Genomic DNA, 115,343 nt, shown 5'->3' with positions numbered 1-115,343 from the left:
GCCTGCTGTCTTTGTCCATCCGGGAATCCACCCGGATCTTCATCAACCGCCAGTCCGGACAGCCTGCCGCACGCGGCTGCTTCCGGCTGTTTCAGGCCACTCCGCGCCGACCCCGCCGGAGGTCTCAGTGGGTGTTACAGGTTCTTCGGCCCTTCGCTCCGCGCCCGTTACGGCGTTTCAACACTACTACGGCCTCTGCTGACTTCTGCCACGCTCTCACGCGGCAGATCTCCCCAGGTAAGGTGCCAATACTTTCGGCCCGTGCCGCCAGACTCTACCTGATGCGTCTTTCGGTGACGGTCGGATTTCGTGCTCCCTAGCGCACTCATCGCCCGCATCCGGCCTCGCTGTCTGTTCGTGTTCCTGCGGTCGTGCCTTTGCTACGCGCTGCTTTCAGGATGGCCTCGCGGCTTCCCCCTTGCGTTTCGCTACGGTTGTTGTCACTCCTTCCGGTTACCTCCTTACAGGTAACAAGTATTGGCCCATGCTGGGCACACTAGGTCGGGCTTCAGCCCGACAATTCCCTTCGATCGAAGAGTGTTGTCGGGCTGAAGCCCGACCTACGCGCGCTATTTCCTGTGTTCTTCATCCCAATGCTTCTGGCGATCCTCATTGATGAAGTCCGGCAACCATTTGACTCGCGGAAAGAACAAGACCCGAACCAGGCCGATCAGCATCCACAGGTAACAGACGCTGAACACCATGCCGCACCACCAGGTGATGTATTCGAAATTGGCGGAAACATACTTGATGCCCCACCAGGAGATGATATCCGTCAGCGAGGCCGCCAGACCCACCGGAAACACCCATTGATAGAACTTCAGACGGTTGAAGTGCATGGAGAACGGGATGCCGATGATAAAAAAACTGGTGGTGAACCCGAACAGGTGCGCATGGGTAAAAGCAATCAGTTTGCCCAGGCCCATCTGGTGAAAATAGGCCTCTGCACTGCCGTGCAAGCCCATCTGGTACTGGATTTCCAGCCCGCCAAAACAAAAGGCGATGCCGAACAGGATCACCGCCATGCCAATGCCGCGCTGCGCCGCGACCGGCAAGTCATGCAAATCAAAACGTAAGGCGGTTTCACGAAACGGGATCAGCCAACGCACGATGAAGCAGAACGTGAAAAAGAACGCCAGCAAGGCGATGGGGCCGCCTATCGTCATCCATTCCGGCTTGGGCGGCTCCACATGCACCAATTGCGCCTCGGGGATGGGCTTGTCGCTGAAGAAATCAAAACCCTCTTCCGCGCCCCAGGCCTGCGCCGTCAACAGCAGCACCGGCAACAGCCACCAGCGGTATCGCCACAGGCTCATGGTCAGGCTCCCTTCAACCGGACATAGAGCAAGACACCGGCATTCTTGACGGCGGTGGTGATGGCGGCATCGAGGTCCTTGCCCTGCGGTGCGGCGACAGCCTGTGCCTGCTGGCCGTTGAACGAGGCGTAGATCTTGCTGCTCTTGGCCGCGGGCAGCTTGTCGGCATGCAGCACCGAAACTCCGGTAATCTTCAGGGTACGGTCGGTGGTCATCAGCAGGAATCCGGTCTTGCCCTGGAAGGTGACCGGAAAAATCAGCGCGGTGCCGGCCGGGCGCTGATCCTTGACCGGGACGTAGATGGTGTTTTCGTCGGCGGCGCTGAGGGTGGCTCCCATGGACTTGGCGGTGGCGATATCGGCCGGGGTAAGGATGGCGTCACGCGGCATCCAGGTCAGGATGCCGGGGAAACGCGCCTGCACTTCCTTGGGAATCAGGCTGGCCATGTCCAGCCAGTTACCGGGCTGCTTCAAGGTGGAATTCTTGTCGCCGGGGTTGGTTTTGGCCTGCGCTTCGGCTGCATTGGCGGCGCCATCTCCGTCACTGTCGGTATTGGCGATCCGGGCGAAGGCGGCATCTGTCTTGCCGGCCTCCTTGAAGGCCTTGCCGAAACCATTGACTGCTGTGCCGCCGCCTTCGGTATGACAGGCGTTGCAGGACGGCATGTAACCGTATTGCTGCTTGTAGGCGCGGGCAAAGGCCGGCATGGCATGGGCGGACGGCAGCAAGCCGCAGAACATCACCGCTGAAAGCGCAACAGGCAACAGGCGCATGGCAAAACCTCGTCTTGTTATATCTGCTTAGGGGAACACGGCGTGCACCCCAATATTTCATTTAGAAATCAAACATCCCCGGCACTGTCTCCCGCATTTTCTGGCGGAATTCCGGCCCGGCTTTCTTCAGTTTCGGGTACTGCACCGAATCACGTGGCGGCATCAGCTTGGAAGCCTTGTCCGTGCCTTCATAACGTTCCCAATCCAGGGCGTCACGGATTTCTTTCTTGGCCTGCAGGTTGGCCAGAACAGCATCTTCGTTCTCGCCGTTCATGAAGTCCAGCCGTTTGGCCGGGTTGCCGCGATGACAAGCGAAACAATGCTCCTCATAAGGTTTCAATTGCAGGTTCCTGACAATTTTCAGCGGCGGCACGCCGGAAGCCACCGGCGGCGACATTTCGTCGGTTTTCAGGCAGCAATATTGCCGGGGCTTGTCCAGCAACGCATTCATCATCGCCACCCGCGACAGCGGCCGGGCGGCAAAGGTTTCCGGGGGCAAGGCCGCGACTTTGGCGCGCAGTTTGCGGATGTCAAAACCGTATTGTTCGCCCAGGGTCTTGATGTCGGCTTCGGTAAAGAAACCGGCTACGCCATAGACGCCATCAATATCGGTGGCTTTCAGTACCTGCTTGGGCGCACGCAGGGTCAGCGGATCAACATCCACGGCCAGGGGCGGCAATTTGTCGAACTGCCCCAAATCCTCGTTGTCCTTCGCCCCTTCGCCAAAACGGATATCCCGCGTCACCAGCGAACTCAGCCAGCCTTTAAAGCCCTGTTTCTCGCCAATGGGGTCACGGTTATGGATGTCGGATTCCGGCACTGTCACGCCGTCCTTGGGGAAAGATGCGGCCTGCAACTGGCGCAACCGGTCGGCTTCGGCGCTTTTGGCGTCAAACCCACCGGGGTTATCGGCATACAACAGCGCCAGCGACAACATCTGCCGACGGCACTCGGCCCCTTCCGCACCACATCCTTCCAGCCACAGCTTCTGGGTGGCCTTGAGGAAATTGCCGACATCGGTCAGCTGGTCGTAGCGCTCCGGCATGGAAAGCGGCTGGCGCACCGGTACGCTGTGATAGGGCTTGTCGCCACGGGCGGCAGCAATGGCATTGGCCGTGGCTTGCTGGCCGTTGGTTTCGTTCCAAGGGCGTTGCGAGAAAATGGGGGTGGCGCCCTGATGGCAGGTGGTGCAGATGGCGCGGCGGGCATAAACAATGCGCGGGACACAGCCTTCGCAGTAGTTCTGCACCAACTGGAACTCGAAGCGGCCGGCGGCTTCGTTGTAGCTCAGCACTTCGATTTCCTTGGCGTTTTCGACAAAGCCCAGGAAGAGTTGGCCTTGGGGGGCGGTTCCCAGGGCGACCGGGGTATTGCCGGTCTGGTAGTCCGCGGCGACGACAATGCGCGGGCGGGCGTCGTCGGCCTGCCCTTTCAGCAGTGAGCGTCCGTGGGGGATCAGCAGGGAAACCGGGGTTTGTCCTTCGGGGTGCTGCTTTTGCAGCAGGGCGATCAGTTTTTCGAAAGGGTATGGCAGGCCGTCGTTCTGGACGATGAGGTGGTCGAACAGGGAACGGGTGCCGGGGGGTGGCAGGTCGGTTTCGGGGATGAGTTTTTCAGACAGGGTCTGGGCATGTAATGGGGCGGTTTTGGCCAGTTCGGTGATGGATGTGGTGGAGGCTGGTTGGCGCAGCAACACCCAAGCCGTGATGGCGATCAGGGTTGCGATCACGGTGATGGTTAGGTGCTTGCGTGTGGGCTGGCGCATTCAGGGGATCTCTGGAACTTTCGGCATCCGCCTGCCGCGGGCCTTACTTTTGTCTTGGCAAAAGTAAGCAAAACCGTGTCCGCCTCAAAACTCGCGAACCGTTCGTTCACTGTTTTCGGATGCCGATTCCTCGGCTTCGCTTTCGTGCGTGTGGCTCGGACAGTTTCGGCGGACGGGGTGTATTTTGTATTTCGTTTTTACTTTTAAATGTTTTACTAGGCGTCTGATTTATTTGACCATAATGTCTTATTACTGAAAAAGTAGGGAGCGCGCTTATTCGCGCTCCCTACTCCGTTTACATCAACTTCAGGAACTCACGCAGGGCGTATTTTTCTTCCTTGGTGAGGTCGACGCCGAACTGGTGGCCTTTGTTTTCCACCAGGTCGTCGCACTTCATGAACAGGGCGTTGTGCGGGTCGGCGGAGGCAGCGTAGGCTACCGGGGTACCCTTCTTCAGGGTGATCTTCGGGAAGCCCTGCATGTCTTCACGCGGGGTGACGACCATGTCTTCCTGAAGAGTGGTGGTTTTCTGCGGGCGATGCACTTTGGCCTTGGGGTCGTCCGAGGTCATCAGTTCGTCGTAGGCCATTTCAAACTGCTTGATGCGGCCGGCGATGCTGAAGTCCGGGGAGCCGTCCTTGAGGAAGGTGACTTCACCCACGGCGTTGTTGTGCAGGAACGGGGCGGTGGCCCACACCGACAACAGCGAGATGTTGCGCAGGTAGCCGGAGCCGCCGTCGATCTTGCGTTCGCCGAAGGTTTTGCCGCCCAGCCAAGGGATCAGCCGGTTGAAGACGCGCTTGTCGGATGTCACGGCCGGGGAGTTCTTGTAGGTTTCCGAGGAAAACTCTTCAAAGATGTGTCCTTTGCTGTGGTTGTCGTGCAGCGCCCGGCATTTGTTGGTGCCGACGATGTTGTAAGGAGTGCGCTCGTCGTTGCCCAGCCAGTCCTGGCCGAACACGCCCTTCTCGGCAAACTGCACCGGGCGCAACTTGCCGCTTTCGTCTTTTTTCAGGTACTTGCCAATGAATTCCGGGGAGTTGCGCTCGGCATCGCTGAACTCAAGCTGCCAGTAATCTTCCTTGCCAAAGACATGGCCTTCATAAAACTTGGCCAGGGCCTTCTTGTCGGCGCGGATGTTGTCAGGGGCCATCTTGGAACTGTGGCATCCGGCGCATTCGGCGGCAAAGATCTTGCGCCCCTGCGCCACAACCTTGGTATCGACAAACTGCGGACCGGCAGTCCCGGCATTGTCCTTGGCGGCCATCAGGTAGGTGGGCCCGCCCGTGATCAGGAACGCCGCCAGATCGTCCATCTTGGCGTCAGCATAGTTCCAGGGGTCGCACTTGGCGGCGCACTGCATGATGCGCATCGGACTTTGCTTGGTGCCGCGGCCCAACAACTGGCCGGGATACGGGAAGTTCGGGGTCCAGCACTCTTCCGTACACATGCCGATGTTGATGTAGACGCGGATCAGCGCCAGATGCTCGCCGACACTGTCCTCGCCGCCTTTCAGCACATGGCGGGTCTGGGCCTTGCTGATCTTGCCGGTAACCGGGTCTTTCATTTCCTGAACAAACAGGCGTTTGTTGTGGAAATCCATGATGTTGTTCTGGGTGCCGGGGTTATGCATCCAGTCCGAAGCCACCAGCGAGGTGTCGATGGTGCCGAGGCGGCCGCCCATGACTATCTGGTTGGCCGGCGACGACGACGGCGCGCCCTGAAAGAAAGCCAGCGGCTGGCGGATATGCTGGTTGCCGATGGTGGCGCTCAGGTTCTCCCACTTCGGCTGGTTGGGGTTGACCGGGGGGTTGGTCGGGTCGAAGGCGACGTGGCACTGCACACAGGGATGGCCAATCACATAACGCTTGTTGAGCTTGATCTCGGTGGCGTCATAGGCGGCGGTGCGCGGATCGTAAACCACCTTGCCCGCCGCATCCTTCACCGAATCGGCGTAATACTTGCGGTAACCCAGCACGCCGGAAGAATGCGGGTCCTGGCACTTGTCGTACCAGTTGGTGGAGGCATCGCCCTGCACGCAGTCGGGGTCGTTGATCAGCCCCCACTTGGTGAAGCGCTGGTCACGGGTACGGGTGTCCAGCCACGGGTAATACATCTGTTCCTTGCCGACAATACGGGTCTGGTGCAGGGTGTTTTCATCCTGGTTGCCGAAGGTGCCCTTGAACCAGACGTCACGCCCGCGACGGGCCTGTTCGCGCATGGCCAGCGCCTTGGCGGGGTCCTTGGCCTCCACATCCTTGAACAGGCCGGACACATAACGGCAGCCTTCGGCGTCATAACCGGTGGGCTGCGGCTGGTTGCAGGGCGGCGGCACATATTGGGGAATGGCTTCAAAGCCCCAGGTGACAGGGTCGCCGCGCTTGTGGGTGTCGGGCGACTTGCCTTCCGGCCATACCTTGCGGGCGGCCAGGGTGTCATAGAAATGATCCTTGAACCATTGCTCACGCTGCTTCCAGTACGGCGTACCGGTGTAGACGCCTGTGCCGAGGTTGCGGCTGACCAAGTCCTCGATGGACACACTGCGGTTGGTGGAGCGATAGGGTTCGGCCGACACCGGGACAAGGCCCGTGGGCAGGTCATAGGCCGTCAGGGCCGGAACCGCAGGCAGCGGAATGACGGAAGGAACCGGCGGCACTTCCGGCGGCGGCGGCGGCAGGGTCAGGAAATGGACTCCGGCGGTCACGCCAACCACCGCGATAGCGGCTATCCCCCAGACTTTCTTTTTCATGTCATCCCCTCCCGTGAGCAATTGTTGTGCAAGTGTAATCAGAATGATTTACATCCACAACTGGTGCAACTGCTCTAATTTTTGTTTTATTTCAACGGGTTAAACGGAATTTTCCAGAGCTTTTACTCTAAAACCGCCAATGATTCCTGTTCCCGTTTCCATCCAGAGAATAGCCAGATAGCGTAACCGTGGCCACCTGTTTTTTCCAAAGCGACCGCTTCAACCCTCGCGGTCAAAACCCTCCGGGTTTTTTTGCTGCCAATTCCACATGTCGCGGCACATGGCCACTGCGTCATACTCGGCCTTCCAGCCCAGCAATGCCTGCGCCAGTGAAGGATCGGCATAACAACTGGCTACGTCTCCCGGACGTCTGGCCACGCAGCGATAGGGCACCGGCCGCCCGGCGACCTGCTCAAAGGTGTGCACCATGTCCAGCACGGAATACCCCCGGCCGGTTCCCAGATTGACCGTCACCAGCCCCGGATGCCCTTGCAGGTATTCCAGCGCCTTGACATGGCCGCGCACCAGATCAATGACATGAATATAGTCGCGTACGCCGGTGCCGTCCGGGGTGGCGTAGTCCGAGCCAAAAACTTGCAACTGCGGCAGCTTGCCCCCCGCCACTCTGGCCACAAACGGCATCAGGTTGTTGGGAATGCCGTTGGGGTCCTCCCCAATTCGCCCGGACGGATGCGCCCCGGCCGGGTTGAAATAACGCAGCAGCGCCACGCGCCAATCAGGGTTTGCCTTGACGACATCGCGCAGGATGTTCTCGATCATCAATTTGCTGGCGCCATAGGGATTGGTGGTCGAGAGCGGAAAATCTTCGCGGATGGGCACTGTATGGGGGTCGCCATATACCGTGGCGGATGAACTGAACACCAGTGTCCGCACCCCCGCCGCCTGCATGGCCTGAAACAGGGTCACGGAACCGCAGACGTTGTTGTCGTAATAATGCAGGGGTAGTTGCACCGACTCCCCCACCGCCTTCAACCCGGCAAAATGGACTACCGCCGTGATGGGATATTGGGCAAAGAGCCGATCCAGCAAGGCGCGGTCGCGTATATCCCCTTCCACCAGTTCAAAATCCCGTCCGGCCAGTTCACGGGTGCGCCGCACTGCCTCGGGTTTGCTGTTGGAAAAATTGTCCAGCACGACGATGTCGTGGCCTGCCTGTATGAACTCTATGGCAGCATGCGAGCCGATATATCCGGCTCCTCCGGTCAGCAGAATCACGGGTGGCTCCACGATAAAATCAAGATTACGCTTATGGTGGCATATTTACGTGAAAAGAATGTCAACGCCTCAACGCCAGCAACTGCCCCTCCAACGCCTCCCAATCCACAGCCTCACTGGCAATAATCTCCAGCCGGTTGTCCCCGCAAGGCGTGGCCGAACCGATAGCGGCATCCAGACCGGTCAGGTTCACGCTCAGCCAGCCGCTGTCCGTATGCAGCACCCCTTTCACCCGGTCTGCTTTCAAGGCAAACAGAAAGCCCAGCAGGTCATTATGGGCGAATACCCAATCCGCCTGAAAGACCCATCCCCCCACCTGCCTGCCCAGGGCTTCCTGATGGTAGTGGTACGGAGGCTCCCGCGGCGGCTGGGGCGCAGGTGCAACGGCAGGTTGCAGGTGCAGCAACGACCGCTTCGCCATCCGCGTGCTGCGGCGCGGCTCATCCAGCAACGCCAGCGGCATGACGCCATGACTCACAAAAACGGTTTGCCGCGCCGGGGGCGGCAGGCTGTCCGCCAGTTCCCGCATCGACTGTCGCTGTTCTTCCGTCAGCACATCGTCCTTGCTGAACACCAGCACATCGGCAATGTCGGCCTGGGCCTGGAACGATTCATGGCTGCGCACCCTTTCATCCGCATACTGCCGGGCATCCACCACGCACAACGTCGCGCGCAGGTCGAGCGTGGATTGCCAATGCGACTCGCTGAGGCTGTCGACAATCTGCCGGGGGTGGCCCAAACCGGTGGGTTCAATCAGCAACCGCTGCGGGCGGGCCTTGGCCAGCAACTGCGACAGTGCCACCTGCATCGGCAGGAAATTGGCGCAGCAGATGCAGCCGCCCGCCACCTCCTTGATAAAGACCTCACCGTCACCACGAGCCATGAGGCTGCCGTCTATGCCAATCTGGCCGAACTCATTCACCAGCACCGCCCAGCGCTCATCGTCGGGTTTTCGCGCCAGCAGGCTCTGGATGACGGTGGTTTTACCGGCGCCGAGAAAGCCGGTCACAATGTTGGCGGGAATGGCTTGCAGCAAGGGTTGCATGGGAGACAGACGCCTCAGGACAGGGGATTCCGGAAACTATATCAGGCTTGTAGCCTTTTTCGCGTCGCCTTGTGGCCGTACACTCAGGTGCATTAGCGACTAATCGGGTGTTACATGCGCATTCTGCTGACCGGCGGTTCCGGATTCCTGGGCAGCCACCTCTGCCCCCTGCTGTTGAAGGAAGGCCATCACGTCACCATCGTCTCGCGTCAGCCGATGAAGATTTTCACCCGTTATGACGGCATGGTCCGCGCCTTGCGCCGTCTCACCGACCTGACGATTGACGACCACTTTGACGCCGTCATCAACCTCTCCGGCGAAGGCATTGCCGACCAGCCGTGGACGCATCCACGTAAACTCGCGCTATACACCAGCCGCGTCAACTTCACCGAGGAACTGGTGGACTGGATGCGCCGCACTCCGAAACCACCGAAAGTCCTGCTGTCCGGCTCTGCCATCGGCTGGTATGGCGTGCAGGGTGCTGAAATTCTGGATGAAGACTCAACCGGCCAAGAAGAGTTCACCCATCACCTGTGCCATGACTGGGAAAAGGCGGCGCTGGCGGCCGGGAAACTGGGCGTGCGCGTCTGCCTGCTGCGTACCGGCGTGGTGCTGGCCCGCAAAGGCGGCATGCTGCGGCGGATGCTGCCGGTTTTCGGGCTGAATCTGGGCGGCAGGCTGGGCGACGGCGAGCAATGGATGTCGTGGATCGGCTTGCAGGACTGGCTGTCAGCCGTGATGTTCCTGCTGGCGGATGAGCGGCTGCAAGGGCCATTCAACCTGACCTCGCCGCAACCGGTTTCCAACGCCGAATTCACCGAGGTGATGGCGCATACACTGAAGCGCCGAGCCTTCCTGCACGTGCCCGGAACAATGTTGCGCCTGCTGATGGGGGAAATGTCGGTGTTGATGCTGGGCAGTCAGCGGGTTCTGCCCAGCCGGTTGCTTAGCGCCGGTTTCAGCTTCAGGACACCGGAATTGCAGAAGGCGCTGGAGACGGAACTGGGGATGAGCGGAACTTGATCCGGTATAGCACCTGCCCCAGCAGTTCGGATATGCCAATCATGTTCTGGGCAAATAACTCGTTGCGCGGAAGCAGCAATGGTGGCCGTCCCTGAATGTAGGCCAGCGGATAGCTGGTGGCGGCCGGAGTCACCAGAAATCCATGGCGCTTGAACACAAAGGTGGCCCGACTCATGTGCCAGGCATCTGTCACCAGCGCGACGCGGTTTATATTTAATGGCAACAGGATGGCTGCGGTACGATCTGCATTTTCAGCGGTGTTAAGACTTTCGCTTTCCACCCAGGCTGCCTTCAGGCCGTAATCCTGATCCAAGGTCCGGGCCATGGCACTGGCCTCAATGCCCGTCAGCAGCACCGGCAGGCCGCTTTGCCGCGCCAGTCTGGCGGCATAGCGCAGCCGGGGCAGCGAATAGCCTCCCGCCACCGATGATGAACCTGTTTCCGGACTGAAATAGTCACCGCCACCCGCTACGACTATGGCCTGAACCCCGTTATCCACCAACGATTGAGGCTTTTCCAGCGGCGGCGTTTTAGCAACCATTCGCATCAGCACATGCGTCAGCCATGGCGTACACAACAGGTACAGGCTCGCCATCATGCTGACCAACAGCACTATGGCTGAACGCCGAAGTCTCAAATGCACCAGCACCGACACCAGCAGCAGCCCGTAAATCAGCAAAAACGGCAGGGAAAAGAAAACTTTCATCAATAAAGGCCATCCGATCGGACGCGGGACATGACGACCATCCCCCCGCTGCGCTATTCTATCCGACTTCATTTTTCCCAGATATGACAACTGCCACGGCCATGCACGAACAGTACTCCCCGCACGACATCGAACCCCAAGCCCAGTCCGACTGGAACACCCGTCAGGCCTTTGCCGCCGTTGACGGCAGCGACAAGCCAAAATACTACTGCCTGTCGATGTTCCCCTATCCGTCCGGCAAGCTGCACATGGGCCACGTGCGCAACTACACCATCGGCGACGTGCTGTCGCGCTTCAAGCGCATGCAGGGCTTCAACGTGCTGCAACCCATGGGTTGGGACGCCTTCGGCCTGCCCGCCGAGAACGCGGCCATGAAGAACAATGTCGCCCCGGCCGCCTGGACCTACAGCAACATCGACTACATGAAGCAGCAGCTGAAGTCGCTGGGGCTGGCCATCGACTGGACCCGCGAAGTCACCACCTGCAAACCGGACTACTATCGCTGGGAACAGTGGCTGTTCACCCGCCTGTACAAGAAAGGCGTGATCTACAAGAAGAGCGGCATCGTCAACTGGGACCCGGTGGACAACACTGTGCTCGCCAATGAACAAGTTATCGACGGCAAGGGCTGGCGATCCGGTGCGGTGGTCGAGAAGCGCGAAATCCCGATGTACTACTTCGGCATCACCCAGTATGCCAACGAATTGCTGAACGACCTAGACCAGCTGGACGGCTGGCCGGAACAGGTCAAGACCATGCAGCGCAACTGGATCGGCAAGAGCTACGGTGCCGACATCGTGTTTGACTATGACGAAGCCAGCATTGGTCAGGCCGGTCAGTTGAAGGTTTACTCCACCCGTCCGGACACGCTGATGGGCGCGACTTATGTCGCTGTCGCCGCCGAGCATCCGCTGGCCACCCTTGCCGCCGCCAATAATCCGGCGTTGCAGGAATTCATCCACGAATGCAAAGGCGGTTCCGTGGCCGAGGCTGACATGGCCACCATGGAAAAGAAGGGCATGGCCACCGGCCAGTTCGTCATCCACCCGCTGACCGGTGACAAGCTGCCGGTGTTCGTGGCCAATTATGTGTTGTGGGGTTATGGCGAAGGCGCGGTGATGGCGGTTCCCGCGCATGACGAACGGGATTTCGAGTTTGCGCACAAGTACAACCTGCCGATCACCCAGGTCTATAAGCTGGCCGATGATTCCGCCGCTTTCGACATGGCGGTCTGGCACGACTGGTACGCCAACAAGGACGACAGCATCCGCACCGTCAACAGCTGCCAGTACAACGACCTGACGTTCAGCGCCGCGTTCGATGCCATTGTTGCCGATCTGGAAGCCAAGAGCCACGGTGCCAAACGCACCCAGTTCCGCCTGCGCGACTGGGGCATTTCCCGCCAGCGCTACTGGGGCTGCCCGATTCCCATCATATACTGCGACAGCTGCGGCGACGTGCCGGTACCGGATGACCAGCTGCCGGTAGTGCTCCCGGAAGACGTGGTGCCGGATGGCGGTGCGTCCCCTCTGAAGCGCATCGACGCCTTCGTCAACTGCACCTGCCCCAGCTGTGGCAAGCCCGCACGTCGTGAAACCGACACCATGGACACCTTCGTCGAGTCCAGCTGGTACTACGCCCGCTATGCCTCGCCGCAGTGCGCCACCGGCATGGTCGACAAGGCCGCTGCGCAGCAATGGCTGCCTGTGGACCAGTACATTGGCGGCATCGAACACGCCATTCTGCACCTGCTCTACGCCCGCTTCTTCCACAAGTTGATGCGCGACGAAGGCCTGGTGCAGGGCAACGAACCCTTCACCCGCCTGCTGACGCAGGGCATGGTCATTGCCGAAACCTATTTCCGCGACCTGGGCGAAGGCAAAAAGGACTGGATCAACCCCGCCGACGTCACCCTGACCAAGGATGACAAAGGCCGCATCCTGTCCGCCGTGCTCACCGCCGACGGCCTGCCTGTGGAAATCGGCGGCATGGAAAAGATGGCCAAGTCGAAGAACAACGGCGTTGACCCGCAAGCCCTGATCGACCAGTTCGGCGCGGACACCTCCCGCCTGTTCATGATGTTCGCCGCCCCGCCCGACCAGTCGCTGGAATGGTCCGACGCCGGAGTGGAAGGCGCGCACCGCTTCCTGAAGCGGTTGTGGAAAGCCGTACACAGCCATGTGCAGAAGGGAACCTCACCTGCGCTGAACATCGCCGAACTGGACGACAACAGCCGCGACCTGCGCCGCAAGACCCACGAAACCATCGCCAAGATCACCGACGACTATGCCCGCCGCCTGACCTTCAACACCGCCGTTGCCGCCGTCATGGAACTGCTGAACAGCATCCAGAAGTTCGACGCCGCCGACGGGCAGGCGCTGGCCGTGGAACGCGAATCGCTGGAAGCCGCCGTGCTGCTGCTGGCCCCGATTGTGCCGCACATCAGCCACGCGCTTTGGCAGGGGCTGGGGCACGATGATGTCGTCAACGCCGCCTGGCCTGTAGTTGACGCCAACGCCCTCGTCCGCAACACCCTGGAACTGGTGGTGCAAGTCAACGGCAAGCTGCGCGGCAAGATTCAGGTCGCTGCCGATGCCGACAACGCCACCATTGAACAACTGGCGCTGGCCAACCCTGATGTACAACGCTTCCTGAACGGCCAAACCCCGAAGAAAGTGATTGTGGTGAAGGGCAAACTGGTGAGTGTGGTCGTTTAAAAGCGACCTCACATACCTGCAGGATGTCCGTAAGGAGTGGATTCCCGCCTGCGCGGGAATGACGAAACCATCAAAAACGCCGTCCGCAGCCAACTGTCTGAGCCACACTCAAGGGAACAAAACCCCAGTTGCGAGGTGGCTCAACAAAAAGCTGGCCGCGCGCGAGTTTTGGCGAAGGACACGGTTTTGCTTACTTTTGCCAAGACAAAAGTAAGGCCCGCGGCAGGCGGATGCCGAAGCAAGCAACACTGACCCAAAGGCCACCCCCGATGACCGTACAACGCCTCATCTTCATCGCAATGACACTCGCACTGAGCGCCTGCGGCTTCCACCTCCGCAACAGCTACACCATCCCCCCCCAGCTCCACCAACTCAACCTCACCCTGAGCCCCACCAGCAACCTCTCACCGCCTTTGCGCGAGGCCCTGCAAACCGCCGGCATCCAGCTCGATCAGGGTGACTACACCCTCACCGTCACCCAGGACAAGCTCAACAAGCAAACCACCAACACCGACAGCCGCGCCAAGGTCGCCGAATACACCCTGCTCTATGACGTCCGCTACCGAATCGCCAAAAACGGCGAACCCGCCGCACAAGCCCCGGAACACAAGCTCTCCCTGCGCCGCAGCTACCAGTACGACACCACCACCATCGTCGGCAAAAGCGAGGAAGAGGAAACCCTGATTCGTGAGCTGTACGCCGATGCCGCCCAGCAGATCCTCCGCCAGATCAGCTTCTTCAAGCCCGCACCGGCAGCCACCGCCCAATGAAATGCGATGCGCGCGCCCTGCCCCGGCAACTGAAAACCCTGCGGCCTGTCTATGTCATCCACGGTGACGAACCACTGCTGGCGCAGGAAGCGCTGGACGCCCTGCGCACCGCCGCCCGCCAGCAAGGCTTCACCGAACGTGACCGCCACGATGTCGGCAAGGGCGACGAATGGGACATGGCTCTTCGCAGCTGCGACACGCTGTCGTTGTTTGCGGAACTGAAAATCCTGGAACTGCACAGCCACAACAAGCCGGATGCCGCTGCGGGCAAGGCGCTGGAAGCCTTCCTGAAGAATCCCCCGACCGACATCCTGCTGGTGATCGTGGTACCGCGGCTGGATGCCGCTGCGCAGAAAACCGCCTGGTTCAACCGCTGCGATGCCTTGGGCGTCACCGTCGGCTGCCCACCGCTGACCGGGCGCGAGCACCGGGAATGGCTGCAGGAACGCCTGCACCGGCAACAACTGGTGCTGGGGGCGGATGCGCTGGACTGGCTGTCCGGGCAAACCGAAGGCAACCTGCTGGCCGCCAATCAGGAAGTGCTGAAGCTGCACATGCTGTATGGCCCCGGCACGCTGGAGATCACCCAGGTGCAGGCCGCCGTCGGCGACAGCGCCCGCTTCACACTGTTTGACCTGACCGATACCGCTCTGGCCGGTGACGCCGCAAAGACCTCACGCATTTTCTTCAGCCTGAAATCCGAAGGCCTGGCGGAAAGTCTGGTGCTGTGGACCCTGTCGCGGGAAATACGTTCGCTGCTGGTGCTGGCGGAAGGCCAGCACCAAGGCACGCCGCCCGGCCAGCTGTTCCAGTCACTGGGGATTTGGCCAAAACGCCAGCCGTTGGTTAGCGGAGCCTTGCGCCGACTGGCGCCCGCCACCCTGAAACGCCTGAATACTGAGCTTCTGGACGCTGACATGGCCATCAAGGGCCAAAGTCCGGATGACGCCTGGGATATACTGCTGCGCATCAGTCTCGATTTGGCGGGAGTACGCCTGTTTGACGCCCCTCACTGACGCCGAATTCCAATTGCTGACCCGGCAGGTTTACCGTGACCTGCTGGTGGACACCACCGGCAACCTGTTGCTGGGACTTGGGCTGTGGCTGGCCTTCAGCCGCCACGCCCAGGATATGCCGCTGTGGATGCAGAGTCCGGAACTCAAGGCCGCGCTGATTGCCACCGGCATCCTCAACCTGCGCTTCCTGATGGCCCGCCTGCGCCGGCTGCGGTTATGGCAAAGCGAAAGGCAGTCGCGTCAAAAACCCTGAATCCCACGCCGGCGGCTTGCCATTCCCCGGCATCTGGTCAATGATGCCGCTCACGAGTCCAATAACAACACGCATAACATGAAAGACAAACAAGACACCTCCAGCATCTCCTTTACCGCCCATTACACCGGCTATGTCTGGTACCGCTTCGGCTTGTCCCACTCCGCGTTCGCCACGAGCCAGGGCTGCACCTACTTCCAGCTACTGCGCCCCTTTGAGGTCGCGGCCCGCAAGGTGATCGGCTCTGACATCAAGACCACGCTGCTGCAACGCCACCACCTGATAGACCGTGAACTGGGCCAACTGATTCAGGAATACCCGGACATCCAGGTGGTGGAACTGGCCTGCGGGCTTTCACCGCGCGGCTGGCGCATTCATGGTCGTTACCCCAACGTCACCTACATTGAAGCCGACCTGCAAGACATGGCTGCCCGCAAACACGCCCTGCTTAACGGGCTGGACTCGCTGGACAGCCGCCACAAGGTGCAGGTTTGCAATATTCTGGTGGAAGACTCTATGGAAAGCCTGGAGTCGATGCTGAAGCGGGAACTGGACCCGCAAAAACCGGTGGTGGTGATTACCGAGGGCCTGGTGAATTACTTTCATCTGGAAGTAATCCAGGGCTTCTGGCAACGGCTGTCCAAGGCGCTGCAAGGTTTTCCCATGGGTTTTTACCTGACAGACCTCTACCCCCAGGTCACCCGCCATCGTTTCTTCCACTGGATTCAAACCGCCAACCGCGCCCTGAAGCTGTCCTCGCGCAGTCACTTCACCATGCATTTTGAACAGCCGGCTGAAGCACTCGCCTGCTTCAAGGGTTGCGGCTTTGACGCGGTCACCGTATTTAACCCGGATGAAGAGCAGGACGGCAGCGGACGCATGCCGCAAGCCAAGGGCGGCTCACTGGTCTGGGTGATCCGTTCGGAAATCTAGACAGGAATGCGGCGGGGCCGGAACCGGCCCGCCGCAGCAGCGCTCAGGGAGCGCCGAAAGGACGATGACCAGAATGCGGCAATGCCGCGCAATAACGGCGGTTATCCAACAGCTTCTTCAGCTCCTCAGCCACCGCAAAGTTGCCGTGCAGGAAGAAACAGCGCAGCCAGCCATCCCCCTGCTCCACCACCAGCATCGGAATGCGCAGCGCCGAGTCCGGCAGGCACAGGATCAAGTCGCGGCAACTCTCACGCACCGAACTCAGCAAGTGTTCCGGGCGTAACAGGCAACCGAAGAAATTGAAATTGACCACTTCCACCGGCGAATCGATTTGCGGCATGCCATCAACATGCGAGAAACTCACCACCTGGCCATTCGGGTTATGCGGCCGGTAACGCAGTTCGGTGCGGCGGTCCAGCGACAAGGCCTGATTGCGCGTCAACCGGGTAATGCCCTTGACCCGGCCCACATCCTGACCGCTGAGAAAGGCGCTGAACATGGCTACCGACTCGTCACGCTTTTCCAGTTGCGGCACATGGTCCGAACCGTCAATCAACGTGAAAACGGCATTGGAACAGCGGGCGGCGAACAGGGCGTTTTCATACGGCAGCGTAAAGCTGTCATATTCGCCGGTTGAAACCAGGGTTTCACAATCGGGGTAACCCAGCACTTCCTCCACCGACAGCAGGCGATGCGCATTGATGCGATAGCGCGCCTGTTCGTTTTCGTTGAAGCCTTTCATCTGGCGGTGGAACAACCGGCGCGTAATGTCGGTAATGCCGGTTTCCTTGAGACGGGCGTGATTGACCAGATACAACACCACGGCCTGGCCAAACTCATCCATGCGACGCTCGTCCAGCACCCGCAGTGACTCTTCCAGCAACATGCGCCAAGCCTTGCGCGGCCGGGTAAGGATGCCGGTGAGAATCAGTTTCTCCATGAAAGCGGGATGCTTGTAGGCAAAAGTGGCGGCCACCACCGACCCCAGCGACAGTCCCATCAGCGACACGCGCTGCAGCCCTTCAAACTCAACCCATTGAAACAACAGGTCGGCCAGGTCTTCCAGGCCCAGATCGGGCGCAAGCTGGGTGTTGTTGCCCAGGGACGGCAAATCGACCATTACCACCGGGCAGACCTTGAGCACCGCTTCGACACAGTACTTGTAGGAATTGAAGTTCTGAAAGGCGCCGCCCAGGACAATCAGTGGTGCGTTGGTGCATCCCTCCGGACCATTGAACGCCAGATAATCCACCCGCCAGCGGCCGATCATGGTGACACGCGGAGCTTGCTTCAGGGATTGACGATGATAGTTTTCAAAAACCGCCATGCAGACCTCTAATCATTATTCTTGTCCCCGCAATCCACGGGGTTAATGGGAATTATGATCAGGATGCTACAACGAAAGCCCGCCGGATGGTACCTTTTGCAGGAAGCCCTCTTTTTTTTGTACAACAAAACAACGATCTTCGGCCTACGACGGAAGTTGCGTATAATCGGCCGATTCACCGAGATGAGAAGATTCATGGACATCAATGCCTATATGCAGACTTTGGGCGAAGCCGCCCGCAGTGCATCCCGCGCCATGGCCCGCGCTTCCACCAACGCCAAGAATGCCGCCCTGCTGGCCATCCTGCGTTCGTTGAAGGACAGCCGCGAGGCCATTCTGGCCGCCAATGCCCGTGACATGGAGGCCGGCAAGGCCGCCAATCTGGAACCGGCGCTGCTGGACCGTCTGGAACTGACCCCTTCCCGCTTTGACGGCATGCTGGAAGGTCTGCAACAGGTGATCGCCCTCACTGACCCAATCGGCGGCATCACCGACCTCAGCTACCGCCCCACCGGCATCCAGGTCGGCAAGATGCGCGTGCCGCTGGGCGTAATCGGCATCATCTATGAATCCCGTCCCAATGTGACGCTGGAGGCGGCGGCGCTGTGCCTGAAGTCGGGCAACGCCACCATCCTGCGCGGCGGTTCCGAAGCCATTCACTCCAACAAGGCGATTGCCGTCGCCATCCAGCTGGGGCTGGCGGGCGCCGGTTTGCCGCCCACGGCGGTGCAAGTGGTGGAAACCACCGATCGCGCCGCTGTTGGTCGCCTGATTGCCATGCCGGAATACGTGGATGTGATTGTGCCGCGCGGCGGCAAGAGCCTGATTGCCCGCGTGACCGCCGAGGCCCGCGTGCCGGTCATCAAGCATCTGGACGGCAACTGCCATGTCTATATTGACCGCGAAGCCAACGTCAACAAGGCGGTGATCGTGGCTCTGAACGCCAAGACCCACCGCTATGGCGTCTGCAATGCCATGGAAACCCTGCTGGTGGACTCCCCCATGGCCGGAGAAGTGCTGCCGCAACTGGCGCAACTGTATGCCGACAAGGGCGTGGAGTTGCGTGGTTGTGTACGCACGGCGGCGCTGCTGGAGTGCAAGGAGGCGACCGAAGAGGATTGGTATGAGGAATACCTGGCGCCGGTGCTGGCCATCAAAATTGTCAGCGGTATTGATGAGGCCATTGAGCACATCAACAAGTATGGCTCGCACCACACCGACGCCATCATCACCGAGAACTTCAGCAAGGCCCGCCGTTTCCTGGCCGAAGTGGATTCCAGTTCGGTGATGGTGAATGCCTCGACCCGCTTTGCAGACGGCTTTGAATACGGGCTGGGGGCGGAAATCGGCATCTCTACCGACAAGATTCATGCCCGTGGGCCGGTGGGGCTGGAAGGCCTGACTTCGCAGAAGTGGATTGTGCTGGGGGACGGGCACGTTCGGGGTTGATCTCTGACACTCGTCGTGACCTACATGAGTCCGGCCGGTCAAGCACCGGCCGGACTCATGTAGGGTACATCACCACCACAAGCGGGAAACCGCACCTCAACCCGTAACCCACCTTTCGCCAAATTTGAAAACTGGATTTCACCGTCATGCAGGCGCACAATTCTGCCTGCAATCTCCAGCCCCAGCCCCGTCCCCTGAATGTCCCGCGATGCCGCCCTGACGAAGCGCCGGCTGATTACCGCCAGCTTGTCCTCCGCTACGCCGGGACCGGAGTCGGCAACTTCCAGCCGCAGTTGCCCGGCCTCTGCCGCCATCAGCACCTTGATCTCTCCCCCCGGCGGGGTGTAATTAACGGCATTTTCCAGCAAATTACGCAGCAGCACCCCCAGTAAGTCCGGGTAACCCGAACATCCCGGCAAGTCGTCAGGCCACTCGGTCACTATCGCCAACTCCTTGGCGTCCAGCATCGGCCGGAACTCCTGAATCAGCATCAGCGCCAGGCGCGCCATATCCACCGGTTCTTTCGGCTGTGACAAGCCCTCCGAAGCGTCAAGCCTCGCCATCAGCAGCAGTTGCTGCACCACCCGGGTATTGCGGTCCACCCCCTGGATGACTTTTTCCAGACTGCGGTTCTTGCGCTCTGCATCCGGATACTGCAAGGCATTCTGCGCATGCAGGCGGATGATGGTGAGCGGAGTCCTCAGCTCATGGGCGGCATCGGCAATAAACGCCCGCTCACGCTCCATGCCCTGTGATACCCGGTCAAACAACAGGTTTATGGCCTCGGTGACGGGGCGGATTTCATCGGGCTCGTCACTCAGGCGGATGCCGTGCAGCTGGTCCAATTGACGTTCGCCGATGGCCTCCCGCAACTCGTTCAAGGGTAGCAAGTCACGAACCAGCCACTTGCGCAGCAGGAAAACCGCCAGCGCTAGGCTGGCCATAAAGCCCACCAGCAGTGAGGCGGCAACGTTCAGGGAAAGTTCGCGCCGGATGTCCGAACGCTCGGCAACCAGTAACCAGTACCGGTTCCCGGCAATGCTTTCCGTATAGACATGCCATTGCATCGAAGCGGAAGACTGAATATAGAAACCGTCCCGTAGCGGGGCCAAGGCGTGTTCAGGCGCACCGGGACTCCGAAACAGCAATGCGCCGGACGCCGACCACACTTGAACCGCCACCTTTTTGGCATAGGACGCATCATATTCATGATGGTTGACGCCGGAGTTGGCCAGGGCTTGCTGCAATACCCGCCAGTCCGGCTCGTGTTGCTGCAGAAACAGCACACTGCCCAGAATATGCGCTTCTTCCACCAACTGTGCGTCAAAAAGCTCATCCACTTCATGCCGGGCCGTCAAAAAACTCAAGGTTCCGCTGATAGCCAGCGCCAGCAGGATAATCAGGACAAAGGAGCGGGCCAGCCGGGCCTTGATCGAATTCACGGTGATACCGTCTTGACGTTATCCACCAGATAACCCACCCCGCGCACGGTCCGGATCAGTTCGGGATACAGCTTTTTACGCAGGTGGTGGATATGGACTTCCAGGGCGTTGCTTTCCACCTCATCAGACCAGCCGTACAGGCTTTCTTCCAGTTGAGCCTTGGAAAGAATATGGCCGGAATTGATACAGAGCTCCTTGAGCAACAGGAATTCCCGACGCGACAAAGCCACCGCCTTCTCATCAAGGAAAACCTGATGATTACCCAGATCAAGTGCCAACCGCCCGAACTCCATACGGTTGGAGGTGCGCCCCACGGCCCGCCGGGTTAATGCCCGGATACGCGCCAGCAGTTCATCCAGATCGAAGGGTTTCAGCAAATAGTCATCGGCCCCGGCGTCCAGGCCCGCCACCCGGGAAGAAAGCGCATCACGCGCCGTCAGCACCAGTACCGGCACCGCCAGCTGCTGCTTGCGCAGGCTGCCCAGCACCTCCATGCCATCCATGCGCGGCAGCCCCAGATCCAGCACCAGCAGGTCAAACGGGCTGGCTTCCAGCGCCCGCAGCACCGAGACGCCGTCCTTGAACCATTCCACGACATAACCTTGCAGAATCAATGCCTCCTGCAAGCCTTCACCCAGCAATACATCATCTTCCGCCAGCAATATGCGCATGGTGATTATCCCTGATAGTTATCGTAAAACCTGATGCCGCACCTGCTGGGCCTCAAGGAAGCTTTCCGCATCCGGGCCTGCCAGCATCGCCAGTGTTGACAGCATCCCTGCCTCGGTGCAAGTTCCGGCCGCCACGGTCACCGAGCGCGGTGCGCCGCTGACCGGCCAACCGGTTTTGGGATTGAGGATATGCCCGTAGCGCACCCCGTCTTTCAACAGGAATCGTCGCGCATCACCGCTGGTGGCGACGCCGCCGTCCTTCAGTGACAGCATCTGCAGGGCGTCGCCCTCGGCATCCGGATTTTCAATCCCGATATGCCAGGCCTCGCCACCCGACCTTGGCCCACGGCAACGCAGATCGCCGCCAAAGTTCACCAGCAACGGAACAGGCGTCAAGGTTGCCAGCACGCCAAATACCGCGTCCACCGCATACTCCTTGCCGATGCCTCCCAGATCCACTTCCATGCCTTCGGGCAAGTTCAGCACCGGGGGCTGCCACTGCACTTTCTCCCAGCCGATCAGCGGCAGCAACGCCGTCACGGCCTCCGGGGAGGCTATACGGTCAGATCCGTCGAAATTCCAGACCCGGCGCAACACGCCCGAGGTGATGTCAAAGCGTCCTTCCGACAAACGATACAGCTGATCAGCAAAATCGAACAGGCGCGAGGATTCCTCATCCAGAGCAAGCGGTTTTCCATGAGAATGATTGATTTCAAAAATAATATTGTCGTGCCGATAACGGCTGAATTTATGTTCGATGCGGCGGGCTTCGGCTTCCGCCAGTGCCCCCAAGCGGTCGACTTCTGCCTTGGAAATGCCTTCAAACAGGATTTCGCAAGGGCTGCCCATGGCCTGGAATTGGTAAACAGAAAGAGGTGGTGACATGACACGCCTGCCGGAAATGGAAACAGGCCGGTGCGGACACCGGCCTGCCTACTCTACTCCAACTCACCAGCGGAAGGAGTAACCCACCTGTACGATCATCGCCTTGAGCGCCGGGTTCTGGTCGACACCGGCCAGATCGCCGGTAGCCGGGGCATTGACACCGGTGCCCTGCTGCTCGTATTGCTCCAGACGCAGGCTCAGATCCGAATCCCTGCCCATACGCTTGCCAACGCGGAAGCCGATGGTGGTGGCATCCATCGCCGCCAGACGCGGATCGGCGGAAGCATGGGTCACCAGCGGGGTTACCGTTGCACCGGCCAGCGTAAAGTCTGCGCCCTGCGTCAGCCACGGCGTGTAGAAATCCGCAGCGGTCTGGGTATAGAAACGCAGGTGCGGTTCCACGTACCAGCCATTGCCTCCCAGCGGCAGGTAATATTTGGCATCCAGCGTGTGCGAGCTGATGCCCCAGTCATCGGTCGTAAACCGGTAGGAGCCCTCCACCACCTGCCCGCCGCCGGTATGATATTTCATCACCCCGAACAGGCCGTGACGGGTATGTGCATCCGGACGGCTTTCATAGAGATAACCGTAACGATTGACCGCTCCGGAGGGATCGGCAATCAGGTTGTTGGCTCCGTCCAGCAACGTCACCACTTTATAAGGGTCGGACTGATAACCCGAACCGGAAGCCAGGCTGTAGTTGATCTGGAACAGCAGGTTGCGGTTCACCACCTGCGTCACGCCCAGCAGCACTTCCGCCAGCGTCTTGGTGTCACCGCCGTTCTTTTTGGACTGCCAGACCACCGACAACGGCTCCGGGGCGCCGCCCACGGCGTCAATATTGTCAAACTCGACATTCAAACCGGCGCTGAGGGTAGTGTTCTTGCCGTTGATATCCTTGGCATAGGCGCCGTTCAGGGCCACCGACTGGAAGTCGTACTCCCCGGAAATATTGCCGCCCAGCGTCATGCGGGCATTTTCACCCGCCGGGCGCACATAGGCGACCGTCACGGCGGCGCGGGTATCCTTGAACTGGTTGTCCAGCGGCAGCTTGCCGGGCTGGGCGCTGTATTGCGCGCTGCCGGACGGGCCGGTAAACGTCTGAACCTTGCCTGCCCGCGCCGCGCCATTCGGCGATGCGCCAGTCAGGGAATCCGCGACCAGCTTCACCGTCAGCGAGTGATCTTCATCCAGATCTTTCTTCAGGCTGACCACCGGCTCGGCAGCCTGCACCCGCCCTTCGTTTTCCTTGTACAACAGCAGTGCGGAATCCACTTTCCACGATGTATCAACCGGCTCGGCGGCCTGCACGGCGGATGCCACAGTCAGGGACCCCAGCAAGGCAGTGCTGGCGGTCATCAGGGCCTGACGGATGTTCTTGCCTTGAGTTGTTAATTGCATCCGCAACCTCCACCACCAAATCCGCGGCCGCCGCTGACGGCCTCTTTACTGAAATAGATATGGTCATCCAGCGCGGCATCCACCGGGCGGGAATCCAGTTGCATTTCGGCCTTGGCCAGCACGTCCCGCTCCCAAGGCTTCACACCCATACTGGAACAGGCGGTCAGCAGCAGCACGGGGGCCAGCCACATCAGGGTTTTCATACTTATATACTCATCAAAGGTGTTATCGGGCTTTCAGCAGGGACTGAATTTCCTGCTCGTACGCAGCCAGGGTCGAATGGTGAAAACCGGCATGCTTGCTGCGCGCCTTGCCGGTGGCGTCCACCAGAAAGCTGGTCGGCATGGTTTGCACCTTGAATTGCTCCGCCAACCGGCCCTTGGCGTCAAAATAGACATCGAAGTTGGGGGCGTATTCCTTGAGGAAGAGATCAGCCTCCTTGCGGTCGGCATCGACATTGATGGCGGCGACAACCAGCCCCTGCTTGCCATATTTGTCCTGCAGCGCCTTCATCCACGGAAAGGACTGGCGGCAGGGGCCGCACCATGATGCCCAGAAGTCCACCAGCACGACTTTGCCGGCATATTTCTGCATGTCGAAATTGACGGGAGTTTCCGCATGACCCAACCCGGTCAGGGTCAGCAAAGCGGCAGACAGGAACATTTTCAAATTGGGACGACGCATGACACACCTCGTGCATGGATTTTTCGCAAGCCTAAAGCAGCCGGCTTAAGGGAGTCTTAACGCCCGGCTTAAGCCAGTCTTAATCCTCTCCGTCGCTTCGCCACCTAGAATGCCTTCATCCGAACACCGGCGACTCTCTTGTCATGAAAACGATTCGAAGCGGCATCCTGCTCCTGATGTTGGGCTTGAACGGCGCACCCGCCTTCGCCACCCTCCCTGATTTTGGCGGCATGACCGACCAAACGGATGCTTCCTTCCTTGATGCCGATGCTGCTTTCCAGTTGCACAGCCGATATACGGCCGGAAAGGGTTACAGCTTCGACTGGAGCATCGCCGAGGGCTACTATCTCTACCGCAACCGGGTACACCTGCAGGTCAATGGCAAGGAGATCCCATCCGGTTTCGACCAGCAACCGGACATCAAGAATGACCCCAGCTTCGGCCGGGTCGAAGTGTTTCATCATCAGGTCGCCACCACGCTGAACGCGGCTGCCGGTGAAACTGTCATTGTCCAGTATCAGGGCTGCGCCGACGCCGGTCTGTGCTATCCGCCGGAAACACGGCGCATTCATCTTGAAGGTGACCGCGTCGTTATCGAAAAGACCGGCGCGCAGGCCGTTGTCGCCACTCCTGCGCCAGCTGCCCCTGCTCCGTCCATTGCTGAAAAAAACGTCCCCTCCCTGGAGGACTCACAAGGTATCTCCACGTTTCTCGGCAGCGCCAGCCTGCCCATGGTGTTGCTGACTTTCTTCCTGTTGGGTCTGGGCCTCACGTTTACGCCCTGCGTGTTTCCCATGCTGCCCATCCTCACCGGCATCATTGCGGGAGATAAGCAAACGCTGACCGCTCACCGCGGCTTTGCGCTGTCCTTTGCGTATGTCACTGGCATGTCGCTGAGCTATGCCCTGCTGGGCATGGCCATCGGCTATTTCGGCGCCCGCGCCAATATCCAGACCTGGCTGCAAACTCCGGCGGTGTTGATGATTTTTGCCGGGGTGTTCGTGGCGCTGGCGTTCAGTATGTTCGGTTTTTATGAGCTCCAGCTGCCTTCATTGCTGCGGGACCGCCTGAATGCCGTCAACCAGCGGCAGCAGGGGGGAACCCTGTGGAGTACAGGCCTGATGGGGGCGGTATCGGCACTGGTGGTTTCGCCCTGTGTCTCCGCACCGTTGGCGGGTACGCTGGTCTACATCAGCAGCACCGGCGATGCCATCATCGGCGCAGCCGCCCTGTTCCTGCTGGGCATGGGCATGGGCGCACCGCTGGTAGTGGTGGGCGTTTCCGGCGGCAAACTGCTGCCACGTGCGGGCCAATGGATGGTGACCGTCAAGACGGTGTTCGGTGTCGGCTTGCTCGGAGTCGCTGTCTGGTTGCTGTCACGCGTTATTCCGGGACCGGCTGCACTGTTGCTGTGGGCCTTGCTGCTGGCCGGCTCCGCCATTTATATGGGCGCGCTGGAACCGGCCGGATGGGGCTGGCCGCGCTTGTGGAAAACCGTGGGCATCCTGATGTTGCTGTACAGCATGCTGCTGCTGATCGGGGGCGTGACCCGGCAGGACGACCCGTTCCATCCGCTGGCCGGGCTGATGATCGGCGCCAACTCAAGCACCGCCGCACGGCCGGATAACCGAAACCCTCTGTTTACGCGGGTGAAAACCCTTCAAGAACTGGACCGTGCGCTGGCCACTGCACAAGCAGTAGGCAAGCCGGTCGTGCTGGATCTGTACGCGGACTGGTGCATTGCCTGCAAGGCCATGGAGCGCGAAATTTTCCCGGCAGCCTCCGTGCGCAGCGGGTTGGCGGCTTTTACGACCGTTCAGCTGGATTTGACGGACAACACCCCGGAACACCGGGCCTTGCTCGACAAGTACAAGGTATTCGGCCCTCCTGCGCTGCTGTTCTTCAACCCGCAATCACAATGGTTGTCGCAGCAGACCCTGCAAGGGGAACCCACCGTCGGCTTGCTGACGCAGACTCTGGAAAGCGTGAAGCGGCAGCTCTGAGCCCCACATGGACAGCGTCATACGGCTGGGTTAGGCTTGCCTGAAATCCTTGACGGACATGCCCTCATTTCAGCCATTGCCTACTTCGGCGGCTCCTTCGACCCGGTCCACGAAGGCCACCTGCAGACCGCCCTGGAACTGCTCGACCGCTTTCCCTTTGAGCGACTGACGCTGCTGCCCGCCGCCCGTTCTCCCCTGAAGGATGACGGAGCCGCTTTTGCACACCGACTGGCCATGCTGCAACTGGCTGTCAGCTGTCACGCCCGCTTGCAGGTGGATGACCGCGAGTCCCGCCGTCCGCCGCCTTCCTACACCATCGACACCCTGACCGAATTGCGTCAGGAACTCGGTACCGACCAGCCACTGGTCTTCATCCTCGGCCTAGACAGCCTGCTAACCCTCAACCAATGGCATCGTTGGCGCGAACTGACGGACTTTGCCCACCTGCTGGTCGTCACTCGCCCCGGCTGCAGCCCGGATTTCGTCGGAGAAATCGCGGAATGGCTGGCCGCCCATAGGGTCAACGACCCGCGCATGCTAGAATGCGCGCCGAATGGCCGCATACTGCTGGCCGAAACCACCCCGCACGCCGTCAGCAGCACCGCCATCCGCGCCGCGCTGCATCAGGGAGCCGCGCCCGAAACGCAGCCCCTTCCGGCGTCGGTGGCCGGTTACATCCGCCATAACCAACTGTACGGAGTCTCTCCCCCGCATGAATCCCGCACTGACTTCTGAGGAGCTGGTCAAGGTCGTCCAGGACGCCCTCGCCGACATCAAGGCCCAGAATGTATTAACCCTGGACGTTCGCCAACTGACCGGCCTTGCCGATTTCATGGTGATCGCCAGCGGCACCTCCACCCGCCATTGCAAATCTTTGGCTGACAATGTCGTCGTCAAGTCCAAGGAAGCCGGTGTGCGTCCGCTGGGCGTGGAAGGCGAACGCGACGCCGAATGGGTGCTGATCGACCTCGCTGGCGTCATTGTCCACGTCATGCTGCCCGCCACCCGCAAGTTCTATGACCTGGAACGCCTGTGGACGGTTCCTGAAGGCAAGACCGCCGAAGCCTGATGCGCATCCGATTGCTGGCGGTCGGGCAGAAAATGCCCGACTGGGTCACCGAGGGCTATCAGGAATACGCCAAGCGCCTGCAGGACGATGTCCGGCTGGAGCTGGTGGAAATCCCGGCCGCCAAACGCACCCGCAGCAACGAGGCGGAGCAGTGGAAACGGCAGGAAGCCGAGGCCATCCAGGCAGCCATCCACCCCTCCGACCGCGTCGTGGCGCTGGATGTGCTGGGCAAGCCCTGGTCCACCGAGGACTTGCGCGACCGCACCGCCAAGTGGCTGCAGGGCGGGCAGAACATCGCCCTGCTGGTGGGCGGGCCGGACGGCCTGGCCCCCGAACTGCTGGCCCAGGCCAGTGAGCGCTGGTCCTTGTCGCCGCTGACCTTGCCGCATCCGCTGGTGCGCATTGTAGTGGCGGAACAGATATACCGCGCCTGGACCCTGCTCAAGGGACACCCCTACCACCGCTGAGCCGCCATGGACCAGAAAAAGCACCTCAAGGACAGCCAGCTCGAAGCCGCACTCTTCCGGCGACGGGCGACAGTCGCGGGGACGCTGGTGTTTCTGGCTTTCGGACTGCTCGTCTTTCGCTACGCCTGGCTGCAGGTCGTGCAGCACGACCGCTATCAGACCCTTTCCGACAACAACCGCATCAAGCTGCAGGCCATCGCGCCGCCGCGCGGCTATATCTATGACCGCAACGGCGTCCTGCTGGCCGACAACCGCCCGTCTTTTACCGCCACGCTCAACCGCGAAGAAGCGAAAGACATCAATGACACCCTGCTGCGGCTGGCGCCGGTGCTGGGCCTGGGTCCGGAAGATATTGCCCGGTTCCGCACCCGCCTGAAGACAGCCAGTCCCTACGAAAACATCCCGGTCAAAATCAACCTCAGTGAAGCCGACATTGCCCGCTTTGCCGAGGTGCGCTTCAATTTCCCCGGCATTGAGATCGAGGTAAAGCTCGCCCGCTACTATCCCTTTGGCGAACTGTTTGCACACTCCATCGGTTACGTCGGCCGCATTGCCGAAGACGAAGCCAAGCGCATCGACCCGACGGTTTACAGCGGCACCGACCTGATTGGCAAAACCGGTCTCGAAAAATATTACGAAACGCTGTTGCAAGGGCGTCCGGGCTATCAGTACATCGAGGCCAATGCCCATGGCCAGATGCTGCGGCCGCTGGACCGCACCGCCCCGACACGCGGCGACGACTTGGTGTTGCACCTCGACTACGGCATGCAGAAACTGGCTGCCGAACAGCTGGCGGGACGCCGGGGGGCGGTTGTGGCCATCGACCCGGCCACAGGCGGCGTGCTGGCCTTCGTCAGCAATCCCGGTTTCGACCCCAATCCCTTTGTCGGCGGCATCTCCGGCAAACAGTATGCCGAATGGCGCGACCATCCGGACCGCCCACTCTATAACCGTGCATTGCAAGGCATCTACCCGCCCGGCTCCACCATCAAGCCGTTTTCGGGCATGGGCGGCCTCCATTACGGGTTGGTGGACTGGGACTTTAAAATCAGCGACCCCGGCTATTACCACCTGCCCGGCGACAGCCACCTGTTCCGTGACTGGAAAAAGACCGGCCACGGAACCGTCAATCTCTTCAAGGCCATTGAGCAGTCCTGCGATACCTATTTCTATCAACTGGCGGGGCGAATCGGCGTGGACCGCTTCCATGACTGGATGATCCAGTTCGGCTTCGGCAGGCCCACCGGTATTGATCTGGTCAGCGAGAAAAGCGGCACCCTGCCCACCATCAAATGGAAAAGGGAACGCCTGAAAGCGCCCTGGTATCCCGGCGAAATGATGTCGGTGGGCATCGGACAAGGTTACTTTACGGTGACGCCGCTGCAACTGGCCATGGCCACCGCCATCATCGCCAACAAGGGGCGGCATATTACGCCGCACCTGCTGAAAAGCGTCAGCGGCCCTTACCCCTATGCCCCTGTCAACCAACCGGACGGCATGGTGTCATTCAACGGCGCCCCGGTTGAATGGGAGCGCATGCATGCGGCCATGAAGGCTGTGGTGCATGGTCACGGCACGGCCGGCAGCTTGCGGCGCGGACTGGTCGGTTACGAAATCGCCGGCAAGACCGGCACTGCGCAGGTCAAAGGCATCAAGCAAGGAGAGCGTTACAGCGAGTCCAGGACAGATCCCCGCCATTGGGATCACGCTTGGTTCATGGGCTTCGCACCGGCGGATGCCCCAAAAATCGCCGTAGCGGTGCTGGTGGAAAACGGCCGGCACGGCAATTCGGCCGCCGGCCCCATTGCCCGCGCCCTGTTCGATTACGCCGTTCACGGCAAAGCGCCGGAAAGTACCGTCGCACCGACTCCTTCACCGGCATCAGCGACCGCAACCCCGCAAGCCGTCACTCCGCCGCCCGCCGATACCGGAACCGATGAATGAACGATCTCGATCCCGGTCAATACCGCTACCTACGCCAGGCCCCCCAGGATGGATCCTCCTTTGTCCGGCGCAGTCCGCCGTGGACCCGGCTGCATCTGGACCTGCCGTTATTGATTGTACTGATCCTGACCGTGGCCATCGGTTTGATTGAGCTGTACAGCGCAACCGGCCGCAACAGCGCACTGGTGCTGAAACAAGCCGGCAGCTTCGGCATGGGGCTTTGCATGATGTTGTTCATGGCGCAAATTCCGCCCCGGATTTATCAGGCGTTTTCACCCTGGCTGTTTGCGGGCGTGGTTTTACTGCTGATCATGGTCGCCCTGTTCGGCACCGTAGCCATGGGGGCCCGGCGGTGGCTCACCATTCCCGGCGTTACCCGGTTCCAGCCCTCGGAATTCATGAAACTGGCCATGCCGATGATGATGGCTTGGTATCTTTCCGGCCGGTTGCTGCCCCCCTCGCTGAAAGCGGTGGCGGCCTCGCTGCTGCTGATTGCCTTTCCAGCCTTCCTGATTGCGCGGCAGCCCGACCTTGGCACTGCCATCCTGGTCGCAGCCAGCGGTTTTTTTGTGCTGTTCCTGGCAGGCTTGCCGTGGTGGCTCATCAGCGTCGGCATCGCCGCCGCCGCCGCCGCCGCGCCCTTCGCCTGGCACACCCTCCATGATTATCAGCAACAACGCATCCTGACGCTATTCAATCCCGAAGCTGACCCCTTGGGTACGGGCTGGAATATCATTCAGTCCAAGACCGCCATCGGCTCCGGCGGCCTGTTCGGCAAAGGCTGGCTGAAGGGCTCCCAGGCGCATCTGGAATTCCTGCCGGAAGGGCATACCGACTTTGTCATCGCCGCCTATTCCGAAGAATTCGGCCTCTTCGGCATTTTGCTGCTACTGACTCTCTACAGCCTCATCCTGCTGCGTTGCCTTTATATTGCCGGCACCGCAACTGACTCCTACAGCCGCCTGCTGGCGGGAGCCATCACCTTGTCGTTTTTTGTTTATGTGTTTGTGAACGCCGGAATGGTGAGTGGTATATTGCCGGTCGTTGGCGTACCCCTGCCGTTCATCAGTTATGGCGGAACCGCCATCCTGACCCTGATGACCGGTTTCGGCATGCTGATGTCGATCCATACCCACAAGAAAACGCTGTAGCCGGAAACCCCGCCATGAAAATCCTCCGCCCTGCCCTGGCGCTTTGCGCCCTGTTGCTGCCCGTTACCCCGGCCTTTGCCGGAGACTATGACCAGTACGAAGAACTCCAGGCGTTGATCGGCAGCCTTGAAAAAGAAGGCATCTACCCGCCGGGGGAACTGACGGCCGTTTTTTCAACGGTCAGCCGCCAGGACAAAGGACTGGAAGCCATTGCCCGTCCGGCTGAGAAGACGCGTGAGTGGAAAAACTACCGGCCCAACTTTGTGTCCGGTGACCGTATCCGCAAGGGCGTCGAATTCTGGAGCACTTATGCGCAGGAACTGGACAACGCCAGTCAGCAGTTCGGCGTCCCCCCCGAAATCATTGTCGCCATTATCGGCGTGGAAACCAAATATGGCGGCAACAAGGGCAACCTCAGGGTGATTGACTCCCTGACCAGCCTGGCATTTGATTATCCCGCCCGGGGCTCCTTTTTCCGCAAGGAACTGCGAACCTTCCTTATGCTGGCCAAGGAACAGCAACTGGATCTGCTGCAAACCTACGGTTCTTATGCGGGCGCCATGGGTTTTCCGCAGTTCATGCCATCCAGCTGGCGTAACCTCGCCATCGACTACAGCGGCGACGGCCGCACCGACCTGCTCAACGATCCGGTAGACGCCATCGGCTCGGTAGCCAACTATTTTCTCGCCAATGGCTGGAAAACCGGGGAGGCGGTTGCTGTCCGCGCTCAGATCAGCAATGACCGCTATGACGAACAGCTGTCCACCGACCTCAAAACCGCCACTACACTAGGCGAACTGGCCACCCGGGGCCTGGTTCCCCGCGAAGGCAGCTTTGCACCGGAAACACCGGTGGCAGCCATACGGCTTCAAGGCGAAAACGGAGCTGAGTTCTGGATTGTCTTCGAGAATTTTTTCGCCATCACCCGCTATAACCGTAGCTACAACTATGCCATGGCTGTGTTCCAGCTCAGTGAAGCGATCCGGAGCTCCAGGCTCTCGGCGGGCATAGAAACTCCGTGATTTCATAAATTGTTGCAATTTTGGCACGATTTAAGCATCCGGATTATGGGTGTTTCTTGATCAAATTTGGACATCCGGAAAAAAAACGGTTAGGATGGCTTCACGCAGCCCTTCAAGATCAAGAAAAAAAGCGGGGCAAATCTGTTCAACCCATGTCTAGGAGTCAAAACCGATGACATATCCGAAAACTGTTTTACGTGCGGGAATCGGCCTCCTGGTCGGCGCTGCCCTTGGCGCCTGTAGCCATACTCCCCCACGCGCCGGCATGAATGCCGTGCAATCTCCGTATGCCTATGGTAAAGGCGACTTTGTCGTTCCTGCGGACGGCGCCCCCCAAAAGCCCCTTTCCGCCGAAGAACTTGCCATGCTGCAGGATGCAGTGCCCTCCGACGAACCTCTGAGCCGTTACGGCAATACCAGCCCTTACACCGTGCTGGGCAAAACATACAACATCCTGGCCAAGACTGACGGCTTCAGCCAAGCCGGGCGTGCCTCTTGGTATGGCCAGAAGTTCCACGGGCGTCGTACCTCCAGTGGCGAACGCTACGACATGTACAAAATGACAGCCGCCCACAAAAACCTGCCCATTCCCTGCTACGTCCGCGTCACCAATCGCGACAACGGCAAAAGCGTGATCCTGAAGGTGAATGATCGCGGCCCCTTCCATTCTGACCGCGTCATGGATGTCTCCTGGGCCGCCGCCGCCAAGCTGGACATGCTGCAGCACGGCACCGCCAATGTTTCCATTGAAACCATCAGCCCCACCCGGGCGCTGAAAGAGCAACAGGTCATTGCCCGTCAGGAGCCCAAGGCGGCTCCGGTCAAGTTCTTTGTTCAGGCTGGCGCCTTCGGCAATCGCGATAATGCTGCGGCTTTGCAAAACCGCTTGCTGGAACTTGCGGGCTTGCAAGTCAACATCCAGACCTCCGATGACCCCATGCCGGTGCACCGCGTTCAGATCGGCCCCTTCAATGATGAGGCCTCTGCCCTGAAAACCACGCAACTGCTGCGGGAAGCCGCTGTCGGCTCCCCCGTGATCGTGAGACGCTGAAACCGCAGATGTGACTAAATGGCGAGTGTAAAAAAGGGCAGATCATTCTGCCCTTTTTCATGGATAAGGTTACTGGCTGCCGGTCTTACTTGAACCCCAGCATCAGCTGCAACCAGCCCGCCAAAGCCCCCGTCACCCCTCCCAACACAATCAGAATCCATTCATCTTCCCGGAAGGCGGGCCGCAACAGGTTCTGGAACTCCATCGGCGTCAACAGCTTCATCCGCTCCAGAAACAGCTGATTGACCTTCACTGCCCGGCTTTCATTAAGGCCGGGATCAGAAATCGGACCCATGGTCGCTTCAATCGACTTGTCAATGATGGTGTCCTTGAGCCTGGCATACTCCTCCCAGCCCATGGTCATCTGGATCGCGGTGCGCACAATCGGGCTATCCAGCATCCGGCTGACATGACGCTTGACCACCTTGCGGGTCTTGTCCGCCTTGGGCCCGAACATCATCTCGGTCATGATCTGCTTGATCGTAAACAACTCACGGGTGCTGATGTGGGCAAACACCTCGGACACTTCCGTCTGCCGGCGCATGAAGGCACCATGCCAAGTCCAGCCGACTATCGGAATACGCTTCGGCTCCACCGGATTAAAGACCATCCAGATGGCAATCCAGTTGGTCAGCAACCCCCAGAAGGCCGCCCAGAACACCAGCGTCCAGTGCCAGGGGACCACCAGCCACACCCCCATTTGCACTATGCCGAAAAAGGCGCCGATCGCAGCACTGATATGCCAGATAAAATCAATTTCCTTCTGGCCGACGCGCAGGAACATGCGCACCATCATTTCACGGTCGTTCTCCATCTGGCGAACCACCATTTCGCGCATGTCCACCAGGTTTTCGACATTGAAGGTCAGCTCGGTCACCAGGCTGTCCATGATGCCGGGGACCTGCTTGCGGACATGCAGGTAGATGCGGCGCTTGATAGCTTGAGGCAGATTTTCCCAAAGCGTCGAATTGCGTTCGGACATGACCTCGTCAATCAACTCCTCGACATTGTCCATCATCGACTCACTGATGAACTCAGCCATCTCATCGGGCTTCATTTCCCGGAAAAACTCGTCCAGCGAACCAATCTTGGACAGCGACTGGTCCACCAGGATTCCTGAAATTTTCCCGGCCTTGCGCGGCACAATACCCTGCCACCCCAACGGGATTGGTCCCACATGCACGCCAATGAACCGGATGGGATAAAACACCATCTTCAGGGCCATCCAGACATGGATCCAGGTCACGAAGGACGCCACCGGCGCAATGGTGATGAAACCCCAGAAGTCAGGCCTGGAGGTAAATTCCTGCCAGAAAGATACGTCAGCCATAATGAAGGTGCTGCCTAGCGGATTGATTGAAGCCAAAAATAACGGAATGGAACCCATAACCGGTTGTTCAGCCGCGAAGCATAGCACAGGCCGGACTATGGAGTTCGGCCATCGCATCGGGCGGAAATAACTGTCTAAAGAACCTTCAGACTGACGCTGTAGCTGAAAAATGCGCCAGGTTTTGCGCGTTTCTTTTCACCTTTGACACCGGTCCTTTCTTCACCTACCCCGACACCCACGCCAAACGATTTCAGGGTATGTGCATTGACCCACTGGTAAGTCAGGTCCGCACCGATACCCAGGCGGTTATATTTTTCCCCGCCATAGGAATCACCCATGAGATGGCCAAAAAACACACCGCCGGAATAACCATTGGTCGAAACAGTGCCGGTTATGGGTCTCCGCCAGCCACCATTCAGGGCCACTCCCTGATCCAAATTCACGAAACGTCCCAGCCGGGCGTAAAATATGCCCTTTCCGGTCAGCGCTACCGTGTTCACGCCTACCATGTCATTCAACAGGCTGCCGCCAGCATACACCGCAGAGGGCTTCCAGGTTGACCAATCCGGTTTGGGCATGCTCATTTTCGGCATGCTGACGGGATGGCGCTGAATGAAACCCTGACGGGTCGCGGTCGGCAAACGGTCAGCTGCCGCGTGCTCCTGCTCCAGCCCTGATGCAGCAGGCTGCGGAGCAGGTGTCGTTGCGACTGCTTCCGGAGCAGGCTCCGTCACGGGCGGTTCAGCGACTTGGGCTTGCTCCGGAGCGGCTTGCGGATCTTCAGGGGGGGGGGGCGCTTCTTCTGCCTGGACAACGCCCGCCAATAGCAAAGGGATCAGGGCCGGCCACGAGGCTAGGGGACGAAACATGCGGAAATCCTCAAATGGTCTGTTTTTATTATCAAGGGCGATAATAAGGCCAAGCGCCGCTTTTGGCAGCACCTGGACGGTATTTAATTGTTGTCTCACTCCGGCGAGCGAATAAAACGGGGAGTCAGGGAACCCACCAGCATGCCGATCATGGCAGCCGCCAGCCCAGCCAGTTGCGGCGGACAGATGCCTTCCGGGGCAATGATTTCCAGGGTCAGCCACACCACCACGCCGAAGACAATTGACACCACCGCCCCCTGGGTATTGGCGCGGGACCAGTACACGCCCGCCGCCAGCGGCACAAAGGCGGCAACCAGGGTCACTTTATAGGCATTCTCGACCATCTCGAAAATGGACGAGTCAGAGTTGAGTGCAAACAAGGTGACGCAAACACCGAACACCAGCACCACCGTGCGGATGATGTGCAGGAAGTTCCGGTCGGAAATGTGACCCATCCACGGCTTCAGAACATTCTCCGCAAAAATGGTGGACGGGGCCAGCAAGGTACCGGAAGCAGTACTCATGATTGCCGACAGCAAGGCTCCAAAAAACATGATCTGGGCCAATAACGGAGTGTGTTCCAGAATCAGTGTCGGCAGCACCAGCTGGCTGTCACTCTGCAGCAGCTTGTCCACCATCTGGCTGTCAATCAGGAACGCCGAATAGGCCAGGAAAATAGGGATGAAGGCAAAGAGGAAATACAGCACGCCCCCCAGCACGGCGCTGTGAACCGCCGTTTTTTCATCCTTGGCCGACATGACGCGCTGGAATACATCCTGCTGGGGAATGGAACCCAGTCCCAACGTCACCAAAGCACCGACAAACGCCAGAATGCCCGCCAGGGAGGCATCAGGCCAGAAATTGAATTTACCGGCGTTGGCGGCATGCTCAATCACAGCGGCGGCTCCGCCCTGCACTTCGCCGGTCACAATGTAACCTACGTAAAGCATGCCCACCACGATCACGATCATCTGGATGAAATCGGTCAACGCCACCGACCACATTCCGCCATAGACCGTATACAGCACCACAATGGCAGCCCCCAGCACAACGCCCTGCTGCAGGCTGATTGCGCCCTGCGAAAGCACATTGAACACCAGCCCCAGCGCACTCAACTGCGCCGCCACCCAGCCCAGATAAGAAAGCATGATGGCGGCGGAAGTTGCCAGTTCGACGCCGCGACCATATTTCTGCTTGAAGAAATCACCGATGGTCAACAGGTTCATGCGGTACAGCTTGCCTGCGAAAAACACCCCCACCAGAATCAGGCACAACGAGGCGCCAAACGGGTCGGCGACAATGCCGCCCATGCCTTCATTGATAAAGGTCGATGATGTGCCCAGCACGGTTTCAGAACCGAACCAGGTAGCAAAAACCGTGGCCGTGGTAATGTACAGCGGCAGGCTTCTACCTGCGACCACATAGTCCTTGCTGCTGTGAACCCTCCGGGCCGCATACAGGCCGATACCGATCGACACCAGCAAATAGATCGCCACAAAGAGATTGAGCATGGCGGGCCTCTCCTGCCTCTATGAATGAAAAAACCGCTAGATTCTAGACGAAATCCGTGCAATATCATCGCGCTTCAATGAAGTATTTTGCGAATTTCATGAGGCCAAGCCTCAATCCGCCACTTTGAAGCCCAAGGCCTGCAAGCGCGACAAAGTCAGCGCATCCGGCGGGACTGTTGTTTGCACACGCCAGGCTGAAAACTCCCGGCGCACGCCATAGTTCTTACGCAAACCATCGAAGCCGGTTTTGCGGTCCGGCGCCCCGGAAGCACTCGTTACCTCACGTAATGCCGCATCGTCGTGCAGCAGCGGGTAAACCGACTCCACCACCCCTGCAAGCGCCCGCCACCCCGTACCGGACATCAGCAACGACCCGGCCTCCACCAAGGACTCAGCCTGCAGCGGCAGGCCGGAAGGCTTCCCGAGAAAACGGCAGAGAGCCTCGCGCACCATCAGGCTGCCTTGCCACTTGCCCTCTTGGCTGTAACCGGCAATATGAGGCGTGCCTATGGCCACCGCCCGTAGCAACTCCGGATCAATACCGGGTTCATTTTCCCAGACATCCAGAGCCACATCCGAACCTTCCAGGAAGCCCTCGCGCAGCAAACGGAGCAACGCAGTGTTATCGACAACATCGCCGCGCCCGGTATTGATTAGAATGGTGTTTTTCCGCAAAGATCTTAACCGGCTGTCATCAAACAAATGCCAGGTGGGATAACTGCCGTCATGCGTCAGCGGGGTATGCAGGGAAAGGACATCCGCCTCGGCGAGCAGTTCATCCAGCGGCAACTGCCGGATATCGGGGTGACTGACAAAGGGGTCACAGCCCACAACCTTCAGTCCCAGGCCCTGCAAGGTTCTGGCCAGCCTGGCGCCAACATTGCCCAGTCCAACCACGCCAAAAACACGCCGGTCCCAATCAAGCCGGTCGCGCCGCCAAAGTTCGAACAGGGCCGCCAGTACATACTCCACCACGCTGCGGGCATTGCAACCAGGTGCTGATGCAGTCACAATTCCTGCGCCGCTTAACCAGGGCAGGTCCAGATGATCCGTGCCGATGGTGGCTGTGCCGACAAAACGTATGCGGCTGCCTGCCAGCAGCGCCGAGTCAACTCTGGTTACGGACCGCACCAGCAGGACATCGGCCTCGGCCACATCTTCGGGACTGATGGAACGTCCCGGCAAGCAGGTCAGCTCCCCAAGATCGCCAAACAACTCCCTGACCCGCGCCATGTTTTCATCAGCAACTATTTTCACCCCGCTCACCCCCGAACCTGATTTACATCTATGTACATTCCTGAAACACCTGCAAGAACCTACGTTGCCAAGTGCTTCACCAATTGCAGCGCATCTACCCTTTGACTGAAGCAACGCCTTATGCGTTAATCTCCTGCAGGATTCAACAATGACTATGGCGCCGGACCGATACGGGCGGCGAATTAAAATTAACCAGCCAATTGCACACTATCATGAACAAGGGAATCACGTTTGTTGCCGGCATCCTTGCCGCCATTGCCATCAATGCTTCGTTCGCCGCCGGTGAAAGCAGTGTACCTGCCGATCTGCAGGACCTGAAGTCCGACATCCTCAACCTGAACCGGGAAATCACCCAACTCGAAAGCGAGTTGCTGTATCCCAGTTCCAGCGCCGCCATCCTGCTCGGGGTCAATGCCGGCAGCCGAGTCCGGCTGGTTGACATCAACCTCAGCGTTGACGACCAGCACGTGGGTTACCACGCCTACTCCGAACAGGAAACGGCAGCCTTGGGCAAGGGGGGCCTGCATCGCGTGTTCATGGGCAACTTTGCCAGCGGACAACACACACTCAAAGCCGTAATCAACGGCTATGACGCCCGAGGCAAGGACTTCCAGCGCACGGTCAGCTATAACTTCAGCAAGGGCAGCCTGCGCAAGATACTGCAGATCAAGGCTGCGGAAGACCCCTCCGGCGCCCTGCCGGCGATATTCAACTTCAATGAGTGGGAAAGCCGCAACTAAGCCGCCAGGGCCAGGATCATAGCCACCATGAAGCTCAGACCAAACAGACAATGGCGATGGGGAATTGCCGCCCTCGCCCTCCTGACGGGAACATCGCAAGCCGTCGACTTGCGAAAGCGCCTTGATGTATCTACGAACATCAGCGAGCCGGTCTTCGGCCAGATTTATTTTGACTACCATCTGGGGCATCACTTTTCCGCCCTGAATCATTTGCTGAGTGCCAAGCAATCTGGTGTATTCAGCATTGACGATCCGACCACGGAAATGCTGCTGGGAGATCTGTACACCGAATTCGGGCTCCCCCGCGAGGGCGATGTCGCCATTTCCCGCGTTCAGGCACAGGACATTCCTTCGAGCACCCGGAACATGCCTTGGGTTCGCTACGGCAAGCTCCTTTACCAGATGGGTAATGACGCCCCGACCGAGAATTACCTTCGCAAGCCTGCTGCCAACCTGACCAGTTATCAGGAGTCAGAACGGCGACTGATGCTGGCCAACATCCTGATCCGGAAAAAGCAGTACAACGAAGCCATCAACATGCTTCAGGACATGCCTGGCGAAGGCGTCATGGCTAATTACGGCCTCTACAATCTGGGTATCGCCTATCTCCAGAACAATAAACCGGAGCCCGGCCTGCTGCGCCTCAATAGCCTGGTGGATCAAGCCGGCCAGGATGAAGAAAGTCAAAACCTGCGGGACAAGGCGTCACTGGCCGTAGCGTTCCACCATCTTAAGGCGGGCAACAACCAAGCTGCCAGAGACTCCTTGTTGAGGGTGCGACTGGAAGGACCATACAGCAATCAGTCGCTGCTGACGCTGGCTTATACCCACTTCATGCAGAAGGATTATGCGCGCACACTGCCGGCCTGCCTTGAGTTGCAACGCCGCAATCCCGCCGATCCGGCGGTACAGGAGTCTTTCCTGCTCAGCGCCCGTGTTTACGAGGAAATGGGTTTCAAGGCTCAAGCCACGTCCGGCTACCGGATTGCTTCCCAGGTGCTGCGCGAACAACTCGTGATGGTTGAGAAAAACGCCTTGCGTGTTGATGCCGAAAACTGGCCGGACATTCTGGCGCCGAAACTCGTCAACACCGAGGATCTGGACCCTTTGAATGTCAAGCCCATACCGGCAACTAATGACGCAATAACGTCAGGACTTTTCGGCAAACTGTTCGCATCCCCCTCCTTCAATGAAGGCTTCCGGCAGTACCAGCAATTAACTCGACTCTCGCTGTTGATGGAACAGCGTCAGCGCGACATTGCCGGACTCAAGGATATCGCCAACACCCTGGAGTTGCGTAAGGACGGTATCTCGGCCCTTGCCGACCGGCAGCAGGCGCTCAAGGACAACTATGTCACACTGGTCAAGCGCTGGCAGGACCTTCAACTGCGCTTCAAGCAGATGAATACCACCGCAGATGCCTATACCGATGCCGCCAGCCAGGCCGAAAATGCACGTTTGCAACAACTCAACCGCATGGGCCGCAAGCTACAAAAAATGAAGTCTCCCGCCTTGGAGCGCGACGTTCAGGACGCTGCCCAGCGCCTTGACCGGCTTAAAAGCGTCACCTTGTTCGAAATTGCCCGCCATGCCGCCTCGCGTGACGAAATTTTTGACAAGCTCCAGCAAACCACCACTCAGTTACGGGAAAGCAAGAGCCGTCTGGCGGTTCTCGACAGCCTGCTGTCCGACAACCAGCAAATTTCCAAGGCTGCGTACAGTCAGCGCCTGCCCGTACTTCAGGACCAAATCGACAAACTGCAGATTCGTGTGGCGGAATCGCGGCAGGAATACCGGAGTTATCTGCGCACACTGGCCAAGTCTTTGTTGCAGGACCGGCGTGATGTCCTGACAAACTATCTGGGTGAAACCTACCTTGGCATGGAGCGCGCTGAAAGCAAAGTTGCCCCGGCTCCCAAGGAAAATACCGGCAAATGATGATGAACCCAAAACTATTGTTCCGTCTGAGTCCCCTGCCCGCCGCCGTCCTGTTGGCGGCCTGCAGCGTTGCCCCTACTCCCCCGGCGGCAACGGCTCCAACTCCCGCCATTCCTGCTGCGAGCTCCAATGCCTTGCCCGGCAAAGTCCCGGTTAACACTCAGGCATACGGCGTCAAAACCCGCCGCACTTTGGCTAGCCTGGACCGGGTTAATATTGACATCCCCAAACTTGACGATCAATTGCCTGCAAACCGAGTGCAGCTTCAGCGTGTCGGCGATCTGACTGCTCCCGCTTCTGCTCCTGACGGGGGGCAACCCCTGCCGACCGGTGACAATGCCGTGGAGGTCGTCAAGAGACCGCTTTCACTGGATGAACAGGTCAACGAAAAACTCAATGAAAGCCTGTACCTGCAAATTCTGGAACAGGCGCGGCAAGCCAAGGATCCCGGTACAGCCAATGCCTATCTGCAGGTTGCCCGCAAACTGAAACTCGGAAACAGCAAGTTCGCCGCCGAAAAAGAAGAACAAAAACTGCTGGAAGACAGTGTCGCCTTTTATCAGGATCTCCTGTCGCGGATGACCACCCCTGAAGCCAAGGCAGATATTTATTATGATCTGGCCAAGACTTACGACCTGATGGGCAAGAAAGCCGAGTCTGCTGCCGCCCTCAAGGAGTTGGCCAGCAAATATCCGCAGACGCCTTATCTGGTCGAAGTCTATTTCCGGCTGGGTGAAGACGCTTTTGCGGGCAACCGGTTCACCGAAGCCGCCGGTTACTATCAAAAGGTGCTTGAAAGCAAATCCTCTGACTTTTATGACAGCTCGCTCTACAAGCGGGGTTGGGCGCTCTATCGCGCCTCTGACTTTGAAGGCTCCCTGCCCCTGTTCTTCCAGTTTGCCGAAAAAATCATGGTCAAACCGAAAAAGAGCAAGCAGGAAGAAGCCAAGCTGCAAGACTCCTTCGAAGTCATCAGCCTGACCTTCATGATGATGGACGGCCCGAAGTCGGTTGACGCCTACTTCGAAAAGGAAGGCGAAAAGTTTTTCGAGTCAGGCATTTACACCAATCTGGCCCAAGCTTACCTTGCCAAACGCCAGTTCAGCAATGCGGCTGAAACCTATGCAGCCTTCATCAACCGTCACCCCTTTGATCCCAGTGCTCCCGAACTCAGCACCGGCATCATCAATATTTACCAGCTAGGCGGATTCCCGGCTCAGGTCATCCTGGCCAAAGAAGAATTCATCAAGCATTACAATCCGGAAGGCGCTTACTGGAAACAGGCGGACGAAGCTTCACGGCTACGCCTGCGCCCAATTCTGGAAGGACACATTGTTGACCTCGCCAAGCACTATCATGCCTTGGCGCAAATGGACAACAATGAAGGCGACTTCCTGAAAGCCGCCACATGGTATCGCACCCATCTGTCGCTGAAACCGGCTGAGCAGGACGCCATTGCCATCAACCAACTGCTGGCGGAAGCGCTCTATTCGGCCAAGCACTATTCAGAAGCCATTCCCGAGTTTGAGAAGACGGCTTACGAATACAACAACCCAAAGGCGGCTGACTCCGCCTACTTTGCCTTACTGAGCTATCAGGACTGGGACAAGTCCCTGGGTGAAGATGCTGCTGCCCGCCAGAAATTAATGACTCAACGTTCGGCCGCTGTCTTGCGTTTCGCGGAAAAGTTTCCGCAGGAAACCAACACCCCGAAAATCATCCAGGGCCAAATCCAGCAGATTTTTGAACTATGGAAAGAGCCGGACGATGTTTCCCGACAATTGGCCAAGGATCTTGAAGCCGGCGTAACGGCTTACGTGGGGCGTTATCCCCAGGATCCCCAAGCTGCCATTATGCTGCAGGGCATGATCAACCTGAATTTGCACTTCAAGGACTATGATGGCGCCGTGCGGAACGCACATGCCCTGCTGGCCATCAACCCGCCGGTCCAGGAGTCGCTGCGACTGGAGGCATCCAGCGTCATTGCCGACGCCCAATTTGACAAAGGCGACTTTGCAAATGCAGAAAAGTCATACCAGCAAGTCATGGCTTTCTCGATTCCGGACGCCAAGCTGAAAACACGTTATCAAGACCGGTTGGCGACCACTTATTATCGCCAGGCCGAAAAGCTGCGCGACGACAAGAAACCGGAAGAGGCGTCCGCCTTCTTCCAGAAAGCCGCTCAGGCTTCGGCTGACCCAAAGATCCGCACCTCCTCCGATTTCGACGCCGCCAGCGTGCTGCTGAATGGCGAGAAGTACAAGGAAGCCATTCCGGTGCTGATCTCCTTCCGTGAGCGTTATCCGGACAGTCCGCTGTCACAGACCATTCCGGAAAAGCTGGCGATGGCCTATGAGAAATCCGGCGATATCGCCAATGCCGCCGCCCAGTTTGAAGTCATTGCCGCCCGTGACCAGAAGAAGAGCCCGCAGGCAGCCCGCGAGGCGCTGTGGCTGGCCGCCGAAATGTACGAAAAGGGCAAGCAGACCGATGCCGCCCTTCGCATTTACCAAAAGTATGCCAGCGACACCTCCAACCCTCCGGATCTTCGCGGTGAAGCCACCTACAAGATTTACCAGCAGCACGTTGCGCTGCAACAGATTCCGGAGCAGTTGGCGGATCTCAAGACGCTGGCTCAGCTGTACGACAAACTGGCAGCCTCGGCATCGCCCCGCATCAAGTATTTCGGTGCGATGGCTCACTTCAAATTAAGTCAGCCGTCTTATGATGCGTTTGTTTCCCTGCCAATCAAGCAGCCGTTGAAGCAAAGCATTCTGCTGAAGAAGAAAGCCATGCAGGCGACCCTGAACGCTTATAACAAGGTCGCGGCTATTGGCGTGGCTGAGTTCACCACTGCCGCCAATCATCAGCAAGGCGAAATCTACCGCATCATGGCCAACGACCTCGTTAAGAGCGAACGACCGAAGGGACTGAGCGACCTTGAACTGGAGCAATACGGCATTTTGCTGGAAGAACAGGCTGAACCACTGTCAGACAAGGCTATTGCCATTCACAAGGTCAACGCTGAACTGGTCACTCAGGAAGTGTATGACGAGTATGTGCAAAAAAGTTTCGACGCGCTGGCGGAGTTGTCCCCCGGACGTTACAACAAGCGCGAGCAACTGGAAGAGCTGATCGATGAAATTTATTGATGATACGGGCTGCTTCATTCGCAAGTCCTCAGGCCTATGCCTGCTGGTCATGGGTGCCGCCCTGTCCGGCTGCTCTTCCATGAAAGAAAAGCCGGTAATGGCAAACGCCGATGTACCCGCACCTACCGCTGAAGAAATCAGCAGTGAGCCGGATCTGGAAAAGCTGGCGCGTGAACGAGCCGCCAAAGGCGAAACCAAGGCGCGGGATGCCGACGGTAAAACCACGACTGCCGGAGCCGACACCTCCAAAGGCCCTGAAGTAGTGACCCAGCTGGATGCCGGTCAGAAACAACTGGCACGCAACCTTCAGCCGGAATTTGAACGCGCTTTGGCCATGATGAAGGAAAACCGCCAAGAGGAAGCCTATGCCTTGTTCGAGGCCATTCAGGTGCAGGCGCCGACCCTGACGGGTCCGGTGCTTAATCAGGCACTGATTCGCCTGGCCCAGAAAAAACCGGCCGAAGCAGTTGAATTGCTGAAAAAGGCCCAGGCCGCCAACGACAAAAACCCCTATGTCTGGAATCTGAGCGGCTATGCCGAAAAACAGTTAGGGCATTTCAAAGCGGCTCGCGAGGCTTATGAAAAAGCCCTCGCCCTGTCGCCCAATTACGGCAAGGCGCACTTTAATCTGGCCGTGCTGTCTGACCTCTACCTACCTGATCTGCCCAATGCGCTGAAGCATTACGAAGCATACCAGGCCTTGCAAGCGCAGCCCGATGCCACCGTAGCCAAATGGATTGTCGACCTGCAAAAACGCACCGGTGTTTACAAGGCTCCGGCGAAAAAGGCGGCTGTCGAGGAAATAACGGAGGAGCCGTCACCCGCACCGTCGGAACCGCCAAAGGAAGAAGGAACTGCCGCAGATGTCACCGCTCCAGCTGCCGAGAGTGCCAAACCATGAATAAACAAATGATGGCGGGGCTGATGCTGGTCCTAATGTCAGCCACATCCCTGGCTGCTGAAAAGACAGGAGCCGTAACGGAGAAATCAGCCGTTGCCGGCAAACCTGCAAAAGCAGCCAAGATCGTCAAACCTGCCGGTAAAACATCCACCGATGTAGACGTCAAGGATGGTCTCGACATCATCGGCAGCCAGGACGCCCCCCTGGAACTGAACATTGTTCCCTGGAAAGACAAGGACAATGTACTGCCCAAGAACCCTCTGGAGGCCTCGATGCTGAAAGAGGTATTGGAACCTATTGACCGCGATGTGGTGCGGCGTGAAGTTGATTTTTCCAGAGCCATTCAAACCTTTCCAACCCCTTCACCTTAACGTGAATTTTTAAAATAGCAAAACAGGAGTACACACCATGTGGGCAGTTCGTTTTATTCAGGACGGCGGTTTTTTCATGTATCCGATCCTGCTGATCATGTTGATCGGTTTCGGCATCGCGATTGAGCGCTTTTTGTTCCTCAACCGGGTCAAGGCCTCCAACAAGGCACTCTGGGATGCCGTTTTTCCGTTCATCAAGAAAGGCGACACCGAAAAGGCGCTTAAGCAGGTCAAGGACAATGACACTGAAATCGGCCGAATTCTGGAATACGGACTGTCTCGCAACCAGACCGCCCGCCGCGTGGAAGATGTCGAGACCGCCATGGACGAAGCCCTGATGGAAGTCATGCCGCGACTGGAGGCCCGCACTCCGTACGTCGCCACCTTCGCCAACATTGCCACTTTGCTGGGTCTGCTGGGAACCGTGCAAGGCCTGATCACAGCCTTCGAAGCGGTCGCTAATGCTGACCCGGCACAAAAAGGCGACTTGCTGTCCAGCTCCATCTCTGTAGCCATGAACACCACCGCTTTCGGCTTGTTCGTCGCCATCCCTTTGCTGCTGGTTTACGCCTTCCTGCAAAGCCGTACCGGTGAAGTCGTGGAAAGCCTGGAAATGGCATCGATCAAACTCCTTAACGCCCTGCGCCAATTGCGTAATGCCCAGGATTAATCCGGGCCGGCCCAGACTTAAACAAGGAGTAGATCATGCGGTCACGCTCTAAAGCCCGTGACACGAACCCGGAGCTGGATATCACCTCGTTCATGAACCTGATGGTGATCCTGATCCCGTTCCTGTTGCTGAATGCTGTCTTCACCCAGGTTGCGGTATTGCAGGTCGCAATGCCCAACGACGGAAGCGGCGCCGCCCCTGAGGTCAAAAAGCCTCTGGTGCTTGAAGTCATGGTTTACAAGGATCGTTTTCTGGTTGCCGATCGCCAGACCGGCCCCATGAAAACCATCCCGGTGGATGCCAAAGGCGAGCACGACTTCAAGGCGTTGAATGAATATCTGCGTGAAGTCAAAACTCAGTACCCGACCGTGACAGACGCCAGCATTCTGCTGGAGCAAAACACCGTGTACAACAAACTGATTCAGACTATGGACGCTGTGCGCATCATCAATAGTCAGGTAAACGGGAAGCCGACCAAGTACGCCCTGTTCCCGGACGTCAGTATTGGTGATGCTCCTGAAGAAAGCGGAGGTGCCAAATGAGTCATAACAAAAGCCCCCGCGTCAAACGGCATGAACGGCTGCAAAAGCGCATCAAGGGTCAAGCCAACCTCAGCCTGACTTCCCTGATGGACATTTTCACCATTCTGGTGTTTTTCCTGCTGGTGAACTCACAGAACCCGGCCAAGCTGCCGGATATCACCCAATTGCAATTACCGGTGTCTACTGCTGAAAAGGACCCGAAAGAGCAATTGATTGTGATGATCACCAAGAAAGACATTCTGGTTCAGGACATGCAAATTGCCACGGTTGCCGAAGCCATGGCCAACAAGAGTGACAATATCGCTGCTCTGGGTGCTGAGTTGCGCTTCCGGGCCGCCAAGACCATTGCACCTTTGAATGAGCAGGGTATTCCGGAACGGGATATTACTATCCTCAGTGACAAGGACACACCTTACAGCGTCATTCGCAAGGTGATGGCGACCTGCAGCCAGAATGACTTTGCGAAGATATCCTTTGCTGTTGCTCGCGGAGGGAAGAAGTCATGAGCCAGATAATCCAGCTTCGCCCCATGCTGCCTTGGGATGACTTGCCTGAAGACGCCAGCCGTAAACGTCGCATTGATATCGCCGCCTTGGTTTTGGCCATAATCCTTTGCCTGATTGTAGCCATCGTCAAGTTACCCAAGATTGAGCGCAAGGATGCGGCCATACCCGAGCGTATTGCGCGCATGGTTGAGCGCAAGGAAATTCTCCCCCCTCCCCCTCCTCCTGTAAAAAAGGAAGAGAAGAAGGAAGAGAAGAAGGCGGAAGACAAACCAGCGGATAAACCCAAACCTGTCGAAGAAAAAGTCGCCAAGGTCAAACCGACAGATAGTGAAGTCAAGACCGCCAAGGAAAAAGCCAGCAAGGCCCTGGAGCAGTCCGGCGTTACCGATGCACTGGCTGACTTGCGTGACATGCAGACCGTGGCTGAAATGAACACCGGCGGCGCTTTGCAGAAGAACAGCGGTCAACCGGTCGGCACCAGCCGCAACATGATCAACAGTCGCGCCGGTGCAGGTTCCGGCGGCTTGGCTTACCAAGGCGCCCATAGCTCCGGCTTTGGCGGCGGCGTAGCCGGCGGCAAGGGTGGCAAGGGCAACTATGGTCTGGGCGGCAAAGGCACCACCGACATGAAGGGCGGCGTCATTGCTTCTGTTGGCGGCGGCGGTCGTGGTGAAGGCGGTGGCGGTCGTGGTGAAGGCGGCATCGGCAAACGGACTACGGATCAAATCCGTTCGGTTTTCGACCGCAATCAGGGCAAGCTTTTTGGCGCATATACCCGCGCTATGAAAGACGACCCCAGCATGGAAGGCCGCGTTCTGTTCCGTATAGTCATCGACCCGAACGGATCCGTGACCAGTTGTGAAATCGTTTCAAGCGAGCTTAACAACTCGGATCTTGAGTCCCGCTTGGTCACGATCGTAAAAAGTATCAACTTTGGCGAAGACAACGTTGATATCTGGAAAGGTACTTTCCCGCTTAACTTCTACCCGAAGTAACCGGTCCTTCCAGATAAGAAAAAGGCGCATCCCATGCGCCTTTTTCTTGCCTGTTTCTTGAGTTTTAATGCCATTTTGCAGTATGATTCGCCGCCTGAACGGAGGCGTGGCCGAGCGGTTTAAGGCACCGGTCTTGAAAACCGGCGTGGGTTCCGCCCACCGTGAGTTCGAATCTCACCGCCTCCGCCACTTTCGAACGGGTTTGCCGCTCATCAGGCGTCAAGATTCAAGAAATCGCCTTGTGCTATCCTGCAACCCACTTTCGTCCTGGCCACAAGCCGGGATGCATGGACGTTTTTTTCGTTATCCGGGCCTCATACCATGACTCAAACCACTGTCAACGCTCCTTCCTTTGTACGTCATCCCAAACTGATAGCCTGGGTTGCGGAAATCGCCGCCCTGACACAACCTGACCGCATTGAATGGTGCGACGGCAGCGAGGAGGAAAATCAACGTCTTCTCGACCTGATGGTTGCCAGTGGCATGATGCGCCGCCTGAATCCCGAAAAACGTCCCAACTCCTACCTCGCCTCTTCCGACCCGTCTGACGTGGCCCGTGTCGAAGACCGCACCTTTATCTGCTCTGCAAACCGTGAAGATGCCGGCCCCACCAACAACTGGGAAGAACCGGCCAAAATGCGCGCCACACTCAGCGGCCTGTTTGAAGGTTGCATGCGCGGCCGCACCCTGTATGTCGTCCCCTTCTCGATGGGTCCTCTGGGCAGCCACATTGCCCAGATCGGGGTGGAGCTGTCCGACAGCCCTTATGTCGTCACCAACATGCGTATCATGACCCGCATGGGCAAGGCTGTTTACGATGTACTCGGTGAAACCGGTAATTTTGTTCCCTGCGTGCATTCCGTCGGCAAGCCGGTACTGACACCGGCCGACGATGTGACCTGGCCCTGCAACCCTGAAAAATACATTGTCCACTTCCCCGAAACCCGTGAAATCTGGTCCTTCGGCTCCGGATACGGTGGCAACGCCCTGCTCGGCAAGAAGTGCCTGGCGCTGCGTATTGCCTCCGTGATGGGCCGTGATGAAGGCTGGCTGGCCGAGCACATGCTCATCCTCGGCGTCACCAACCCGCAAGGCCAGAAGCACTACGTTGCCGCCGCCTTCCCGTCCGCTTGCGGCAAGACCAATTTTGCCATGCTGGTGCCCCCCGCCGGCTTTGAAGGCTGGAAGATCGAGACCGTTGGTGACGACATTGCCTGGATCAAGCCACACCATGACGGCAAGCTGTACGCCATCAACCCGGAAGCCGGCTTCTTTGGTGTGGCACCCGGCACCAACACCACCACCAACCCCAACTGCATGGCCACTCTGACGGAAAATGTCATTTTCACCAATGTCGCCTTGACAGATGACGGCGATGTCTGGTGGGAAGGCATGACCAAGACCCCGCCTGCGCACCTGATTGACTGGACCGGCAAGGACTGGACTCCGGATTGCGGACGCAAGGCAGCCCATCCAAACTCCCGTTTCACCGTCGCCGCCTCGCAGTGCCCGTCCATTGACGCCGACTGGGAAAACCCGAGCGGCGTGCCGATTTCAGCCTTCATTTTTGGCGGCCGTCGCGCTGATACCGTGCCGTTGGTCGTCGAAGCCTTCGATTGGAAGGATGGCGTCTACAAAGCCGCGACCATGGGTTCTGAAACCACGGCTGCCGCTGTCGGCCAGCAAGGTATCGTTCGCCGCGACCCCTTCGCCATGTTGCCCTTCTGTGGTTATCACGTCGGTGACTACTTCCAGCATTGGTTAAACATGGGTGAAGAACTGATCAGCGAACACTCGCAACTGCCAAAGGCATTCAACGTCAACTGGTTCCGTACTGACGAGAATGGCAAGTTCATCTGGCCCGGTTTTGGTCAGAACATGCGCGTCCTGCAATGGATTGTCGATCGCTGTGAAGGCCATGGCCAAGCCCATGAAACCCCGATCGGCTTGGTGCCGCGTTACGAAGACCTGTCCTGGGAAGGTTCGGATTTCACATCAGAGCAGTTTACCAAGGTCATCAGCCTGGACACTTCTGCCTGGAAACGCGAACTGTCAAGCCATGATGAGTTGTTTGCCAAAATCGCCGATAAACTGCCGTCGATGCTGAAGAACCAGCGAGCCATCCTGGGTGCCAAGCTCGGCGCCTGAGGATTGTGTTGACGAAAAAAGGGGTGCCTGCTGGCGCCCCTTTTTGCATTTCAGACAACCTGTTTTGGCCGGAAAGGCGAATGGATTGACACTTTATTGACAGTGAAACTGCTAGTCTTCCAGCCATTCTTCAAATTATGAACCGGAATGCTTAATGTATCTGCTGATTGTGGAAGATAATCCTGATCTGGCCGCCAATATCGGCGAGTATTTGGAAGAGCGCGGCCATATTGTTGATTATGCCGCTGACGGCCTAACAGGCTTCCGGCTGGGCTCTGGCAACAGTTACGATGCCATTATTCTTGATCTGTATTTGCCCGGCATGGATGGCATATCCGTCTGCCAGCGCCTGCGTGAATCCACTCATAATGCTGTTCCCATCCTGATGCTGACCGCGCGCGACCAGGAGCGTGACAAGCTGGCCGGCTTTAAAGCCGGCGCCGATGATTATGTAACCAAGCCATTTTCCCTCGCCGAACTGACCGCCCGCCTGACCGCACTTGTTCGTCGGGCCCAAGGCATAAAGCCCGCCCGGCTCAGAGTTGCGGATCTGGAATATGACACCCAGACTTTGCGGGCTTTTCGCGGACCCCGCAAACTGGAACTCACTCCCACCGGGCTGAAACTCCTGGAACACTTCATGCGGGTTTTCCCCGCCGTAGTCACTCGCTCAGACATTGAGCGATTATTGTGGGGAGACAATCCACCAGACAATGACGCTACATTGCGGGCGCATATCCATGCCCTGCGCGCCGCCATTGACCAGGACGCCGAAATCCGATTGTTGCACACCGTACATGGGATTGGCTACCGACTGACGGACGGCGCGGAAAATTGAAACCCCTGCTGCGCCGATTCAACGCTATGCCTCAGGAAAATCGATTCCTGGCGGTAGTTCTGTTGATTCTGGGCATCGTGATTCTGGGGTTTTACCTGACTATTGCCCGTTCATTCGCTGTGCTAGATGAGTCTCTGGTTCAGGAAAACATGCACACTCGGATGCAACTGTTTATCGAGTCCTACCATGAACGGGGGGACTCCATGCGCATGCCCGCTGGCAGCGGCTTCATCGGCCTCATCGATCAGCACCCGAACTCTGCCGCCGTTCCACCTGAGATCCGGTTGATCCCGACCGACCGCCTGATTAGAAACGTCGTGGTTGGCGATGACCGTTTCCATGTCCTGCATCAGACCAGCCGGCAACGGCATTTTTACCTGATGCTGGATGCCAAACCTCTCGACAATATCAAACAGTTCATTCTACTGACCGCACTGGAGTTCGTCTCCATCGCCGTATTTGCCGGTCTTGCTGTCGCCCGCTGGCTTGGCCACCTGATTTCCCGCCCGCTCACTCTGATGGCGAATGCCGTTCGCGAATATAACCCGACCGATCATACTCCGACCAAATTGGGGCAGAAATTCCGTGACCACGACATGGCCGATATTGCCAATGCTTTTGATAGCTTTGCCGAACGAATGACAGAGTTTGTGAGCCGGGAGCAGGCATTTACGGAAGACGCCAGCCATGAATTGCGAACGCCCCTGACCGTCATCCTTTCCTCCCTGCAACTGTTGGCCGACGATAAAAACATCAGCTTCTCCGGACAGTTGCGGCTGGCCCGTATCCAGCGCGCAGCAGAAAACATGCAGTCGCTGATTGAGGCCCTGCTATGGCTGAGCCGCGAAGACGCGGTAGTCAGCATGCCGCAAATGGAGTTGGGGGATGTCATACAGGACCAGGTGCAACAATTGGCAGAACAAGTCGCAAGAAAGCCGGTCAAGCTGGAATTCCGCAATCTGGCGAATTATCCGCGTCAGGTCGCCAAAGGCATGGCGGCCAGCGTCACGGGTAATCTGTTGATTAATGCCGTGAACCATACAGATCAGGGATCCATTACCATTACCCTCTATGACAACCGCTTTGAAGTTTACGATACCGGCCATGGTATCCCTCCGGAAGATATCACCCATATTTTTGAACGGCGCTATCGCGGCAGCCTGAGCCGCGGGCAAGGCCTTGGCCTGTATATCGTTAAACGGATTTGCAGCCAACTGGGGTGGGAAGTATCCGTCCACAGCCCTCCGGGCCAAGGAACGCGTTTTGTTGTGGGCTTCTATCCGGAACCGTCATCGACTACCGCGCCTTAAAGTTCCCTTAAGTTTTTTCAGCTTGAACACTGATAAGGTTATGGTCTGGAACCCCGGCATATCCCGTGGAAACGTCCCCTCCTTCTGTCTGGATCTGTTTAGATGACGACATTCGTCCCTGATCATCAGCCGCCTTCCCGCCCGGATGGTCGTTTGCGCGCGCAATTCTGGATCGCTACCGGCATCTTCATCATTGGAGCCATCCTGTTTCAGGCCGTGGATATTGATCTGGCGGCTGAAGACTGGTTCTACCAGGACGGGCGCTTTATCGGTCGCGGCAGTTTCTGGGCAGACAAACTAATCCACAAGAAAGGCGGACAACTCATCGTCAGCATCGCCTTGGTCGCGCTGGCACTACTGGCTGCCAGTCTGAAAATTCCCCGGTTGGTTCCCTGGCGCCGTGGGGCTGTTTACCTGTTGTGCAGCCTGGCCTTGGGCAGCGGTCTGGTCGGTGCTCTAAAATCCGTCACGAATGTCGACTGCCCTTGGGATCTGGCTCGTTATGGCGGGGTCAAGGCCATGCCCTATGTGCACATATACGAGGACAAACCTGATGCCTTGGCACAGGGAGCCTGCTTTCCCGGCGGACACTCCTCAGGAGCATTCTCGATGTTTGCCTTCTACTTTCTGGCTAGGCAATATCGTCCGGAATGGTCCAAACCCGCTCTGGCCTCCGTGCTGGTGCTTGGCAGTTGCTGGGGCTTGGGTCAATGGGCGCGCGGAGCGCACTTCCCCTCACACGACTTCTATAGCGCCTTTATCTGCTGGACAGTTGCCTTGTGGTTATACCGGCTGTTCTGGAAAGAACAGGCCGTCTAGGCACAACTCCTCCTGCTAAAGATAGGCCTCAACACTCTCAATATCCAACTGCTCCGGCTTCAGGAAGCGGCGGGCGTATTGTTCCCAGACCCGTGACTGAAGGAACAGGTGGAAGAGGTCAGGATCGATGTGATGCTGGTCGCGCATGCGTTGGAGAATGGACAACGCCTGGGATATTTTCATGGGCGGCTTGTAGGGGCGTTCGCTGGCCGTCAGCGCCTCAAAGATATCAGCAATGGCCATCATTCTGGCCGGCCAAGACATTTGTTCGCGTTTAAGACCTTTGGGGAAACCTGTGCCATCCATTTTCTCATGATGGCCGCCTGCATATTCCGGCACCCGTTGCAGGTTTTTGGGGAAGGGTAAGGACTCCAGCATCTGGATCGTCACTTTCATATGATCATTGATCTTTTGCCGCTCATCATAACTGATGGTTCCGCGATCAATGCAGAGAAACGCCACTTCCTGTTCGTTCAGCACCGGCTGCTCAACTCCCAGATGGTCCTTCCAGATCCGGGCCGCCACTTGGTGCACCCGCGCCTTGTGGTCATCGCTCATGAACTCGCCGCCCTTGTTGGCCTTCTCAATGAAAAGGCAGTCATCACGCAAACCTGACAATTCCTGGGCCATGAGCCCTTCCAGCAGGGGTGCCTGCTCCGGATTTTCCCGCATTTGCCGCAGGTATCCCAACTCGGTTTGCGCCATCAGCGCCGTAAAGCGCGCCTTGACGGTTTCAATGCCGTCCAGCAACAAATGCAGCTTGGTGGACTTGTCCAGCAGATAATCCGGTGTTGCCAGCTTGCCGCAGTCATGCAGCCAGGACGCGACCCGTAATTCATACCAGTCATTTTCGTTGAGGCTGAAACCCTGTAACGGCCCCTCCCCTGCCTCGCAAGCCGCCCGGGCAATCAGCTCGGTCAGCACGGGTACGCGCTGGCAATGGGCCGACGTATGGGAGGACTTGGCGTCAATCGCCTGGGCGATAACCTTGATGAAGGCATCCAGCAGATCGCGGGTATCTTGCAGCAAAATCTGGTTGTCGAGGGCGATGGCGGCGCTGGAGGCCAAGGCCGCCACGATGGGCTCGATATCCTGATGGAAGGCGATGCTTTCACCCGTCTGCGGGTTCTTGGCATTGACCAGTTGCAGCACACCAATCACTTCACCCTCATGGTTGCGCAATGGAACCGTCAGGAACGACTTGGAGCGGTATCCGGCCTTGGCGTCAAAAGCCTTGGTTCCGGAAAAATCGAGGTGCTCGGCAAAATAGGCATCCTCGATGTTTTCCATCTTCAGCGTCAGCGCGGTATGCGTGGCGATGTTGTTGTGATTGGGCGTTCCGTCCTCCCGATATAGCGGCAACGGTGGAAACGGGATGGGCCGCCCGGAGGTTCCGCCCAACGTCAGGCTCAATGAATTATTGCGCATGATCTCGAATTCCAGCACCTGCCGGCCGCTCTCTTCCTTCAACAGGTAAAGCGTGCCGCCATCCGCGTGGGTAATGTCCTGCGCCGCATCGAGGATTTTTTCGAAAAGCCGGGCGGTATTGCGTTCGCTGGACAACGCGGTGGAGATTTCGATCAGGCGCCAGAACAGGTCGCGATTCATGGGAGAGGAGACTGTCATGGGAGCGATTCCCTTTTTCCAATGGCATTTCAAATCACTCTAGCACAAGTCTGGCGTATAATTCCGCGCCACCTGTCAGTGAAAAAGGCCAGCTTACGAAATGTCACGCGTCCGCACCCGAATCGCCCCCTCGCCCACCGGCTTTCCTCACGTCGGCACCGCGTATATCGCGCTCTTCAACCTGTGTTTTGCCCGTCAGCACGGCGGCCAGTTCATCCTGCGCATTGAAGATACCGACCAGGTCCGCTCCACGCTGGAGTCCGAGAACCAGATCCTGTCCTCCTTGCGCTGGCTGGGCCTGAACTGGGACGAGGGTCCGGATGTCGGCGGCCCGCACGCCCCTTATCGCCAAAGCGAGCGCAGCGCCATTTACCGCAAACATGCTGATGATCTTGTGACTCAGGGGCATGCCTTCCACTGCTTCTGCGACAATCATCGGCTGGAACAATTGCGTGCACAACAGACTGCCGACAAGGCCGCGATTGGCTACGACGGCCTGTGCATAAGCCTGTCCGGCGATGAAGTCAAACGACGGTTGGCAGAAGGTGAACCTTCAGTGATCCGCATGAAGGTGCCCCGTGAAGGTATCTGTGAAATTGAAGACATGCTGCGTGGCCGCATCGAGATCGACTGGGCGCAAGTGGACATGCAAGTATTGCTGAAGGCCGACGGCTTGCCCACCTACCACCTCGCCAATGTCGTGGATGACCACCTGATGGAAATCACGCACGTCATTCGCGGTGAAGAATGGATCAACTCGGCCCCCAAACACCTGCTGCTGTACAAATACTTTGGCTGGACCGCTCCGGTGCTGTGCCACATGCCGCTGTTGCGCAACCCGGACAAGAGCAAGCTGAGCAAGCGCAAGAATCCGACCAGCATCACCTATTACGAGCGCATGGGTTATCTGCCGCAAGCCATGCTGAACTATCTGGGCCGCATGGGCTGGTCGATGCCGGACGAACGCGAGAAGTTCACACTGGACGAAATGGTCAGCCATTTCGACATCAACCGTGTCTCACTGGGTGGACCGACCTTCGATGTCGCCAAATTGAGCTGGCTGAATGGTCAATGGCTGAAGGAAATGACGTTGCCGGACTTCATGCACGCTTTCCAGCAATGGGCTGTCAACAGCAATTATCTTGCCAAGGTGGCAAAGCAGATCCAGCCGCGTATTGAAACCCTGTCGGAAGCCGTGAACTGGGCTGGCTTCTTCTTTGCCGGTCAGGTGGGTGTATCTGCCGAAAAGCTGGCGCACAAGAAACTGTCGCCGGACGAGGTGAAGAAAGTGCTGCAGTTCGGTCTGTGGGAACTGGAAAAGGTAATGCTGTGGAACCACGAAACCGTGGGCGCCACCTTGCAGCGCATCAGTAACGGCATGGGGGTGAAACTGCGGGACTTCATGGCGCCCTACTTCATCGCCATTGCCGGTACAAACTCCAGCACACCGGTCATGGAAGCCATGGCCATTCTCGGACCCGACCTGACCTTCCACCGCCTGCGTCACGGCGTCGAGGTGCTGGGCGGCCTCACCAAGAATGAACAGAGTGAATGGCTGAAAGAATGGCAGGCATTGCCTCGGGAATAAGTGACTCGTCAGCCTCTCTCCGATGGAGAGAGGCTGACGGATTTACCACATCAAATCATCCGGAATCACGTAGTCCTTATACGGATCCTCTTCATCCACTTCCGCCTTCTCCACACGCGTATTCAGCACCACCACCACCGACTCATCACGGGTGCGGATTTTTTCCGCCGCCAGCGTCGGCACCAGCTCATATCCCTCACCGGAACGCACTACCGCAATCTGCCCCTTCACCAACTGGTTAAATTGGGCTTCAGTCACATACAGCTTCTTGATCTTGCCGCCGTCGGCAAACTGGTATGCCGTCTCACCGCCTTTGCGGCTGATAGCCTGCGTTACCACCATGTTCCGCACCTGCGCTTCACGCGCCTTGCTTTCACGCTCCAGCTGCTGCAGCCGGTTCAACTCACGGTCACGCGCCTGTTTCTCTTCCAATGCTTTTTGCGCCAGCTTCTTGCTCTCCTCCTTGTCAACCGCCACCCGTTTCTCATGCTCCAGTTTTTTCACTTTCTTGACGTCGGACAGGCCGGCTTTCAGCAACTGGTTCTTCAGGGAATTGTTCATCAGGCATCACCACGGAAAACAGATGCAAGAGGCTAGCATCTCTCTCCGTAAAGCAAAAGGCTCTCTTAACCCGCACCGCAGCCCCATCCGCAGCAACTCACCCAAACGGGTACCGCCAACTTGAAAAGCCCCCTGAACGCCTTAATAACGGCCTTGATGGCCACTTTTTAGGCACTTGAGCGGACTTTATCAAAATTGGCGTCAAAGCCGTTGACACATCCCCGATAGCCCTTTAATATTCGCGTCCTGTGCGGGGCTATAGCTCAGCTGGGAGAGCGCTACAATGGCATTGTAGAGGTCAGCGGTTCGATCCCGCTTAGCTCCACCATACAGGGTCCCATCGTCTAGCGGTTAGGACATCGCCCTTTCACGGCGGTAACCGGAGTTCGATTCTCCGTGGGATCACCAATTCGATAAAAAGGCCGGCATGGCAACATGCTGGCCTTTTTATTTGCGTGTTCAGCAGACAAGTCATTGTCTCTGAAGGAACAGAGGCGCATGGCATGCGCCTCCAACCGGAAGACCTCCCGCCTTATTTGACCTGGCAGACTCCCAGCACCGTCAACTCACCATCCTGCCACAGACCCAGCACCATGCCGCCGACCTGACGCCCCGCCAACCGGTCACCCGTGGTCAGCGGGCAAGCCGCATCAATCGGCTTGCCGATTTTTTCCAGCGCCAGTTTGACGTTGTTTACCGGCACATTCACTTGCGAAAGCGTCATTGCCGTTACGGTGTCATGCACCAGCATCACCCGTTGCGTGGAACCGGAGGTCGTCATGCCCCAATATGCCGGTTGGCGGGCATCTGCGATTGGCCGGGAACACACGGCTTGCGCACAAATCCAGCCCATGGCCGCCAACGCATCACGATGCATGCCCAGACTGACACCTTCCATCAGCACCGAGGCAATGGCGACACGACCGGTATCCGCTTCACTGGCCGCTTTGCGTTTTGCCAACGCCATATCCGGTTTTGCCGCCGCCGATGCCGCTGAAGCAGCAGGCGTCGGGGCCGACGCCATGACCCCGCGCTGTTCCATGACATCTCTTCCGCGCAAATCATCTGCACGTCCCGTTTCCGCATCACCAGCAGCTAACTCTTGCTTGGCAGGCGTCTCGGTAGCCGGGCGCAACTTCAAGGTGGGCAAATTCACCGGCGCCGGCGGTATCACTTCATTTTTGCGCTCCATGGATTTTCTGGCTGCAAATTCCGCACGCAAGCGCGACAACTCTGCCGAGCGGCGCTCCGCCATTTCCTGCTCACTGACCGGCTGCTCATTGATGGGTGCTGCGCTGTCCTGCATGGCCCCGGCGGCAACTAAAGGTTCGGCCTCCGCCGGCACCGGCGCGGCGGATTCAGCAACAGGGAGCGGGACAACCGGCGCCTGACTCACCCTCACGGCCTTCTGCAACTCATCCGGAGCTCGGGTTTGCAGATAGACCACCAGAGTACTGACCATCACCACACTGGCCACCGCGCCGAAGGACAACAACCAGTCCTGCTTGCGCGGTGCGGAAACTGGTTGCCCGGCGGCCTTCAGGATCGCCGCATCCACCCCCTCCGACGGCTCTTCCTTGGGAATGCGGCTATAGAGGTCTTTCAGGCGCGAATCCAGTTCATCACTCATGCTTCGCTCCCCAAGCCCAGACAAGACTGCAGTTTCTTCTGCGCATACCGGAAACGGCTTTTGACCGTTTCAAAGGCCACCTGCAACTGATCCGCCATGGCCTGCAGGCTCAATTCAGCTTCAAGGCGCAGCAATATCACGCTGCGCTGTTCCGGCGGCAATTGCTGCAGGCAAAAGCGCAGCCGTTGCGATTCCTGCTCCTTGCTCAAGCTCTCATCCGGACGGGCGGTTTCGCAGGCGATGACTTGCTCTACCTCACCCTCATCTGCTTCCTGTTCCAGTGTCCAACGCTTGCCCTGCTTGCGGTAATGATCATGAAGCCGTGAATGGGCAATACAGAACAGGTAACTGCGGAAAGCCGCCGTTACGGAATAGGCCTGCCGCCGCCGGATCAGGGTCAGCCAGATTTCCTGATAGACCTCTTCCGCCTGGCCGCGATTACCCAGATGGCGGATCAGATAGGAAAACAGCGACGGGCGGTAACGCCGGTACAGGACGTTAAACGCAGCCTTGTCTCCGGATTGCCAGGCCAGCATCAGGGTTTCGTCCGGGATATCAGTCATGATGATCCATGCATTTCCGTTTAATGAAGGCTTGATACAACATGCGTTCTTTCGACGCAAGTTCAGCACGTGCATTAAGGGTAAATGAAGCCATTTTTTCAGATGGCTCATACTTATAGAGGTTAACGTCCGACACTTCCGGTTCGGGTTAAACGCACCTTAAAAAAAAGAGGCTGCGAACTGTTATCATGCTCGCCTTCGACATCCGTCGCGCCTGCCCGAGTTCTTACGTGAATACCGATTTTGCCTCCCTGCCGCTCTCCCCGGCCCTGCTGGACAACCTGAAGTCGCTGGACTTCACCGCCATGACGCCCATCCAGGCGCAAAGCCTTCCGGATATTCTCCAGGGCCGCGATGTTATCGCCAAGGCCAAGACCGGCAGCGGCAAGACAGCCGCGTTCGGACTCGGAATCCTGTCCAAATTGAATCCTGCCAGTTTCAACGTGCAGGCCGTGGTGCTCTGCCCCACTCGTGAACTGGCCGATCAGGTCGGCAAGGACATCCGCCGCCTGGCCCGCACCCTGCCCAACATCAAGCTGATCACCCTCTGCGGCGGCACCGCGCTTGGCCCCCAGATCGGTTCGCTGGAATATGGCGCCCATATAGTCGTCGGTACTCCCGGCCGTATCCAGAAACACCTGGACATGGGCACGCTGCGCCTGGAACGCATGCAGACACTGGTGCTGGACGAGGCTGACCGCATGCTGGACATGGGCTTCGAGGAAGCCATCAAAGACGTGATCAAACACATGCCCGCCAACCGGCAGACGCTGTTGTTCTCCGCCACCTACCCCGACAGCATTCTCAAGATGAGCAAGTCGGTACAGCGCAATCCGCTGGAAGTCACGGTGGAAGCGCAGCATCATGACAGCGCCCTGGAGCAGCTGTTTTTCGAGATCAATCCCGAGCAACGGCTGGATGCCCTGAGCCGCTTGCTGCGCCATTACCGTCCGGAATCGGCTGTCGTGTTCTGCAACACCAAAGCGGATTGCCAGGATGTGGTGGACATGCTGATCGACCAGGGTTTTTCCGCACTGGACCTGCACGGTGACCTGGAACAGAAAGATCGGGATCTGGTGCTGGTGCGTTTCTCGAACAAAAGCGTTTCCGTTCTGGTGGCGACCGATGTCGCGGCTCGCGGACTAGATATCAAGGATTTGTCCGCCGTCATCAACTACGAGCCGGCCTGGGATGCGGAAGTTCATGTCCACCGGGTAGGGCGCACCGGACGCGCCGGGCAGAAGGGATTGGCATTGACGCTGTTTGCACCGCGTGAAGCTGGCCGGGTTGGCGCGGTCGAGGTCTACCAGAAAGCACCGATTACGCTCAAAAATCTGGAAGAACTCGATCACGGCAATGACAAACCGCTGCCGTCGCCGATGGTGACCCTGGTCATTCAGGGTGGTCGCAAGGACAAGATCCGCGCCGGGGACATCCTTGGCGCGCTGACCGGAGAAGCCGGAATTCCGGGATCGGAAGTCGGCAAGATTGATATTGCCGACATGGTGTCCTATGTCGCGATCCGCCGGTCCAGCGCCGCCAAGGCGTTAAACCAACTGCGCAACGGGAATATCAAGGGCCGCAGTTTCAGGGTGCGGCAAATCTGAAGGCGCAAGCCTTCAACCCGGATTATGCTAGTCTTCTGAGAATAATAGGCGAGTCCTTTCCGATGGACTATTTATTGTATCTTGCACTGGGCTGTTTTGCCGGTTTCGTCGCCGGGTTGTTCGGAATCGGCGGCGGCATGGTGATTGTCCCGGTGCTGGTTTACAGTTTTGCCGCACAGGGCTTCAGCGGCGATGTGCTTACGCACCTTGCCATCGGCACGTCACTGGCTACCATTATGGTGACATCCGTCAGTGCGGTGCTGGCGCATCACAAACATAACGCCGTGCTCTGGCCGGTGGTGCGCCATCTGACGCCCGGCCTGTTGGCGGGCGCGTTCGCCGGCGCCCAGGTGGCATCGCTGATCCCGGCGCGCCCCTTGCAAATCCTGATTGGTTGCTTCGCCTTGCTCTCGGCGGCGCATATGGCCACCGGCTGGAAAGGCAGGCTGGGCCATATGCCCTTACCCAAGCGGGAAGGGCTTTGGGTGGCGGGCGGCGGCATTGGCGGCGCCTCGGCAATTTTCGGCATTGGCGGCGGTACGTTTACAGTACCCTACCTGACGCTGCATGGCGTCGCCATGACCAATGCCGTTGCCAGCGCCTCGGCCTGCGGACTGCCTATCGCCGTAGCAGGCGCTGTGGGCTTCATGACCGCCGGACTGCATACCGGGGACCTTCCCGCCGGAGCTTGGGGTTACGTGTATTTGCCGGCATTCGTCGGCATCAGCGCCACCAGTCTGGTTTTTGCCCGGATCGGAGCGCGGCTGGCGCATCATTTACCGGCCGACCAACTGAAAAAACTTTTTGCCTGCCTGCTGGTTATCGTCGGCATCGGCTTCATCCGGGGACATTGACATGCTGCTGGCGCCATCCGACAAGCCCTTCGATTATCGCAAACCGCCCAGGCTCAGCCTGGGGTTGGCGGCTCTACTGCTGATGCTCTCATTCTGGCTTTTCCCGGCCGATGAAGCACACCAGCGTCACCTGAACGAAACCTATGTTGCCGAGTTGCTGAGTGTGGAATGGCCGCTCTATCCGCCATTCCTGTCGCAAACCGGCAAGGCGCTGCAACTCAAACCCCTGGAAGAAGCCTTTGCGGCGGGGGACACTGACCGACTGACCCGACAACTGGGGTATGACCGCGCCTTTGTCGACAACCTGCATGAGGGAGGTAAGGCTTACCTCGATGCCGAGACCTTCAGCCGCTGGAGTGAGTCCCGTAACCGCTTCGATGCCGAGCGCAACCTGCTGAGCAGCCAGATCCTCGGCCTGGACCCGCAACGCTTCCGGCCGGTGACCTTCATTAGTCATGCACTCACCGACACAAACCTTTACAGCGTCTTGCTCTCGGTCATCGTGCTGTTGTTGGTGGGCATGGCGGCCGAGTGGATGATGGGGAGCGGCGCCCTGCTGACAGCCTGGCTGGCCGGGAGCATCAGCGGTGGCCTCGTGTTCTGGATCAGCCACCACGGAACCCTGACGCCCTTGACAGGCAGCGCCCATGCCGTCGCCGCCGTGCTGGGCTTGGCGGCCTGGCAATTCCGTCACCGGGGCAGCCTGCGCTTCATGGATTCGGCCTTGACGCTGGGGGGCTGGATTATCGCGGCAATCGCCGTGGCGGTGATTGGCATGCAGGTCAAGTGGCACCAGTTTGACTTGCGCTGGGCGGCGTCCATGCTCATTGCAGTGGGTGCAGGGGTCGCGGTCGCCATCGCCCACCACCACTGGTTTTTGCGGCAGGAGGACGAGGCGGAATTTCAACCGGTTGAAGAAAGCCAAACGAACGAAACCTACCGTCAGGATCTCAATCAGGTGATGGTGAAACTGTCGCAGATGCAGTTTGTGGCCGCCGAGAAAAACATCCGTTCATTACTGGAGCGCTATCCGGAAGACAAGCGCTTGCTGGAACAGTTGTACCACTTGCTCAAGCTGAACCCGTCCAGCCTGGAATTCGAGGAGGTTGCCTTCAGCATGCTGACCCTGCCCAACCGGCCCGAAAGCAATCACGTTTCATTACGGATTTATCGGGATTACCTCAAGCGCAGTCAGACCTTTGTCGCCATGGATGACAACACCGGCCTGCAATTGGTCTTGCGGTTTACCCGGATTGGCGCCCTGAGGGAGGCGGAGGATATATTCAAGCGGGTACTGGAATCAAACCGGCAGGCTCCGTTGTTGGCCAAGGCCGCCGCCGCCCTGTCGCAGGCTTGCGCCGCCAAAAACCAGGAGCAGCGGGCCAGCTACTACGCCTCGCTGGTCAAAGGCGAGGCCTGAGTCAAGCCAGATAGTCCTGGGAAACATCCTTGCCGCCCAGCTGCTGCCAGTAAGACCGCATGGTTTCATAGCGCGGATGTTTATTGAAGCGGTTGACCAGATAATCCATGACCTCCAAAGCCTGTGAAGACTGGCCCAGTTTTTCATGCAGCAATTTGGCGCGCAGCATATAGGCTTCCGGCAATTGCTGGAAATGCGGGGCTGTCTGATGTAGTCCATCCAGCAGGGTTGCCGCGCGGGCATACTCCTGAAGCTCAACGCAGGCCTTTGCCAGATCAAAGGTCACCTCCGCCTCTTCCGGCCGGTACTCCGGCATCACCAGCAGAATCTTTGAAAAGACTATCAAGGCCTCCCGGGCTTGTCTGGCGGAAAGCAGGGCCGCCATGTAGCTCTCTCCCTGCATGGCCACGCCTTGCTTGTCACGCAAAAAAACCAGAAACTGGAAATAGCGCTCCTGAGCATCGACCGCATTGCGTTGCTTGTCGGCCAAGCCCTTGAGCAGGCTTTCCGCCTTATCATACATGCCCTCCTTCAGGTATACCTCCAGCTTGGCGGTATTGCTGTCCAGCCGACGCACGGCCGAACGCCTGCCACGACTCCGCACACCCTCCCCCTGAAACCCCAACTCCCCCTGGAATTGCAGCAGACAATAGCCGGAAACTCCAAAAACGACCCAAAGGCCATAACCGTAAAAGACATGGCGAAGCCCCTGCAAGACCCCTGGCGTGGCGACATCCGCCAGCAAGCTGACGACCGCTTGCGAGAGCAGGAACAAGATCAGCGCCGATCCGGCCAAGGGTACGTACAGGAAACGCACCGCAGAAAAAACAGGCTGCCAGGACGCCGGCCGCACTAATCCTTTCAACGTCTTTTCCAGCGCCACGACCATTAAGGCGGCGGGCATCAGCATCGCCACGACAATGGCCGCCAGCACGGACAACAACGGCGCAAACGACCCGGCCCATACCAGTCCGGTCATGATCACGGCTAACAGCAGCGCCACTTGCATCCCGGGCCCGGACAGAGCGGAAGTGACCCCTTCCGTTCCCGGAAACACCACCTCGCCCTTGGCGCTTTTCTGCAGCAGCGCCCAACCGGTCAATCCCAGCATGAAAAACGATCCGGCGCCCACTGGCAATAACAGGTTTTCAGGAGCCAAGCCCGGCAACAGCAGCAACAGCAGCAGAATCGCCAGCCCGGGCAGGAAAAAAGGCAGTCGCAGAAAGTCGGTATAACGCTGCCAGAAAGGCTGTACTGACATGCCGGACTTGACCGGCTGCAAGGGCTGGTTGCACAGAATGCAGTTTGGCAGGCTTTCCATGTCCGTACCGGCCGGGGCGCAATCGTCACAAACCTTGATGCAACACGTGGCGCAATGCCATTTCGCGGTAGTGAGCGGATGATATTTACAGTAATCTGTGGCCATTTTCGGGTACTTTTTCCCTGAATCTCAAGGCAGTGTAGGAGTTGGTGAATGGGGATGCAATCGCGACGCAACATAATCATCGCCGGAGGCAATTTTGCCGGCCTGACGCTGGCGCGTGGACTGTGCAGCAAGCACTTTCAAGTCACGGTGGTGGATCCCGGCGAAAACTTTGAATGGTATCCCAACATTCACGAATTGGTATCCCGGCACAAGTCCGCCGCACGGTTACGACATTCCCGGCGGAAAATCGTGGAGCGCCTCGGCCACCGCTTCATGCAGGCGGAAGTCACCGGCCTGGAGTGTGGACAGCAACGGATCATGACCGGTCAGGGCCAGTCGCTTCCCTTCGATGAACTGGCCCTATGCATTGGCAATGTCAGCAACATCGACCGCGTACCAGGAGCCCGCGAGTTCGCCCAGCCCTGCTCAAGTATTTCTGAGGCGGAAAACATCTCCCGTCAATTGCAGCGGCTGGACGCCCTCAACCTGCCCGAGCGGCCGGTGGTGCTGGTTGGCGCCAACTTTGTGGGGCTGGAGCTGCTGGGCGAGATTGTGCGCCGCTACCGGCGCCAATGGCGTTTCCGCCTGCATGTGGTTGATGCGCTGCCCGCCATCATGCCCGGCTATCGTGGACTGGATGCCTGGTTCCGGGAACAGTGCTCCGGCCTGGTCGTGCACTGGCATTCGGGCCGAAAAGTCAGCGCCGTCAACAGCGCCAATGTCGTGCTGGATGATGGAACCATCCTGGACAGCCGCCTGACGCTCTGGTGCGCCGGCGATATGCCGCACCCGCTTCCCGCCGCCCTGGGATTGGCGAAGCCGGGCCGGTATATTCCGGTCCACGCCACCTTGCAATCCCTGGCCGCTCCCCGGGTCTGGGTTGCGGGCGATGCGGCCGACTTTCCCGCGGCCCTCGACAAACAGGCCTTTCATGCCATCGCCATGGCTGGGCATATTGCTGCCAATTTGCGGCGTGCGCCTGGCAAGCCGCTGCAAGACTACCGCCCGCTTCCCACTCCCCGTCTGCTCAGTTTTGGCGATACCGGACTGATCCTGTTCAAGTACAGAGCCTTGGCGCACCCCTCCCTGCTGGCCGCCAAGGAAGCGGTCTATCAGGGCAATTTCAACCTGATGTCATTACCCCGGCAGACCGGCGAATGGTACAACTTGCGGGACAATTTGAAAGAAGGGTTGGTCGGGATGAATGGCATGGTGCGCCGCGCCTGGTCGGCAGGAACACTGCTGCATGCTCAACAATTTGCAGCGGTTTGAGCTATCTACTGTTGGTCATGGCACGGCGCGAACCGTAAAGGTGGTGGGGCAGTTGGGCTTGAACGAAGAGGAACACTCCGTGAACTCACCGTTTGGTTTGTAGCAAACCCGCAACTCGGTCAGCAACGGCGTGCCTTCCTGCAGATTGCAGCGCAGGTAAATCCCTTTTTCAGGCAGTCCTGTATTCAATTTCATGATGTCGGAAACCAGCTGCCCGCGATCCATGACCTGATCGCGCCCTTCCTTATTGATCTGGCTGGGCAACCGCAACCGGTTCGCCCGCGACATCAACGCCCTGAAATACTCTTGGGCGGTCATCCCGGTGCAGGAACCGTGGCGTTGCCACTCCCGGGCGCGTAATGGATCATCGGGCATTACTTTCTCCAGCACCCGTTCCTGCACCGGTGACAACTCCGGATTTTCCCGGCTGCAGTTCCGGACCCGGCGTCCGTCCTGACTTTCCGGCCAGAATCCCTGAACGATAATGGAGTAGCCCTCCTGACAGATGCGCAACTGGCGGTTTTCAGGATGGAGCTGGCAAAGCGCCGGGGCAAGACTGATCGACAAGGTATAATAATGAGGCTGAACTTGTGCGGACTCGTCCGCGCGGACGATGGCGGCAATACAGGCCGTTGTGAAGCCCAGATAACCGGCTGCCAAACGACTCATCCTCATAGCGACCCTCGATTGATCATGGTTTTTGGTTCTTGGGGAGATGATTCGCCAAAGGTACGGGGATTTGCACGCCGTCGCTGTTGGATTTTGTTAATTAGTGGTTGCGAAATTTTTACCCGGATTCGCCAATCTTCCGTTTTTCCACAACGCTTGTAGGATTTTTCCTACAAGCGTTGTCAGATTTGGCTGAATTTTCACGTAGCCAACCGCCGTTTTCACAGCGGACATTTACTGAGCACCTTGAAAAATAGATGATTTTCCTGAAACTCACTCCGCCTCCCCAAGGTTAACCTCCCGGCTGCAGCGATTGCCAGAGCCCGGCATTGTGTTAATATTATCTCAACGGAACGCAAACAGGATTGCGTGGACAGGAAGGCTCAGGAAGAGTCACAAGGCAGTTCAGGATTAGCGGGAAGCTGATAGTGCGCGGATGCACGCAGGGAGATGTCAGGAGACGTCAAAAGGGAATCGTAGGGATGCGACATTGGATAGGGAAAGGGACTGATTGCCGAGAGGCACATGGATAAGGACTGGAGACACCGGGACGTGTAGGGATGCCAACGGGATGGATACAAATCGGGGCGGATTATCCGCCCCGTTTGCATTTTTGCATTCTGAAAAAATTACCGTCTTCCTCGTTTTCTTCAAATCCCGCCCGTTTACTCCCCCTGAATGGCATACACACCACACCGCTTCCGGTGCAGCCCCCTGTCAGCCAAAATCCGGCCACAAAAAAGCCGCCGGGCTTGAACCTCGACGGCTTCTGCACATCCTGACTTTCTTACTTTTCCAGATACTTCATTTTTCCTTCCACGCCATCCCATTCCTTGGCATCGGCAGGTGCATCACCCTTTTCAGTGATATTCGGCCAGACCTGCGCCAAGTCAGCATTGAGCTTGATGAACGCTTCCTGCCCCTTCGGCACTTCATCTTCCGAAAAAATTGCGTTGGCGGGACATTCCGGCTCGCAGAGGGCACAGTCAATGCACTCGTCCGGATGGATCACCAGAAAATTAGGGCCTTCGTAGAAGCAGTCAACCGGACAAACCTCCACACAATCCTGATATTTGCACTTGATACAGTTTTCGGTAACGACAAAAGTCATGTTGTCCAGCCTCTCAACGAGACCGGCGCCCGGCCGGTCACTTAAATACGGTGAGGTATTCTAAGCGCTATCGCGCCAGCTTGTCATGCCTTAATAGCTCCCGCAGTTCATAGAGCTTGTCCATGGCGGCGCGGGGGGACAATCCGTCCACATCCAATTGCTGCAATGCCTGCTCGACAACGCTTTCCCGAACCACCGTCCTTTCCACCACCCGCTCAATCACCTCAGGCTGGGCAAACAGGTCGTTCTGCAAGGGTTCCGGCTTGTTCCTGCCCTTGCGGGCGGCCGGGCTCCGCTCCAGATCCTGCAGCTTGCGCCGCGCGGAGTCAATGACCGGCGCCGGCACACCTGCCAGGCGCGCCACCTGCAAGCCATAACTCTTGCTGGCCGGGCCGGCTGTCACCCGGTGCAGGAAGACCAGATGCTCACCCTGTTCGCTGGCAGCGACATGCACATTGATAGCGCCGGGAAAATGATCGGGCAGACCGGTCAGCTCAAAATAATGGGTCGCAAACAGGGTCAGTGCCTGCACATCCCGCACCAAATATTCGGCTGCGGCCCACGCCAGCGACAAGCCGTCGAAGGTACTAGTGCCGCGTCCGACTTCGTCCATCAGCACCAGGCTGTTCCGGGTGGCGTTCTGGAGAATGTTGGCGGTTTCAGTCATTTCCACCATGAACGTGGAGCGACCACCGGCCAGATCGTCCGCCGATCCGATCCGGGTGAAAATCCGGTCAATACTGCCGATGCGGGCCTGTTTGGCCGGGACATAACTGCCGATATGGGCCAGCAGGACAATCACCGCGCTCTGCCGCATGTAGGTCGATTTACCCCCCATGTTCGGGCCGGTGATGACCAGCAGGCGTTGCGAGGCGTCCAGCCGGGTGTCATTAGCGGTGAACGGCGTACTCAGTATCTGCTCCACAACTGGATGACGGCCTTCGCTAATGCTGACCTCCACGTCGTCCGTCAACTCAGGCGCCACCCACTCAAAACGATGGGCTCTGTCCGCCAGCGTCACCAGGACATCCAGTTCCGACAAGGCCATGGCCATGACCTGCAAATCCCCCAGATGCACCAGCAACAGATCCAGCAAGGCATCGTAAAGCAGCTTTTCCCGGGCCAAGGCCCTCGCAGAAGCGGATAAAGCCTTGTCTTCAAAAATCTTCAGTTCAGGGGTGATGTAGCGCTCGGCGTTTTTCAGGGTTTGCCGGCGGATGAAGTGCGCCGGCGCATGGTCAGCCTGGGCGCGGGTCAGTTCAATGTAATAGCCGCTGACACGGTTGTAGCCGATTTTCAGCCCGGGAATGCCGGTCGCCTCGCGCTCTCGAGCCTCCAGTTGCAGCAGGTAATCGCCGGCATTGGTGCTGATGGCCCGCAGTTCGTCCAGTTCGGCATCGTAGCCTTCGGCAATCACACCCCCGTCACGCACCACGACCGGCGGCGTCTCGACAAGGGCGCGCTCCAGCAACAACTGCAATTCCGGAAACTCACGCACTGCGTCCGAAATCCGTACATGCGCCGATGATTGCAATCCGGCCATGGCCTGCCGCAGCGCCGGCAAGGCTGACAGCACTTCCCGCAAGCGGCTGAGATCGCGGGGGCGCGCAGTCTTCAAGGCCACGCGCGCCAGAATCCGCTCAACGTCTCCCACAGGTTCCAGAGCCGCCTGCAAGGCCTCGAACCGATAGGCGGCCATCGCTTCGCCAATCGCCGCCTGCCGTTCCAATAACATCGGCCGGTCTCGCAGCGGCTGATGCAGCCAGCGCCGCAGCAGACGACTGCCCATGGGCGTCTGGCAGGCATCCAGCACCCAGGCAATGCTGCATCGTAACTCCCCCTGCAAGGTCTGGGTCAGTTCAAGATTGCGGCGGGTCACGGCGTCCAGAGTAATGAAGTCACTGCCCTGCTCCACCCGGATTCCACGCAGATGCGGCAGGCTGCTGCGCTGGGTTTCACGGGCGTAATTCAGCAAGGCCCCGGCGGCGGTAATGGCGGCCGGCATGGACTCACATCCGAACCCTTGCAGGTCCTTGACGCCGAAATGCTGGCAGAGTCCGTGACGGGCGGTTTCTGCGACAAATTCCCAAGGGGGGCGGCGGGTCACCGGCCGTTCGCCCATCCACACCTGCACCTGTGAGCCGTCCGCCACCAACACTTCTGCCGGACTGATGCGGGCCAACTCCGCCTCCAGTGACTCCGCAGAAAGTTCCGCTTCCAGCACTGTAAAGCGGCCGCTGCCCATATCCAGCACTGCCAGGCCCAATGCATCCCGCGAGGCATGTACTGAAAGCAGCAGGTTTTCACGACGGCTGTCGAGCAAGGCCTCGTCACTGACCGTCCCCGGCGTCAGGATACGGCTGACCTGGCGCTCCATCGGCCCCTTGCCGGTTGCCGGATCACCCACTTGCTCACAGATGACCACGGTTTCCCCAAACCGCACCAACTTGGCCAGATAGCCTTCCACAGCATGATAAGGCACACCCGCCATGGGAATGGGATTGCCGGCGCTCTTGCCGCGATGGGTCAGGGTGATGTCCAGCAACCGGGCCGCCTTGTGGGCATCGTCAAAGAACAACTCATAAAAGTCGCCCATGCGGTAGAAGACAATGGCATGAGGATGATCGGCCTTGAGACGCAGGTATTGCTGCATCATCGGTGTGTGGTCGTCGAAAGCGGTGGTCATGGCAAACAGGTCTCTAAAACGGACTTCAGGGAGCGCCGGGCATTCTAGCAGGCTCCTTGCCGCCTGACGTATTCACGATCAAACCCAAACGCGTCAGCCTGTGTCGCACGACAATATCTGACCACTAGCCAGCATCTACTGAACGTGGCACGATACGCCCCACAATGACAACCCAAACCTGAACTTAGGAGAAATACTATGGATGAGAACAAGCGCAAGGCCCTGACAGCCGCCCTTTCCCAGATTGAAAAGCAATTCGGCAAGAACTCCGTAATGCGTCTCGGTGATCAACCTACCGAACTCATTCAAGCCATTTCCACCGGCTCGCTGGGCCTGGATATCGCCCTCGGTATCGGCGGCCTGCCCAAGGGCCGTATTGTCGAAATCTACGGTCCGGAATCTTCCGGCAAAACCACGCTGACCCTGCAAGTGATTGCCGAGTGCCAACGCGCCGGCGGCACCGCCGCTTTCGTGGATGCCGAACACGCCCTTGACCCGTCCTATGCCAAGAAGCTGGGTGTTGATGTCGACAACCTGCTGGTTTCGCAGCCTGACAATGGCGAACAGGCGCTGGAAATCGCCGACATGCTGGTGCGCTCCGGTGCAGTGGACGTGATCGTCATCGACTCCGTGGCTGCCCTGACCCCCCGCGCCGAAATTGAAGGCGAAATGGGTGACTCGCACATGGGTGTGCAGGCCCGCCTGATGTCGCAGGCGCTGCGCAAAATCACCGGTAACGCCAAGCGCTCCAACTGCCTGGTGGTGTTCATCAACCAGATCCGCATGAAGATCGGCGTCATGTTCGGCAGCCCGGAAACCACCACCGGCGGCAATGCGCTGAAATTCTACGCCTCGGTGCGTCTGGACATCCGCCGCATCGGCCAAGTCAAGGACGGTGATGAAGTCGTTGGCTCTGAAACCCGCGTCAAGGTCGTCAAGAACAAGGTGGCCCCGCCCTTCCGCGAAGCCGAATTCCAGATCATGTACGGTGAAGGCACCAACCGCCTCGGCGAACTGGTCGACCTCGGGGTGAAGCAGGACATCATCCAGAAATCCGGCGCCTGGTATGCCTACAAGGGCAATAAGATCGGTCAGGGCAAGGCCAACGTCATCAAGCACTTTGAAGAACATCCGGCCATTGCCGAAGAGATCGAAGCGGAAGTCCGCAACCAGTTGCTGTCCTTGCCTGCCCCGGCAGGTCAGGTCGAGGAACCGGATTCCGCCGAGTTTGAGCCGGCTGACCACTGATCCGGCGAGCTCAGGGAATGAGTGAAATGCCCTCCCCGCTGAGCCCGGTTGCCTTGCGCAGTCGGGCTTTGGCGTTTTTGTCACGGCGGGAACATACACGGCAGGAGTTGTACGAAAAACTGTCCTCGCTGGGAGGATCTGCCGAGGTGATCAACGCCATTCTTGATGAGTTTGCCGAGCGGCACTGGCAAAGCGATCCGCGTTTTGCCGAGGCTTATGTCCGCCAGGAAAGCCGCAAAGGCCAAGGACCGCTGAATATTAGGCAATCGCTGAAACAACGCGGGGTGGACGAATCGCTGATTGCCGAAGTGCTGGCGAACGAAGACTGGTTTGAGTGGGCGCGCCAGACCCGGCAGCGCAAATTCGGCGAGGACATCCCGGCCGACCGCAAGGAACAGGCCCGGCAGCTGCGCTTTCTGCAATACCGGGGCTTCAGCTCGGATCAATGCCGCAAGGCCATGCGCAAGGCGGACGACTGAACAAACACCGCCGCGTCGCAAAAACCCGCCAAACACCCTCCCCGCTGCGCCATAACCCGCTATAATCTACCCCTTTTTTGAAAACGCCGTTCCCACGGAGCCCGCCAGCCCATGCGCACCAGTGCCGATATTCGCGAAGCCTTCCTTGCTTTCTTTGAGGGCAAAGGACATACCCGCGTCGCTTCCAGTTCGCTGATTCCCGCGAATGACCCCACGCTGCTGTTTACCAACGCCGGTATGAACCAGTTCAAGGACTGCTTCCTCGGTCTGGACAAGCGCCATTACACGCGTGCGGTCAGCTCCCAGAAATGCGTGCGCGCCGGCGGCAAGCACAACGACCTTGAAAACGTCGGCTACACCGCCCGCCATCACACCTTCTTCGAAATGCTGGGCAACTTCAGCTTTGGCGATTATTTCAAGCGCGACGCCATTACTTACGCTTGGGAATTCCTGACTTCGCCAAAATGGCTGGCCATTCCGACGGAGCGGCTATGGGTCACGGTTTACGCCAGCGATGACGAAGCCTATGACATCTGGCACAAGGAAGTCGGCATCCCTGCCGAGCGCATGATCCGCATCGGCGATAACAAAGGCGCGCCTTACGCCTCTGACAATTTCTGGGCAATGGGCGACACCGGCCCCTGCGGCCCCTGCACCGAGATTTTCTACGATCACGGCGCTGACATCTGGGGCGGCCCTCCCGGTAGCCCGGAAGAAGACGGCGATCGCTACATCGAGATCTGGAACAACGTCTTCATGCAGTTCAACCGCACCGCTGACGGCGTGCTGCATCCGCTGCCCGCACCCTCGGTGGACACCGGCATGGGCCTGGAGCGCATCTCCGCCGTGATGCAGCATGTGCACAGCAACTACGAAATCGACCTGTTCCAGAAGCTGCTGGATGCCGCCGCCAACGCTATCGGTTGCGCCAATGAAAGCCAGCCTTCGCTGCGTGTCGTTGCCGACCATGCCCGCTCCTGTTCCTTCCTGGTGGCCGACGGCGTGGTGCCGAGCAATGAAGGCCGGGGCTATGTGCTGCGTCGCATCATTCGCCGCGCCTGCCGCCACGGCAACAAGCTGGGAGCTACCGGTGCCTTCTTCTTCCGCATGGTGGAAGCATTGGCTGATGTGATGGGCTCCGCCTATCCGGAACTGGTGGAACGCAAGCAGTACATCGAGCGCATTCTTAAACAGGAGGAAGAAAAATTTGCCTCTACGCTTGAGCAGGGACTAAAAATTCTTGAGGCTGACATTGCTGAACTTAAGGGAGATATCATCCCCGGCAAGATTGCGTTCAAGTTATACGACACTTACGGCTTCCCGTTGGATCTTACCGGCGACATCGCCCGTGAACGCAAACTCAGTATAGATGAGGCTGGCTTCAATAAGTGCATGGATGAACAGCGCCGTCTCTCACGCGAAGCCGGAAAGTTCCGCCTCGACTACAACAGCCTGATCAAAGTGGACAGCGAGACCGTCTTCACCGGATATGAAGGCATCAAGGGCAGCGGCAAAGTACTGGCCCTCTTTGTGGGTGAGAACCAGGTCGGAAAACTGAATGAAGGCGACGAGGCCGTGGTCATTCTGGATCACACCCCCTTCTACGCCGAATCCGGCGGCCAGGCCGGCGACACTGGCTTCCTGACCGGCCCCAACGCCCGTTTTGAAGTGCGCGACACCACCAAGGTCGGCGGCGCGTTCCTGCACCACGGCATTATCACCATGGGTCACCTGCACGCCGGGGACTTGGTCGAGGCCGAGGTGCGCGCTGACCTGCGCCTGCGCACCGCCCGCAATCACTCCGCCACCCACCTGCTGCACGCCGCCCTGCGCCAGACGCTGGGCACCCATGTGCAGCAGAAGGGTTCGTTGGTTTGCGCTGACTACCTGCGTTTCGATTTTTCGCATCCGGAAGCGGTCACCGCTGGGCAAATGGCGGAGATTGAGCGTCTGGTCAATGAACAGATCATCCTCAACACCGCTGTCGCTACCGAAGTCACCGACATTGACACCGCCAAGGCCAAAGGTGCCATGGCACTGTTCGGCGAGAAGTATGGCGACAGCGTTCGTGTATTAAGCATGGGCTCCGGCAACTTCTCGGTGGAACTGTGCGGCGGCACCCACGTCAGCCGTACCGGCGACATCGGCCTGCTGAAAGTCACCAGTGAAGGCGGCGTGGCGGCAGGCGTCCGTCGGATCGAGGCCCGCACCGGTGACGGCGCACTGGCCTGGCTGAACGAAGGCGAAGCCGCGCTGAGCAGCATCGGCCAGCTGGTCAAGGGCAATCGCCTGACTGCCGCCGAAAAGGTGCAGCAGCTCAGTGAGCGCGCCCGCGAACAAGAAAAGGAAATCGATCGCCTCAAGGCCAAGCTCGCCTCCAGCGCCGGGAACGACCTGCTGTCGCAAGTGCAGGATATCGGCGGCGTCAAGCTGCTGTCCGTGAAACTGGACGGCGCTGACAGCAAGTCGCTACGTACCACGCTGGATCAGTTGAAGAACAAGCTCGGCTCCGGCGTTATCGTGCTGGCGACGGTCGAAGGCGACAAGGCCACGGTTATCGCCGGCGTCACCGCCGACCTGACCAACCGCTTCAAGGCCGGTGACATTGTGCAGAATGTCTCGGCACAGTTGGGCGGCAAGGGCGGCGGACGCCCCGACATGGCCCAGGGCGGCGGCACCGACATTGCCGCCCTGCCCCAGGCTCTCGCTGCGGTGGCAGGCTGGATCAAGGAACGCAGTTAAGAACTAACCGGGAACGGCCTGCCGTTCCCACCGGTCGGGCAAACATTGTTCCGGCCTTAAATCGGCAACGACACAAGGCACTATCATGGCACTGATCGTACAGAAATACGGCGGCACCTCCGTCGGCTCCCCGGAGCGCATTATGGCCGTCGCCGAGCGCGTGCAGCGCTGGCACTCGCAGGGTCACGACATCGTGGTCGTGGTTTCGGCGATGAGCGGCGAGACCAACCGTCTGATCGGACTGGCCAAGGCCATTACCGCCGATCCGGACCCCCGCGAACTGGACCAGATGGTCTCCACCGGCGAACAGGTCACCATCTCGCTGTTGGCGATGGCGCTGCAAAAGCTGGGTCTGTGCGCCAAGTCGCTGACCGGCGCCCAGGTTGCCATCCGCACCGACAGCGCCTTCACCAAGGCCCGCATCGAGTCCATTGATGACACCCTGATGCGCGCCGAACTGGCGAAACGCAACGTCATCATTGTGGCCGGCTTTCAGGGCGTGGATTCTGAAGGCAACATCACGACGCTGGGCCGCGGTGGCTCCGACACCACCGGCGTCGCCCTCGCCGCCGCCCTCAAGGCTGACGAATGCCAGATCTATACCGATGTCGACGGCGTTTATACCACCGACCCGCGTGTGGTGCCGCAAGCTCGCCGTATGGACAAGATCACCTTCGAGGAAATGCTGGAAATGGCTTCCCTCGGCTCCAAGGTGCTGCAAATCCGCTCGGTTGAATTCGCCGGCAAATACCAGGTTCCCCTGCGCGTGCTTTCCAGCTTCGGCGAAGGCGAAGGCACCCTCATTACCACTGAATCCGAGGTCACTATGGAACAACCCGTCATCTCCGGCATCGCCTTCAACCGCGACGAAGCCAAACTGACCGTGCGCGGCGTGCCCGACCTGCCCGGCATCGCTTTCCGTATCCTGGGCCCCATCGGCGACGCCAATATCGAAGTGGACATGATTGTGCAGAACGTCGCCGCTGACAACACCACCGACTTCACCTTCACCGTGGCGCGCGGCGACATGAAGAAGGCGTTGGGTGTGCTGGAAGGCGTCGCCAAGGATATCGGTGCGCGTGAAGTCACGTCCGATGACAAGATCTGCAAGGTGTCGATGGTGGGTGTGGGCATGCGTTCGCACGCCGGCGTCGCAGGCAAGATGTTCGGCGTGCTGGCCAAGGAGAACATCAACATACAGATGATTTCCACTTCCGAAATCAAGATTTCCGTGGTTGTGGAAGAGAAGTATCTGGAACTGGCCGTGCGCGCGCTGCACACCGAATTCGGTCTGGATGCTCCGGCAAAAGCCTGATTGTTGCAAACGCGTCGATTTGCCGGTTATTCGTCCGGCAAATCGACATTTACCCCGTTTATCTTTTATCCACCTTCAGTCATACTCGGATGACCTGTTGTTTGTCGGGATAAAAAAACTCAAGGAGTCTTTCCATGTTGATTCTTACGCGCCGTGTCGGCGAAACCCTGATGATTGGTGATGAAGTCAGTGTGACTGTCCTGGGTGTCAAGGGCAACCAGGTTCGCATTGGCGTGAATGCCCCCAAGGAAGTGGCGGTACACCGTGAAGAGATCTACCAGCGCATCCAGCGCGAAAAGGTCATCAGTCAGCATCAGGACATGGAAGACTAATCCGGTTTTCCTTTTCCCTGAATGCCTGTAAAGAAAAACCCGGACTCTGCTTATCCCTGCGGAGTCCGGGTTTTTTTACCGCTTGTAATTTGAACTTCCTGTTAGACCGTCCTGGCATTCCCGCAGCGATATCCTTCCCTACTTACATCCTGTCAGCCCCCTATGCTGCAATGGCTGTGTTTCGATCCTGAAACATCTGCTATCCCTACCCTGTCTTCCTGCTTCCTTGTGGCTCCTGCCTTGCGCATTCATCCTTCAGGCCATCCGTGCCGTGTTCCCTTGCGCTATGGGTGCATTATCTGGCATGCAGCGAGCTGCGGGAAGTCGCCAATTCGGCAATGCTTGTAGGATTTTTCCTACAAAACCCTGTCGTTTATGCCTACACGCTATGCAATCCGGAATTTCGTCCTATAATCGCCGTCACGTTTTAGTACTGATGCCTGGAGAAAACCCATGAGTCACCATGATCCTGTAGTTATCGTCAATGGCGCCCGCACCCCGATGGGCGGGTTTCAAGGCTCACTGAGCAGCGTCACCGCCACTGATCTGGGCGCGGTCGCCATTCGCGAAGCCGTTGCCCGCGCCGGTATTGCCCCGGAAGATGTACAGGAAGTGGTCATGGGCTGTATCCTCACTGCCGGCCTGAAGCAGGGCCCGGCGCGTCAGGCCTCGCTGAAGGCCGGTCTGCCCAACGCCGCTGGTTGCACCACCGTCAACAAGTTGTGCGGTTCCGGCATGCGCGCCACCATGTTCGCCCACGACATGATTCTGGCTGGCACCGTGGATATCGCTGTCGCCGGCGGCATGGAGTCCATGTCGAACGCCCCCTATATTCTGCCGAAGGCCCGCGCCGGTTACCGCATGGGTCACGGCGAAATCAAGGACCACATGTTCCTCGATGGTCTGGAAGATGCCGAGACAGGCCGTCTGATGGGTTCCTTCGCCCAGGACATGGCCGACAAGTTGGGCTACACCCGCGAACAAATGGACAACTTCGCCATTACTTCCCTGAAGCGCGCCCAGCAAGCCATTGCCGCCGGTCATTTTGCAGCGGAAATTGTGGGTGTGCCGGTCCAGAGTCGCAGCGGTGAAACCCTGGTGACCATTGATGAACAGCCCGGCAACGCCAAGCTCGACAAGATTCCGACATTGAAGCCCGCCTTCTCCAAGACCGGCACCATTACCGCCGCGAACGCCAGCTCCATCTCCGACGGCGCATCCGCCTTGGTGCTGATGAAGGAAAGCACCGCCAAGGCGCGCGGCCTGACACCGCTGGCGCGCATCGTTGGCCACAGCACCCAGTCGCAACACCCCAGCGAGTTCACCATTGCCCCGATCGGCGCGTTGACGAACCTGTTCAAGAAAACCGGCTGGACGGCGGAGTCCGTGGACCTGTATGAACTGAATGAAGCTTTCGCGATGGTGACCATGGGCGCCATGGATGCGCACAAGATCCCGCACGACAAGGTCAATATCTACGGCGGCGCATGCGCCCTGGGCCACCCGGTCGGCTCCTCCGGCTCGCGCATAATCCTGACGCTGATTCATGCCCTGAAGCAGACCGGCGGCAAGCGCGGTGTGGCTTCGCTGTGCATCGGCGGCGGCGAGGCAACGGCAGTCGGAGTCGAACTGATCTGACGACCGCAGCGGTGACGATCACTTCGTGTGATCGTCACCGTCATGTACAACACTGGCCTTTCCTTGAACCTGCTGCCACACCCGAATCAAACCAGCCTCAAGACCTCCTCGCTGTTCTTCCGAAGCACTCCGCACAGAGTTTCCAACGAAACTTGCTTGGCCTCCGCCAATGCAGCCGCCACCAACGGCAGGAATTCGGGAGAGTTGCGCGTTTTCCCGGAATCGCTGTTTCGCCTGGACTGCGGAATCATGTCCGGAGCATCCGTTTCAATGACCAGCGCTTCCAGCGGCATAGCTGCCACGACGGCATGCAGCCTTTTAGCCTGGGCATACGTCAGGGAACCGCCAATTCCCAACTTGAATCCCAGCCGGTAATAATGCCGGGCCTCCTCCACCCCGCCGGAAAAGGCATGAACTATGCCCCCGTTTTGAAAACCCTGTTCCTTCAACAACCGGAATATATCGGCGTGGGCCTTGCGAACATGAAGAATGACTGGCTTGTCGTGCTGACGTGCAAGTTGAAGCTGGCCGCAAAAAAAATCCTGCTGCTTCCTGTAAAGATCCGGTTCCTTGAGTTCCGGCACATAGGTATCCAGGCCGATTTCCCCAATAGCCACGCAGACATGACGCCTTAGCAGGGCATCCAGTTGTTCCAGATGCTCCGGCTGGTGCTGACGGATATAGCAGGGGTGAAGGCCGGGCGCAGCCAGCAACCGGGGTTGTGAAATGGTCTGGCAGACCTCCAGCAGATGCCCCCAGCGCTGCGCCAGATAACCGGGGATGACGATCGCCTCTACACCCGCCTGAAATGACCGGGCAGCGACTTCCGGGCGATCGCCATCAAAGTCTTCAACATCAAAATGACAATGGGTATCGATCCACATCGGCCGGCCCCGTTACCGCAGGTATTCCGGCTTCACCAGCTCCGCCAGCTTATCTTTGGGCAACAGGAATTCCGGCTGTCCGAAAGCATAGGGACCCAGCTCGTAGTTCTGGTACTTCAACACAATACCCTTGTCCGTGAGGGCGAAATTATCCGTTTCATGGAATGGCCAGGTCTGGGAAAATTCAGCATCCGCCACCTCCATCTCCTTGAGCCAGGCCGCATGCAGGCTCTGGGCCAGTGCCTTGAACGCTGTTTCCTTGCCAGGGATCAGCACATCAGCCAGAGCCAGCCGCTTGTTGGCCTGACGACGGTCCAGATTCAGGAAACGGGTGGCGGAAATGCCATGGGCCCCGCCGGTGTAGGTGTAATTATCCAGTTGCAGGGTCAGTATTGGTCCGGCCTGATGCAGCACCTTGCTTTGCAGGGATATGTTCCATTGCTTGTCGGTTTTTGGCCAGAACGCCGCCGAGAGCGTTTCAATCGTATCAAAATGGGCAGGTTTATCATCGAGCGGGACCAGATTGACCAACTCCACCTCAGCCAGGGCATCAATACCCTTGTCGGCGACACGCTGCAGTTCAACCTCAATCCATGGGCAGTCCTTGCCCTTGCAACCGGGACGGACATGTTTCCAGACTTCGGGGATGACCGTCAGCGGAGCATAGACCGGGGCGGCAGGCGCGATGACCTGGGGCGGAGGTGGAGGCGGCGCCGGATCATCACAGCCTGCCAACATCAGCACCAGCATCAATCCGGCCATCCGGTTACGCATGATTCTCTCCTTCAAGAAAAGGGGCGCCATTTGCGGCGCCCCAGGCTGTCAATGTTCGCGTGTCGGCCGGAAATGCACATCCGGATACCGCTCCTGCATTAACTGCAGATTCACCCGTGACGGTGCAAGATACGTCAGGTAACCGCCCCCGTCTTCCGACAATTGATCATGCGCCTTCTTCTTGAACTCGGCGAGTTTTTTCTCGTCAGCACAGTCAATCCAGCGCACGGTCGAGACGTTGACCGGCTCATACACGCAGTCCACCTTGTATTCCTCCTTCAGGCGAAAGGCGACCACATCAAACTGCAGCACACCCACGGCACCCAGGATCAGGTCATTGCTGATGAAAGGCATGAACACCTGCGTGGCCCCCTCCTCCGACAACTCCTTCAGACCTTTCTGCAACTGCTTGCTTTTCAAGGGGTCCTTGAGGCGAACCCGGCGGAACATTTCCGGGGCAAAGTGGGGAATGCCGAGGAAGTGCAGGTTCTCGCCTTCGGTAAAGGTATCGCCAATCTGGATGGTGCCGTGGTTATGCAAGCCGATGATGTCGCCAGGCCAGGCCTCTTCAAGATGGGCGCGTTCCCCGGCCAGAAAGGTCAGGGCATCGGCAATTCGGACTTCCTTGCCGACGCGGACATGTTGCATCTTCAACCCTTTTTCGTACTTGCCGGAACAGACACGCAGGAAGGCGATACGGTCGCGATGTTTGGGATCCATGTTGGCCTGGATCTTGAAAACGAAGCCGCTAAAGCCAGGTTCCGCCGCCTCGACCATGCGCTCCGCTGCCTTGTGCGGCTTGGGGCGCGGCGCCCAGTCGACAAAACCATTGAGGATATGATCCACCCCGAAATTGCCCAGCGCCGTGCCGAAAAAAACCGGCGTCAGGCGGCCGGAGAGGAAAGCCTCGAGATCAAAGGGATGGCTGGCGCCCTGCACCAACTCCAGCGACTCGCGCAGCGCCTGGATCTGGTCGCCGATCAGTGCATCCAGCTCCGGGTTATCCAGTCCCTGAATGGTCTTCTCTTCGACAATGGTGCTGCCGTGGCCCGGCTGGTACAGGTAAATGCGGTCTTCCAGCAGGTTGTACACACCCTTGAAATCTCGTCCCATGCCGATGGGCCAGGTGATGGGTGCACACTGGATCTTGAGCACCGTCTCGATTTCATCCAGCAACTCAATGGGCTCGCGGTTTTCACGGTCCAGCTTGTTGATGAAGGTGATAATGGGCGTGTCACGCATGCGGCAGACATCCATCAGCTTGATGGTGCGGTCTTCAACGCCCTTGGCGCCGTCAATCACCATCAAGGCGGAGTCGACGGCGGTCAGCGTGCGGTACGTGTCTTCCGAAAAGTCTTCGTGACCGGGGGTGTCCAGCAGGTTGATGGTCTGGTCGCGATACGGGAACTGCATGACCGACGTGGTGATGGAGATGCCGCGCTGCTTTTCCATTTCCATCCAGTCCGAGGCGGCATGGCGGTCAGACTTGCGGGACTTGACCGTGCCCGCAATCTGAATGGCCTTCCCCCACAGCAACAACTTTTCGGTAATGGTGGTCTTGCCGGCGTCAGGGTGGGAAATAATGGCGAAGGTTCTGCGAACGGCTACTTCGGCCGCGAGTTGCTGGGGATCGGTCATGTTGGGGATTCAGGCTTGGATACGCGAAATTGTATGCGGATTATAAAGGAATACGCGGCGAACCCCAAACCGGCCCTCTGAAAAGACACGGGCCGGTGGTCTTGGAGACTCACCGGCCCGTCAGGCCATCCATATCAGCAACCGGATGCCCATGCTTTCTTACAAATGCGGAACGATTTGCGGCAGCAACTCGTTGAAGGTGCGGCCCTGGGAGCCTTCGCCAATGGCGTGCATCTTCCACTCGCCATTATGACGATAGAGCTTGGCCATGATCTGTCCGGTCTGCTTGTTCTGGCAGGAGAGGTTATAGCGCGCGACTTCCTGGCCGTTGCCGCCATTGAGCAAGCGGCAGTAAGCATTCTCCACCTGCTCAAAGGTCTGTCCCAAAAAACTGTTGACGGTAAAGACCAGGCTTTTGATTCCGGCCGGAATACGGGTCAGATCAATACGAATGGTTTCATCATCGCCGTCGCCTTCACCGGTACGGTTGTCTCCGGAATGGCGGATACTGCCGTCCTTGCTTTGCAGTTGACGGAACCAGACTGCATCCACCAGCTGGTTGGACTCGTCGAACATCAGGCAGGACGCATCCAGATCGATATCGGCCGAACCTCCGCCGAAACCGAGAAAGCCCTTCTTTTTGGCAACATCCCAACCCAGCCCCATCGCTACTGTGGTCAATCCGCCACCGGCAGATTTTTCCAGCGAGATCTTCTGGCCCTTTTCAAGATTGACACCCATGTTGCATCCTCCAGTATTTTCAGTAAAACCTTAATGGCCACGCACCTTGGAGCCCAGCCAGTCCACAAATCCTTGACGGTTCCTCGAACACACCACGACTTTGCCCTGTCCGGAAAACCGCAGGACCAGGCCTTCACCGCTGGTCATGCTGTTCACCAGGTTTCCCAGCAGGCCGGTGCTCTGGTTGGTGCTGGCGGACAACTTGTACTGCAATGTGCTGTCCCAGCACACCACATGCCCGTTATCAATCAGCAGGTCTTTGCCGGATGTCACCTCCAGTTCAAACAGCGAACCAAAGCCCGAGACCACCAGCTGGCCATGACCGCTGGACTCCATGACCATGAACCCGCCGGTATCGCCCAGCAGCGCACCGCCCAGCCCCTGCATCTTCACCCGTAAATCCACGCCCGAAGTGGACGCCACGAAAGCGCCGTCACTGAGGGTGTATTGCCGGTTGCCCACATCCAGAATCTGAATGCCGCCGGGCAGCGTCGGGGACAGCAGGCAATCGCCGTCGCCCCGGATCGCTTCAATATGCTGCTGGAAGAAGGACTCGCCATTGGCAAAACGGCGCAACAAGGCGCTGCCCAGTCCGCCGGTCATTTTTCCCTTCAGGTCCAGCACATCTTCCATCATCACCATGGAATTGCTTTCGCAGCAAATCTTGTCCCCTTTCTGCATGCTGACATGCAGGAAGGGATCATCATCACCGGTAATCGTAAAACGGGTCATCCTTCGTACTCCGGGTTTCCCTGAACTGCTGCTGTAAAGTTAAACATTGACGCCAAAAGATGCAGCCAAGGGGCCTAGGCCACCTTTGAAGCCCTGACCCACGGCGCGGAATTTCCAGTCGGCACCATTGCGGTACAGTTCGCCGAAAATCATGGCTGCCTCGGTGCTGCCGTCTTCGGACAGGTCATAACGCGCCACTTCCTGATTGTTGCCATTGTTGACAATGCGGATGAACGCATTGGACACCTGGCCGAAGTTCTGGCGGCGCTGGTCTGCTTGGTGAATGGTGACGCAGAAGGTGACCTTGTCAACATCGGCCGGGATTTTCGACAAATCCACAACCAACTGTTCGTCATCGCCGTCGCCTTCGCCAGTGGTGTTGTCTCCGGTATGGGTGACCGAGCCGCAGGCCGAGGCTTTGTTGTTGAAGAAAATAAAGTCGGCGTCTTTGCCAACCTTGCCGCCGGTATTGAGCAGGAAGGCGATGGCATCCAGATCAAATTTATCGCCATCGGTGGCGCGGGGATTCCAGCCCAGGCCAACCGTCATTTTTTGCATGCTGGGGGCTTCTTTGCTGAGATTGACGTTGCCGCCCTTCTGAAGGCTGATGGCCATGATGTGACTCCTGATATTGGTGGTTTGCAATGAGGGGAAGTGATACCAACGAACGGGGGGATTTGCACCGGGATTATCGTAAGCGTTCGTAAAGAGGGGCCGGCGGAGCCTTCATCGCTCCGCCGGCCGTTGACTCAGGCAGCTTCAGCCTTGCTATGCCGGATGGAAGAAATAACCGACCAGACAATGAAGGCGATACCGATGAATCCGGTCACCAGTTCGGGCACGTGGTACTTCATGCTGAGCAGCATGATCACCGCGAGGGCGCCGATGGCGTAATGCGCCCCGTGTTCCAGGAAAATGTAAGCATCCAGGGTGCCCTTCTCAACCAGGTATACGGTCATGGAACGGACAAACATGGCGCCAATCGCCAGACCCAGCATGATGATGACCACATCATTGGTGATCGCAAACGCACCGATAACCCCGTCAAAGCTGAAGGACGCATCCAGAACTTCCAGGTACAGGAACCCGCCGATACTGCCCCGCTTGACCATTTCACCAATGGCCGGATCTTCCTCTTCCTGCTCCAGGAAAGTGCTGATGACATTGACGCCCACGTACACCACAATGCCCCAGACTCCGGCCAGCAACACCTTCAGCTGCTCCGCTTCGGACACCAGCGACAAACCGGCCAGCAAGGCGGCCAGCGCCACAAAGACAGCAACCGCATCCGCCTTGCCCAGACGGGCCAGCCGAACTTCCAGCCAGTGCAGCCAGTGCACATCCTTGTCCTGATCAAAAATGAAGTTCAGGAACACCAGCAGCAAGAACATGCCGCCGAAAGCCGCTATTTCTGCGTGATGGGACAGCAACTGGCGCGAATACTCCTTGGGATCATTCAGGGCCAGTTGCGCCACTTCCACCATTCCCATGTCCGTCGTTTGCGCCACGATCACCAACGGAAACAGCAGGCGCATGCCGAAGACAGCGACGAGGATACCCACCGTCAGGAACAAGGTGCGCCAGAAATGATCCCAATGCTTCAATACCGAGGCATTCACGACAGCGTTGTCAAAGGAGAGGGAAACCTCCATTACAGCCAGAATGGTGGTGACTGCCAAGGCAGTGAATGCCACGGAGAGTGAACCATTCCCATGGGACAACCCCCACCAGAAAGCCAGCCCCAGGCAAATAGCGGTGAAAATCAGCGAAAAACGGAAATGCTGCATAGATAAACCTGTCAGATATTCAAACCATACTGCCGGCACATGGCCGACAACCCACCTTTGTAACCCTGGCCCACCGCCCGGAATTTCCACTCACTGCCATTCCGGTACAACTCACCGAACACCATGGCGGTTTCAGTGGAATAATCTTCCGCCAGGTCATAGCGGACAATTTCAGCATTGGTCAGTTGATTAACAACACGGATACTGGCGTTGTTGACCTGCCCGAAATTCTGGCGGCGCGCCTCGGCATCGTGAATGGTAACCGTAAAAACCACTTTATCGACATCCGCAGGAATCAGCGACAGATCAATCTTGACGGCTTCGTCATCACCGTCACCAGCGCCGCTGCGGTTATCACCGGTATGCTCCACCGAGCCGTCCGGAGAACGCAACTGGTTGTAAAAAATGAAATCGGCATCACTGCGCACTTTGCCGGAGGCAGACAGCAGGAAGGCGCTGGCGTCCAGATCAAAGTCAACGCCGTCGGTGGCGCGTTCATCCCAGCCCAGTCCCACCAGCAACTTGGTGAGACCCGGATCTGCCTTGGACAGGGAAAGATTGCCGCCTTTACTCAGTGAAATGGACATCTTCAATACTCCGTGTTGTTGTCATTGGCTTCATCAGTCTTTGGAGCCAGCGCTCCAGCGTAAACCCCAGCCGAAAGCGGCGTCCACATCACGATGGCCGGCAAAATAGCGGACATCGCGGGTGATGTTCAGCTGCCCCCCGCGATTCTCCAGTGTCGCTACCGCGCACATGCCTAATTTGTTACCGCCTTCGGTCAGGCAAACTTCAACCGGCGGTTGCCCCGGAGCGTGCACAGTCACCACTCCATCAGTGGCCGCCCAATTTGGAGCGCCTTCATAAATAAAGGCAAAAACCTGAATCCGGCGGATTTCATGCCAGTGCTGGCCATTGATTCGGATCCACTCCCCGTCCGAGACGGCACCGGTGCGGTCATCCCCCAGCAACTCGACATACGGCGCGGCGGTAAAACTGCCAAAACCGTTACCCAAGGCCTGCACCACTGTTTTACGGCCGTCCGCCAGCTCCACAAAACAACCGATATCCAGATCGATCTTGCCGGACTTGCCCATCAACCCGGCAAAGAAGCCCTTGTTTTGGGGTTGTTGGCCGTTCCGGTTCCAGTTGAGGTTCACCTTGATTTCACCATAGGAACCTCCCTTTTTCTCCAGACTGACTGTGGGGCGGCTTTTATCCAGGCTGACCTTGCTCAGGGATACCTTGGCAGGGGAAGGAGTGACAGGTGGAGGATTGCTTGCTGCCGGAGCCGGAGTGGTGTTCGGGGTGGCGGGCTTGTCGGCAATGGATACCCCGAAATGTTCAGCCAGCGGTTTCAGTCCTCCCGCAAAGCCCTGCCCGACCGACCGGAATTTCCAGGCGCCCTGCCGACGGTAGAACTCCCCCAGAATCAGTGCGGTTTCCACCATGCCCTGGGTTTGAATGAGAGCTTCCGCCACGGTTTCACCCTGATGCCGTAGCAGTAAAGTGACCGACTTGAAAACCGAGAAAGTCTGCCGGTTTTCGTAAATGGTGGCGGTCAGGGCTATTTTCTCCACCGCTGCTTCCATCTGCGGGAGCTTCAGCGCGAAAGCCGCCTGCGCTTGGGCGGAATCCTGCATGGACAAGGAGCCGTTGCCATTGCTGCGCTGACCGTAGAACACCATGTCGGCATCACTGCGGACCTTGCTGGCGGTAGTCAACTGGAATGCGGAGACATCGACATCCGTATTGGGGGCTGCCGGCGGGTCAAATTTCACCAGCACTTCCAGATCGGCCAGCGGTATGGCGACGTTGGCGCCGGGCTGTAAAATTGTCATGATGCCTCCTGTTGCGCCAGCCTTCCCGACTCATTCCGTGAAGATTGACTTATCCCGCTGAGTGCCGCATGCCGTTTTATAACGCACCCGATATTTCAGGAGCATGAACGAAACCGGTCGTGATAATAACAGCGGCCGGTAGTCTTTCTGTAAAGCAATCTGGCTCAATGATCACTTCATCGGCAAATCCTAGTGGCTATCCTTTCGGATGTAAAGCACAGCATTAGGAACAGAGCCTTTAACACCCTTAACAATACATTGTTTTTTATAGGGTTATTTCCAGAACCATCAGACACCCGTCTACAAACCCGCCTCGAGAAGCTGCGCTATTATCCTGCCGACGCACCCGCTCCAAAACTTGCCGCCCGCCACCTGCCGGGCTATCCTCCCCCGCAATCGCGACCAACCGGCACACTCACCATGACCTCACGACGCCTCAAGCTGATTGCCATCGGCATCCCGCTGTTTCTGGTCCTGCTTTTCTCCTTCTATATCTGGGCGGCCCTGAGCTGGAGCTACTCCTCCGGAGACCGGGCCGGCTATCTGCAGAAACTGTCGAACAAGGGCTGGATCTGCAAGACGTGGGAAGGCGAACTTTCCCTGATGGCCATCCCCGGCGCGGCGCCGGAAAAATTCCACTTTACCGTCCGGCAACCCGAGGTCGCCGCCCACCTGGATGCCGCCATGGGTAAGCGGGTCACCCTGATGTACGAACAACACAAGGGACTGCCCGGCTCCTGCTTTGGTGAAACGGAATATTTCGTCACCGGCCTGCGGGAATAACCCGCCGGAAACCATACCCTCATCAGTAATACCCGTCCGCACTATTCAAATCCAAGGAAAAATCATGATCTGGTTTCTGGAAGGTCAGTCCAGCCAGCGGGATGTCATTCTGGCTGCCCGCCAGGCGCTGCAAGGGCGCGCCACCATACTCGGCTCTCACCGCAAGCACCGCCCGGATATCACTGCTGTCGCGGACATCGCGCTTCAGGAGCCTAAAGACCCGGCAACCCGTCTGGCCTGGATTCTGGAAACCGCCCGTGAGCACGGTGTGCGGGTGGTGCATGCCGGACGTGACGGACTGGGTTATGAACAGTACCGGCAGACCTTCAACGAGGCGGGCCTGACCCTGGTCACCGGAGCTATGAACCTGGACAGCCTCAAGGCCATGGACAACAAGGCCAGGTTCACACGGGCATGCCAGTCCGCAGGTCTGGCGGTTCCCGCCACCTTGGAAGTCAACGATGCCGATGGCCTCACCGCCGCGGTGGCGGAGATGGGTGCTCTATTCCCGCTATGCGTCAAACCGGTGGTGGGCATTTTCGGCCAGGGCTTCTGGCGGCTGAACGATGATGCTGACCCTTTCGCCTGTTTTGCCAATCCCGATCATCGTGTCGTGGAAACCCGCCGTTTCGTGGACGCCTATGCCGAGAGCGCCAAACCGGGGCCGGTACTGGTGATGCGCTACCTGCCGGGCGAAGAGCACTCGGTGGACATGGTCTGCGAGGCCGGTGTCGTGATTGCCGCTGTGGCCCGCTGTAAAATCAACGGATTCCAGCAACTCAGCCGCGAAGGCGATGTTATTGAACTGGCGCGTCAGGCCGCGGCCCTGTTTGGTTGCGACGGCATCATCAACATCCAGACCCGGCAGGATGAGGACGGCAAGCCCTGCCTGCTGGAAATCAACCCCCGTCCCTCCGGCGGCATTGGCTATACTCTGGCGGGAGGTATCAACCTGCCCGGTATTTTTGCGACCCGCCGTCTGGGTTTTGACCTGCCGCCCGATACCTGGTCCGGTAATATCACCGTCCGGCCGGTCAGTGTCGGCATCCCTGTCTGAGGTAAGTCTGTGTGAATGACCTGATTACGGGAGCCAATGCCCCTTTGAGTCATGACGAGCCGATCATTGTCGTGGAGGCGGAGGGTGACTTCCTGATCGGGGATTATGCCGGTCTGGCCTGGCTGCCGATGGATGACAAACGGCATCCGGTCACTGCCGCTGCCTATCTGCAAGAGGCTCAGGCCTGGGCCAAAGCACGCGGCGATGGCCGTCGCTGTGAATGGCTATTGCACCTGAAGCAACTGCCCGCCCAAGTACACAGCCTGTCTTTGATTGTCTACAGCTATGCTGCCGCCGGACCGCTGGGGCAACTGCGCAACTTCCGGGTCAGCCTGCCCGGACTGCATGCCTATGCCCCGCCCCTGCATGGTTGCGCCGATGCCGCCATGATCGTGCTGGAGGTTTACCGCCGTGGCGACACCTGGAAAATAAGGGCGCTGGCGGAAGGCTCCACCTACGGGCTGGCGGCCATGGGTCGACGGCTGAACGTCGCGCTGGATGAACGAAACCCGCGCACCGCCGCCGGGGAGAACGGCCCCGCGAATCCCTCCCCGGATCGCTGGACCGGAACGGGTTTTGTCATCGCACCCCGGCATGTCCTGACCTGCGCCCATGTCATCGACAACGCCCGCAACATCCGTTTGTCGGCCTTTGGCGGCAAGCGCACGGCCGAAATCGTCTTGCAGGACAACATCAATGACGTCGCGTTGCTGCATCTGAGCGAGCCGGTCGACGCCCCGCCGCTATCGTTCCGGCAAGGGGCGGGCTGTCAGCTTGGGGAAGCGGTCTCCACCATGGGATTCCCGCTGGCCGGGGTCATGGGCTCCGGCCTTCAGGTGACCCAGGGCTGCATTTCAGGACTGCTGGGGCCGCGCGATGACTCGCGGTTCCTGCAATTCACTGCCCCCATCCAGCCCGGCTCCAGCGGCAGCCCGCTGTTTGACGGTCATGGCCTCATTGCCGGCATGGTGACGTCCACCATAACGCAAAGCCAGAACATGAATTTCGCCGTCAAAAGCGCCTTGTTGTTATCGTTTCTCGAAGCGGTCGGCATCGACGCGCCATCCCCTTCCGCTCTGACCGCGCTCAATACTTCCGCCCTGGCCAAGCGGGTTCAGGGCGCACTCTGGCGCATTGACTGTTCAGGATAATCCCCCACATGCCTCCAATTGCTTTCCCCCACCAGATCCGTCTGGTGCGGGGCACATTATCCTTGCACATCTCCCACGCCGATCAACCGCTGGACACCCTGCTGGATATTGCTGAACGCCGGAATCCCAAACGGGCTTTCCTGTTCGTCTCCAAGGTACTGGGACGGCACATTCCGGTTGCACCCGCCGCCATGCGCGCAGCCTTTACCGCCCTCGCGGATCAGCTGCCGGACGATTTGCCGGGCCCGGTGCTGGTGGTCGGCATGGCGGAAACCGCGACGGGCTTGGGGGCCGGAGTACAACAGGTCTTGAGCCGGAAACGGCCTGACACCCTCTATCTAAGCACCACCCGCCATTCGCTCGGCCTGCCCCTGCTGACGGTGTTCCGCGAGGAGCACAGCCACGCCGCCGACCATCTGATTCACCGTCCGGTTGACGAAGCCATCTGTCAGCAGTTACTGCAAGCGCGGAGCCTGGTGCTGGTGGATGACGAGGCCTCGACCGGCAATACCTTCATCAATCTGGTACAGGCGCTGCGCGCCGCCGGATTGTCACAACTGGAGCGTATTGTGACGGCGACACTGGTCGACTGGTCAGGAGACGCCGTGCAGACAGCCTTGGGCGAAACAGCGAGCGCCATTAGTCTGCTGTCGGGTCGTTGGCGCTGGGAACCGGACATTCATGCCCCGGCGCCGGAAATGCCTTGCGTGGATACCGTCGCCCGTGGCGCCTGGACGCCGGATCTTAGCCGGGACTGGGGCCGTCTGGGTGTCTGCGCCACACCGTCGTCCGGAATTCCCAAGGCGAACGCCGTCCCCGGTGAAAAAATCCTGGTGCTGGGCAGTAGTGAGTTTGTCTGGCCGCCGTTCCTGCTGGCCGAACAACTGGCGGCCCAAGGTGCGGACGTCCGCTTCGGCTCCACCAGCCGCTCACCGATCGCCACCGGACTGGCCATTCGCCATGCCTTCGCCTTCACGGACAATTACGGGCTGGGCATTGCGAACTTTCTTTATAATGTCCGTCCCGAGGACTATGACCGCGTCCTCCTGTGCGTGGAAACCGCGCCGGATCTGGTCGATCCTCACTTGCAGCAACTGATACCCAATCTGGAGATTCTGACTTATGCCGAATGAACCGGCGCCGTTGGTACTGGCGGATCTTGACGACACCCTGTTCCAGACCGGCAGACGGCTGGATCTGGCAGGCGTTGAACAGCCGCGCATCACCGCCACCCTCGGCAAGGACGGCGCACCCATGTCATTCATGACACCGGTGCAGCATCAATTTGTCAGCTGGCTGTGCCGCCATGCCGAGGTGGTGCCGGTGACGGCGCGCAGCGTGGAAGCCTTGCAACGGGTGCAATTACCGTTTGGCCGGCGGGCGGTTTGCAGTCACGGCGCGGTCATTCTTGATGCCCATGGCAAAACGGTCAAGGCATGGCAACTGCAGATGCAGCAGCAGCTGGCGGACTATGCCCCGCGACTTCAGACCCTGCTGGCAGAGGTGCAGGCGGAAGCCCTTCGCAATAACTGGCGGCTGCGCAGCTGGGTGGTTGAGGAGGAAGGCCTCAGCGCCTATCTGGTCGTGAAGCAGGAGCATCAGGACGACCACATCCTGCGGACGCTGGCCGATACACTGACGGCGGGCGGACAATTGGCCGGTTTCTACCAGCACATGAACGGCAACAACCTGGCCTTGCTGCCAAACCCGGTCAACAAGAAGGCGGCTGTGATGTTCCTGCTGGAACAGGACCGGCAGCAACAGGGAGAACGGGTGGTGCTCGGCTTCGGCGACAGCCTGTCCGACCTCGGCTTCCTGGGAGAATGTCATTGGTGGGGAACCCCGCGCCAGGGACAAATTGCCCACTGGCTCGCCGACGAACTGGCCGACCATTTGCAACGCAAGGGACGGTATGACCATGCTCCCGATTTCGACTGAGCCCTTTTCCGGCTCCTATGCCCCGGAAGATGTCCGGTTTCTGCTGCAACCCCTCAGCATTGAGGTCACTTCCAATGCGGAAAAAGAGCAGCTGATCCAGTCCGGCAAACGCCATTATTCCGAAATGATTGGTGCCGAACACGCCCCCTCCCCGGTACACCAGGCGCTGTTCGAGCAAGCGCTGGCTCAAGGTGCGGCGCGCATGGGCAGTGACGTGGCGGCGCTGGCCAATGCGCTGGCGCTACTGAGTCGCCCGTCGTACACACTGGTCAGTTTTGTCCGGGCGGGAGCGCCCCTGGGCGTGCTGTTACGGCGGGCGCTGACCGAACGGGGAATTGAGGCCTGTCATTATGGCATCAGCATCATTCGTGACCGGGGCATAGACCGGCAGGCGCTGGAGGAAATCATTGCCCGGCATGGCAGCGAATCCATCATCTTTGTCGATGGCTGGACCGGCAAGGGCGCCATCAGTCGCGAACTGCAACGCAGCCTGGCGGATGACCCCCGGTTTCCTCAGCTCTTGCCCTTGGTCACGCTCACTGACCCCTGCGGTCACGCCTGGCTGGCCGCCGGCGGCGATGACTGGCTGATTCCGTCCGGCATCATGGGCGCTACGGTGTCCGGTCTGATTTCACGGACAATCCTGACCACGGAGGGCTATCATGGCTGCATGCTGTGGCATCACTTGCAGGCGCATGATGTCAGCCGTCTCTTCATCGACACCATTGACCGGGAACGTCAGCGGCTTGCCGGTACGGCTCCGGCTGTCTGGACTGAGGCCATGCGAACACATCACCAACAATGGGCGGGCGCTGTCATCGATAGAATCCGCGCGGAATATCGGATAGACAATTTGAACCTGATCAAGCCCGGAATTGCCGAGGCCACGCGCGCCGTTCTCCGCCGCATGCCTGAAAGGATACTGGTCAGTCGGCCAGAAGATCCCGACGTTCAGTTATTGATACACCTTGGCCAGCAGAACGGCGTCCGTATTGAAACCGCGACGGGTGATCTGGGCCCCTATCGCGCCATTACCCTGATCAAGAAGGTGCATGAATCATCATGACTTCCCCCTACGCCCTGGGCGCAACCCTGTACATGCCGGCGACCCGCCCTGACTTGTTCGATATCGTCAGGGGAGGCAAAATTCCCGGATTGCGTTCATTGGTGATTTGCCTGGAGGATGCGGTTGCCGATGGCGACGTAAGTCAGGGCTTGTCCAACCTGCAATGCCTGCTGAAGGATCTGTCGGAACACGAAGCCATAGGCTCCCATGCCGCCCCGTTGGTATTCGTCCGCCCCCGTCATGCCGACATGGGATTACATATTGCCGGCGACTGGCCGCTGGCCTCGCAGCTGGATGGTTTTGTGTTGCCGAAATTCCGGCTCGATGACCTGGAAACCTGGCGGCCGCTGTTTCAGTCTCCGCACTGGAACCTGATGCCAACACTGGAGACCGCTGAGGTTTTTGACAGCCGGGCGATGCAGGAGCTTCGTGACGCCTTATCGGCAACCCACCCCGAACGCATTCTCGCCCTGCGCATTGGCGGCAACGACTTACTCGCGGTGCTGGGATTACGGCGCCACCGCTCGCTGACCATTTACCAAAGTCCGGTCGGTTATGTCATCGGCATGCTGACGGCGCTGATGGGGTCCGCCGGGTTTGCGCTGACCGCACCGGTCTGTGAGCGCATGGACAACCCTGATCTGTTGCAAGCAGAACTGGAACTGGACATGGCGCACGGACTGGTCGGCAAGACCGCCATTCACCCTGGACAGCTTGCCGTGATTCACCGGGCGCTGAAGGTCCCGCTTGAGGACTATGAGGCGGCGATGCACATCCTCAACGAACAGGCCCCTGCAGTATTCAAGTACGACGGCGCCATGCTGGAGCCCGCCACCCACCGGGCTTGGGCCGTACGCATGGTCGACAGGGCTTCTCACTTCGGCATTGATCCAGGCAGCCGGGATCAACAACACAAAATTCCCGCCTGACGCCTAGAGCACCAGCGCCATCATCACCGCATGTTCCTTGCCGCCTTGGGGAGCCGGGTAGTAATTCTTGCGCAGCCCGATTTCATTGAACCCCGCCATCTGATACATCCGGATGGCATTTGCATTCCCCGAGCGAACCTCCAGAAAAACGGTTGACGACGATTTACCGGCAGCCTCTTCGGTGAGAGCCGTCAGCAACCGCCTGCCAATGCCTTTGCCCTGACTCCCCGGATCAACCGCAATATTAAGCAAGTGCGCCTCATCCAGAATGTATTGCACCACGCTGAAGCCATACACCGCCCCGCCATCATCCGCGGCGACCCGGCAATCATGGCCGCGCTCCAGGCCATCCACAAACAGCTTTTCCGACCACGGCGCAAATTGCACCTGTCGCTCAATGGCCAACACGCCGGGCAAGTCGGCTGACGTCATCGGCCGCAAAGTCAATCCTGAAGAGCCAGCCATAACTCCCTCTTTCGCATGGGTTGTTGCAACAAGCTGCCTAATCCTGACTGACGCTTGACCGTCAGGGCCGTGCTGGCGGCCAGCATCTGATGCAAAGCTTCCTCATGCTCACCCAGCAACACAAAGCCTTTCAGGGTTCCGGCCGCCTGACGCGCCAGAAATGCCCCCAAGGCCTCACAGGCGGCGCGACGATGCTGCGGCATGGCGTGATTGGACACCATAGGCCAGGCAAACTGTAACGGAGCCGCGCGCACACCGGTCACCGCCTGCAACAGGTTGCCCAGCAGCTTGTCCTCACTGGGACTGAGCAACTGGAAGCGCGGCACAATCAGGCCATGCACACCGCAGGGAAACAGGGCAAACTGGAAGCGGACCGGTTGCAGATCTTCTTGAGTCAGCTCCGGAGGGACCACGCGCGGAGGGCTGTTGGGCTTTACGCTGGCTGTATCAGAATGGCCCAGAACCTGTCGGGTCAGGGCGCGGCCGGACTGTGGTCCACGGGTGGCAGCGGCGCGAATGTCCGGATCATCCAGATAGGCATCCAGTGGCGGACCATCATCAGGTGGGCCGTCACTGCCGGACAGATACGCTGAATCGTCATCCTCATCATAGCCGGGTGGCGAGGCAGACTCTTCAGCCAAAGCATGATCCCCGAATGAGGACTCCAAGGCTACCTCATGATTTTCCTCTGGAAAATCATTTTCATCCGCCATAAAGGCCGCGTAGGCCAAGGACTGGGCTGCCGCCGCGTGAGCGATCGGTTGCCGCGCCGTCCACAGGGGAATGCCTAACGCCGCCAGATAGGCCTGACGACGTCCCTCATCCCCCAAACCGGGCATTAAATATCCTCGCCTTCTTGCGGATGCGCGCGCTCAACGTTCGATACCATCAGGTTCAGCGCATTCAGGTAGGCCTTGGCGCTGGCAATGACGATATCGGTATCAGCGCCATGACCGTTGATGATGCGGCCGGCCTGGTTCAGCCGGACGGTCACTTCGCCCTGGGAGTCGGTGCCGCTGGTAATGGCATTCACCGAATACAGCTCCAGCGTGGTGCCGGAATGGGCAATGGCCTCAATGGCGCGGAACGTCGCATCAACCGGACCGGAACCCACTGCCGTGACCGGCTTGCTGTCGCCATTGACGACGATGGTCAGTTTGGCTTCCGGCTTGGTGCCGGATTTGGAGGTCACTTCCAAGCTGCCCAGCTTGTAGGTTTCCTCAACTTCAGTTTGGGTGTCACTGACCAGGGCATGAATGTCTTCATCAAAGATTTCATGTTTTTTGTCCGCCAACTCCTTGAAACGCATGAACAACTGATTCAGGGAATTGTCGCTGCCCGCCGCAATGCCCAGCTGCTCCAGACGGGCGCGAAAGGCAGCGCGGCCGGAATGCTTGCCTAGCACCATGCGGTTGGCATTCCAGCCCACATCTTCAGCGCGCATGATTTCATAGGTTTCGCGATGCTTGAGCACGCCGTCCTGATGGATGCCTGACTCATGGGCGAAAGCGTTGGCGCCAACAATGGCCTTGTTCGGCTGCACAGGGAATCCGGTAATGCTGGACACCAGGCGCGAGGTCGGTACGATTTCCTGGCTGCGGATGGTGGTTTCTACCGGGAACAAGTCATGACGAGTACGCACGGCCATGACGATCTCTTCCAGCGCCGCGTTACCGGCACGCTCTCCCAGACCATTGATGGTGCATTCCACTTGCCGCGCACCGTTGAGCACGGCGGACAGCGAGTTGGCGACGGCCAATCCCAGATCATTGTGGCAATGCACCGAAAAGACGGCCTTGTCGGCATTCGGTATCCGCGTCAGCAAGGTCTTGATGGTTTCCCCGAACTGGCCGGGAATGGCGTAGCCCACGGTATCCGGAATATTGATGGTGCGCGCACCGGCGTTGATGGCGGCCTCGATGATGCGGCACAGGAAATCGATTTCGGAGCGACCGGCATCCTCACAGGAAAACTCGACATCCTCCACCAGATTGCGGGCGTACTTGACCGCGCGCACGGCGCTTTCAATCACCGCCTCAGGCTCCAGACGCAGCTTGTACTTCATGTGGATGGGGCTGGTGGCAATGAAGGTATGGATACGGGCGGCGTTAGCATTCTTCAGCGCTTCGGCGGCGCGGTCAATATCCTCGGCGCGGGCGCGGGCCAGCGAGCAGATCCGGGAGTCCTTGACGGCCTCGGCCACCGCCTTGACGGCGGCAAAATCTCCCTGACTGGCAATGGCGAAACCGGCTTCAATGACATCCACCCGCATCCGTTCCAGCGCCTTGCCGATGCGCACCTTCTCTTCCAGGGTCATGGAAGCGCCGGGGCTTTGTTCGCCGTCACGCATGGTGGTATCAAAAATAATCAGTTTGTCTTTGCTCATGACAAAAGCTCGCAAATCAGGTTGGAATATTCGGGAAGAAGATCGGAATCAGCGGACGTGCAAACGCAAGAATAGATGACCTGCCCGTCAGGGCAGCCGGTACAGGCATGCGGAGATACGGTTAAGTCTGGCCGTCTTCATGAAATGAACAACAGTCTTGAATTCGATTTTGCAAGACTATAACCAGACTTTGAATATTTGCCAATAGTTTTAGAGGGTCTCGGCCTGTGCCGTCTGGTTGGCCGGGACATTGCCCGGATTGGAGCTGCTCTGCTTGGCGCCCTTGTTGCGCTGCAGTATCTGGTCCCGCATCCATTCCCCCACGCAGAGGCGCAAGTCATCCATTTCGCCAATGGTCATGCCGTCACGGGCGTCTTCATCGGCAAATTTATTGGCCAGTTCGCCACAGGTATCAGCAGAGGCTTGAGGGGCATGCAGAGATGCCATCAACAGAGCGGTTGTAAACATGCGCATGACTTCCCCGTCGTTTGTTTATTTGTTGTTGGTCTTTGAAATCGACGGGGCCATTTTACGACAAGCGCACAAAGTTGCCTACAAAAGGCACATTTTCCCCGACGAAAGGCATTGCGTGTCCGGACAGGAGCCGGAAACACGTTGTTTCTTATTCGTTAACGTGGTTCAGCATAAGTCAGCAGGCCCGACAAGACAAGTGTCTGTCCCCGGCATAAGAAAAGGGGCGCTTGCGGCGCCCCCTTTTTTGATTATAAAAACCCGTTGGGGTAATTACATCATGCCGCCCATGCCGCCGTCAGGCATCGCCGGGGCCGGCTTGTCTTCCGGCAGGTCGGTGATCATGCATTCGGTGGTCAGCATCAGCGCGGCCACGGAAGCGGCGTTTTCCAGCGCGGTGCGGGCCACTTTGGCCGGATCCAGGATGCCCATGGCAATCATGTCACCGAACTCGCCGGTCGCCGCGTTGTAACCGAAGTTACCCGAACCTTCCTTGACCTTGTTCAGGACCACGGAAGCTTCATCACCGGCGTTGGTGACGATCTGGCGCAGCGGCGATTCCATGGCGCGACGCAGGATGTTGATGCCAGCGGTCTGGTCTTCGTTGTCGCCTTTCAGGGTTTCCAGAACACGCACGGCGCGAACCAGGGCGACACCGCCACCGGCCACAACACCTTCTTCCACCGCAGCGCGGGTGGCGTGCAGGGCGTCATCAACGCGATCCTTCTTTTCCTTCATTTCGATTTCGGTGGCGGCGCCAACCTTGATCACGGCAACACCGCCAGCCAGCTTGGCCACGCGCTCTTGCAGCTTTTCCTTGTCGTAGTCAGACGTGGCTTCTTCGATTTGCACGCGGATGGTCTTCACGCGGGCTTCGATGTCGTCCTTCTTGCCTTCACCGTCGATGATGGTGGTGTTTTCCTTGGAGATGATGACGCGCTTGGCGCGGCCGCAGTCATGCAGACCGGCCTGTTCAAGGTTCAGACCGATTTCTTCGGAAATCACTTGGCCGCCGGTCAGGATGGCGATGTCCTGCAGCATGGCCTTGCGACGGTCGCCGAAGCCGGGAGCCTTGACGGCGCAGACCTTGACGATACCGCGCATGCTGTTCACCACCAGAGTGGCCAGCGCTTCGCCTTCAACATCTTCAGCGATCAGCAGCAGCGGCTTGCCGGACTTGGCGACGCCTTCCAGCACCGGGATCATTTCGCGGATGTTGGAGATCTTCTTGTCCACCAGCAGGATGTACGGGCTTTCCAGCTCTGCGGTCATGGCGTCTTGCTTGTTGATGAAGTACGGACTGATATAGCCGCGGTCAAACTGCATGCCTTCGACCACGTCCAGCGTGTCTTCAAAGCCGGAGCCTTCTTCAACGGTAATGACGCCTTCCTTGCCAACCTTGTCCATGGCCTGAGCGATCAGGTCACCGATGGTGGTGTCGGAGTTGGCGGAAATGGAACCGACCTGGGCAATGGCCTTGTTGTCGGTGCAAGGCGTGGAAATGGCCTTGATCTCGGCGACAGCGGCGCGCACAGCCTTGTCGATGCCGCGCTTCAGGTCCATCGGGTTCATGCCGGCGGCAACAGCCTTCAGGCCTTCGTTGAGGATGGACTGGGCGAGCACGGTGGCAGTGGTGGTGCCGTCACCGGCGACATCGGCAGTCTTGGAAGCCACTTCCTTGACCAGCTGGGCGCCCATGTTCTCGAACTTGTCTTTCAGTTCGATTTCCTTGGCGACGGACACGCCGTCCTTGGTGATGTGCGGCGCACCGTAGGACTTGTCAATGACGACATTACGGCCCTTGGGGCCGAGGGTCACTTTGACAGCATCAGCCAGGATGTTGACGCCGTTGATCATTTTGGTGCGGGCGGAATCGCCAAACTTTACGTCTTTAGCAGCCATGTTGCTTGAACCTCTTCAAATCGGGAATACGGGGGAACGATCAGCCTTCGAGCACGGCGAAAATTTCGGACTCTTTCATGATCATCAGCTCTTCGCCGTCGACCTTGACGGTGCTGCCGGCGTACTGGCCGAACAGGACCTTGTCACCCACCTTCAGATCGAGGGGACGCTTTTCACCGGCTTCGGTAATCAGGCCATTGCCAACAGCAATCACTTCACCTTGCGAGGGCTTTTCAGCAGCGGAACCGGGCAGCACGATGCCACCAGCGGTCTTGGTTTCTTGTTCAACGCGTTTGATGACCACACGGTCGTGCAAGGGACGGATTTTCATCGTTCGCTCTCCACTTTGCGATATTTACACAGGATTGTCTGATTCGCCGGGCCGATTGCCGGGCGATTCACCCCACCCCATGAATGGTTATGGGCGGGACTGAGGGGGAAATGGGGATGTCTTCGGGGGGTTCAAGGGGCATTCCGAAAAAAAGTGCCCCGGCAGCGGCAGTCAGCTATAGATCCTTGCGATCAATACGCTTCACTTCTGTATCGGGTTTGACCTCGCGGGCCTCACCGTCAAAAACCTGTGAGTTGCCTTGCCCGAAGGGTGAGCCCTGGCCAAACGGCCCGCCCTGCCCGAACGGCGACTGACCGCCAAACGGGGATTGCCCACCAAAGCCGCCCATCATCATGAAGCCCTGCCCGCGCCCTTTCATGGCGGCGGACAACTGGCCGCGCATCAGCGCCTGCACCGGTGGCAACAGCAGCAGCAAACCCATGCCGTCCGTGATGACACCCGGCAGAATGAACAGGAAACCGGCCAAGGCCGTACACAAGGCGGCCAGCAAGTCCGACGACATGTCCTCCGTCTGGCCGGACTGCATCTTCGCCATTTGCGGCATCAACACCTGCGTGGCGCTGCGCATCAGCTGGCGACCGACAAAGAAGGCCATCACAAACCACAACAACAGCATCCAGCCGCCGATTTTACTGCCCAGCCAGATGCTGAGGATGATTTCGGCGACCGGGATCGCCAGCAAAAACAGGCCTTTCATTCAGGAGTCTCTCCGGTTCGAGCGGATTTCAACAGGGCGACCAGTGTCTGGCGCACCTCCAACGGAGTGGCGACCGGCCGGGGGAAGCGAATATACACGATCTTGTCCGCCAGCCGCAGGTGAAAGCCGTTGCCGTCGATCCCGGACATCACCGGCTCCCCGCCCTCCGGCACGATCACCCCGGCCTGCCGGCAGTATAAAGGCAGCGCATCGGCATGATCGGCGTTCATGTGCTCCACCATGTCCGCTTCCACCAACGGGTCAAAGGGATTGGCAACGGTGAGGGAGGCGCCGTCCAGCCAGGCTACCTTGGCGAAACCGGCAATGAAGTGGCATCCTTCAGGCTGCAGATACCAGTACTCGAAATCCAGCTCACGGTGATAATCGCGGGCATGGGGAAAGTAGCGGGCATAGCGCGCGGCGACAGACTCCTGCTCCGGGTCGGTCACCGGCAGCAAACGTCCGACCAAGGACAACCGGGGCGCGGCCTGCACATCCCCGCCCTCCCCCTGCACCAGCAACGACACCCGGTTGTCGGCGCGCACATGCGCTGTATGCCGCGCCAGTCGTGAAATGAGCACCACTATCCGCCCGGCATGATCCAAGCAATACGGCACGGCAGACGCAAACGGATAGCCGGATAACGGCCCCAGACCCAGCGTGGCCAGCACCGCCGAGTGATGATTGCGCAGCAGACGCTGCGCCTGACCGGCAAGCCCCATGCCCAGCCTCCGCTCGTGAAAAAAGATCAAACCAGCCTAACACAAGCTCTGCTTTTGCATTAACCTCAGCGGTTTGTCATTTGTTAAACCAACCGCCATGTCCAGCCACTCTCCCGTTTCCCTGCGCGCGGCGTTCGCCCAGCCGTCGGCTCTGACGATGTTCTTCTTCGGCTTCACGTCCGGCTTACCCTTCCTCCTGGTGGGCGGCACGCTGTCCGCCTGGCTGAAGGAAAGCGGCGTCTCTCTGGAGACCATCGGCCTGATCAGTTACGCCACGCTCACCTATTCCTTCAAGTTCCTGTGGTCCCCGGCAGTTGACCGGCTGCGACTACCGCTGTTTTCCCGTCTGGGCCAGCGCAGGGGATGGCTGCTGGCTGCGCAACTGACCCTGTTCGCCAGCCTGATCGGCATGGCCCTGATTACGCCCGGCGCCTTGACACCGTTCATTCTGCTGATTTTCGCCGCCGCCTTTGCAGGAGCAACCCAGGATGTGGTGGTGGATGCCTACCGTATTGAAATCGCCCCGCAAGAGGCGCAGGGAGCACTCGCAGCAACCTACACCCTGGGCTACCGGCTGGCGCTGCTGGCATCGGGTGCACTGGCGCTGATCCTGGCCGACCACGTGGCCTGGACCGTGGTTTACCTGTCCATGGCTGGCCTGCTGTTGGCTGTGATGCTGGCCACGCTGCTCTCCCGCGAACCGGAACACCGGCCATCGGACGCACCCACACTGGCCGCCGCCATCCGTGACGGCGTCATCGGCCCGTTCAAGGATTTCTTCCTGCGTTATCGCGGCGTCATCGGTATCGGCCTGCTGTTGTTTATCGGCCTGTTCAAGATCTCCGACCAAATGCTGGGGGTCATGGCCATGCCTTTCTATCTCGACAGCGGCTTCACCAAAACCCAGATCGGGGCCGTCACCAAGATATTCGGCGTCTGGATCGGCATTGCCGGTGCCTTCCTGGGCGGCGGCTGTGTAGTCAAGTTCGGCATTGAACGCACTCTGCTGGCGGGCATCATCATCGGCGGTGCCAGCAACCTGCTCTTCCTGCTGCTGGCGCTGCATCCCGGCGACCTGACCATTTTCACATTGGTCATCAGCATTGAAAACCTGGCCGGAGGCTTTCTGGGTACGGCAGCTGTTGCCTGGCTTTCGGCGTTGGTGAACCGGCGCTATACCGCCACGCAATACGCGCTATTCAGTTCGCTGGTGACCCTTCCCGGCAAATTGATTGGCGGATTGTCCGGCTTCATGGTGGGAGCATTACAGTACACCGGCTTTTTCCTGTTCTCGGCGCTGGCGGTCTTGCCCGCCATCGCCCTGTTCCTGTGGCTGCGTCCGCGTGTCCGCCTGGAAGGGGAAGACACCGTGAAAGGTGCCGCCGAATGAGACGTGACGGTGCCCGGAATGCACCGTCCTCACAAAAATGCATCAACGTAGATTTGTCTTTTCGCGTTACTTGTGATGTATTTGAGTGATACTTCCATAATAACAAGGATAACAATGATGAATAAGACGCGCTCACTATTGGCCCTGGCCATCCTCGCCGCGCCCGGTGTTTCGCTCGCCGCCGGTTTCGCCCTTAACGAACAAAGCATCAAGAGCCTGGGTACAGCCTTGGCCGGCCGCGCCTCCACGGCCTCCGACGCGACTACCGTCTACGGCAATCCGGCAGGCATGGCGCTGCTGGAAGGCACACAGATCAGCGGCAACGTCACCATGATCAACGCCCCGGCCGATATCACCCCTACCGGCGGCTTCCCGAATACCGGCACCAATAACGGCGACATGGTGCCGCTGACCTTCGTCGGCAGCAATTTCGCCACGCATCGCTTCAGCGACAGCTTCACCGCCGGTTTCGGCCTGTACGCCCCCTTCGGCCTGGCCACCAACTATGAAGACAGCTTCCAGGGTCGTTATTTTGGTGACAAGAGCAAGGTCAAGGTCATTGCCATCCAGCCGACAGGCAGCTACCAGATCAGCCCGGACCTCTCGGTAGGACTGGGCGTGGCATTCAGCAAAATTGAAGGCACCCTGTCGCGGGCCGTGTCTCCGCTGGCCCCCGGCGCCATGTCCATGGTCAAGGGCGATGACACTGCCGTCAACTTCAATGCCGGGGTTCTCTGGTCTCTGGATGAGGCCACCCGTCTCGGGCTGACCTACCACAGCCAGACCGACTACACCCTTTCCGGAACCACCACCGTCACCAACCTGCCCACCGTCATTCCCGGCGGCAACGGCAGTTATCCCGGCTCGCTTGAAATCTCCATGCCGGACTCTTTCGACCTCTCGCTGACCCATAAGATGAGTCAGGATACGACCGTTCACGCCACCGCCATGCTTACCCGCTGGGGCGTCATCAAGGAACTGGTGATCCATAACTCCGGCGCACCGGCCGCCTTGGCAACCGTCATTGAAGAACTGGAGTGGCATGATTCCTGGCTGTACAGTGTCGGCGCCGAATGGAAAATGAGTGACACTCTCGTGTTGCGCGGCGGCATCGGCCATGATGAAACCCCGATCAACGGCGCCTATCGCAGCGTGCGGGTGCCCAGCGCCGACCGTGATTTCCTGACGCTGGGCGTGGGGTATGCCCTGTCAAAGAATTTGTCCATGGATATCGCCTACGAACTCATCCGCGAAGACAAGGCCATCGTCAATGTTTCCAACAGCTCAGGTCTGAGCTATTCCGCGGAATACAGCGGCGTGGCGCACCTGTTCGGCGCTCAACTCAACCTCAATTTTTAATCCCGCCTATCATCCAGCCGGACTCCGTTCCGGCTGGCCATGTAGCATTTTTGTTGCACCCTTCCCCCAAAAGACCTACCATGCCGCCTGCCTGCAGGTGTCCGTACGATCGTACGGTTCGTTTGCGCCCAACGTTCACGAACGGGAAACTGGTGAAATACCAGTGCTGCCCCCGCAACGGTAAACATGTATGTGCGGTTCATTTGCCACTGTCCCCTGAGTCGGGATGGGAAGGCGAACCGCACGGCCCCCACAGGGCCGGCATGCAAGCCCGGAGACCGGCCTGAAGGCAAGAGCGTCAATCATCCCGATTGACTATCACCCTGTTTGCGGGGATCCAAACAGCTGGAGCTATCATGTTCAAGCCCACTTTGTTGGCGGCCTTCGTGGCTGCCTGTTCGTCGTTGCCTGTTATTGCTGAAACCGTTTTACCCAGACAAATCGTCACCGCCACCCGGCTTCCCCAAGCCATCAGCCAGACACTGGCCAGCGTGCATGTCATTGACCGCCAGACGCTGGATCGTTATCAAGGCCAGGACCTCGGGGACATCCTGCGTTTCAACACCAACGGTATTGAAATCATTCGTTCCGGCGGACTGGGCCAGCAAACCTCCCTTTTCACCCGCGGCACCAACTCCAACCATACGCTGGTGCTGATTGACGGCGTCCGCATCAACTCCGCAACCAGCAGCCAGGCCAGCATTCAAAGCCTCGCGCTGAATGACGTTGAGCGCATTGAAGTGGTCAAGGGTCCGATGTCCGTACTTTACGGTTCCGACGCCATTGGCGGCGTCATCAACATCATTACCCGCACCCCGGATAAAACAGCTACCCGTCTCGCCCTCTCGGCCGGTTCCGACAATCAGTTGAACGTGGATGCCGGCCAGACCTTCCGCAATGGTGACATCTCGGGCCGCCTGGACCTTGGGCAGACCCGAACGAACGGCTATGCGTTCGTGGAAGGACTTGCTATGGATCGCGGCTACCAGAACCGCAACGGCAGTACGATGTTGCGCTATGACGCTGGCTCCGTGGTTTTCGACTTGCAAGCGCGCCATAACGAAGGCACCACCGAGTACGTCAACACCTGGAATCTTGCGCCGCTGGATCAGGACTTTCTGAATGAAGTCTTCGCTTTGGGCGCCGCCGCCGACATCGCTGACCACTGGAACAGCCGCCTGCGCCTGAGCCTGATGCGCGACGAAATCGACCAGAACCAGAACAACAACCAGGCCCGCACCGAACGGCATCAAGCCGACTGGCAAAATACTGTCGGCTGGGCAGACGGCCAGACACTGATGGCGGGCCTGACACTGGAGAAAGTGGACACGGTCTATGACCAGACCTATCAAAAGCAACTCGATAACAAGGCTCTCTTCCTGCAGCAGCAAAGCCTGTGGGGGGCTTTATCCCTGCAGGCCGGGGCGCGTAGGGATCGTCACGACACCTTTGGCGACCATGACACAGGCAATCTGGCCGCCGGATACCAACTGACACCACAGGTCAGTGTTTACCTGAATGCCGGTACGGCCTTCCGGGCGCCGGACTTCAACAACCTGTATGGGTTTGGCGGAAACCCCGCCCTGAAGCCGGAACAGTCAACCTCGGTAGAGCTGGGCAGCCATATCGAGGCGGGCTCGGTCTCAACACACCTGGCCCTGTTCAAGACCAAGGTGGAAGACCTGATCGTCTTCAACCAGACGTTTACGCAATTGATCAACCTGAATGAAGCGCAACTGGAAGGCCTGGAGATTGGCAGCAGCTGGCAGCAGTCCGGCTGGCTGCTGGGTGTACAGGGCAATTACATCAAGGCTATTGATGGAACGACTCAAACCAAGCTGGATCGCCGCCCCAGACGCAGCCTGACGGTGCAAACCGGCTTCCGTCAGGATAATTGGGATGTGACGCTGGAAACCTTGGCCAAGAGCCGCACTCAGGACTTCGGCGGAAATCTGCCCGGCTACGCCACCGTCAACCTGAACTCCTCGTGGAAGCTGATGCCTCAGTTAACGGTCAGAGCCTCCTTGGAAAACCTGCTGGACAAAACGTATGGAACAGCACACTTCGGCACCAATGTCCGTTACCTGTCCAAGCCCCGCTCGGCTTCCCTGAGCGCCAATGTGACCTTCTAACCGGTCACGGAACGCGCTATTTTACAGGCCGTTGCAATACGGCCTTTTTATGAGGATGACCCCATGGGACACCGCCTTTCCAAAATCTATACCCGCACCGGCGATGACGGCACCACAGGGCTGGGCGACGGCAGTCGCACCCCCAAAGACTCGTTACGAGTTGAAGCCTATGGCACCGTGGATGAACTGAACAGTTTTGTCGGACTGCTGCGCGCCGAATTACCCGCCGAACATGCGGCGCAAACCCTGCTGTCTCGGGTGCAACATGAATTGTTTGATCTGGGCGGGGAGCTCTGCATTCCAGGCTACAGTCTGATCAAGGAAGAAGGCATCACCCGACTGGAAAACGGTATTGATGCCTTGAACGAGCATTTGCCGCCGCTGAAAGACTTTATCCTTCCCGGAGGCAGCAAGGCCGCCAGCCAGGCTCATGTGGCGCGCACCATCTGCCGCCGGGCCGAGCGGCGCGTGCAATCGCTGGCGCAAGCCGAAACCCTCTCCCCGCTGGGCCTGCAATACCTGAACCGGCTATCGGACTACCTGTTTGTGCTGGCCCGAACCCTGGCCCGTGAAAAAGGCGGTACAGAAGTGTTGTGGCAACGACAGTGACTCGTCACTGCTTGGGATAAACCGCCTCAAATACCGCTAGGACACCGCCGGCAGCATCCTTGAACTGCAAGGATTGCTGCGGAGTAAGTGCCCATGTCCGCACATGCATCAGGGACTTAACCAGTGCTTTCTCCTGCACCTCCATACCCTCGCACTTCAACACCGATCCCCGGACCTCCAGCACGCGGATCAGGTTGTTGATATCGCGCTTGTAACGACCGTTGAAGAGGTTGCAGCCGCTAAAACCTTCCAGCCGACCCTGCTGGAATTTGACAAAGGGCTCTTTACCTTTCAAGGATGAGACAACCGCCGTCCCGGACACCATGCGCATTTCCCAGCGGGTATTTTCCAGCATGGCGGGAATGACCATCGGTCGTGAACCCGACATGCCGGAAATTGTCGGCTGACCGGACTCAATCACAAATGAACGGTCTCCCCCGGAAACCTGTGTCACCGGGGGCATAGCCCCATAGGTCACCATGGGTTTTGTGATCGTCATCACCCTGCTACCGGCACCATCCGCACCCGAACCTTGAAACATGGAGCATCCTGACAGCGCCAGCATCACCAGACCCGACCATACTTTCCAGTGCATGCCGTTTCTCCCTTACAACAATAAAATCCGGATATCCGAAAGCACCTGCGCCAAGCGGGTCGTAAAACGGGCGGCGTCAGCACCGTCAATCACACGATGATCATAGGACAGAGAAAGCGGCAGCATCAAGCGCGGCTGGAACTCGCGTCCATCCCAAACCGGTTTCAGGGCGGCGCGGGAAACCCCGAGGATGGCCACTTCCGGCCAATTGACAATCGGAGTGAACGCCGTGCCGCCAATGCCACCCAAAGAGGAAATGCTGAAGCAGCCGCCTTGCATGTCGGCGGGGGCCAGTTTCTTGTCCCGCGCCTTGACCGACAACATGCCCATCTCCACGGCAATATCCTTGACTGACTTGCGGTTGGCATCCCGGATCACCGGCACCACCAAGCCGTTCGGTGTATCCACCGCCACCCCGACGTGCACATATTGCTTGAGTATCAGGCTCTGGCCATCAGTCGCCAGCGAAGCATTAAAGCGGGGAAACTCTTCCAGCAACCGGGCGCAGGCTTTGACCAGGAATGCCAGTACCGTCAGGTTGACGCCCTGCCTCTTCAAATCGTCCTTGCGGTCTTTGCGAAAGGCTTCCAGCTCGGTGATATCGGCTTCATCAAACTGCGTGACATGGGGAATATGTAGCCATGCGCGATGCAGGTTCTTGGCAGATAATGCCTGAATACGGGACAACGGCTGCACATCAACCGGCCCCCAACGGGAAAAGTCGATCTCCGGCAAGGGCGGCAAACCGCTTCCAACCACATCCGCCGCAACAAAGGGAGCCACCACGGGCGGCGTCGTCAGGGACTGCTTCACCCAAGCGAAGACATCCTCCTTGAGGATACGGCCCTTGGGGCCGGTTGGAGTCACCTTTCCCAAATCGACCCCCAGCTCCCGCGACAACCGCCGAACGGCAGGGCCGGAGTGAACGGAAGCCGTTGTAACCGGAACGGACGATGGTTGATTTGGCGGTACAGGGGCAGACACGGCCGGCGCCACAACCGTGGCAGCCGGAACCTCATCATCCGCCGGCAGGAACAACGGCGACGAGGCCGCCGTCCCTTCCACCAGCAACAACACAGCACCCTCACCGACCTTGTCTCCCACCTTGACCACAATCTCTTTCACCACCCCCGCCAGAGAGGATGGTACTTCCATACTGGCCTTGGCCGATTCCAGCACAGCAATCGGGGTGTCGACCGAGATGGTCTGTCCCGGCCTCACCAATAACTCAATGACTTCAGCAGACTCAGAGCCGATATCCGGTGTCTTGACGGGCTGAGCAGAAAGAGAGACAACCGTGGTGGTGACGGGAATCGAAGGCGCTGGCTGCGCGACCGACATGGCAGGAACCACCGCCGGTTGGGTTACCGGTGAAGACGCTAATGGCGTAACTGCCTCCGTCTCCACACTCAGTAACGGCACACCTTCAGCCACCTTGTCGCCAACCTTGATCAGGACCTCGACCACCACTCCGTCCACCGGACAGGGAATCTCCATGGTCGCCTTGGCCGATTCCAGAACCGCCAACGGCATTTCCTTGGTCACTTTTTGCCCCGGGCTGACCAGAATCTCAATCACCTCGGCCTTGTCACTGCCCGGGTCCGGTGCTTTTACGACTTGCAACATAACGGAATCTCCCGGTCAGATCATCGGCGCAAAAGGTTTTTCAGGATCAATGCCGAACCGCTCAATCGCGTCCTGCACAAGCGTTCTCCCCACCACGCCGTCATCCGCCAGCGCATTCAGGGCGGCAATGGCAATGAAATAACGGTTTACCTGGAAGTGGGTGCGCAGTTGCTCGCGACTGTCCGAACGACCAAAACCATCGGTGCCCAAGGTGATATAGGGCATGCCCGACGGCAGGAACGGCCGGATCTGCTCGGCAACAATGCGCATGTAGTCACTGGCGGCGACAATCGCCCCCTTCACACCGCGCAATTGACGGGTCACCCAAGGCACACGCGGCTCTTCCAGCGGGTGGAGATGATTCCAATGCTCGCAGGCCAAGGCCTCCTTGCGCAGCTCATTGAAACTGGTGACGCTCCACACCGACGCACGGATGCCGTAGACATTGAACAACAACTCGGCGGCCGCCTCCGCTTCACGCAGGATGACCCCCGAACCCAAGAGCTGCACTTCGTGGCTGTGTCCTTGGGTTGCCGGTTTCAGCAGGTACAAGCCGCGCCGAATCCCTTCCTCCGCACCCGCCGGCATCGGCGGATGGGGGTAGTTCTCGTTCATCGTCGTCAGGTAATAGAAGACACGCTCTTTTTGCTGGTACATGCGGCGCAAGCCATCCTGCACCACCACCGCCAACTCATAGGCGTAACAGGGGTCATAAGCCACGCAATTGGGAATGGTGCTGGCCAGCAAGTGCGAATGCCCGTCCTGATGCTGCAAGCCTTCACCGTTTAACGTGGTGCGGCCGCTGGTGGCGCCGATCAGGAAACCCTGGGCCTGGATATCCCCAGCTGCCCAAGCCAGATCACCTATACGCTGGAAACCGAACATCGAATAGAAAATGTAGAACGGCAGCATCGGCAAATCATGCATGCTGTAGGAAGTGCCCGCCGCCATCCAGGCGCTCATGGCCCCGGCTTCGTTGATGCCCTCCTCCAGAATCCGGCCCTTTTTGTCCTCCTTGTAGAACATCATCTGTTCAGAATCTTCCGGGGTATAAAGCTGGCCCACATGGGAATAAATACCCAACTGCCGGAACATGCCCTCCATGCCGAAGGTCCGCGCTTCATCGGGCACAATCGGCACCACCCGCTCGCCCAATTCGGGCAATTTCACAAGGACATTCAATAACCGCACAAAAGCCATGGTGGTGGAGATGGGGCGTTCCGAGCCCTGCAGCACAGGAGCGAATATATCCAACTCGGGGACCGTCAACGTCGTGGTGCCGGGACGACGGACCGGCAGGTATCCGCCCAGCTGCTGGCGGCGCTCATGAAGGTAGCGCAGTTCCTGACTATTGTCGGCGGGGCGATAAAACGGGATTTTGACCAGCTCCTCGTCCGAAAACGGCATGTCGAAACGGTCCCGGAACCCTTTCAGTGACGCCAAGTCCAACTTCTTCATCTGGTGGGATTTGTTGACGCCCTGCGCCGCTCCCGTACCATAGCCCTTGACGGTCTTGGCCAGGATAACCGTGGGCTGCCCCTTGTGCGACATCGCCCGCGCATAGGCGGCATAGACTTTATAGGGGTCGTGCCCGCCGCGATTGAGGTTATAGATATCCTCATCCGAAAGTGAAGCCACCATCTCCCTCAACTCAGGATACAGCCCGAAGAAGTGCTCACGCGTATAGGCCCCGCCATGAGTTTTGAATGCCTGGTATTCGCCGTCGACACACTCCTCCATGCGATGCCGCAGGACGCCATTGGCATCGCGCGCCAGCAACGGATCCCACTTCCGGCCCCACACCACCTTGATCACGTTCCAGCCCGCGCCACGGAAAACAGATTCCAGCTCCTGGATAATCTTGCCATTCCCACGAACAGGCCCGTCCAAGCGCTGCAGGTTGCAGTTAATGACGAAGATCAGGTTATCGAGCTTTTCCCGTCCCGCCAGAGCAATCGCACCCAGAGACTCCGGTTCGTCCATCTCGCCATCGCCGAGGAACGCCCACACCTTGCGGCCTTCATCGGGCATTAACTCCCGATTGATCAGGTATTGCATCACATGCGCCTGATAAATGGCCTGGATGGGACCCAGCCCCATGGAAACCGTTGGAAATTGCCAATAGTCCGGCATCAGCCATGGGTGCGGATAACTGGAAAGTCCCTTGCCATTCACTTCACGACGAAATGCCTGCAACTGCTCTTCGTTGATACGGCCTTCCAGAAAGGAACGGGCATAAATGCCAGGTGCGGAGTGGCCTTGGTAATAAATGAGATCACCGCCAAAGCGGTCATTGGGCGCGCGGAAGAAATGGTTGAAGCCCACATCATAAAGCGTGGCGCTGGAGGCAAAGGTTGCAATATGCCCGCCCAGCTCATCTTCATTGTCGTTGGCGCGCATCACCATCGCCAGGGCGTTCCAGCGGATCAGGGAGCGCAGGCGGCGCTCCAAGTAAGGATCGCCAGGCAACGGCAACTCCTCCTCAACAGGAATGGTATTCAGATAAGGGGAATTGAGACGGGAAAGACTGACTCCAAAGCGTTGTGCCTGGGAACTCAGTGTCTGGAGAATGAAGCGGGCCCGGTCGGCCCCCTCCCTTTCCACCAGTGAGGCAAAGGCATCCAGCCATTCCTCGGTTTCGACAGGATCACTGTCATTGTAAAAGCGGATGCTGGCCATGCCCGGTTCCTTGTAATCATGAATGCAGTGTTTATACCTGTGGTCATGCTGCAACGCAACGAGACCGGCATCATGACCGACAACAATCCATGCCGGAATTCAGGGCAAGACCGCGTGCAACACCATCACCACCACCCACAGACCCAACACTCGCTGACACAGCGAATCGATATGCGCCAGTTGCCGCACCATGTCAATCGGCGTTTCCAGACTCTGGTTCATCAAACTGTGCTCTGCCAATTGCCCCGCCTCGGCGATAAAGGAGGCAATACTGGAGCGGCGCTCCGTGAGTGAAAGTTGCAGATACTGCCAAACCGACAGGAAGTCCCCTGCCAGCGCGAATGAAATCGCCAAAGCTCGTGAAGGCAACCAGTCCAGCCAGAAGCGCAGCTTACGGGCGAATTTCCCCGTTTCCGGCGCAATGATCTGCTCGTCACAACAACGAACCAGGTAATAAAAGAGCGAAGCCGCTGGCCCGAGGAAAATCAGCCAGAACAACGGCGAAAATAACTCCTGCAGCGTGGTGATCAACAGTTCCGAGCGGGACTGCGCCAACCTTTCCTTCATGTTATCCAGGGTCACGGAATCAAGCCACTGCTTGCGGCTGTTCTCCAGCACCGAGGGCAGTCGCCGGTCCATGAATACCGGCAGGGTAATGGCCAAGGTCAACAGGAAGCTCCAGAAGGCTTCAACACCGCCTCCGGAAAACGCGTGCAAAAGCAGCAAGACGGGCAATATCGGTCCGATAGAGACCAATGCCAGCACCAATACTCCCGGTTGCCGCGAAGCCTCACCAATACGAAGCAAAGCATCCACACCCAAGCGCATGGGTTGCGACACCATCCGCTTTATCGCCGGCGTGACCAACTCCCGGCCAGCCAGAACCAGCAACATCAGCACCACTACCAACAACACACTCACGATGCAACTCCTTTAGCCCTGGTTTGACGCATCCTTCCGGGACGAAACTGCCATTCTGACATTAAGCAACACCCAGTCAAAGGCATCGCCGGGGTCTGTCTTGCGTTCGGGGGCAATTTGCGAATGACCGGTAATATGGCGCTCAATCGCAGGATAGCGAACCTGCAAGGTACAGATGACTTCCGCCAAGCGTTCATATTGTACGGCCTCGTATGGCAGCACATCTGTCCCTTCCAGCTCAATACCCACTGAATAATCATTGCAATTTTCACGCCCGCCATAAGATGACTTTCCGGCATGCCAAGCACGTAACCCAAAGGGCACAAACTGAACCAGCTCACCATCCCTGCGAATCAACAGGTGTGCTGACACCTGTAAACCCGAAATGGTTTCAAAATACGGGTGTCTTGCCGTGTCCAGCCGGTTTGTGAAGAAGTCTTCGATGAAGGGGCCACCGAACTCCCCCGGTGGCAGACTGATATTGTGGACGACCACCAGTGAAATATCACAACCGGCCGGTCTTTCATTGAAATTAGGTGAGGGCTGACGGCGGGCCGTAGTCAGCCAACCATCCCCATCAATGGACATCACGCTCAGGCGCCCTGCTTTCCTTGCTGCTCATTCAATTGCCGCAAGTTGCCAATCACTGACTCCAGCGCCCTGTCCAGGACTTGCGCCTCTTCAATAATCCGTGCACGCCCTTGGCTCATGTCTACAGCCAGTTTCATGGAGCTCATTTCTGCGACTTTGATGCCACGGCGATTGGCGAAGATCAACTTGTCAACAGAGCGGATACGGGCAACCAGTTTATGACGATCACGACGATCGGTCTGGACAAACTCTACCCAACTTCCGACGTTCAACTGGTTAACCTTGAGCACATTCATGTCGTCACTGGGCAAAGACTCCACCATGGACGGAGACACTGTGTCGCCAGGCAACACCACGGCAGCCACATTCAGCTGACCGGTCTTGCCCATTTGATCCGCGGAAATCATGCCCTCAGAGGGGCCTTCAGTTCGGGCCGATTCGGCATCCAGCACTGTAACCGTGGCCATTTCATGACCACCCATCAACTCCATGTGCACATTGGACAATTCACGCAACAGCGAATCAGTGGCCAGTGCATCGTAATTGACGGCAGCCAGCCCCTTTTTCAAACTGTTGATCAATTTTGGGGAAACATTTTTCAGCCGAGCAATCCATTCCGGACCTGGCTGGGGAATCACACTCCAGACAATGGCGTCCACGACCTTCACTGCCTGCTTCCAAGCCTCCGACTCGGTGCCGTCCTTCAGGCAGTTGATGTAAAGCACATGCTTCCAACCTTCCTGAAGCAACTTCACAACAACCATCGGCAACTGTCGCCCGGTCAGGCGTCGATTCAGCAGTTGCTGCACCATGGCGCGCGCCATATCCGCCCGCGCACGGCCCTCTTCCGCTTCGCGGGTCCGTTTATCAATGGCGTCCGAGCGCTTTTGCTGCTGATCATAAAAGTCACTGAAGTCTTTCAGCAGATCATCAAACAGCGTGATATCAGCAATAAACTCATTGAGAATCCTGAAAACCACTTCTTCAATTTTCGAATACAGTGCATCCCCGCCGGGATCCTTCTGGTTCCAGCCAATGCCAGCCTTTGCCAAAAGATTCAGTAATTGCCTGGCGGTATGATTTTCAACATTAAAAAAGGTCTTGTCGATGATTGCGACTTTCAACAAAGGAATTTGCAGCCGCCCCAGCAGCGCTTTCATTGCCGTCGGCAGGTCATCATCATCCAGAATGAAGTCAAACAACATGGAGACCAGATTGATGACATCTTCATCCGCCTGCCTGACCGCCTCAACGGTTTTCTCATCAGAGCGCAGGTTCTTGCGGATGCCCTGACGGACCTCACTCACTGACGGCGAAGTGTCATCGTCGGAGAGTTTGTTCCGGGGCTGGATTTCCTGCAGCTTCGACAACAGACCAACCAATTGCTCGGTAGCCAATGCCTGAACATGAGCGGTAGCTGCAATATTTTCAGGGACAATCGGCACAGCCGCCACACTGCCGCCAACAGCAGAAGCCGACAAGGCACCGACGCCTCCACCACCGACATACTCTCCACCATGATACGTTGCGCCGGACACTCCAGCTCCAGCCGGAGCTCCCGGAACGCCTGCAATACCACCGACTGCCCCCGCAACCGCTGTCTTGCTGATGTTCGAAACATCTTTCATGAAAGCAAAGATATCTTCAGTATCCAGCTTCTTTTCTTCTTTCTTTTCCTGACGACCTGAATCATCACCCGGCTTTGGAGCCGCATAAGTCACTTTCAGGTCGGGCAGAATCCCGGCATTGATCAAGGACTGGTTGGCGTCATCCAACAGGGCCGGCCATTTGGACAGCAACTCCTGCTGAAATATCTTGAGAACAAGAACTTTCTGATCAGTGGTCAATGCCAAATTCTTGAGAATGTTACCGAAGTGCTCGGTTATCGCTCCCGGGTCAAGCGGAAAACCCTGATCATCCAAGCTAATCTCAGGCATCACATGCTGAAAGCGCGCGCGCAGCAAGGCCAAGGCATTGCCGCAACCGGCCCGACTTTTGGCAACCATGCCGTCAATTGCAACCTTGACATCCATGTCATCGGAGGCCACCAAGCTTAATGAAGCAAAATCAACTTTCCCGAATCCGGCTTTGTCAGCTTTTTCCTTGTCGCCTTTCTTTTGCTGGGGCAGAGCCAGAAAGCTGCCGCCAAAAGCCCGCAAGAAATCAGCCGCCATCTGTTCCTTTGAACGACGGACCTCAATAATGATATCCATGAAGTGCTGCTGTTCAGATGAACCTACACCCTGACACCATTCAAAGACGATCCCTTCAACACGCCCCAACATCTCCCCAATCAAAACCTCCACCCGGGATTGCGCCTGCGCCCGCACACTTTCAATAGCAAGGGGCAACTTCCCTTGGACTGCTCCGGGCGCCTTTCCAGGCTTACTGAATTCTTGTGACATACTGGTACTCATTTCTTCTTGATCGGCACGACAACATGCCTGAATTGTTTCATGCCCCTAAGCCATGAAGGCCAAACCGTTCCGGTTAGAGACCCAATATTCTTTTAATTGTTGCAGAAGCCTATAATTGCATTTTTCCTGAGCCATGATGCATCCGCCATGATTCCTAATGACCTGCTGAACCATGCCATTGAACTCAACGTCCGCTTCGCACTGGAAGAGGATATTGGAGCTGGAGACATCACCGCCCGACTGATCCCGGCAAATCAGTCCGGTCACGCTCGCGTCATCAGCCGTGAGCCCATGATCATCGCCGGCAAACCATGGGTCAATGCTCTTTTTCAGGCCTTGGATCCGTCTGTCCAACTTGAGTGGCGTAATGACGAAGGCGATCTGGTTCAACCGGACAGCCCTTTTCTTTACTTGCACGGCCCCGCCAGATCATTGCTGAGCGGGGAACGGCCCGCCCTCAATTTCCTTCAGACCTTATCCGGAACAGCTACAAAAGTCCGTGATCTTGTTGGCCTTTTGGATGGCACCCGCTGCCAGTTGCTTGACACCCGGAAAACGATTCCAGGCCTGCGCATTGCCCAGAAATATGCAGTGAGTATAGGCGGCGGGCGCAACCATCGGCTAGGCCTATTTGATGCATTTTTGATTAAAGAAAACCACATCATGGCTGCCGGGGGCATAACTGCCGCCATTCTGTCCGCACGCTGCATCGCTCCTGAAGCGCCTGTGGAAGTAGAGGTCGAGAACCTCCGTGAGCTTGAAAATGCTGTTACTTCCGGAGCGGATATCATCATGCTGGACAATTTCAGCATGGAAGATATGCATACAGCTGTCAGTCTCAATGCAGGCAGAGCCAAGCTGGAAGCATCGGGCAACATAGGCAGGCACAACATGCGGGCCATCGCAAAAACAGGTGTTGACTATATATCCATGGGTAGCCTGACCAAAGATGTCAAAGCTATTGACCTTTCAATGCGGTTTACTGACTAAGCGCGTTAGTGTTATCAAATTGACGGGGTGGGTGGTCAGCTGCGAGAGGGTGTAATTAGCTTTGTGTAAACGGTCATTTGGCATCACACTGCCGCTCCCCTGGAGTCATTATGACCGCTGCAAAAAGTACCAAACGGGCCAAGCCCGATCCTGAACTCCTCCAATTTGCCGACCGTCTGTTGGCCA

At 58.4% G+C, this 115,343-nt stretch carries 99 protein-coding genes, 3 tRNA genes, 2 pseudogenes and 1 riboswitch; of the genes and pseudogenes, 55 read left to right on the top strand and 49 right to left on the bottom strand.

Annotated elements, in window-relative coordinates; all coding sequences use genetic code 11:
* Positions 1 to 569 precede the first annotated feature (569 nt).
* From Q7T36_RS09985 to Q7T36_RS09960, 6 genes are all read right to left on the bottom strand, one after another.
* On the bottom strand, positions 570 to 1,316 hold the full coding sequence (locus Q7T36_RS09985; RefSeq protein ID WP_304847452.1) for a hypothetical protein: 747 nt from the start codon (positions 1,314 to 1,316) through the stop codon (positions 570 to 572).
* A 2-nt stretch (positions 1,317 to 1,318) separates the two neighbouring features.
* Positions 1,319 to 2,089 (bottom strand): hypothetical protein, encoded by a 771-nt coding sequence (locus Q7T36_RS09980; protein WP_304847449.1) that lies wholly within the window; start codon positions 2,087 to 2,089, stop codon positions 1,319 to 1,321.
* Positions 2,090 to 2,150: 61 nt separating this feature from the next.
* Complete coding sequence (locus Q7T36_RS09975) at positions 2,151 to 3,854, bottom strand: hypothetical protein (RefSeq protein WP_304847447.1); 1,704 nt, start codon at positions 3,852 to 3,854, stop codon at positions 2,151 to 2,153.
* Positions 3,855 to 4,149: 295 nt separating this feature from the next.
* Positions 4,150 to 6,603, bottom strand: a complete 2,454-nt coding sequence (locus Q7T36_RS09970) for a hypothetical protein (protein WP_304847444.1) — start codon at positions 6,601 to 6,603, stop codon at positions 4,150 to 4,152.
* Positions 6,604 to 6,822: 219 nt separating this feature from the next.
* Positions 6,823 to 7,839, bottom strand: coding sequence for a UDP-glucose 4-epimerase GalE (galE, locus tag Q7T36_RS09965; RefSeq protein ID WP_304847441.1), 1,017 nt, complete (start codon positions 7,837 to 7,839; stop codon positions 6,823 to 6,825).
* Positions 7,840 to 7,900: 61 nt separating this feature from the next.
* Positions 7,901 to 8,884 carry a GTP-binding protein gene (locus tag Q7T36_RS09960; protein WP_304847438.1) on the bottom strand — a complete coding sequence of 328 codons (984 nt, stop codon included), beginning with the start codon at positions 8,882 to 8,884 and terminating at the stop codon, positions 7,901 to 7,903.
* A 114-nt stretch (positions 8,885 to 8,998) separates the two neighbouring features.
* On the opposite strand from Q7T36_RS09960, the gene Q7T36_RS09955 reads away from it, so the two are divergent.
* Positions 8,999 to 9,907, top strand: coding sequence for a TIGR01777 family oxidoreductase (locus tag Q7T36_RS09955; protein ID WP_304847435.1), 909 nt, complete (start codon positions 8,999 to 9,001; stop codon positions 9,905 to 9,907).
* Here the strand turns inward: Q7T36_RS09955 and Q7T36_RS09950 are convergent.
* Complete coding sequence (locus tag Q7T36_RS09950; protein ID WP_304847432.1) at positions 9,849 to 10,613, bottom strand: YdcF family protein; 765 nt, start codon at positions 10,611 to 10,613, stop codon at positions 9,849 to 9,851. The two genes, Q7T36_RS09955 and Q7T36_RS09950, sit on opposite strands and share 59 nt — an antisense overlap.
* An 83-nt stretch (positions 10,614 to 10,696) precedes the next feature.
* On the opposite strand from Q7T36_RS09950, the gene leuS reads away from it, so the two are divergent.
* From leuS to Q7T36_RS09925, 5 genes are all read left to right on the top strand, one after another.
* A complete protein-coding gene (gene leuS, locus Q7T36_RS09945) occupies positions 10,697 to 13,330 on the top strand; it encodes a leucine--tRNA ligase (protein WP_304847429.1) in 2,634 nt (877 codons plus the stop codon).
* Positions 13,331 to 13,599: 269 nt separating this feature from the next.
* The gene (gene lptE, locus Q7T36_RS09940; RefSeq protein ID WP_304847425.1) at positions 13,600 to 14,100 is read left to right on the top strand and encodes an LPS assembly lipoprotein LptE; all 501 of its coding nucleotides are present in this window, start codon (positions 13,600 to 13,602) and stop codon (positions 14,098 to 14,100) included.
* Complete coding sequence (holA, locus tag Q7T36_RS09935; protein WP_304847422.1) at positions 14,097 to 15,116, top strand: DNA polymerase III subunit delta; 1,020 nt, start codon at positions 14,097 to 14,099, stop codon at positions 15,114 to 15,116. The genes lptE and holA overlap by 4 nt, the downstream gene beginning before the upstream one ends.
* Complete coding sequence (locus Q7T36_RS09930) at positions 15,100 to 15,369, top strand: hypothetical protein (RefSeq protein WP_304847419.1); 270 nt, start codon at positions 15,100 to 15,102, stop codon at positions 15,367 to 15,369. Before holA ends, Q7T36_RS09930 begins: the two co-directional genes overlap by 17 nt.
* 78 nt (positions 15,370 to 15,447) lie before the next feature.
* Positions 15,448 to 16,302 carry a class I SAM-dependent methyltransferase gene (locus Q7T36_RS09925; protein ID WP_304847417.1) on the top strand — a complete coding sequence of 285 codons (855 nt, stop codon included), beginning with the start codon at positions 15,448 to 15,450 and terminating at the stop codon, positions 16,300 to 16,302.
* 43 nt (positions 16,303 to 16,345) lie between these two features.
* Here Q7T36_RS09925 and Q7T36_RS09920 read toward each other — a convergent pair whose 3' ends face one another.
* Entirely contained in the window at positions 16,346 to 17,629 is a 1,284-nt protein-coding gene (locus tag Q7T36_RS09920) for an alpha/beta fold hydrolase (protein WP_304847414.1), read from the bottom strand.
* Positions 17,630 to 17,824: 195 nt separating this feature from the next.
* Here Q7T36_RS09920 and Q7T36_RS09915 point away from each other — a divergent pair, with 195 nt between their 5' ends.
* Positions 17,825 to 19,078: a glutamate-5-semialdehyde dehydrogenase gene (locus Q7T36_RS09915; RefSeq protein ID WP_304847411.1), complete on the top strand. Its 1,254-nt coding sequence runs from the start codon at positions 17,825 to 17,827 to the stop codon at positions 19,076 to 19,078.
* A gap of 38 nt (positions 19,079 to 19,116) precedes the next feature.
* Here Q7T36_RS09915 and Q7T36_RS09910 read toward each other — a convergent pair whose 3' ends face one another.
* The 6 genes from Q7T36_RS09910 to Q7T36_RS09885 all read right to left on the bottom strand — a co-directional run bounded on the left by Q7T36_RS09910 (position 19,117) and on the right by Q7T36_RS09885 (position 24,161).
* Positions 19,117 to 20,520: an ATP-binding protein gene (locus Q7T36_RS09910; protein ID WP_304847408.1), complete on the bottom strand. Its 1,404-nt coding sequence runs from the start codon at positions 20,518 to 20,520 to the stop codon at positions 19,117 to 19,119.
* A complete protein-coding gene (locus Q7T36_RS09905) occupies positions 20,517 to 21,191 on the bottom strand; it encodes a response regulator (RefSeq protein ID WP_304847405.1) in 675 nt (224 codons plus the stop codon). Before Q7T36_RS09905 ends, Q7T36_RS09910 begins: the two co-directional genes overlap by 4 nt.
* 18 nt (positions 21,192 to 21,209) lie before the next feature.
* Entirely contained in the window at positions 21,210 to 22,076 is an 867-nt protein-coding gene (locus Q7T36_RS09900) for an FAD:protein FMN transferase (protein ID WP_304847403.1), read from the bottom strand.
* Positions 22,077 to 22,139: 63 nt separating this feature from the next.
* The gene (locus Q7T36_RS09895) at positions 22,140 to 23,477 is read right to left on the bottom strand and encodes a DUF3570 domain-containing protein (RefSeq protein WP_304847400.1); all 1,338 of its coding nucleotides are present in this window, start codon (positions 23,475 to 23,477) and stop codon (positions 22,140 to 22,142) included.
* Positions 23,468 to 23,680, bottom strand: coding sequence for a DUF4266 domain-containing protein (locus Q7T36_RS09890; protein ID WP_304847397.1), 213 nt, complete (start codon positions 23,678 to 23,680; stop codon positions 23,468 to 23,470). The genes Q7T36_RS09895 and Q7T36_RS09890 overlap by 10 nt, the downstream gene beginning before the upstream one ends.
* 22 nt (positions 23,681 to 23,702) lie before the next feature.
* The gene (locus Q7T36_RS09885; protein ID WP_304847394.1) at positions 23,703 to 24,161 is read right to left on the bottom strand and encodes a TlpA disulfide reductase family protein; all 459 of its coding nucleotides are present in this window, start codon (positions 24,159 to 24,161) and stop codon (positions 23,703 to 23,705) included.
* A 143-nt stretch (positions 24,162 to 24,304) separates the two neighbouring features.
* Between Q7T36_RS09885 and dsbD the strand changes: the two genes are divergently transcribed.
* From dsbD to Q7T36_RS09840, 9 genes and pseudogenes are all read left to right on the top strand, one after another.
* Positions 24,305 to 26,164, top strand: a complete 1,860-nt coding sequence (gene dsbD, locus Q7T36_RS09880; RefSeq protein WP_304847391.1) for a protein-disulfide reductase DsbD — start codon at positions 24,305 to 24,307, stop codon at positions 26,162 to 26,164.
* 36 nt (positions 26,165 to 26,200) lie between these two features.
* A complete protein-coding gene (nadD, locus tag Q7T36_RS09875; RefSeq protein ID WP_304847387.1) occupies positions 26,201 to 26,899 on the top strand; it encodes a nicotinate-nucleotide adenylyltransferase in 699 nt (232 codons plus the stop codon).
* Positions 26,877 to 27,233 (top strand): ribosome silencing factor, encoded by a 357-nt coding sequence (gene rsfS / locus Q7T36_RS09870; RefSeq protein ID WP_304847384.1) that lies wholly within the window; start codon positions 26,877 to 26,879, stop codon positions 27,231 to 27,233. Before nadD ends, rsfS begins: the two co-directional genes overlap by 23 nt.
* Entirely contained in the window at positions 27,233 to 27,700 is a 468-nt protein-coding gene (gene rlmH / locus Q7T36_RS09865) for a 23S rRNA (pseudouridine(1915)-N(3))-methyltransferase RlmH (protein WP_304847381.1), read from the top strand. Before rsfS ends, rlmH begins: the two co-directional genes overlap by 1 nt.
* Positions 27,701 to 27,706: 6 nt before the next feature.
* Positions 27,707 to 29,644 (top strand): penicillin-binding protein 2, encoded by a 1,938-nt coding sequence (mrdA, locus tag Q7T36_RS09860; protein WP_304847378.1) that lies wholly within the window; start codon positions 27,707 to 27,709, stop codon positions 29,642 to 29,644.
* Positions 29,641 to 30,795 carry a rod shape-determining protein RodA gene (gene rodA, locus Q7T36_RS09855; RefSeq protein ID WP_304847375.1) on the top strand — a complete coding sequence of 385 codons (1,155 nt, stop codon included), beginning with the start codon at positions 29,641 to 29,643 and terminating at the stop codon, positions 30,793 to 30,795. The genes mrdA and rodA overlap by 4 nt, the downstream gene beginning before the upstream one ends.
* A gap of 14 nt (positions 30,796 to 30,809) precedes the next feature.
* Positions 30,810 to 31,817 (top strand): lytic murein transglycosylase B, encoded by a 1,008-nt coding sequence (gene mltB / locus Q7T36_RS09850; protein ID WP_304847372.1) that lies wholly within the window; start codon positions 30,810 to 30,812, stop codon positions 31,815 to 31,817.
* Positions 31,818 to 32,283: 466 nt separating this feature from the next.
* Positions 32,284 to 32,574: pseudogene (locus tag Q7T36_RS09845) on the top strand (septal ring lytic transglycosylase RlpA family protein); the annotation flags it as partial.
* Positions 32,563 to 32,868 carry an SPOR domain-containing protein gene (locus tag Q7T36_RS09840; protein WP_304847709.1) on the top strand — a complete coding sequence of 102 codons (306 nt, stop codon included), beginning with the start codon at positions 32,563 to 32,565 and terminating at the stop codon, positions 32,866 to 32,868. The pseudogene Q7T36_RS09845 and the gene Q7T36_RS09840, both read left to right, overlap by 12 nt.
* Positions 32,869 to 32,953: 85 nt before the next feature.
* Here the strand turns inward: Q7T36_RS09840 and Q7T36_RS09835 are convergent, their stop codons facing one another.
* From Q7T36_RS09835 to Q7T36_RS09820, 4 genes are all read right to left on the bottom strand, one after another.
* Complete coding sequence (locus tag Q7T36_RS09835; RefSeq protein WP_370690094.1) at positions 32,954 to 34,198, bottom strand: hypothetical protein; 1,245 nt, start codon at positions 34,196 to 34,198, stop codon at positions 32,954 to 32,956.
* A 134-nt stretch (positions 34,199 to 34,332) separates the two neighbouring features.
* Positions 34,333 to 35,139, bottom strand: coding sequence for a hypothetical protein (locus tag Q7T36_RS09830; protein ID WP_304847369.1), 807 nt, complete (start codon positions 35,137 to 35,139; stop codon positions 34,333 to 34,335).
* Between the two features lie 23 nt (positions 35,140 to 35,162).
* Positions 35,163 to 36,578: a sodium:solute symporter family protein gene (locus Q7T36_RS09825; RefSeq protein WP_304847366.1), complete on the bottom strand. Its 1,416-nt coding sequence runs from the start codon at positions 36,576 to 36,578 to the stop codon at positions 35,163 to 35,165.
* 111 nt (positions 36,579 to 36,689) lie between these two features.
* The gene (locus tag Q7T36_RS09820) at positions 36,690 to 37,835 is read right to left on the bottom strand and encodes a 4-phosphoerythronate dehydrogenase (protein ID WP_304847363.1); all 1,146 of its coding nucleotides are present in this window, start codon (positions 37,833 to 37,835) and stop codon (positions 36,690 to 36,692) included.
* Between the two features lie 212 nt (positions 37,836 to 38,047).
* On the opposite strand from Q7T36_RS09820, the gene Q7T36_RS09815 reads away from it, so the two are divergent.
* The 14 genes from Q7T36_RS09815 (at position 38,048) to Q7T36_RS09750 (ending at position 52,765) form a co-directional block, all read left to right on the top strand.
* A complete protein-coding gene (locus Q7T36_RS09815; protein WP_304847360.1) occupies positions 38,048 to 38,575 on the top strand; it encodes a hypothetical protein in 528 nt (175 codons plus the stop codon).
* 27 nt (positions 38,576 to 38,602) lie between these two features.
* Positions 38,603 to 40,513, top strand: coding sequence for a hypothetical protein (locus Q7T36_RS09810; RefSeq protein WP_304847357.1), 1,911 nt, complete (start codon positions 38,603 to 38,605; stop codon positions 40,511 to 40,513).
* On the top strand, positions 40,510 to 43,665 hold the full coding sequence (locus Q7T36_RS09805; RefSeq protein WP_304847354.1) for a tetratricopeptide repeat protein: 3,156 nt from the start codon (positions 40,510 to 40,512) through the stop codon (positions 43,663 to 43,665). The genes Q7T36_RS09810 and Q7T36_RS09805 overlap by 4 nt, the downstream gene beginning before the upstream one ends.
* Positions 43,652 to 44,566, top strand: a complete 915-nt coding sequence (locus tag Q7T36_RS09800; RefSeq protein WP_304847351.1) for a tetratricopeptide repeat protein — start codon at positions 43,652 to 43,654, stop codon at positions 44,564 to 44,566. The genes Q7T36_RS09805 and Q7T36_RS09800 overlap by 14 nt, the downstream gene beginning before the upstream one ends.
* A complete protein-coding gene (locus Q7T36_RS09795) occupies positions 44,563 to 44,937 on the top strand; it encodes a hypothetical protein (protein ID WP_304847348.1) in 375 nt (124 codons plus the stop codon). Before Q7T36_RS09800 ends, Q7T36_RS09795 begins: the two co-directional genes overlap by 4 nt.
* Before the next feature lie 37 nt (positions 44,938 to 44,974).
* A complete protein-coding gene (locus Q7T36_RS09790; RefSeq protein WP_304847345.1) occupies positions 44,975 to 45,607 on the top strand; it encodes a MotA/TolQ/ExbB proton channel family protein in 633 nt (210 codons plus the stop codon).
* Between the two features lie 35 nt (positions 45,608 to 45,642).
* Positions 45,643 to 46,149 (top strand): biopolymer transporter ExbD, encoded by a 507-nt coding sequence (locus Q7T36_RS09785; RefSeq protein WP_304847342.1) that lies wholly within the window; start codon positions 45,643 to 45,645, stop codon positions 46,147 to 46,149.
* The gene (locus tag Q7T36_RS09780; protein WP_304847339.1) at positions 46,146 to 46,655 is read left to right on the top strand and encodes a biopolymer transporter ExbD; all 510 of its coding nucleotides are present in this window, start codon (positions 46,146 to 46,148) and stop codon (positions 46,653 to 46,655) included. Before Q7T36_RS09785 ends, Q7T36_RS09780 begins: the two co-directional genes overlap by 4 nt.
* Positions 46,652 to 47,650: an AgmX/PglI C-terminal domain-containing protein gene (locus Q7T36_RS09775; protein ID WP_304847337.1), complete on the top strand. Its 999-nt coding sequence runs from the start codon at positions 46,652 to 46,654 to the stop codon at positions 47,648 to 47,650. Before Q7T36_RS09780 ends, Q7T36_RS09775 begins: the two co-directional genes overlap by 4 nt.
* Before the next feature lie 100 nt (positions 47,651 to 47,750).
* Positions 47,751 to 47,839: transfer RNA gene (locus Q7T36_RS09770), tRNA-Ser, on the top strand.
* Between the two features lie 132 nt (positions 47,840 to 47,971).
* Positions 47,972 to 49,798, top strand: coding sequence for a phosphoenolpyruvate carboxykinase (GTP) (locus tag Q7T36_RS09765; protein WP_304847335.1), 1,827 nt, complete (start codon positions 47,972 to 47,974; stop codon positions 49,796 to 49,798).
* Between the two features lie 154 nt (positions 49,799 to 49,952).
* A complete protein-coding gene (locus Q7T36_RS09760) occupies positions 49,953 to 50,636 on the top strand; it encodes a response regulator transcription factor (RefSeq protein ID WP_304847333.1) in 684 nt (227 codons plus the stop codon).
* A gap of 26 nt (positions 50,637 to 50,662) precedes the next feature.
* Entirely contained in the window at positions 50,663 to 51,946 is a 1,284-nt protein-coding gene (locus Q7T36_RS09755; RefSeq protein ID WP_304847331.1) for a HAMP domain-containing sensor histidine kinase, read from the top strand.
* Positions 51,947 to 52,048: 102 nt separating this feature from the next.
* A complete protein-coding gene (locus tag Q7T36_RS09750; protein ID WP_304847329.1) occupies positions 52,049 to 52,765 on the top strand; it encodes a phosphatase PAP2 family protein in 717 nt (238 codons plus the stop codon).
* Positions 52,766 to 52,780: 15 nt separating this feature from the next.
* On the opposite strand, the gene Q7T36_RS09745 is transcribed toward Q7T36_RS09750, so the two are convergent.
* Positions 52,781 to 54,391 carry an HD family phosphohydrolase gene (locus Q7T36_RS09745; RefSeq protein ID WP_304847326.1) on the bottom strand — a complete coding sequence of 537 codons (1,611 nt, stop codon included), beginning with the start codon at positions 54,389 to 54,391 and terminating at the stop codon, positions 52,781 to 52,783.
* Positions 54,392 to 54,491: 100 nt separating this feature from the next.
* Here Q7T36_RS09745 and gltX point away from each other — a divergent pair, with 100 nt between their 5' ends.
* The gene (gene gltX / locus Q7T36_RS09740; protein ID WP_370690092.1) at positions 54,492 to 55,979 is read left to right on the top strand and encodes a glutamate--tRNA ligase; all 1,488 of its coding nucleotides are present in this window, start codon (positions 54,492 to 54,494) and stop codon (positions 55,977 to 55,979) included.
* 42 nt (positions 55,980 to 56,021) lie between these two features.
* Here the strand turns inward: gltX and Q7T36_RS09735 are convergent, their stop codons facing one another.
* The gene (locus Q7T36_RS09735; protein ID WP_304847323.1) at positions 56,022 to 56,540 is read right to left on the bottom strand and encodes a DUF2058 domain-containing protein; all 519 of its coding nucleotides are present in this window, start codon (positions 56,538 to 56,540) and stop codon (positions 56,022 to 56,024) included.
* 252 nt (positions 56,541 to 56,792) lie between these two features.
* Here Q7T36_RS09735 and Q7T36_RS09730 point away from each other — a divergent pair.
* Both Q7T36_RS09730 and Q7T36_RS09725 read left to right on the top strand, forming a co-directional pair.
* Positions 56,793 to 56,868, top strand: a tRNA-Ala gene (locus Q7T36_RS09730).
* 5 nt (positions 56,869 to 56,873) lie between these two features.
* Positions 56,874 to 56,948 (top strand) — tRNA-Glu (locus tag Q7T36_RS09725).
* A 124-nt stretch (positions 56,949 to 57,072) separates the two neighbouring features.
* On the opposite strand, the gene Q7T36_RS09720 is transcribed toward Q7T36_RS09725, so the two are convergent.
* A complete protein-coding gene (locus Q7T36_RS09720) occupies positions 57,073 to 58,170 on the bottom strand; it encodes a hypothetical protein (protein WP_304847320.1) in 1,098 nt (365 codons plus the stop codon).
* Positions 58,167 to 58,733, bottom strand: coding sequence for a sigma-70 family RNA polymerase sigma factor (locus tag Q7T36_RS09715; protein ID WP_304847317.1), 567 nt, complete (start codon positions 58,731 to 58,733; stop codon positions 58,167 to 58,169). The genes Q7T36_RS09720 and Q7T36_RS09715 overlap by 4 nt, the downstream gene beginning before the upstream one ends.
* Positions 58,734 to 58,921: 188 nt before the next feature.
* On the opposite strand from Q7T36_RS09715, the gene dbpA reads away from it, so the two are divergent.
* The 3 genes from dbpA to Q7T36_RS09700 all read left to right on the top strand — a co-directional run bounded on the left by dbpA (position 58,922) and on the right by Q7T36_RS09700 (position 62,614).
* Positions 58,922 to 60,340, top strand: coding sequence for an ATP-dependent RNA helicase DbpA (dbpA, locus tag Q7T36_RS09710; RefSeq protein ID WP_304847314.1), 1,419 nt, complete (start codon positions 58,922 to 58,924; stop codon positions 60,338 to 60,340).
* Positions 60,341 to 60,402: 62 nt separating this feature from the next.
* The gene (locus Q7T36_RS09705) at positions 60,403 to 61,194 is read left to right on the top strand and encodes a sulfite exporter TauE/SafE family protein (RefSeq protein ID WP_304847311.1); all 792 of its coding nucleotides are present in this window, start codon (positions 60,403 to 60,405) and stop codon (positions 61,192 to 61,194) included.
* 1 nt (position 61,195) lies between these two features.
* Positions 61,196 to 62,614, top strand: coding sequence for a rhomboid family intramembrane serine protease (locus Q7T36_RS09700; RefSeq protein ID WP_304847308.1), 1,419 nt, complete (start codon positions 61,196 to 61,198; stop codon positions 62,612 to 62,614).
* A 1-nt stretch (position 62,615) separates the two neighbouring features.
* Here Q7T36_RS09700 and Q7T36_RS09695 read toward each other — a convergent pair whose 3' ends face one another.
* The gene (locus Q7T36_RS09695; protein WP_304847305.1) at positions 62,616 to 63,935 is read right to left on the bottom strand and encodes a lipopolysaccharide assembly protein LapB; all 1,320 of its coding nucleotides are present in this window, start codon (positions 63,933 to 63,935) and stop codon (positions 62,616 to 62,618) included.
* Between the two features lie 153 nt (positions 63,936 to 64,088).
* Between Q7T36_RS09695 and Q7T36_RS09690 the strand changes: the two genes are divergently transcribed.
* A complete protein-coding gene (locus Q7T36_RS09690; protein WP_304847304.1) occupies positions 64,089 to 65,312 on the top strand; it encodes an NAD(P)/FAD-dependent oxidoreductase in 1,224 nt (407 codons plus the stop codon).
* Between the two features lie 15 nt (positions 65,313 to 65,327).
* On the opposite strand, the gene Q7T36_RS09685 is transcribed toward Q7T36_RS09690, so the two are convergent.
* The 3 genes from Q7T36_RS09685 to mutS all read right to left on the bottom strand — a co-directional run bounded on the left by Q7T36_RS09685 (position 65,328) and on the right by mutS (position 69,778).
* Positions 65,328 to 65,981, bottom strand: coding sequence for a hypothetical protein (locus Q7T36_RS09685; RefSeq protein ID WP_304847302.1), 654 nt, complete (start codon positions 65,979 to 65,981; stop codon positions 65,328 to 65,330).
* A 787-nt stretch (positions 65,982 to 66,768) separates the two neighbouring features.
* The gene (fdxA, locus tag Q7T36_RS09680) at positions 66,769 to 67,092 is read right to left on the bottom strand and encodes a ferredoxin FdxA (RefSeq protein ID WP_304847300.1); all 324 of its coding nucleotides are present in this window, start codon (positions 67,090 to 67,092) and stop codon (positions 66,769 to 66,771) included.
* Between the two features lie 67 nt (positions 67,093 to 67,159).
* The gene (gene mutS, locus Q7T36_RS09675) at positions 67,160 to 69,778 is read right to left on the bottom strand and encodes a DNA mismatch repair protein MutS (RefSeq protein ID WP_304847298.1); all 2,619 of its coding nucleotides are present in this window, start codon (positions 69,776 to 69,778) and stop codon (positions 67,160 to 67,162) included.
* Positions 69,779 to 69,976: 198 nt separating this feature from the next.
* Between mutS and recA the strand changes: the two genes are divergently transcribed.
* The 6 genes and pseudogenes from recA (at position 69,977) to Q7T36_RS09645 (ending at position 77,532) form a co-directional block, all read left to right on the top strand.
* Positions 69,977 to 71,026, top strand: coding sequence for a recombinase RecA (gene recA / locus Q7T36_RS09670; RefSeq protein WP_304847296.1), 1,050 nt, complete (start codon positions 69,977 to 69,979; stop codon positions 71,024 to 71,026).
* A 26-nt stretch (positions 71,027 to 71,052) separates the two neighbouring features.
* Complete coding sequence (locus Q7T36_RS09665; RefSeq protein WP_304847293.1) at positions 71,053 to 71,505, top strand: regulatory protein RecX; 453 nt, start codon at positions 71,053 to 71,055, stop codon at positions 71,503 to 71,505.
* Between the two features lie 111 nt (positions 71,506 to 71,616).
* Positions 71,617 to 74,247 carry an alanine--tRNA ligase gene (gene alaS / locus Q7T36_RS09660; RefSeq protein ID WP_304847290.1) on the top strand — a complete coding sequence of 877 codons (2,631 nt, stop codon included), beginning with the start codon at positions 71,617 to 71,619 and terminating at the stop codon, positions 74,245 to 74,247.
* Positions 74,248 to 74,332: 85 nt separating this feature from the next.
* Complete coding sequence (locus tag Q7T36_RS09655; protein ID WP_304847287.1) at positions 74,333 to 75,562, top strand: aspartate kinase; 1,230 nt, start codon at positions 74,333 to 74,335, stop codon at positions 75,560 to 75,562.
* 134 nt (positions 75,563 to 75,696) lie between these two features.
* Positions 75,697 to 75,876, top strand: a pseudogene (gene csrA / locus Q7T36_RS09650) (carbon storage regulator CsrA); the annotation flags it as partial.
* Positions 75,877 to 76,347: 471 nt separating this feature from the next.
* Positions 76,348 to 77,532 (top strand): acetyl-CoA C-acyltransferase, encoded by a 1,185-nt coding sequence (locus Q7T36_RS09645; protein ID WP_304847285.1) that lies wholly within the window; start codon positions 76,348 to 76,350, stop codon positions 77,530 to 77,532.
* Between the two features lie 86 nt (positions 77,533 to 77,618).
* On the opposite strand, the gene Q7T36_RS09640 is transcribed toward Q7T36_RS09645, so the two are convergent.
* From Q7T36_RS09640 to Q7T36_RS09600, 9 genes are all read right to left on the bottom strand, one after another.
* Positions 77,619 to 78,416: a TatD family hydrolase gene (locus tag Q7T36_RS09640; RefSeq protein ID WP_304847283.1), complete on the bottom strand. Its 798-nt coding sequence runs from the start codon at positions 78,414 to 78,416 to the stop codon at positions 77,619 to 77,621.
* A gap of 12 nt (positions 78,417 to 78,428) precedes the next feature.
* A complete protein-coding gene (locus tag Q7T36_RS09635; RefSeq protein ID WP_304847281.1) occupies positions 78,429 to 79,190 on the bottom strand; it encodes a DUF3298 and DUF4163 domain-containing protein in 762 nt (253 codons plus the stop codon).
* Positions 79,191 to 79,238: 48 nt separating this feature from the next.
* Positions 79,239 to 80,828: a peptide chain release factor 3 gene (locus Q7T36_RS09630; protein ID WP_304847280.1), complete on the bottom strand. Its 1,590-nt coding sequence runs from the start codon at positions 80,826 to 80,828 to the stop codon at positions 79,239 to 79,241.
* Between the two features lie 159 nt (positions 80,829 to 80,987).
* Complete coding sequence (locus tag Q7T36_RS09625; RefSeq protein ID WP_304847278.1) at positions 80,988 to 81,569, bottom strand: TerD family protein; 582 nt, start codon at positions 81,567 to 81,569, stop codon at positions 80,988 to 80,990.
* A gap of 30 nt (positions 81,570 to 81,599) precedes the next feature.
* A complete protein-coding gene (locus Q7T36_RS09620) occupies positions 81,600 to 82,301 on the bottom strand; it encodes a TIGR00266 family protein (RefSeq protein WP_304847275.1) in 702 nt (233 codons plus the stop codon).
* Positions 82,302 to 82,340: 39 nt separating this feature from the next.
* A complete protein-coding gene (locus Q7T36_RS09615; protein ID WP_304847272.1) occupies positions 82,341 to 82,916 on the bottom strand; it encodes a TerD family protein in 576 nt (191 codons plus the stop codon).
* A gap of 134 nt (positions 82,917 to 83,050) precedes the next feature.
* A complete protein-coding gene (locus Q7T36_RS09610) occupies positions 83,051 to 84,088 on the bottom strand; it encodes a DUF475 domain-containing protein (protein WP_304847269.1) in 1,038 nt (345 codons plus the stop codon).
* A gap of 11 nt (positions 84,089 to 84,099) precedes the next feature.
* Positions 84,100 to 84,675, bottom strand: coding sequence for a TerD family protein (locus tag Q7T36_RS09605; protein ID WP_304847266.1), 576 nt, complete (start codon positions 84,673 to 84,675; stop codon positions 84,100 to 84,102).
* A gap of 33 nt (positions 84,676 to 84,708) precedes the next feature.
* On the bottom strand, positions 84,709 to 85,929 hold the full coding sequence (locus Q7T36_RS09600; protein ID WP_304847263.1) for a TerD family protein: 1,221 nt from the start codon (positions 85,927 to 85,929) through the stop codon (positions 84,709 to 84,711).
* A 420-nt stretch (positions 85,930 to 86,349) separates the two neighbouring features.
* Here Q7T36_RS09600 and Q7T36_RS09595 point away from each other — a divergent pair, with 420 nt between their 5' ends.
* The 7 genes from Q7T36_RS09595 to Q7T36_RS09565 all read left to right on the top strand — a co-directional run bounded on the left by Q7T36_RS09595 (position 86,350) and on the right by Q7T36_RS09565 (position 92,853).
* Positions 86,350 to 86,712: a hypothetical protein gene (locus tag Q7T36_RS09595; protein ID WP_304847260.1), complete on the top strand. Its 363-nt coding sequence runs from the start codon at positions 86,350 to 86,352 to the stop codon at positions 86,710 to 86,712.
* A gap of 64 nt (positions 86,713 to 86,776) precedes the next feature.
* Positions 86,777 to 87,769, top strand: coding sequence for an ATP-grasp domain-containing protein (locus tag Q7T36_RS09590; RefSeq protein WP_304847257.1), 993 nt, complete (start codon positions 86,777 to 86,779; stop codon positions 87,767 to 87,769).
* Positions 87,770 to 87,780: 11 nt separating this feature from the next.
* The gene (locus Q7T36_RS09585; protein ID WP_304847253.1) at positions 87,781 to 88,920 is read left to right on the top strand and encodes a trypsin-like peptidase domain-containing protein; all 1,140 of its coding nucleotides are present in this window, start codon (positions 87,781 to 87,783) and stop codon (positions 88,918 to 88,920) included.
* An 8-nt stretch (positions 88,921 to 88,928) separates the two neighbouring features.
* Positions 88,929 to 90,053, top strand: coding sequence for a phosphoribosyltransferase domain-containing protein (locus Q7T36_RS09580; protein ID WP_304847250.1), 1,125 nt, complete (start codon positions 88,929 to 88,931; stop codon positions 90,051 to 90,053).
* The gene (locus Q7T36_RS09575) at positions 90,043 to 90,858 is read left to right on the top strand and encodes a hypothetical protein (RefSeq protein WP_304847247.1); all 816 of its coding nucleotides are present in this window, start codon (positions 90,043 to 90,045) and stop codon (positions 90,856 to 90,858) included. The genes Q7T36_RS09580 and Q7T36_RS09575 overlap by 11 nt, the downstream gene beginning before the upstream one ends.
* On the top strand, positions 90,839 to 91,924 hold the full coding sequence (locus Q7T36_RS09570) for a cysteine protease StiP family protein (RefSeq protein ID WP_304847244.1): 1,086 nt from the start codon (positions 90,839 to 90,841) through the stop codon (positions 91,922 to 91,924). Before Q7T36_RS09575 ends, Q7T36_RS09570 begins: the two co-directional genes overlap by 20 nt.
* Positions 91,921 to 92,853, top strand: coding sequence for an HpcH/HpaI aldolase/citrate lyase family protein (locus tag Q7T36_RS09565; RefSeq protein WP_304847242.1), 933 nt, complete (start codon positions 91,921 to 91,923; stop codon positions 92,851 to 92,853). Before Q7T36_RS09570 ends, Q7T36_RS09565 begins: the two co-directional genes overlap by 4 nt.
* Before the next feature lie 3 nt (positions 92,854 to 92,856).
* Here the strand turns inward: Q7T36_RS09565 and rimI are convergent, their stop codons facing one another.
* From rimI to Q7T36_RS09525, 8 genes are all read right to left on the bottom strand, one after another.
* The gene (gene rimI / locus Q7T36_RS09560) at positions 92,857 to 93,285 is read right to left on the bottom strand and encodes a ribosomal protein S18-alanine N-acetyltransferase (protein WP_304847239.1); all 429 of its coding nucleotides are present in this window, start codon (positions 93,283 to 93,285) and stop codon (positions 92,857 to 92,859) included.
* Between the two features lie 11 nt (positions 93,286 to 93,296).
* On the bottom strand, positions 93,297 to 94,157 hold the full coding sequence (locus tag Q7T36_RS09555; protein WP_304847236.1) for a hypothetical protein: 861 nt from the start codon (positions 94,155 to 94,157) through the stop codon (positions 93,297 to 93,299).
* Positions 94,157 to 95,704, bottom strand: coding sequence for a 2-isopropylmalate synthase (locus tag Q7T36_RS09550; RefSeq protein WP_304847233.1), 1,548 nt, complete (start codon positions 95,702 to 95,704; stop codon positions 94,157 to 94,159). The genes Q7T36_RS09555 and Q7T36_RS09550 overlap by 1 nt, the downstream gene beginning before the upstream one ends.
* A 210-nt stretch (positions 95,705 to 95,914) precedes the next feature.
* The gene (locus Q7T36_RS09545) at positions 95,915 to 96,172 is read right to left on the bottom strand and encodes a hypothetical protein (protein ID WP_304847229.1); all 258 of its coding nucleotides are present in this window, start codon (positions 96,170 to 96,172) and stop codon (positions 95,915 to 95,917) included.
* A gap of 276 nt (positions 96,173 to 96,448) precedes the next feature.
* Positions 96,449 to 98,077, bottom strand: coding sequence for a chaperonin GroEL (gene groL / locus Q7T36_RS09540; protein ID WP_304847226.1), 1,629 nt, complete (start codon positions 98,075 to 98,077; stop codon positions 96,449 to 96,451).
* A gap of 40 nt (positions 98,078 to 98,117) precedes the next feature.
* The gene (locus Q7T36_RS09535; RefSeq protein ID WP_304847223.1) at positions 98,118 to 98,408 is read right to left on the bottom strand and encodes a co-chaperone GroES; all 291 of its coding nucleotides are present in this window, start codon (positions 98,406 to 98,408) and stop codon (positions 98,118 to 98,120) included.
* 175 nt (positions 98,409 to 98,583) lie between these two features.
* Entirely contained in the window at positions 98,584 to 99,126 is a 543-nt protein-coding gene (locus tag Q7T36_RS09530) for an FxsA family protein (protein ID WP_304847220.1), read from the bottom strand.
* Positions 99,123 to 99,848 carry a HugZ family protein gene (locus Q7T36_RS09525; RefSeq protein WP_304847217.1) on the bottom strand — a complete coding sequence of 242 codons (726 nt, stop codon included), beginning with the start codon at positions 99,846 to 99,848 and terminating at the stop codon, positions 99,123 to 99,125. Before Q7T36_RS09525 ends, Q7T36_RS09530 begins: the two co-directional genes overlap by 4 nt.
* A 97-nt stretch (positions 99,849 to 99,945) precedes the next feature.
* Here Q7T36_RS09525 and Q7T36_RS09520 point away from each other — a divergent pair, with 97 nt between their 5' ends.
* The 4 genes from Q7T36_RS09520 to Q7T36_RS09505 all read left to right on the top strand — a co-directional run bounded on the left by Q7T36_RS09520 (position 99,946) and on the right by Q7T36_RS09505 (position 105,338).
* Positions 99,946 to 101,238, top strand: a complete 1,293-nt coding sequence (locus Q7T36_RS09520) for an MFS transporter (protein ID WP_304847213.1) — start codon at positions 99,946 to 99,948, stop codon at positions 101,236 to 101,238.
* Positions 101,239 to 101,355: 117 nt separating this feature from the next.
* Positions 101,356 to 102,597 carry an OmpP1/FadL family transporter gene (locus Q7T36_RS09515; protein ID WP_304847210.1) on the top strand — a complete coding sequence of 414 codons (1,242 nt, stop codon included), beginning with the start codon at positions 101,356 to 101,358 and terminating at the stop codon, positions 102,595 to 102,597.
* A 97-nt stretch (positions 102,598 to 102,694) separates the two neighbouring features.
* A riboswitch (cobalamin riboswitch) is annotated at positions 102,695 to 102,899 on the top strand.
* 54 nt (positions 102,900 to 102,953) lie between these two features.
* Complete coding sequence (locus tag Q7T36_RS09510) at positions 102,954 to 104,729, top strand: TonB-dependent receptor domain-containing protein (RefSeq protein ID WP_304847207.1); 1,776 nt, start codon at positions 102,954 to 102,956, stop codon at positions 104,727 to 104,729.
* 63 nt (positions 104,730 to 104,792) lie between these two features.
* Positions 104,793 to 105,338, top strand: coding sequence for a cob(I)yrinic acid a,c-diamide adenosyltransferase (locus Q7T36_RS09505; protein WP_304847204.1), 546 nt, complete (start codon positions 104,793 to 104,795; stop codon positions 105,336 to 105,338).
* Positions 105,339 to 105,342: 4 nt separating this feature from the next.
* Here the strand turns inward: Q7T36_RS09505 and Q7T36_RS09500 are convergent, their stop codons facing one another.
* From Q7T36_RS09500 to Q7T36_RS09475, 6 genes are all read right to left on the bottom strand, one after another.
* Complete coding sequence (locus Q7T36_RS09500) at positions 105,343 to 105,933, bottom strand: META domain-containing protein (protein ID WP_304847201.1); 591 nt, start codon at positions 105,931 to 105,933, stop codon at positions 105,343 to 105,345.
* Between the two features lie 12 nt (positions 105,934 to 105,945).
* Positions 105,946 to 107,559, bottom strand: coding sequence for a dihydrolipoyllysine-residue acetyltransferase (aceF, locus tag Q7T36_RS09495; RefSeq protein ID WP_304847198.1), 1,614 nt, complete (start codon positions 107,557 to 107,559; stop codon positions 105,946 to 105,948).
* Between the two features lie 15 nt (positions 107,560 to 107,574).
* On the bottom strand, positions 107,575 to 110,229 hold the full coding sequence (aceE, locus tag Q7T36_RS09490) for a pyruvate dehydrogenase (acetyl-transferring), homodimeric type (RefSeq protein ID WP_304847704.1): 2,655 nt from the start codon (positions 110,227 to 110,229) through the stop codon (positions 107,575 to 107,577).
* 108 nt (positions 110,230 to 110,337) lie between these two features.
* A complete protein-coding gene (gene ampE, locus Q7T36_RS09485) occupies positions 110,338 to 111,159 on the bottom strand; it encodes a regulatory signaling modulator protein AmpE (RefSeq protein ID WP_304847195.1) in 822 nt (273 codons plus the stop codon).
* A gap of 12 nt (positions 111,160 to 111,171) precedes the next feature.
* Entirely contained in the window at positions 111,172 to 111,747 is a 576-nt protein-coding gene (gene ampD / locus Q7T36_RS09480) for a 1,6-anhydro-N-acetylmuramyl-L-alanine amidase AmpD (RefSeq protein ID WP_304847701.1), read from the bottom strand.
* 5 nt (positions 111,748 to 111,752) lie between these two features.
* Positions 111,753 to 114,155: a DUF1631 domain-containing protein gene (locus Q7T36_RS09475; RefSeq protein WP_304847192.1), complete on the bottom strand. Its 2,403-nt coding sequence runs from the start codon at positions 114,153 to 114,155 to the stop codon at positions 111,753 to 111,755.
* A 159-nt stretch (positions 114,156 to 114,314) separates the two neighbouring features.
* Here Q7T36_RS09475 and nadC point away from each other — a divergent pair, with 159 nt between their 5' ends.
* On the top strand, positions 114,315 to 115,157 hold the full coding sequence (gene nadC, locus Q7T36_RS09470; protein WP_304847190.1) for a carboxylating nicotinate-nucleotide diphosphorylase: 843 nt from the start codon (positions 114,315 to 114,317) through the stop codon (positions 115,155 to 115,157).
* The last annotated feature ends 186 nt before the right edge of the window (positions 115,158 to 115,343 follow it).

Source organism: Fluviicoccus sp., from assembly GCF_030646115.1.
Classification (GTDB): Bacteria; Pseudomonadota; Gammaproteobacteria; order Pseudomonadales; family Moraxellaceae; genus Fluviicoccus.
This window is presented reverse-complemented; position numbering and strand designations above follow the sequence as displayed.

Coding starts and splice junctions, on each gene's coding strand:
- Q7T36_RS09795 (WP_304847348.1), top strand. CDS start 44,563: ATGAATAAACAAATGATGGCGGGGCTGATGCTGGTCCTAATGTCAGCC.
- Q7T36_RS09905 (WP_304847405.1), bottom strand. CDS start 21,191: ATGCGCATATTGCTGGCGGAAGATGATGTATTGCTGGGTGAAGGCTTG.
- Q7T36_RS09915 (WP_304847411.1), top strand. CDS start 17,825: ATGGACATCAATGCCTATATGCAGACTTTGGGCGAAGCCGCCCGCAGT.
- aceF (WP_304847198.1), bottom strand. CDS start 107,559: ATGTTGCAAGTCGTAAAAGCACCGGACCCGGGCAGTGACAAGGCCGAG.
- rodA (WP_304847375.1), top strand. CDS start 29,641: ATGAACGATCTCGATCCCGGTCAATACCGCTACCTACGCCAGGCCCCC.
- Q7T36_RS09715 (WP_304847317.1), bottom strand. CDS start 58,733: ATGACTGATATCCCGGACGAAACCCTGATGCTGGCCTGGCAATCCGGA.
- rimI (WP_304847239.1), bottom strand. CDS start 93,285: ATGACGTCAGCCGACTTGCCCGGCGTGTTGGCCATTGAGCGACAGGTG.
- Q7T36_RS09790 (WP_304847345.1), top strand. CDS start 44,975: ATGTGGGCAGTTCGTTTTATTCAGGACGGCGGTTTTTTCATGTATCCG.
- Q7T36_RS09705 (WP_304847311.1), top strand. CDS start 60,403: ATGGACTATTTATTGTATCTTGCACTGGGCTGTTTTGCCGGTTTCGTC.
- Q7T36_RS09525 (WP_304847217.1), bottom strand. CDS start 99,848: ATGGGGCTTGCCGGTCAGGCGCAGCGTCTGCTGCGCAATCATCACTCG.
- Q7T36_RS09630 (WP_304847280.1), bottom strand. CDS start 80,828: ATGACCGATCCCCAGCAACTCGCGGCCGAAGTAGCCGTTCGCAGAACC.
- Q7T36_RS09555 (WP_304847236.1), bottom strand. CDS start 94,157: ATGCCCGGTTTGGGGGATGAGGGACGTCGTCAGGCCTATCTGGCGGCG.
- Q7T36_RS09620 (WP_304847275.1), bottom strand. CDS start 82,301: ATGACCCGTTTTACGATTACCGGTGATGATGATCCCTTCCTGCATGTC.
- leuS (WP_304847429.1), top strand. CDS start 10,697: ATGACAACTGCCACGGCCATGCACGAACAGTACTCCCCGCACGACATC.
- Q7T36_RS09800 (WP_304847351.1), top strand. CDS start 43,652: ATGAAATTTATTGATGATACGGGCTGCTTCATTCGCAAGTCCTCAGGC.
- Q7T36_RS09765 (WP_304847335.1), top strand. CDS start 47,972: ATGACTCAAACCACTGTCAACGCTCCTTCCTTTGTACGTCATCCCAAA.
- Q7T36_RS09530 (WP_304847220.1), bottom strand. CDS start 99,126: ATGAAAGGCCTGTTTTTGCTGGCGATCCCGGTCGCCGAAATCATCCTC.
- Q7T36_RS09595 (WP_304847260.1), top strand. CDS start 86,350: ATGACCTCACGACGCCTCAAGCTGATTGCCATCGGCATCCCGCTGTTT.
- Q7T36_RS09575 (WP_304847247.1), top strand. CDS start 90,043: ATGCCGAATGAACCGGCGCCGTTGGTACTGGCGGATCTTGACGACACC.
- Q7T36_RS09570 (WP_304847244.1), top strand. CDS start 90,839: ATGCTCCCGATTTCGACTGAGCCCTTTTCCGGCTCCTATGCCCCGGAA.
- Q7T36_RS09580 (WP_304847250.1), top strand. CDS start 88,929: ATGCCTCCAATTGCTTTCCCCCACCAGATCCGTCTGGTGCGGGGCACA.
- Q7T36_RS09635 (WP_304847281.1), bottom strand. CDS start 79,190: ATGCGTAACCGGATGGCCGGATTGATGCTGGTGCTGATGTTGGCAGGC.
- nadC (WP_304847190.1), top strand. CDS start 114,315: ATGATTCCTAATGACCTGCTGAACCATGCCATTGAACTCAACGTCCGC.
- lptE (WP_304847425.1), top strand. CDS start 13,600: ATGACCGTACAACGCCTCATCTTCATCGCAATGACACTCGCACTGAGC.
- Q7T36_RS09825 (WP_304847366.1), bottom strand. CDS start 36,578: ATGCTCAATCTCTTTGTGGCGATCTATTTGCTGGTGTCGATCGGTATC.
- holA (WP_304847422.1), top strand. CDS start 14,097: ATGAAATGCGATGCGCGCGCCCTGCCCCGGCAACTGAAAACCCTGCGG.
- Q7T36_RS09975 (WP_304847447.1), bottom strand. CDS start 3,854: ATGCGCCAGCCCACACGCAAGCACCTAACCATCACCGTGATCGCAACC.
- gltX (WP_370690092.1), top strand. CDS start 54,492: ATGTCACGCGTCCGCACCCGAATCGCCCCCTCGCCCACCGGCTTTCCT.
- Q7T36_RS09700 (WP_304847308.1), top strand. CDS start 61,196: ATGCTGCTGGCGCCATCCGACAAGCCCTTCGATTATCGCAAACCGCCC.
- Q7T36_RS09615 (WP_304847272.1), bottom strand. CDS start 82,916: ATGGCCATCAGCCTTCAGAAGGGCGGCAACGTCAATCTCAGCAAAGAA.
- Q7T36_RS09510 (WP_304847207.1), top strand. CDS start 102,954: ATGTTCAAGCCCACTTTGTTGGCGGCCTTCGTGGCTGCCTGTTCGTCG.
- Q7T36_RS09655 (WP_304847287.1), top strand. CDS start 74,333: ATGGCACTGATCGTACAGAAATACGGCGGCACCTCCGTCGGCTCCCCG.
- ampD (WP_304847701.1), bottom strand. CDS start 111,747: ATGTCCATTGATGGGGATGGTTGGCTGACTACGGCCCGCCGTCAGCCC.
- Q7T36_RS09520 (WP_304847213.1), top strand. CDS start 99,946: ATGTCCAGCCACTCTCCCGTTTCCCTGCGCGCGGCGTTCGCCCAGCCG.
- Q7T36_RS09565 (WP_304847242.1), top strand. CDS start 91,921: ATGACTTCCCCCTACGCCCTGGGCGCAACCCTGTACATGCCGGCGACC.
- Q7T36_RS09745 (WP_304847326.1), bottom strand. CDS start 54,391: ATGACAGTCTCCTCTCCCATGAATCGCGACCTGTTCTGGCGCCTGATC.
- recA (WP_304847296.1), top strand. CDS start 69,977: ATGGATGAGAACAAGCGCAAGGCCCTGACAGCCGCCCTTTCCCAGATT.
- Q7T36_RS09685 (WP_304847302.1), bottom strand. CDS start 65,981: ATGAGTCGTTTGGCAGCCGGTTATCTGGGCTTCACAACGGCCTGTATT.
- Q7T36_RS09835 (WP_370690094.1), bottom strand. CDS start 34,198: ATGGCTGACGTATCTTTCTGGCAGGAATTTACCTCCAGGCCTGACTTC.
- Q7T36_RS09810 (WP_304847357.1), top strand. CDS start 38,603: ATGAAGCTCAGACCAAACAGACAATGGCGATGGGGAATTGCCGCCCTC.
- Q7T36_RS09590 (WP_304847257.1), top strand. CDS start 86,777: ATGATCTGGTTTCTGGAAGGTCAGTCCAGCCAGCGGGATGTCATTCTG.
- Q7T36_RS09890 (WP_304847397.1), bottom strand. CDS start 23,680: ATGAAAACCCTGATGTGGCTGGCCCCCGTGCTGCTGCTGACCGCCTGT.
- Q7T36_RS09550 (WP_304847233.1), bottom strand. CDS start 95,704: ATGAGCAAAGACAAACTGATTATTTTTGATACCACCATGCGTGACGGC.
- Q7T36_RS09985 (WP_304847452.1), bottom strand. CDS start 1,316: ATGAGCCTGTGGCGATACCGCTGGTGGCTGTTGCCGGTGCTGCTGTTG.
- Q7T36_RS09960 (WP_304847438.1), bottom strand. CDS start 8,884: ATGCAACCCTTGCTGCAAGCCATTCCCGCCAACATTGTGACCGGCTTT.
- Q7T36_RS09760 (WP_304847333.1), top strand. CDS start 49,953: ATGTATCTGCTGATTGTGGAAGATAATCCTGATCTGGCCGCCAATATC.
- Q7T36_RS09780 (WP_304847339.1), top strand. CDS start 46,146: ATGAGTCATAACAAAAGCCCCCGCGTCAAACGGCATGAACGGCTGCAA.
- dsbD (WP_304847391.1), top strand. CDS start 24,305: ATGAAAACGATTCGAAGCGGCATCCTGCTCCTGATGTTGGGCTTGAAC.
- Q7T36_RS09920 (WP_304847414.1), bottom strand. CDS start 17,629: ATGGCGGTTTTTGAAAACTATCATCGTCAATCCCTGAAGCAAGCTCCG.
- rlmH (WP_304847381.1), top strand. CDS start 27,233: ATGCGCATCCGATTGCTGGCGGTCGGGCAGAAAATGCCCGACTGGGTC.
- Q7T36_RS09505 (WP_304847204.1), top strand. CDS start 104,793: ATGGGACACCGCCTTTCCAAAATCTATACCCGCACCGGCGATGACGGC.
- Q7T36_RS09605 (WP_304847266.1), bottom strand. CDS start 84,675: ATGTCCATTTCACTGAGTAAAGGCGGCAATCTTTCCCTGTCCAAGGCA.
- Q7T36_RS09775 (WP_304847337.1), top strand. CDS start 46,652: ATGAGCCAGATAATCCAGCTTCGCCCCATGCTGCCTTGGGATGACTTG.
- mrdA (WP_304847378.1), top strand. CDS start 27,707: ATGGACCAGAAAAAGCACCTCAAGGACAGCCAGCTCGAAGCCGCACTC.
- Q7T36_RS09735 (WP_304847323.1), bottom strand. CDS start 56,540: ATGAACAATTCCCTGAAGAACCAGTTGCTGAAAGCCGGCCTGTCCGAC.
- Q7T36_RS09475 (WP_304847192.1), bottom strand. CDS start 114,155: ATGTCACAAGAATTCAGTAAGCCTGGAAAGGCGCCCGGAGCAGTCCAA.
- Q7T36_RS09970 (WP_304847444.1), bottom strand. CDS start 6,603: ATGAAAAAGAAAGTCTGGGGGATAGCCGCTATCGCGGTGGTTGGCGTG.
- rsfS (WP_304847384.1), top strand. CDS start 26,877: ATGAATCCCGCACTGACTTCTGAGGAGCTGGTCAAGGTCGTCCAGGAC.
- fdxA (WP_304847300.1), bottom strand. CDS start 67,092: ATGACTTTTGTCGTTACCGAAAACTGTATCAAGTGCAAATATCAGGAT.
- Q7T36_RS09665 (WP_304847293.1), top strand. CDS start 71,053: ATGCCCTCCCCGCTGAGCCCGGTTGCCTTGCGCAGTCGGGCTTTGGCG.
- Q7T36_RS09545 (WP_304847229.1), bottom strand. CDS start 96,172: ATGTTTACAACCGCTCTGTTGATGGCATCTCTGCATGCCCCTCAAGCC.
- Q7T36_RS09610 (WP_304847269.1), bottom strand. CDS start 84,088: ATGCAGCATTTCCGTTTTTCGCTGATTTTCACCGCTATTTGCCTGGGG.
- Q7T36_RS09625 (WP_304847278.1), bottom strand. CDS start 81,569: ATGGGTGTCAATCTTGAAAAGGGCCAGAAGATCTCGCTGGAAAAATCT.
- Q7T36_RS09645 (WP_304847285.1), top strand. CDS start 76,348: ATGAGTCACCATGATCCTGTAGTTATCGTCAATGGCGCCCGCACCCCG.
- Q7T36_RS09885 (WP_304847394.1), bottom strand. CDS start 24,161: ATGCGTCGTCCCAATTTGAAAATGTTCCTGTCTGCCGCTTTGCTGACC.
- groL (WP_304847226.1), bottom strand. CDS start 98,077: ATGGCTGCTAAAGACGTAAAGTTTGGCGATTCCGCCCGCACCAAAATG.
- Q7T36_RS09980 (WP_304847449.1), bottom strand. CDS start 2,089: ATGCGCCTGTTGCCTGTTGCGCTTTCAGCGGTGATGTTCTGCGGCTTG.
- dbpA (WP_304847314.1), top strand. CDS start 58,922: ATGCTCGCCTTCGACATCCGTCGCGCCTGCCCGAGTTCTTACGTGAAT.
- Q7T36_RS09815 (WP_304847360.1), top strand. CDS start 38,048: ATGAACAAGGGAATCACGTTTGTTGCCGGCATCCTTGCCGCCATTGCC.
- Q7T36_RS09785 (WP_304847342.1), top strand. CDS start 45,643: ATGCGGTCACGCTCTAAAGCCCGTGACACGAACCCGGAGCTGGATATC.
- Q7T36_RS09640 (WP_304847283.1), bottom strand. CDS start 78,416: ATGTGGATCGATACCCATTGTCATTTTGATGTTGAAGACTTTGATGGC.
- alaS (WP_304847290.1), top strand. CDS start 71,617: ATGCGCACCAGTGCCGATATTCGCGAAGCCTTCCTTGCTTTCTTTGAG.
- Q7T36_RS09755 (WP_304847331.1), top strand. CDS start 50,663: ATGCCTCAGGAAAATCGATTCCTGGCGGTAGTTCTGTTGATTCTGGGC.
- Q7T36_RS09895 (WP_304847400.1), bottom strand. CDS start 23,477: ATGCAATTAACAACTCAAGGCAAGAACATCCGTCAGGCCCTGATGACC.
- Q7T36_RS09600 (WP_304847263.1), bottom strand. CDS start 85,929: ATGACAATTTTACAGCCCGGCGCCAACGTCGCCATACCGCTGGCCGAT.
- Q7T36_RS09925 (WP_304847417.1), top strand. CDS start 15,448: ATGAAAGACAAACAAGACACCTCCAGCATCTCCTTTACCGCCCATTAC.
- Q7T36_RS09900 (WP_304847403.1), bottom strand. CDS start 22,076: ATGTCACCACCTCTTTCTGTTTACCAATTCCAGGCCATGGGCAGCCCT.
- Q7T36_RS09805 (WP_304847354.1), top strand. CDS start 40,510: ATGATGATGAACCCAAAACTATTGTTCCGTCTGAGTCCCCTGCCCGCC.
- Q7T36_RS09690 (WP_304847304.1), top strand. CDS start 64,089: ATGGGGATGCAATCGCGACGCAACATAATCATCGCCGGAGGCAATTTT.
- mltB (WP_304847372.1), top strand. CDS start 30,810: ATGAAAATCCTCCGCCCTGCCCTGGCGCTTTGCGCCCTGTTGCTGCCC.
- Q7T36_RS09515 (WP_304847210.1), top strand. CDS start 101,356: ATGAATAAGACGCGCTCACTATTGGCCCTGGCCATCCTCGCCGCGCCC.
- Q7T36_RS09955 (WP_304847435.1), top strand. CDS start 8,999: ATGCGCATTCTGCTGACCGGCGGTTCCGGATTCCTGGGCAGCCACCTC.
- Q7T36_RS09535 (WP_304847223.1), bottom strand. CDS start 98,408: ATGAAAATCCGTCCCTTGCACGACCGTGTGGTCATCAAACGCGTTGAA.
- Q7T36_RS09750 (WP_304847329.1), top strand. CDS start 52,049: ATGACGACATTCGTCCCTGATCATCAGCCGCCTTCCCGCCCGGATGGT.
- mutS (WP_304847298.1), bottom strand. CDS start 69,778: ATGACCACCGCTTTCGACGACCACACACCGATGATGCAGCAATACCTG.
- Q7T36_RS09500 (WP_304847201.1), bottom strand. CDS start 105,933: ATGCACTGGAAAGTATGGTCGGGTCTGGTGATGCTGGCGCTGTCAGGA.
- Q7T36_RS09950 (WP_304847432.1), bottom strand. CDS start 10,613: ATGAAAGTTTTCTTTTCCCTGCCGTTTTTGCTGATTTACGGGCTGCTG.
- Q7T36_RS09695 (WP_304847305.1), bottom strand. CDS start 63,935: ATGGAAAGCCTGCCAAACTGCATTCTGTGCAACCAGCCCTTGCAGCCG.
- Q7T36_RS09720 (WP_304847320.1), bottom strand. CDS start 58,170: ATGAGTGATGAACTGGATTCGCGCCTGAAAGACCTCTATAGCCGCATT.